Here is a 113,207-nt window from a genome sequence, read left to right on the forward strand (position 1 = left end):
GCGTGGGGGCCGGCTGGCCCTCCCGGGGTGGTGGACGTCGGCGCTGAGCAAGGTGATGCGTTCCGTCGCCCGGTCGGTGGCTGTCCCATTGCCGGCAGGAACGATGCGACGGAGGTCTTGCCGCTGCAGGCCTCGCGACCGGTCAGTACGTCCGGGACATGTCGGTGTCATCGGCATGCCTGGCGAGGTTCACGCCTTGCTGTCTGACGCGGCGCGGTCGCCGCCTCCGGCAGCCGCGCCTGTGTCTGCTGAGGTGAGGCCCTAGTGCACCCGGTCCTCGCTGGTCTGCGGCGTGTCCTCGTCCGGCAGGTGCACGTCGTTGACCGCGATGTCCACCTCGACGACTTCCAGGCCCGTCATCCGTTCCACCGCCGCGATCACGTTCTCGCGGACCTCTGCGACGACCTCACGGATGCTGACCCCGTATGCGACGACGACCTGGAGGTCGATGGCGGTCTGCTTCTCACCGACCTCGACCTTGACGCCACGCCCCACGCTCGCGTGCCCGCCCGGAACCCGGTCGCGCACCGCGCCCATGGTGCGGGTGAATCCGCCGCCCAGCGCATGGATTCCGGGGACCTCCCGTGCGGCGATCCCGGCGATCTTCTCCACCACCCCGTCCGCGATGGTCGTCCGGCCCCGGGTCTCCGGCGGTTCCTGAGGCCCGGGTCGTGCGGTCTGCGGCATCGCGCCCACGCCGGTCCTCTGCTCACCGGGATCGGACTTCTGCAGGGTTGAACCGTTCGGCTCCGTCATGCGAAGCCACCTCCTCGGGCAGTCGACGAGCTGCCGAACCGGAGCGGCTGTCGGCCGCTGCTTCCGTGCTACTGACCCAAGTACCGTGCAGGGCACCGGATATGCGCGCCACCGCGTTTGACCCTGTCCACATCCTGGGAATGGCGGCCTCCGGCCGTCCGTCGGACCGGATGAGGGACTAGGCTGAGGTACGGACGTCCCAGACCTCGACGGCTTGTCGTTGCTCCACACCGATGGTTGCGGAGAGCGGACTCTTCGTCCGTCACCTGGCGCATCCCTGGAGGGAACCGGGTGGGTCCGCTGTCCTGTCGCACAGGCTGCCGGGCCGGCCATTGCTCCGCCTCCACCGAACGTACGCCCCTGCCGGCAGCGCGCCAAGGAGCCGGGAATCCCGGCGTCACCGCGTGCACTGCCGGATGGTCTTCTGAACCGAGGCGTCATGTCCCTCCCGCAGTTCACCGTCTACCGCCATGGCCGAAGGCATCGGGCACTGATCACCCTGGCCGGGGAGCTCGACCTGGAATCGGCCCCGCTGGTGCGCACGGCACTGGCGTCGTGTCCGAGCGACGGCACCGCACGATCGACATCGACCTCACCGGATCCGGCCGCCCAAGCCCCGCCGCACCAGCCCGTTCCACTTGCCTGTGTCCTCGCGGGTGATGTGCAGTGAAAGCCCGGTCGGAGCGAGGGCAGCCGTACAAGCCCAGTGGCGGCGTGCCGTATGACGCGGACGCGGTGCGGTTACGTCGGGTGAACCGCTGGCAGGCGCAGGGCGTGAGCGGGGGGCTCGCGGATCCGTACGTGGACTCCCGCGAGACGTCTCCCAGTGAGGCGTACCGACCGCCCGGCCGCCAGGCCTTCCTGAACCATCTCACCACCGAGATCCGTCGGCCGGGGTTCGCCATGGTGACCGCGGAAACGAACAGCCGGGTGGGATCCGCATTCGGCTTCCCGGTGCGCAGCGACGGCTTCTGGTGGCTCGGGGCCGATCACCCCACCCTCACCGCACTCCGCTCCAGGGGGTGGCTGGACATGGGAGAGATCCGAGGGCCGATCAGCGCCACGCTGCTCCGGGTGCTGGTCCTTCCGGTCAGGGAACGAACCGTGGTGCGGCTGGGGGGACTTGCTCGCGGTGTGTGGACCGGTGGTCCGGCTGAGGCCCGACAGCCGGTCGGCGCGGATTCAGGTGCTGGTCGCGGGGCAGGCGGCCCGACGTGGTGGCCGGGTGGGCGTGGTGGATGTGTGCACCGCGGCCGTGGCCGCGCTTCCGGTCGGTGGAGCCGGTGTGTCGGCGATGTCCAGGGTTGCGGGGAGCCATCCGCTGTGCAGCACCGACGACATCAGCGAGCAACTGGAGGTGCTGCAGCTCATGCTGGGCGAGGGGCCCTGTGTGGACGCCTTCCTGCAGGGCTCGCCCGTTCTGACGCCCGATCTGCTCACCGGTCACCTGCAGGACCGCTGGACCCTGTTCGCCGATGCGGCGCTGGAAGCGGGAGCACGCGCGGTGTTCGCGTTCCCGCTGCAGACAGGAGCGATCATCCCGGGAGTTCTGGACCTGTACGCCGGGGTGCCGACGGTGCTGGACGCGGAGGAACTGGCCGACGCGCTGGCGTTCGCGGATCTCGCCACCCTGCTCCTGCTCGATGCGCGGATCGACGAGACGGACGCGCCGGCCGGCAGGCGGTCGCCCGACCGGAACGTCGAGGACCTGGGCGGATACCGGGCGGAGATCGACCAGGCCACCGGCATCCTCACCGTCCAGCTCGGCATCGGCATCGACGAAGCCTTCGTACGGCTGCGGGCCCACGCCTACGGGCAGGGACGCCGGCTCGCCGACGTGGCCGCCGACGTGGTGGCCCACCGACTCCGCTTCTCCCCGGAGCCGGAACCCGAACCGACCGACGAGGAAACATGACTGACCGGCGCCGTCCGACGAACGTGCTGCACTTCCCGCCCCCTCCCGGCGGGACTAGTCTCAATCGAGGGTGCCAACGATGAATCAGCAGCTCCTGGCCAAGACCTTCGTCGAGCTGGCCGACAACCTGGTCGCCGACTTCGACCTGATCGACTTCCTGCGCCTGCTCACCGACCGCTGCGTGGGGCTGCTCGACGTAAGCGCCGTAGGCGTGCTGCTCGCCGACCGGGACGGCGAACTGCGCGTGATGGCCGCCTCCGACGAACGGGTACGCCTGCTGGAACTCTTCCAGCTCCAAAACGACGAAGGCCCCTGCCTGGAATGCTTCCGCACCGGCACACCCGTGGCGGTCTCCGACCTCAGGACCGAGACCGCTCGCTGGCCGCGCTTCGCGGTGACGGCCCGACGCAGCGGCTTCGGGGCGGTCCAGGCGCTGCCGATGCGTCTGCGCGACGAGGTCGTCGGCGCCCTCAACCTCTTCCGCATCACCCCCGGCCCCTTCGACCCCGCCGCCACACCCATCGCCCAGGCCCTCGCCGACGTCGCCACCATCAGCCTCCTGCAGCAACGCACCACCCAACGCAGCACCGCCCTCAACGAACAACTGCAGACCGCGCTGAACAGCCGCGTACTGATCGAACAGGCCAAGGGAAAACTCGCCGAACGTCAGGGCATCGACATGGAACAGGCCTTCACCACCCTGCGCGGATACGCCCGCGCCCACAACCGCCGCCTGTCCGAACTGGCCCGCGCCTTCATCGACGACACCGAACCCCTCCCCGGCCTGGGCTCCTGACACCGTCGCCGAGGCGGTGACCGCACGCAGCTGCCCGAGGACGAAGAACCACACTCGGGAGCGTGGCGATAGATGGCGGACCGCCGCCTTGGGTCACCGTTCTACAGACGGCGCCAGCGAGCCGAGGCGAAGGAGAAGACGCCGAAGAGAATCAGCCCGATGGCGACGGCGACCAGCAGCCATGGCCCCACCGGTGTTTGCGTGAAGCTGCGGAGCGTGGCGTCCACGCCTTTGGCCTCATGCGGATCGAAGCGGACGGCTGCCACCAGGATGAAAATCCCGGCCGCGGCGAACACCATGCCCCGTGCCACGCCTCCGACCACGCCCAGAGCGGTGACGACCTGCTTCGTACCGTGGCTCATGGTGCCGGTGTCCAGCTGCTTGAGGAAGCGCCGCATGGCCGCCCGGACGGCGAGTACCGCGCCGATGCCGATCAGCAGGCAGCCCGCGGAACCCACCAGCACCCGGCCGTACGGCAGCTTCAGCGCCGATGCCGTCCAGCCCTGCGACTGCGCATTGCCACTGGAACCCTTGCCGCCCCCGGCTGCGTACACGGCGGTCGCCCAGCAGATCGCGGCGTAGAAGAGCGCCCGTCCGCCGTCAAACACTCGCGAGGCCGCTTTGCGCCGAGGCCCCCTGCCAAGGACCGCGCGGGCGCCCCGCCACAACGCCATGCAGCCGAAGCCGACGACCAGCGCCCACAACATGGCCTTCCCGAAGGGCTGCGCCGCGATCTGGGCCAGCGCGCCCTGGCGGTCCGCCGATTCGCCGCCGTTACCGAGGGCGATCCGGACGGCCAGTACACCGATGAGGACGTACACCACGCCTCGTGCGGCAAAGCCCGCCCGTCCGGCGGCCGTCAGTGTGCGCCTCTCCGCCAAGCGACGGGTATCGGACCCGGCGGCCCGACGCCGCCCGTGCACCCGGGACGTCGTCACGATGCCTGCCTCAGAGCGTGGGTGTCGGCCATGACCTGATCGCGCAGGCGGGCACAGATGCGGGTGATCAGACGGGAGACGTGCATCTGCGAGAGACCCAGCTGCAGAGCGATGCGGTGCTGCGTCATCTCGCAGAAGAACCGCATATAGAGGATCTGCCGGTCGCGTTCGGGAAGTGCTCGCAACAGCGGGCGGAGCGCCTCGCGGTTGACGATCAGGTCGAAGCCGGGCTCCAGGTCACCGAGGGTGTCGGTCAGTGGGTGGCTGTGCTCGAAGCGGCCGGATACGGCGTCCAGGGGCAGCGCGGTGAAACTCTCCAGGGCGCCCTGTCCCAGACGTACTTCCGCCTCGGTGAGTCCGGCGTGCGCGGCGATCTCATGGACGGAGGGTTCGTCGCCGTTGAGCGACGAGCACTCATTACCTGCGGCGCGGACCTGGCCGCGCAGTTCCTGTACGCGCCGCGGCACATGCACGATCCAGAGTTCGTCACGGAAGTGCCGCTTCACCTCGCCGAGGATCGTCGGTATGGCAAAGCTCGGGAAGGCGGTGCCGAGACCGGGGTCGAAGCGGGCCACTGCCTTGACCAGGCCGAGTTGGGCGACCTGGTTGAGGTCCTCGAGAGTCTCGCCGCGATGACGGAAGCGCCGGGCGAGCCGTGCGGCCATCGGCATCCAGGCGCACACCGCCTCCTGCCGCAGCGCGGACCGCTCCGGACCGTCCGGCAGAGCGGCGATACGGCGGAACGCGGCCTCGGTGTCCGGAGCGTCGTCGTAGGGGCGTGCTTTTTGTGGACTCTGCGTGCGCTGGTACGTCATGGGCACGTGTCTCCCTGATCGGTGGCGTCACTCACCGTGGGAGCGGGCAGACCGCAGCGCGCTGGGGAGCAGCGACTGCTGCTCCCACGGGCGTGCCTCCGGTCTGAAGCACGTTGGACGGATTCCCGGCCGGCCCGCTTTCAAACAAGCTCTGTGTCACGCAACTTCGGCTGCCCACGGGCCGTCCCCGCCCGGACGGCACCGCCTGCCCAGCCGAATGACATGCCCCTGGGCGGTCTTTCCGGAACCGGATGGTCAACTGACCACGCTGCAGGCGCCCTTGACCGATTCGTGCGGGCAGGCGGCCCGCGTGATCGCCACCGCTACGGGTACGCAGTCGGCATGAGACACCTCCGCGGACTCGATGCACGGCCCTTCGCGCGCATCGCCTCGGCCCACCCCTTGCTGCCGTGGCTGACCGGTGCGGCCGCCATGGGCCTGTCAGGCAACCGTGGCGCACGCCGTGCCGCCCTGCGCGCCACCGGCTCACTCGCCCTTGCCTCCGCCGCCGTCGGCGTCGCCGCCAAGTCGGCCGCCGGCCACCGATTTCTGCCTCGGCCCGCCACCCGGGCGTTGCCGTCCGGGCATGCGGCCGCCGTCGCGGCCTTCGCAACCGCCGTCACATTGGAATCGCCCTGGCTGGGCGCCGCGCTCATCCCCCTGGCCACGGCGGCCGCCGTCGTTCGGGCCCGCACCAGCACGCATTCGCCCGGTGATGTTCTCGTCGGCGCCGTCCTCGGGGTCGGTGTCGCGGCGGCGACATGCCGTTGGTGGCCGCTGCACGTGGACGAACCCGCCGACGCAGCCCGGCCGAACGTCCGTGTCCCCGCGCTTCCCGCGGGTCTGGGGCTGATCGCGGTCGTCAACAGCGACGCGGGCGGCGACACCCCGGCCGAGGCCGAACTACGGATCCTCCTGCCGATGGCGGACATACGGCTCTCCGAGAGTGGCGTCGACCTGCACCTGGTGCTCGACCAAGCCGCCAAAGACGTGCTCGCCCGCGGTGGCGCGCTCGGCGTCGTCGGCGGCGACGGGACGGTCAACGCGGCAGCCGTCCGGGCCACCGAGAGCGGACTGCCACTGGCCGTGTTCCCTGCCGGCACCCTCAACCACTTCGCCACCGACCTCGGCCTTCCGACCTTGAAGTCCACCGCCGACGCCGTGGAGGCGGGCTGCGGCGGAGCCGTCGACCTCGGCCGGGTCACCTCCGCCGACGGTGCCGGCACGTACTTCCTCAACACCTTCAGTATCGGCGTCTACCCCGAACTCGTCCGGGCCCGGGAAGCCCGCGAGAGACGCCTGGGCAAGTGGCCCGCCCTCGCCGTCGGTCTGCTCCGCGTCCTCGCCGACGGCACCCCCAGCCAGGTCACCGTCGACGGACGGCACCGACGGCTGTGGCTGCTCTTCGCCGGCAACAGCCGCTACGACCCGCCCGGCTTCGCGCCCTCCTACCGCCGCAGCCTCAACGACGGACTCCTCGACATCCGCACCGTCGACGGCAGCCACTCCTTCGCCCGCACCCGGCTCGTCACCGCCTTCCTCACTGGAACCCTCGCCCGCTCCCGCGTCTACCAGGCCACTACGGTCACCCGGCTGCGGATCGACGGATTGGGCGAGGAAGAGGACTACACCCGCGACGGCGAAGTAAGCCCGGCCGCCGGCACACTCCATCTCGACAAAGCGACACGTGTGCTCACCGTCTACCTGCCGCCACCGCAGTGACCCCCGCCTGCGGGGTGGCGCTCTTCGAGCGTTCTGCCTGCTCAACGGCTTCGGGGGCGGAGAAGAGGCAGGCCGATGTTTGAGTCCCAACAGATGGGCTACACAACGGAGGCGTCCGACGGCCGTTGTGGACGAAGGCACCGGAGAGTTGAGCTCACAGCTCCCGGTGCCGTCCGCCGGACACACGGGCCGTCACCGCCGGTCCGCCAGATGGATGCGCCGCAGTCCCCGGCGCAGCTCCCGCCGTATCGGTTCCGGGAGCACCTCGTCCTCCGTCGTGGCGACCAGAGCGGCGGCCACGTCACGGAGCTTGATGTTGCAGTGCTGCGACACGTCCACCAGCAGGTCCCATGCCGGCTCGCTGGAACACGGCGCCAGGGCCATCACCATGCCACGTGCCTGGTCGATCACCGCGCGGCTCGTCAGCGCGCGGTACAACTGCTCATTCCTGGCGCGTAGTTCGACGACCTCGGTCAGTAGAGCCGCTTCCTCCGCCAAAGCCACGGCCGTCAACAGCGGCCGTTCTTCGCGAAGCGTAGTCAGCTGGCGCATGGTCCTCACAGGGCAGTCATCCCGTCCGTAGGCGGATCAGCGGCGTGCCAGTTGCCGTTCGCCGGCCGCACCGGGCTTGTAGGCCAGTCCGTAGTGCTTGAAGATCGCTTCCTCCTGCTCGGCGGGCAGCACGTCGTCGGTGCCGATCGAAGGGGCCTGCCTCACCAGCGTTCTGACATAGCCGACCCTGAGATATCCCGGCCCGGCGATCGCGTCCTCGATGGGAACGAAAAGCAGACGGTGCCGAGTGGGCAGTCCGGCCCGTACCGTGGCCATGGCCGGCTCGTCCGTGGTGGTGTCCACGTAGACCGCCTCCAGGACACCGATCTTGTGGCCCTCCGTGTCGACGACATCACGATTGCGCCATTCGCGGACGTCGGCTGCGTGAATCATGACCTTCCCCTTCCGGACGGCTCCACAGCCGGGGATGAGTCGCATCCCCGGTCTTCCGCGTAAAGCCGCCGCAGTGCATGCCGCAGCGCCTGCTGCATCAGCCGCGAGAGCGGCTCACCCTCCCAGGCGGCGACCATGGCCACGGCCACGTCCGGAAGTTTGGTGTTGCACTGCCGTGCCATGTCCACCAGCAGGTTCCTGGCCACCCCACGGCGGCAGGGGGCCAGGACCATCACCATGCCTCCGGCTTGATCGATCACCGCCCGGCCGGCCAGTGCCCGCCGCAGCTGATCGATCTCGGCGCGCAGCGCCCCAACATCCTGACCGACCGCATTCCCTACCGGGGCCTCGGCCGCCACATCCCACCAATCCTTTGGGAGCACGGTTGTGCGATGCATGGCATCCGCCTCTCTACGATGTCCGCGCGTCCCGTGTGACTGAAGCCGCCCCGGAACCTCTGGATGTCGGGCAACTTCATCGGTCACCCACGGCGTTCCTGGTCCCGACGGTCTTCGCGCTTCCAGCGTGCACGGTGCTGACGGCTGTAGCGGCGGTCCCAGCGGTCCTGACGATCCCGGCGGTTCTGGTAGTCCCGGTAGTCCCCGAGATCGGAACCGTCGCCGTTGATCCAGCCTCCCCCGCGATCACGGCCGTGGCGTGTGGCGCCGAAGACCAACACGGCCGCGGCCACCCACCAGAGGGGGCTGACGAAGCCGAGGCCGAACAAGACCAGGATGAGGATCAGAAGCAGAAGGAACACGCCGGGCCTCCCCGGAGCGGAACAAAGCATGACTGCCGGGGGCCGGGGCCTGTTCGAACAGACTAGCCCTCCCCAGAGGTTGCGGATAGCGGCCCAGGTCAGTGTCTTCCGCCGCCGAGACCGGATGGCCACTTGCCGTCTGTTCAGAGGTGTGCGGCGGGAGCTAGCGTGCGCGGTACGGCCCGAGCCCCCGGCAGCGTCGATCACCTCTTGCGCTCCTTCGAGGGCGCACCTGGCGCACCGGTGCCGGAATCTGCCCCGCCCCCATCGGGCCGCTCCCGCACTCGCCGTCGCTACGCGATCCTGGCGCAGCCTCGATGCGCCCCATGCGGGCATCCTCCCTCTGTTGCCCGCCGCGTCGCACGCATCCCATCGCAGGCGGTACACATGTACGCGCTGATCCTTCCGGCTTCGACCCCCTTCGTCCTGCTCGCCACCGTGATGACCCTGTCCTGGTGGGAGGACCACATCCTGCCGGCGCCGCCGGTCGAGCCGGTCGAAGCTCCCGCCGAGGCCCCGTTCGTCGCAGCGGCCCCTGCCCAGCACCCAGAACTCCCCCGTGACGACACCGCGTTGACAAGGGAAGTTGCCGGGCGTTGACTGACGGCACGGCGTAGGGCTGTGCCACTCCGGATCGTTCGGGGGCAGCATTCCTCCTTCCCGCTTCGCCCGGACCCCGCGGAACTCAGGAAATCCCCGCGATCTGGAGGCCCGGCGATGATCTGGATTCTTCTCTTCCTGCTGATCCTGGTGGTGTTCGGGTTCGGCTTCACCCTGCAGATGCTCTGGTGGGTCGCTGCCGTCCTGCTGGTCGTCTGGCTCGCCGGCTTCGCGATGCGCGGTCGGGGTGGTGGCAGGCGCGGCGGTGGCAGCCGCCGATACGGCCGCAGTCGCCGGTAGTCCGCACCAAGCGCTCTCCCGCCCGCGGGAGCCCATTCAGCGAACGAGCAGAGGACAGCCATGAGCGTCGGACAGACGATCAAGCACAGGACCCAGGCATTCAAGGGCCGGATCACCGAACGCATCGGCCGGACCACCCGCAACAGGCGACTACAGCGGCAAGGCAGGACCGACCGGGTCTCCGGAAACCTGAAGCAGTCAGGCGACAAGGCCAAGGACGCCTTCAGGCCGTGACCACATTAGCCCCGGGCCGTGCCCACATCGCGTGGACACCGCCCGGCAGGCCCCAATGCTCAATGAGCCGACAGGAATTGACGGCAATGAAGCAGCCCAACGTGCAAGACGAGAGCCAAAGAAGGCGGCCATGTTCACCGTCGTGATCATCGCCGTGATCGTCATCGGTCTGGCCACCCTTCTCTACTTCGGACGCGGCCGAGCCGGCGGCGGTGGCGGGCGCGGGCTGAAGCGACGCTTCGGACCCGAGTACGCCCGCGCCGTCGCCCGCCACGACGGCGACATCAAGGCCGCCGAACAGGAACTCGGCGAGCGCGTCAAGCGGCACGGCTCCCTCACGGAGCAGCCGCTGTCACCCCATACCCGCGAGCACTACGTGGCGCAATGGGCTGCCATCCAGAAGCAGTTCGTCGAGTCACCGCAGCAGGCCGTCGCCGAGGCGGACGCGCTGCTGGCGAGTCTGGCAAGGGATCGCGGCTTCCCCGACGGCGGGCAGTTCGAGGACCAGGTCGCCGCCCTGTCCGTCCACCACGCCGACTACGTCCAGGGCTACCGCAGCATGCACACCGCAGCCCGCGACCAGAGCGGCACGGAAGAGATGCGGGAGGCCATGGTCGAAGCCAGAAGCCTCTTCGAGGCACTGATCGCCGAACAGCCGGCCGACCCGGACGGGCCCCGCCCGCCGTCCCCCGACGACAACGGCCACGCACCGCGGGCACTGAACCGACGCCACGCGAAGGGAAGTAGCACGTGATGTCGCACAACACCGAACACGCACGGCAACCCCAGACCGAGGGCCCGGATCAGCAACCCAAGACCGAAGGCCCGGATCCCGCGATGCAGCGCGCCCCGCGGACACTCCACACAGAATCCGGTCACGCACCGCGCGAGCCCGGCACCAGCACCGACAGCCCCGATCGCAAGCCAGGCCAGGACCTGGTCTCGCAGGGCGAACGGGACAAGCTCGCCCTGCGTCTCCAACAGGCCATGACCAGCTTCGTCGAGAGCCCTCGCCAGGCGGTGGAGGCGGCCGACGCAGTCTTCGGCGACGCCGCCACACAGTTCACCGACACCCTCAAAGAACGGCGCCGCGTCCTGCGTGCACGCTGGCAGGACCCGGACACCGACGTGCAGACCGAGGAACTACGGCTCGCGCTGAGGCAGTACCGGGAGATCACCGAACAGCTGCTGCACATGTCGGCGCCCGCCGGCCAGTGACACCGTCCCTCCCCGCAGGAAGCACAGCCGCCGCAGGAAAACCGGTGCCTGTATCACACCGGTCGGACTGCGGCGGCTGTGTTGCGCTGAAACAGTTGCCGCCGATCCGCTGGTACGGCTCAACCGGCCGACCGGGGCGTGAGGTTCGCCGGTACGCAGGTCACGTACGCGGCCGCATGTCCGTGGGGTGAGGCGGCCGAGGCAACTGCCGCGTCGGCAGCCGTACGCCGGTTGGCGCTCACCACGGTCGATCGCCGACTGGCACAGGGGCCACGTCACGGTCTGCTCGATGCCCTGACATAGGCCTCGGACGTGGCCCATCGTCGCCGTTGAGGCAGCGTCGACGATTTGCAGCGGTCAAGTCCGCTCTCGCCGAACGAGAGTTCACGAAGGCGCTGTCGAAACCTGCGTGTACCACGCGTCTCCCTGGATCGGAGCAATGAGTTGCTGCCAGGGGCTCGGACCTCACCCAGCAGCCCAGTGCCACCCCTGCCGAGCGAACAGTGCGCGTGCGGCCGACCTCCGGGGGGAGGCCGGTGTTTCAGACGAGTGCACACATATTGCGGAGAGAGTTCGAGCCCTCCGGCCCAGGATCAGTCGTGCCTTCTCTCTCTGCGGTCAACGCTCAAGGAGCGGTGGTGTCGGAACTGCTCGCGGCACCGCTGCTGGACAGCCCTGACGACGCCGAAGCCCTGGGACTGGAGCTGGGACTGGGGCTGTGGCTGGGACTGTGACTCGGGCCTGGACCAGAGCTGGTGTCCGGCGCCGCACTCGCGTCCGGCGAGGCAGAGCTGCCCGTCTGCAGCTCCGTGCCACTGGAGGCACCCGGGTTGGGTGTCCGGCTGTCGGCGGGATCAGGGGTACCGGCCGAGCCACCGCCCACCGAAGTTCCCCTGCCCGGCTCATTCTTGACGACGGCCGCTACCGGCTTACCCATGATCAGCTCCACCGCGGTCACCGTGACCATCGCGAGGGCGAACACGAGGCCCGTCGCCAGGGCGTACTTCTTCCAGCCGATGGACCTCCGCAGGGAGCCACCCCGATAGGTGGTGACCGACCCGCCTTCGGAGGACGTACGGGGCCGTACCGCGTCAACAGCCGAAGGGTCGGCCGGTAATGCGAACGCCGCCCGGGCGTCCGCGCGGTGTTCCGCCCGCTCCTCGCCCGGCGTCCTCGGCACTCCTATCGGCGGCACCCGGCTGCGGATCCCCTCGCCCGTCCGTCGGAAAGCATGCGAGAACACCGCTGCGCCGGTGGTCGCGCTGGCGCTGACCACAGCGGCGCCGATGATCGTCCCGGTCACCCCCAGCAGGGACGCCAGCACCGCGCCCACCACCGTCGCGAGTGCGCTCGCCACCACCTGCACAGCAGTCAGGTCGAGCACCTTGCGCTTCGGCGCCCGTCCCTCTTCTTCTCTGCGATTCTCCATGAATATCCCTTGATAGTTCCGAAGCCCCGACCCCCCTCGACGCCGTGACCATCTGTGATGGCGGACAGCGAGGACCAACAACGGGACGACTGCCCGGCTGACGGGGTGTCACCTGCGATCAGTGACCACCCTGTCGGTGGGTAACACGGCAGGGCGGCACTGCATCGGAGCCGCGATCACGGCCGTGCAGACATCGCGGCGTCCCTCTCCCGGACCAACCGTGGGACCGGCCTCAGGACTATGCTGTGCACGGACGTCCCAGACCTCGGCGGGCCACCGCTGCTTGGCTCACATGCCTGCGGAGAGCGGACCACTCGTCCGCTCGCCCCGCGCATCCCCGAGGGAACCGGCTGGATCCTACGCCCCGGAACACCGGCTGCTGGATCGGTCACTCACCTGCCTGCACGACAGTTACGACCGTACCGGGAGCCCGGCACGGTCTCGTGAACCGAGGCACCCTGCCCATGAGTGTCCCACCCATCCTGAACGTCTACCGCCACGACGGCATCCGCGCCACCGACGTCGATGTCACCGCCGTGACCTTCTGCGACTGCGGCGCCCTCAACGCCTTGTCGCACACCGCCGGGGTGCGCGATGCCGACCGCTGAGGCAGCCAACTCGGTGCGGTGCGCGTTCGGATTCCCCGTACGCGACGACGGCTCCCGGCGGCGGGGATTCGACGGAGCACTCCCGATCGCCGTCGGTCGACTCACCGGTGCCGACCGCGCCTTCGCCTGCACCGGGATCCTGGTTCGTCCGCACGCGCGGCACCGGGATGTGGCCCGGCGGCTGCAGGAACGGCTGCTCGCCGAGCACCGGGCAGCACTCGGTGTCGCCTTGGCGGACCGGGCCGACCAGCCGGTCCTGGCCGCTCTCCGTTCCTGGGGCTGGAAGGATGTCGGAATCGTCCGCAGGCCGGCCGACGGGATCGTGTTCCTGATCCCGGCTCCCCCCTTGGGAATGCGAACGGCGGCGAGGCCGGAGAGGCTTGATCACCACGCCTTGACCCGGTGCTCGCCGTGATCCCCGGCAACCGGTCGGCGCGGATCCAAGCTCTCGTGGCCGAGCAGGCGGCCCTGCGAGGCGCCCGAGTCGGCGTCCTCGACGTGTGTACGGCGGCGGTGGCGGCGCTGCCGGTCGTCGGGGCCGGGATGTCCGCGATGTCCCGTGGCCGGGCGAGTCATCCGCTGTGCAGCACCGACTCCGTAAGTCAGCAGCTGGAAGAACTCCAGCTCACACTGGGCGAGGGACCGTGCGTGGACGCCTACGTCCTCGGCTCGACGGTCCTCTGCCCGGACCTGTCGGCCGGTGAACTCCAGCGGCATTGGACGGTGTTCGCCGACGCGGCCCTGGAAGCCGGGGCGAAAGCGGTCTTCGCCTTCCCCCTGCAGATCGGGGCGATCAGTCCAGGCGTACTCGATCTGTATTCCAGCAGCTCGGTCGAGCTGGACGCGGACGAGGTGGCCGACGCGATGGCCTTCGCCGACACTGCCACGTTGCTTCTGCTCGATGCCCGGATCAGTGAGACGGGTGTCCCGTTCGACACCAGTGCGTCCGGCACCGACGCGGGTGCCCCGAGCACGTCCGCCACCGACCTGCCAGGCGCCACTCCCTTCGACGACCTGGGTGGTTACCGCACCGAGATCGACCAGGCCACCGGCATCCTCATGGTCCAGCTCGGCGTCGGCTTCGAGGAAGCCTTCATCCGCCTGCGCGCCCACGCCTACGCCCACGGGACGCGGATCTCGGTGGTCGCCGCCGATGTGGTCGCCCACCGGCTCCGCCTCCCCCCGGACACAACTCCGTCCGACACACAACCGCCGGACGCCCGCCCCCCCGAAGACGAGCCCTGATGCTCACGCCCCACACACAAAGGTGTGCTCGATGAAGGAGCAGCGGATGGCCAGGACGTTCGTCGAGCTGACGGACAGTCTCGTCGCCGACTTCGACCTCATGGACTTCCTGCACCTGCTCACCGCTCGCTGCGTCGACCTGCTCGACGCGAACGCGGCGGGAGTCCTGCTCGCCGATCGCGATGGCGTGCTGCACGTCATGGCCGCCTCCGACGAACGGGTGCGCCTCCTGGAACTCTTCCGGCTCCAGAACCACGAGGGCCCCTGCCTGGACTGCTTCCACTCCGGAATTGCGGTCTCCGCTCACGACCTGCGCGACGAGGTCGTCGGCGCCCTCAATCTCTTCCACACCGCCCCGGCGCCCATCAGTCCCACCGCTGCCCCCTTCGCTCAGGCCCTCGCCGACGTCGCCACCGTCAGCCTGCTGCCACAACGCACCACCAAGCGCAGCACGCTCCTCAACGAGCAGCTGCAGACAGCCCTCAACAGCCGCGTCCTGATCGAGCAGGCCAAGGGAAAACTCGCCGAACGCCACCACACGGACATGGAACGGGCCTTCACCACCCTGAGGGCCTACGCCCGCTCCCACAACCGCCGCCTCCCGGACGTCGCCCGCGCCTTCATCGACGAAACCGAACGCCTCCCCGGCCTCAGTTCGGGAAACTCCTGACCAGACCCCTGCAAGAAGGGTTCGTCATGCCACTCCGCCCTCTTCCCGAGTCCTCCCTCTACACGCTCGACTCCGGCGACGACCTCGACCGCCTCGACGAGGAAGAACTGAGCGCGCTGGACGCCCACTGGCGGGCGGCGAACTACCTGGCCGTCGGACAGATCTACCTCATGTCCAACCCCCTGCTGACCGAGCCCCTGGCACCTGAGCACGTCAAACCACGACTGCTGGGGCACTGGGGCACCTCACCGGGACTGAACCTGGTCCACACCCATCTCAACAGGGTCGTGAAGGCAAGGGACTTGGACGCGATCTGTGTCTGGGGTCCCGGTCACGGCGGGCCGGCCGTGGTGGCGAACTCCTGGCTGGAGGGCAGCTACACCGAGACGTACCCGGACATCACACGGGACGCGGCCGGCATGGCTCGCCTCTTCCGGCAGTTCTCCTTCCCGGGCGGCATCCCCAGTCATGTCGCACCCGAGACCCCCGGATCGATCCACGAGGGCGGCGAGCTGGGCTACTCGCTCTCGCATGCCTACGGGGCCGCGTTCGACAACCCGGGGCTTCTGGTGGCGTGCGTGATCGGCGACGGTGAAGCCGAGACGGGCCCGCTGGCCGCCTCATGGCACTCCAACAAGTTCCTCGACCCGGTACGGGACGGTGCCGTCCTGCCGATCCTGCACCTCAACGGCTACAAGATCGCCAACCCGACGGTCCTGGCCCGGGTACCGGAGCCCGAACTCGACTCCCTGCTCAGGGGATACGGCCACGAGCCCCTCCATGTCACCGGGGACGACCCGCACGCGGTTCACCAGGCGATGGCCCGCGCCCTGGACGAGGCCCTGGACCGTATCGCCGCCTTCCAGCACGCCGCCCGCACGGAGGAAACTGCCGAACGCCCCCGCTGGCCGGTGATCGTGCTGCGCACGCCCAAGGGCTGGACCGGACCCGCCGAGGTCGACGGCCTTCCGGTGGAGGGCACCTGGCGAGCGCACCAGGTGCCGCTGCCGGCTGTGCGCGACAACCCGGACCACCTCAGGCAGTTGGAGCGATGGCTGCGCTCCTACCGACCCGAGGAACTCTTCGACGAGCAGGGACGCCCCCGGGATCAGGTCACGGCCTGCGTCCCCGACGGCGCCCACCGCCTGGGCGCCAACCTGCACACCAATGGCGGCCTGCTGCTGCACGACCTGCCCCTGCCGCCCCTGGAGCGGTTCGCCGTCCCGGTGGACAAGCCCGGCGCGACAGCGCACGAGCCGACCCGCGTCCTCGGCGACCTGCTGGCGCAGGTGATGGCCGACTCGCGCGAGCGGCGCGACTTCCGGCTGGTCGGCCCGGACGAGACGGCCTCCAATCGCCTCCAGGCCGTCTACGAGGCGAGCGGCAAGGCGTGGGAGGCCCAGGTCCTGCCCACGGACGAACACCTGGAGCGCGGCGGCCGGGTGCTGGAGATCCTCTCCGAACACACCTGCCAGGGCTGGCTTGAGGGCTATCTCCTCACCGGGCGGCACGGCCTGTTCTCCTGCTACGAAGCCTTCGTCCACATCGTGGACTCCATGGCGAACCAGCACATCAAGTGGCTGCGCGTCGCCCGTCGACTCCCCTGGCGCCGCCCGATCGCCTCTCTCAACTACCTGCTCACGTCACACGTGTGGCGCCAGGACAACAACGGCTTCTCGCACCAGGACCCCGGTTTCGTCGACCACGTACTCAACAAGTCGCCTGAGGTCGTGCGGGTTTACTACCCGCCGGACGCCAACACCCTGCTGTCCGTGGCGGATCACGTGCTCCGCAGCTGCGACTACGTCAATGTCGTCGTCGCGGGCAAGCAGCCCTGCTTCGACTGGCTCGACCTCGAATCCGCCCGCGCGCACTGCGCCCGCGGCGCCGGGATCTGGGCCTGGGCAGGCACCGAGTCCGACCCCGGCGAGCCCGACGTGGTGCTCGCCTGCGCGGGCGACGTACCCACCCTCGAAGTGCTGGCCGCGGCCGCACTGCTCCGCCACCACCTGCCCGAACTCGCAGTACGGGTGGTCAACGTCGTCGACATCGCCCGGCTGCTGCCCTCGGAGGAACACCCGCACGGCATGCCCGACAGCGAGTACGACGCACTGTTCACCCCCGACAGGCCCGTCGTCTTCGCCTACCACGGCTATCCGTGGCTGATCCACCGGCTCGCCTATCGCCGCGCCAACCACCCGCACCTGCACGTGCGCGGCTACAAGGAGGAGGGCACCACCACGACCCCGTTCGACATGGTCGTACGGAACGACCTCGACCGGTACCGGCTGGTCATGGACGTCATCGACCGGGTACCCGGTCTCGCGGTCCGCGCGGCAACGCTGCGGCAACGCATGGTCGACGTCCGATACCGCCATCACGACTGGATCCGCACCCATGGGGCGGACCTGCCCGAGGTCGCCGAATGGACCTGGAGTCAGTGACCATGCGTGCGGCAGAGCAGCGGGTGGGGCCGCCGCCTAAGATGTCATTTCAGTTGGCGAGTCTGCGGTGGCATTTGAGGGTCGCGGCTATGGCGGTGAAGGCGAGAAAGTGTTCCGGCTTCGCTCGTAGCGGCGGTGGAGACGTCGGCAGCCGGACAGCCAGGACACGGTCCCGTCCACGACCCTGCAGTATTTGCCCAGGCGTTGGGATGACTCGATGCCCTTGCGGGCGAGGCGGTGCCGCATGCCGCGGGAAGACAGCCAGCGCCCCAGGTGCCGGTAGTCGTAGCCCTTGTCGCCGTGCAGTTTGCCGGGCCTCCGGCGTCGTGGGCCGCGGTGTGAGCGGATGGGTGGGATACCGCGGACCAGCGGGATGAGGGCCTGGCTGTCGTGGAGGTTCGCGGCGGAGATGCCGATCGACAGAGGCAGACCGTGGCGGTCGACGATGTGGAGCCGCCGTGGCCGGGCCGTGAAGTTGGTGAATCCTTCGGCGACGACATGCCGTGCATGGGGGGCACCCAGCTGAACGCGGTGCGGCTGAGAATCCTGGCGTCGATAACGGTGAATTGCGAGAAGGGTTGGTTGATCCAGTCCTGCCGGAGGAACGCGGGCATGTGTTCGGGCGGGAACTGCTTTCGCTCTGAATCCAGCCAGGGGCCGAGGCGTGTTCTGCTGCCCCGGTGCGTGCGGATCAGTGGTCCGGCGGCTTCGCGCATCCGGTCGGAACAGCCGTCGGCCTTTTGGCAAAGGCCGTGGACCAGGACGTGTTTTTTGGATCTCGACCGGTCTTGGGCAACGAGCGGAGCAAGTGTCGCCTGCTGGTCGCCGTGACCTGCGGAAACCGTAGGTTGATCCTCGCTGGCCCTTGCGCGATCCTCCACGCGGCCCGGCTGGCTCATGGAAGGACACCTGCCGGGGTGCGGCACCGCCTGACGCAGGCGGGCGGCGTCCTGGCTGGGCGGCGCGCCGAACTGGCGGCGATACTCCCGACTGAACTGTGACGGGTTGTCGTATCCGACGCGTTGGCCGACCCCGGTGACATCGCCCGGGTGAGTGGCGAGCAGCAGCCGGGCCTCCTGCAGCCGGATCTGCTTCTGGAACTGGATGGGGCTCATCGCGGTCACCGCCTGGAAGTTGCGATAGAAGGCGGAGACGCTCATCCCGGACATCTGTGCCACGTCCTCAACCCGGAAGGGCTGCGCGTAATGCTCGCGGATCCAGCCCACGGCCCGGGAGACGTGGCTGAGGCTGCTGTCGGCCAGGCCGAGTTGGCGAACCGTCGCACCTTGCTCGCCGGTGATCACACGCCACAGGATCTCGCGCTTGACCAGCGGGGCCAGAACGGCCCGGTCGCGGGGCTCGTCGAGCAGGCGCAGCAGCCGCACTCCTGCGTCGAGCAGCGCGGCCGGAGCGTCGCTGACGGCGATGCCCGACGGCGCGCCTCCGCTGGTTCGGGGGGTGTCTCCGGGGCCGGCCTGCAGCAGCAGTTCGGCAACGGCGGACGGTTCCAGCATGAGACCGAATCCGAGGGCCGGCTGCTCGGGGTCGGCCTGGGTGAACTGCCCGGTGACGGGCAGGTCAACGGATGCGACCAGGTACTGCCCGGGCCCGTACTCGTACACCCGCTCGCCGAGGGCGAGGCGTTTGGCGCCCTGCGCGATGACCGCCAGCACCGTGCCGGACATCGAGGGTGACGGCGGATCGGGCCGGTCGACCTTCGAGATGAGGACGCCGTCGATGGCAGTGGTCCAGTCGGGGCGGGCATGCCGGGCCAGCAGGGTGCGGAGCTCTTCGAGGTGCATACGTCCATTGCAGCACCACTCCACGCTGTGGCTCCCGTCCACGCGAGGATCGTGCAAGTGAAAGCGAGCATTGTTCTAACGTTTTCGCAGGTCAGCTCGGTTCAATGGAATCACCTCACTCCATCACCGAGAAAAGGAAGCCATGATCGCCAACTACGGCTTCAACGCCACCCTGACCGCCAAGCCCCACATGGGCGACCAACTGGTCGAACTGCTGCTGACCGGCCTCAACGAGGGCAGCCCCGGCGCAAGCGAACACTGCGTCGTCTACCTCGTGTCCCGGTCCGCGTCCAGCCCCGACATCGTCCACGTCACCGAGGGCTGGACCAGCGAGGAGGACCACCACCGGATCTTCGCCGGCGAGGCCGCCCAGGCCATCGTGGCGCAGATCGACCCGCTGCTGGCCAAGGAGTCCGAGTACACCGACTACGTCCCGGTCCGCGGCAAGGCCACCTTCTGAAGCCCCCGGATCGAACCCCGGCCAGCCGCCTCGGCGCCTGCCGAGGCGGCCCCCATCCTCGCTCGACCGTCCGGCACCACTTACGAAAGGCCAACGACCATGACCACGGCACGCCCCACCTTGGACCCCGAACTGCGTGAGCTGCTCGCCGACATGCCGCTGATGTCCCAGCTCAGCGCAGAAGTACTCACGCAACTGCGCCAGCTCCCGTCGACGCCCATCGAGCTCCTCCTCGCTCACCGGCAGGTCGAACGGCGCGAAGTCACCGTGCCCGCCAAGGACAGTGCCCCGATCCCCCTGTCAGTCTTCAGACCCACGCACACCGATCGCACCACCGCCGCGCCCTGCGTCTATTGGATGCACGGCGGCGGGATGGTCATGGGTGACCGCTTCTCGCAGATCGACATCCCCCTGGAGTGGCTCGACGAGTTCGGCGCGGTCGTGGTCTCCGTGGACTACCGGCTCGCACCCGAGGCCACCGGCACCGCCCTGGTCGACGACTGCTACCAGGGACTGCTGTGGGTCGCCGAACACTCCGCCGAACTAGGCATCGACCCCGCCCGGATCATCGTCGCCGGCGCCAGCGCGGGCGGTGGCCTCGCCGCCGGCGTCACCCTGCTGGCCCGCGACCTCGGCACCCCGGCGATCGCCGCGCAGATGCTGATCTGCCCCATGCTCGACCACCGCAACACCAGCACCTCCAGCCGCCAGTACGCCGACGGGCCCGGCGTATGGACCCGCGAGATGAACGAGTTCGGATGGCGTGCCGTCCTCGGCGACCTCACCGACCACGAGGTGTCCCAGTACGTTTCGCCCGCGCTGGCCGACGACCTCTCCGGCCTGCCGACCACCTACATCGACACCGGCTCCGCCGAAGTCTTCCGCGACGAGGACACCGACCACGCCACCCGCATCTGGGCGGCCGGCGGCCAGGCCGAACTCCACGTCTGGGCGGGCGGCTTCCACGGCTTCGACGCCCTGTACCCGCAGGCCCGCATCTCGGCCACGGCCCGCCAGACCCGCACCGCCTGGCTCGCCCGAGTCCTGCCCTCGAACTCCGCCGCATAACGCCGACGGCTCACACACCACACCCACCACCGCACACCAGGAGGAACACCATGAAGGTCGCCATCGTCACAGGCGCCAGCTCCGGCATAGGACGAAGCGCCGCGATCGAGATCGCCAAAAGCGGAAGCGGAGTCATCCTCACCTACAGCACCAACCCACAAGGAGGGCTGGAGACGGCCGCCGCCATCGAGAAGGAGGGCGGCACGGCCGTCGCACTCCCGCTGGACGTCAGCGAAGCGGGCACCTTCCCGGCCTTCAGCGACACGGTGACTGACGTGCTGCGCGACACCTGGCAGCGCGACACCTTCGACTATCTGGTCAACAACGCCGGTTTCGCGCACACATCGTTGATCGAGGACACGACCGAGGAAATATTCGACAGGCTCATGCGGGTCCTGCTCAAAGGCCCGTACTTCCTGACGCAGAAGCTGCTGCCCCTGATGGCGGACGGCGGAGCCATCGTCAACACGAGCAGCAACTCGGCGACGGCTGTGACCGGCCTGGAGCCCGGCTACTCCGCCTACGCCTCGATGAAGGGCGGACTGGACGTACTGACCCGGTACATGGCCAAGGAATTCAGCACGCGCGGCATCCGCGTCAACGCCGTCTCGCCCGGGTCGACCCGCACCCGGATCGCCGACGACGCCTTCACCCGGTTCCCCGAGGTCGTCCCAGCCCTCGCTGCGAAGACCGCGCTCGGCCGGGTCGGCGAACCCGAGGACATCGGCGCGATGATCGCCACACTGGTCTCCGACGAGAGCCGCTGGGTCACCGCTCAGAACATCGAGGTATCGGGCGGCTACAACCTCTAGCGGAGAAGCACTGAAGATCTTGGTACAGGGCGTCTGGCTGTCGCCTGGGCGCCCGCCCCTATGCGGTCGCCGGGGTGTGCGACCCGGCGGCGCCTGCAGTCCCCACGAGTACCGCAGCCTTCGAATACGTGACGGGTACCAGCAGTACGCACCGACCTTGCGCCCACCGACCTCCGGTGGTTGGCATGACCCTCAGCTGCCGCCGGACCGGAGTGCCGCCAGATGGCCCGAGACCTGTCGCAAAGTCTGATCCCAGACCCTGAAGAACCAGCTCCCCTCGAGAACAAGCCCGTGCTCTCGGCGAAGAAAGTGCACCAACTCCACGGCCGATAGGGAGTCCAGCCCATTCGCCCCAAGCGTCGCGTCCACATTGATATCGGTTCGCGGTGTCCCAAGTGCGGCGGCCATCCCGTCAAGGAGCCAGGACAGTTCTTCGGCCGAGTCTCGTGCCGATGCCTGCTCGAGGGGTGGCGCATGACCCTGATCGCCGTCCAGGACGCTCCTCGCTGCCGAAGCGAAATCCATCAGTGCCGTTCGAACGCCAACCCGCTGCTCTCCACAAATGGCGTGGTATGCGGCGATGCTGTCGTCGCTTGTGCCTGCGGGCCTCGCAGCAACAGCCGTCATTGCCGTATGGAAGAGAACCAGTCCGTCTTCTACACGTTTCGCGGATTCAAGGAAACGCGCCGTAACGACCTGGGCCGGCTTCCTGCACTCCCAGGCCGATGCCCTGCCGGCCTGCGACTTCTTCGAGACCATCGCTCTGTCCGGGACGCGGCTGTACGTGTCCGCCGTGCTCGAGCACGGCGGCCGGCGCATCCGCATCCTGGGCGCCACCGCACACCCGACCACCTCCTGGGTGACACAGGCCGCGAAGAACCTCGTCATGGACCTCGACGAAGCCGGCTGCCGGGCCAGGTTCCTCATCTGCGACCGCGACGGCACGTTTCCCGCCCTGTTCGAGTACCTCGAGATCTTCCACAACCGCAACGCAGGCACTCTGCCCTGGGAATGCTGACCCCGGTCCAGTACGAGCTGCAGCAACCGCCTGTGGCGTGAAAACTAGCAACGCGACTCCACACAAGTCGGGGCACACCAGAGCCTCCACCGATCCCGGAGCGGTTCAGTCCAACCGGTAAATCCCCGCGAGGGTGGCCTAAACCTTGCCCAGGGCAAGGGACTTGTCGTGCTTGCCGAGCTGCGCCGCACGACGGAGCGTGCTCCCTCGAAAGGAGCCGCACCCACCTCTGGACGCCCTCATCACCCAGGCCATCTGACCAGGCACCCTCACCGCACGTCACGGAGGCCCATTCCTTCTGAAGGGATACCCGGGAGCACGCCCAACCAGCACCCAGAACACAAGCCCATACCCGCAAGGCAAGGCCACCCCATCGACGGTCAGCCACCGGCCACGAACCGGACACGGATGTGAATGCGCGCGCAAGAATCGGAATTCACAATGCGCCGAAATCGGAAAGTGGAAAATAAGGAACCTGACAGACTGCTTGCGCGGCCCTCAGAATTCATTTGATTCATTCTCTCCCAATGTCTTGCCCAGGCGCGCGAATTTCCTCTACTTTCACAGCACGCCTGACAGGGCAGGCCGGTCTGCCGCCGCCTTGGACCCCACACCCTCACGGCGTTGCGTCGCCGCCACCCTTTCATGGTCAACTGCACGTCGGCGATGGCCCGGCAGCCCCCCACATGGAGGAATTCTCCCATGAGCATCACCAGACGAACCCTGCTCGGCACGGCACTCGCCGCCACAGCGGGACTCGGTACAGTCGCCCTCCAGGAGGCGGGCGCCTCGGCCGCCCTGCAGGGCACGACGGGCGGTCCGGCCGCGAGCCCGCCAGGCGACGTCGTCGGCAAGATATCCGTCGGCTACCAGGGCTGGTTCGCCTGCACGGGCGACGGAGCACCGATCAACGGCTGGTGGCACTGGAGCCAGGACATGAGCCGCCCGCCGTCGCCGTCCAACACCACCATCAAGTCGTGGCCCGACATGCGGGAGTACAGCCGTGGATACGCCACCCAGTATCCGAACCTCAACAGCGGCGGGGCCGCGACACTGTTCTCCTCGTGGGACCAGCAGACGGTCGACACCCATTTCCGCTGGATGCGCGAGAACTCCATCGACACCGCCGCGTTACAGCGGTTCAATCCGTTCAGCCCGGAGGGACCGACGCGGGACGCGATGGCTCAGAAGGTGCGGCAGTCCGCCGAGGCCAACGGCCGCAAGTTCTACATCATGTACGACGTGACCGGCTGGACCTCCATGCAGTCCCAGATCAAGGAGGACTGGACGTCGAAAATGAAGGCACACACGTCGTCAAGCGCCTATGCGCGGCAGAACGGCAAGCCCGTCGTGTGCGTTTGGGGATTCGGCTTCAATGACTCGGGACGCCCCTTCACGCCGGCGCCGTGCCTGGACGTCGTCAACTGGTTCAAGGCTCAAGGCTGCTACGTGGTCGGGGGCGTGCCGACACATTGGCGCACCGGCACCGAGGACTCGCGCGCCGGATTCTCCGACGTGTACCACGCCTTCAACATGATCTCGCCGTGGATGGTGGGCCGGATCGGCAGCGCCGCTCAGTCCGACCAGTTCTTTCAGAACGTCAACACCCCCGACCAGGCGGACTGCAACGCCCACGGCATCGACTACCAGCCCTGTGTCATGCCGGGTGACCTTCAAGAACGCCATCGCGCCCACGGCGACTTCATGTGGCGGCAGTTCTACAACATGGTCCGCGTCGGGGCCCAGGGCATCTATATCTCGATGTACGACGAGTTCAACGAGGGCAACCAGATCGCCAAGACCGCGGAGACCGGCGCAGACGTGCCGTCCGGTTCGGGCATCTGGGCCCTGGACGAGGACGGCACGCGCTGCTCCTCCGACTACTACCTGCGGCTCACGCGCGACGGCGGCCGGATGCTGAAGAAGGAGATCGGCCTGACGGCCACGCGGCCCACACAGCCGACGGTATGACAGGAGACCCCGGCCCAGGGACGGCGCCCGGGGTCTCCTCCCACGCGGGGCGGACGTCGCACGGGCGTCCGCCCCGGCCTCGTACCGACGCGAGCGATCCGTCTCCCCGACGGGTCTCAGGCTCTGTCCCTGCCCCGCGGCCACGGTGCGAACGTGGCATGGAAGAGCGTCGAAGCAGCTCCCACGGCGGCGGACTCCGCGCTGAGCACCGAGGCTTCCACCTCGACGCGTCGCAGTCGGCGCGCGGTGGGGAACTCGTTGACAGCACGGCCGATTTCGTCGAGGTAGAACTCGGCGACGTCGTCGGTGAAGAACGGGCCGCCCAGCACGATCACGTCGATGCCGAGCAGATCGACCAGCCCCAGAGTCCGCGTCCCACCGCTCCGCTTCTCACCCCTGTACGGCAAGAACGGCCGCGTGCAAGCGGCCGTCGGGATCAACATGACGCGCGCGCTGCGTTCCCTGCACCCGCGGGTGGCTGCCCGCACACCCCGGTCGGAGGTCAACGGGCTGTCCACGGCGACCTGAATCCGCACCATTGGTCGGGCGAGCAGCCGCCGGAAGATGACCGGGTGGCGAGGCAACTGATGCCCCGCCACCCGGTCATGCCGGTCCCTGGGCGCGCAACGCCCGCTAAGGCAGCATCGCGCTAGGGAAGCATGTTGATCTTGAACGTGGACGTCGTGTTCTTCACGTCCAGCGCGTTGTCGCTCATCTTCAGGTTGTGAAAGGTGACTTCACCGACGGCGGGACCCTGCCCGGCCTCCGGCATCTCGTTGGCCCACAGGCCGAACCCGGACTTCGCATCGTACGCATCGCCGCTCTTGTGCGCTCCGGAGATCGTCACGTCCGTGAGGATGGTGTCCTTGATCGGGAACTGCGGCTGTCCTCCCACATAGTTGGTCTGGAACATGATGCCGCTGTACGTCGGATCGACGATGTCGACGTTGTTGATGCGGATCCCCTGGAAGACCTTGGACGCGGAGAACAGCCAGATACCCGGGAAGGTCTGCGCTCCCCAGAAGTGACCGCCCGCCCGGACGATCGAGATGTTCTCCAAGGTCGTCGGATCCGTGCCGAAGCCGTTCATCGGGTAGCCGAAGTCCAGCGAACTGACGGTGATGCCGGAGTACACGAGCGTGTCGGCGATATGGATGTTACGGAAGGTGTTGTTGTAGCCGCCGTAGACGGCGATGCCCGCCGCGCGCCACGTCAGGATCGACGTGAGGTTCTCGTACACGTTGTTCTGCTCGTCGGCCCCGCCCGCGTCGATCGCGGAGAACAGCGCGAAGCTGTCGTCGCCGGTCGCCCTCGCCTCGTTGTTGACGACGTGGTTGTCCGTGCTGCCGTTGGTCATGTTGATGCCGTCGGCGAACATGTCGCGGATCCGCGAGTTCTTGACGGTGATGCTGTCGGTGTTCGCGCCCCAGTAGAGGCACACCATGTGCTCGTTCCAGATGTTGTCGATGGTGATGTCGGAGACATTGGAGAAGTCGAACACCTTGCCCGGCCCGTCGATACGGGACGTGTAGTTGCCGAAGTACGCGAAGTTCGCGAACGACGACCCCTTGGCGGCGGCCTCGGCCCGGAAGCCGATGTCGGTGTTGTCCTGCGAGGACGGCGCGTGGAAGCGTGTGAACCAGGGCCCGGCGCCGACGACCTGGACCGGCTTGCCGTACACCTGGAACTTGCTCGACGTCTCGTAGTCACCGGCCGGCAGGTAGACGCCGACGAGCTTGCCCGTAGTGTCCATGCGCACCTTGTCGAGCGCGTTCTGCACGTCCTGCTGCGAGAAGCCGGCCGGCACGACGTACGTCGCCGGATCAGGGTTGGGCACCTGCGAGACCTGCTCCAGGCTCACGAAGTCGATCGCGTACTTGGAGTCGTTGGCTGCGTCCTTCTGGAGGCGGATCTTACTGCCGGCCGGGACGGTCTGGCCGAGCATCAGGTTCGCCTCGTCGTAGATGTGCCGCGGCGACCCCGAGCCCGGCGAGTTCCCCGGCCCTGTCTCCGCCCCGTACAGCCAGGCGTACTTGGACGTCAGGTCGATGGCCTTGAGGAACGTGCCGTCGACGTAGACGTTCAGGGTGGAGTTGGTGCCGCCACCGCCCGCGGAGTCCGGGATGGAGAAGCGGGTCACCAAGGTGTTGGTGCTGGCCTTGGTGGTCCATTCCACGTAGTTGCCGGTGCTGTTGAGCGTGACGGCCTTGCGGCCCGACGCCTCGCCCGCGATGTCGCCGACCGTGCGGTTGGGACCGACGGTCTGCGCGCCGCCGCCCACCGTGCCGTCCTCGGCCTCGTACATGTCGTACGGCATGTTGGCGCCGCGTCCGACGAACAGCGACTGGCTGCTGGTGTTGTTGTCGCGCTTGACCGGCAGTTCGTTCGCGTCGGCCGCGATCACGGTCTTCACGGTGAACTTGCCCTTGCCGGCGGTCCACGTGCCGAGCATCACCGGGGAGGTGGTGTCGCCCGCCGCGATGGCGCCGTCGTAGGAGCCGGTCAGCGTCTTGACGGTCGCGCCGGTCGAGTCGAGCACGGTCAGCGTGACGCCGTGGCCGCCGCTCGCCGCGGCAACCGTGCCCTGGTTCTTCAGGGCGACGGAGAAGGTGACCGTGTTGCCCTCGGCGGGCATGCTCGGCGACCAGCTGACCGGGGAGGCCACCAGGTCGGAGCTGACAACGGGCTTGATGACGAGGGAGGTTGGGCTGGTGTAGGCGTTGTTGCCCTCGTTCTGTTCGATGATCTTGTTGCTCGGGTCGGCGGTGGCGCTGATCTGGTAGGTCCCGGCATCGTGTGTGCCGATGTCGGCGGTGACCGTCGCCGAGGCATCGGCCGCCAGCGCGCCGACGGAGGCGGTGCCCGCCTTCTTCCCGCCGAGCTGGAACTCGACGTCGGTGGCGTCCGACGCGTCCGTGCCCGTGTTGCGCACGGTCGCGGTCAGCTTCACGGCGTCGGATTCGACGGGGCTGTCCGGGGCCGAAGTGATGCCGGTGACCTGAAGGTCCGGGTTCGGGGCGGGGGTGCCAAGGACCTGGAACTCGGCGACTTGACCCGCGGTGGCGCCCGAGTTGGCGGTGAACACCAGCTGGACGTCCGCGATCCGGCCGGAGACGGCGATGCGCACCGTGTTTCCGCTCGCCGGATCGAACGTGTAGTCCTTCGCGGCGACCAAGCTCGCGAACGAGGTGGCCTTCTGTTCCCGTCCGAGTACCTGGATCTTCTGGGTCCGGGTCGCCCAGGAAGCGTCCGGGCTGAGCTTCAGGACAACGGTGTTGACGTCCGCGTTGGCTCCCAGCTTGACCGTGAGGGAGTTCGGGTAGGTGTTCGCACCGCCCTCCCAATAGGTGCTCGTCTTGTCGTCGTTCGCGTTCTCCGCGACGAAGGTGAAAATCGAGGACGACGCCGTGATCGGCTTGCCGACGGCGAGGTTCGCGTCCTCGGTCGTGGAGCCGTTGCGGGTGACGGTGTTGCTGTTCGCGGACTGGTTGCCCGCCGCGTCCTTGGCGCGCACGTAGTACGTCACCGTCGCCGAGGCGGACTGCGTGTCGGTGTAGGTGGTGGTGTCGCCGTCGACACTCTTGCGCAGGGTGCCGTTGGCGTAGAGGTCGTAGCCGGTGACCTTCACGTTGTCGGTGGACGCCTGCCAAGTGAGCTTGACCTGCCCGCTGGTGGCCTCGGTGTAGGCCAGGTTGCCAGGTGCGGTCGGAGCCTGCGTGTCGCCCGAGTCTCCCTTGCGCGTGACGGTGTTGCTGTTGGCGGACTGGTTGCCGACCGCGTCCTTCGCACGCACGTAGTACGCGACGGTCGCTGAAGCAGGCTGCGTGTCCGTGTACGTGGTGGCGTCACCGTCGACGGAGGTTCTCAACTCGCCGTTGGCGTAGACGTCGTAGCCCGTGACCTTGACGTTGTCCGTCGCGGCCTTCCACGTCAGCTTGATCTGCCCGGTGGCGGGTTCGGTGTAGGCCAGCTCGGTGGGCGCGGTCGGCGCCTGGGTGTCGCCCGTGGTCGGTCCGTAGACCTCCAGCTCCGACAACTGCCCTGCGGGCTGGCCGGTGTTGGCGCTGATGAGTACGCGGACGTACCGCGTGGTCGTGGCGTTGAAGGTCACGTTCTGCGACTGCTCGTTCGCCGCGTTGAAGTCGTAGCCCTTCGAAGCGGTGATGTCGCTGAAGTCGGTTCCGTTCGTGCTGCCTTGTAGCTTGAGCGTCTGGGTCCTCGCGCCCCAGTTCGTCGGCAGGCGCAGCACCACACGGTCGACGCGTACGGACGAGCCGAGGTCGACCTGGACCCACTGCGGGAGAGCGTCGTTCTGGCTTTCCCAGTAGGTGGCCCGGTTGCCGTCACCGGCGTTGACGGCCGAGTACGTCTGCGTGTGACTGCTCGCCGTGAACTGCTTGCCCGCGGCCAGGTTTGCGGAGGAGTCGGTCGCGCCGTGCACTTCCAGTTCGGACAACTGCGCGGCCGTCCAGCCGGTGTTCGCGGTGATGTTGATCCGCACATACCGGGTCTGAGTGGCCGGGAACGAGATGGTCACCGTGTTGCCCGCGCTCGGCGTGAAGGCGTACGACGCCGAGGTCTTGATGGTGTCGAAGCTCGTGCCGTCGGCGCTGCCCTGTACCGCGAGTGTCTGGTTGCGGCTCTCCCAGGAGGCCGGGAGCTTCAGAACCACCTCGTCCACACGGGCGGCCACACCGAGGTCGGTCTGCACCCACTGGGGAAAGGTCGAGCCCGAACTCTCCCAGTACGTGCCGGCGTTGCCGTCCGTGGCGTTGGCGGGGCCGTACTCGGACTTGGAACTGCTCGCCGTGGCGCTCTTGCCCGCGGCGAGGTTGGGACCACCGGCGGCCGTCGCGGTCACCGTCAGCGCGGGAAGTCCGATGAGGGCGAGCGCGGCGGTCAGCAGGACGGCCAGTAAACCGCGTCTCCAACGTGCTCTGTTCATGCTTCTCCTGCCCTTGAAGGGGGGCGCGTGGATGCGTAAGGTGCGAGAGAGTCATGGGTCGTGTTTTTGCGTTCAATTGTTGCAGAGTTGCATAGCGATGTTGCTCAGTCCACAGTCTGTGCAGAGATAGTTGCTATCCCTTGTTTGGCCGGGAGGCAGCGGCGCATTCATGCGACGGCTGCGGCACTCGCTCGGGATCACGAGACGCGCCACGTACAGGACGCCGGGAACCAGCGCCGCGTGCGCTCATCGCAAGTTCATCGAGCCGTACCTGCCGATCGGCGAGTACGGCCCATACACCGAGCGGCTTCGACAGCAGTTCGAGGGCGCGATCCAGCGGTTCAAGGCGGGCGGGCAGTGGCGGGAGATACCGCAGGAGTTCGGTGCCTGGTCAACCGTCTCCAACCGCTTCCGGCAGTGGCGTGACGCCGACGTCTTCGAAGTCCTGCGGGAGGACCTGATCGCGGAAGCCGCGAAGCGGGGTGAGGTGGACCTGTCCCAGGTCAGCGTCGACTCCACCACCGCCCGGGCCCACCACGGCGCGGCCGGGATGCACCTGGCCAAGATGTGATCACTGTCCTGAAAGAAGCGGCTGCCGAGGAGAAGAAGGTCAGGTCAAAGGGGGCAGCCTCAAGGAGCGAACGGGCAGGTTGCCGAAGCGGATCCCGAGGGGGAGCTGCGACGACGCGTCCTGCGTCGCCGAAAAGCTCCGACTGAAAGCTGCCCTCCTGCTATCTCCAGGATGGATCCTGAAGGGTATCCAGCAGTTGATAGGCATGTCTGTTACATCAGGTCTGATAGAGCGGAGGTTCCGGAGCGAGAAGGTGGTTTCACCCACTACAGGCAAGGTCGCCTGGGTGATCGTCGACACCGCGGCGTACGAGTTGCATCCCGCAGGCACGACGTTCGCCCGCGCCCACCACCCCGAGATCGGCACCGTCCCGCTCCCCCGCCCACCACTGGTTCAAGAGCTGCGCCACCTCACCACGCTGCGGTAGGACGACATCCGCCCGGCCGCAGAGGCCGGGCGCCGGCGGACGCGTACGTGTCCCGTTCACACGCATCCTGGCGTCAACGGCGGAACATCCAAGAGTGATTGACGGTTCATCCATACGTGATCGCGGAGGGGACAGTGTCCCCGGGCCTCACCCACAGCCCATGGGGACGATCGTCCGGCTGAAGCCCCATAGGGCCCTTCGTCGAGAGGCGACCACCCTCCGCACGTCACCGCGCACGGGCCCCGGCAGGTCTCCCCCGTCCTGCCGGGGCCTTCCGCTGTCCTGACTCACCGGCCTCGCGTGGCCTGCGGCGATCACTGAGCTCTTTCAGAGCGGCCATCGATCGGGTGACGGGCCGACGTCCCGCAACGCACGAGACTCCTGTGCCGTTGAGAGAGGTGTTCGACGTCTCAACTCATCAGCACAGGAGCCTCGTTGCTCCCCTTTCCTGCCGCACTCAACCTCCCTCACGCCCTGGTCGAGTGGGTAATCATGCTCATCGTCACCCGTGAGGGTGACCGCCGCTGCAAGCTCCGGCCTCACCAACGCGAGCTTCCGAATCACCGCGGCCTGCAGTGCAACAGCCGCGAACCGTACGTTCAAGCGATGTGATCACTCGATCGTGACTTCCTCCGCTCCCCTACCCGCTGTGTCGTGATGCTGGAGGGACGGCGTGCAAGCGGCGCCGCCCGGATGTGATGTGGGTGGGGAGTGGCATGACGCACGAAGCGGGACGGCACGGGGGCCTGGATGAGCGGGCGGTCCTGCTGGTGGCTGGGTTGGCCGATCTGGCGGTGAGCACGGTGGGTTCGGCTGTGGGGACGATGCGTGGACTGCTGCGTCGTTCGGACGCCGCGGAGCTGGCGGCGCAGGCCGAGCATGATCTGCTGGCGCGCGGGCGTCTGGTGCTGGACCGGTACGCGGCCGTACCTCCGGCGCATCTGGAAATTCTCGCCCGGCACGCTCTGGCTCGGCGGGCTGGCGATGATGCCTGACCGGTGGGAGCCGACCGCGTTCAAGACCCGCGTCGACGAGGTATTACGCCCGTTCGTCGCCCAGGAGGCCAACCAGTTCGCGGTGATCGATCCGGTCCTGGGACCGGTGGCTGAGCAGTTGGAGGCTGCAGTCGCGGACGGCAAACGGATGCGGGCGGCATTCTGTTACTGGGGCTGGCGCGCGGTGGGACAGCCGGACAGTGACGCGCTGGTGCGGGCGGCGGCCTCCATGGAGCTGGTACATGCCGCCGCGGTCGTGCACGACGACCTCATCGATGACAGCCCCCTGCGGCACGGCCGGCCCACCGCGCATGTCGCGCTTCGCGGTGCTTTACGCCGTCGCCCGCGTGCCGTCGCCGCCGCCAGGTCGTTGGCGATGCTGGTGGGGGATCTGCTGATGGGGTTGGCCGGGCAGCTGTTCGCCACAAGCGGTCTGCCCGCCGCGTACCTTGCCCGGGCCCGCCCCTTGTGGTCGTTGCTGGCGCGGGAGTTGATCGCGGGTGAGTGCCTGGAGATCCTGCGTACCGGGGCCGAGCCGGACACCACGGCATCGCTGAAGGTGATCCGGTACAAAACCGCTAAGTACACCGTAGAGCAGCCCCTGCTGATCGGCGGCGCGCTGGCCGGCGCCGGCGGGCGGCTGCGCGAGGGCTACTCCGCCTACGGCCTGCCGCTGGGCGAGGCGTTCCAGCTGAGGGACGACCTGCTCGGCCTGTTCGGAAACCCGGAACACACGGGAAAGGCCAACGCCGACGATGTACGCGGCCACCGGCCCACGGCCCTGCTGGCGGAGACGTGGCGCATCGCCGGTGACGACGACCGCGAGCAGCTCCGCGCCGTCCTGGGCCGACGCGACCTGGACGGGAACGGTCTGCACGCGGTACGCGAGGTGATGCGCCGGCTGAAGACCCCCGACCGCGTCGAGAACATGATCGCCGCGCGGGTCGAGGAAGCCCTCGACGCGCTCCACGAGCTGGATATGCCTGCGCCGGCGGCCGCTGCCCTGACCGCGCTGGCGCATTCGGCAGCGGTTCGCCTGTCCTGACTCACACACGGGCGGCGCAAGCCCGTGCGGTCCCCGGCCGCCGGCACTCCCGTCTGTCGTGGACCACACCGTGGAAGACAAGGAGCCCTGCCATGACCTACACCGAGGCATCGATGGACGCCCTGCGGCGGGCCGGTGACGAACTCGCCGACGCCACTGTCGCCGCGCTCTTCGAACGCGGGGAGGTGGGCAAGTTCAACACCCTGATGCGCTACGTCTCCACCGCCGGTGCTCCCCTGCCGGACGGGTTGCCCGATGTCGCCCGGGAGTACCTTCAGGCCACCAGTGTCGCGCCGGCGTGGGTCGACTGGGGAGAGATGGAGAAGGCCCGGCTGTTCTTCATCGACAACAACGTGCACATCTCCACCGCGCTGTCCTTCGCCTCCATGCCCGCCTGCTACCTGGTCCCGCACGTTGCGAAGCTGCTGTCGGCCACCCATGGGCTGAAGTACCCCTCCAAACGGATGGCGGAGACCGGCCAGTTCACCGTCTACCTGATGCAGCCCGACGCCTTCGAGGCCGGCAGTCGCTTCATCCCGGCCGCCCAGAAGGTCCGCCTCCTGCACGCCTCCATCCGTCACCAGCTCGAACGCGAGAACCGGTGGGACACCGGCGCGCTCGGAACGCCGATCTGCCAGGAGGACATGATCGGCGGGCAGATGTTCTTCTCCCTACTCGTGCTGGACAGCCTGCACCGCCTCGGCATCCATATGTCGGCGGAAGGCGCCGAGGCCTACTACTACGCCTGGCGCGTGGTCGGTGCAATGCTCGGCGTCGACCAGGAGACCGTCCCCAAGACCCTCGACGAGGCCCGCCAGTTCCTCGACCTCCACATGATCCGGCACATGGGGCCTTCCGAGGAAGGCACGCACCTGACCCGGCAGCTCATCGACCTCTACGAAGAAGTCGTACCCGGGACCTTCTTCGACCCGATCGTCTCCGCTCTCATCCGCCACCTGATCGGCGATACCTGCGCCGACTGGCTCCAGGTGCCGCGCACCACATGGGACACCGTCGTCAAGGCCGTGCCCCACCTTCTCGGCGTGGTGGAGACCATCGAGGACCGCTCCCCCCTCGGTGCCTGGGCGTTGGACCGCCTCGGCCACCTCACCACCATCCTCGAACTGTCCTCCCTCACCCGCGGACGCGTCATGCACTACACCGTCCCCGAACACCTCAAGAAGGACTACGGCATCTCCAACACGGTGCCCCGCACCCACCGATGGACTCCGCCTGCCACCACAGTCTCCTAGAGGTTGTCCCGTAGCCGGTGGGGCGGTTGGGGGCGTTGGCTGGGTATGGGTGGGGTGGTTTCAGTTGGTGATCCGAAGCGGTTGGAGCCGCTCGCCGGGTTGAGCGAGGTGCAGTTCGCCCGGCTGGTGACGTTGCGGCAGGTGGCACCGTTGCTCGGGGTCTCAAAGTCCGCGGCCGAACGCATCCTCGATCACCTGGCACCGCAGCTGGCCATCGCGCCGGCCCGACGTCCGCGCAAGGACACCGTCCACATTGGCGACGGCACCCTGGTGCCCACCCCGGGCCGCAGCGGCGCAGCGTCCGGCAAGAACCATCGGTACCCGACGGATCTGCAGGTCGCCATCGACGCCAACAGCCGCCTGATGGTGGCGATCGGCTTGCCGTTGCCCGGCAGCCGCAACGACTGCCGGGCATTCACCAAGTCCGGTGCAGACCGGGCCTGCCGCGGCGCCCCGACCATCGCCGACGGTGGCCACCAGGGCACCGGCCTGCTCATCCCGCACCGCAAACAACGAGGCCAAAGACACCTCAGCCCACAGCAGTAAGCAGACAACGCCGTTCACCCTGGGGCACCGGTACGAGTCGAACACGCCCTGTTCCGCCTGAAGAACTGGAAGATCCTGCGGGACTGCCGACTCACAGGGCAGGGCGTTCACCAAGCCATGCTGGACATCGCCCGACTTCACAACCTGGCTCTCACCGAACAACCCACACCCCACACGGGACAACCACTAGCCGCCGGCCGACCAGGACACGATGTGCTCCGGAGTGATCGTGACGATGGTGCGCAGGTTCGACCAGCGGGCGACGTAGCCCTCAACGTCCTCGGGGGCGAGGTAACGGCGGGCGATCGCCCGAATCTGCTCGACCGTGGCGGCGTCATGTCCAGTGGCGACGACGGCGTCTCCGCGCATCATGACCGCAGGGTAGGGCTCCTCGAAGGTCTGGACGGAGAAAGCAACCCTGGGATCGCTCAGCACGTTGCGCACCCAGACACGAGTTTCGGTGGTCCAGATCGTCACAACGCCCGAATTCCACCGGAACCATACGGGGATGGCATGGGGTGATCCGTCACGACGCAGAGTCGCGATGACGCCGAGTGGGGTGGGAAACGTCTGGGCGAGAAACGCTTCCAGTTCCGCCTCGTTCATGCTCATGATCTCGTACCTCCCAGGAGTCGATCCTGCTGTCTCGCCGCTTGTTCGTCTCAGCGCGCCTCGTGCAGGTCGGCCACGTCGAAGCACTCACACCTTCTGTGTAGCGACCGCTACGAACGTAGCAGTCGCTACACTCTGGCTCAATGGGACTCAACGGGACAAGGAGGCTTCATGGTCCGAAACACCGCGCGCCGTGACGGGCTGGCCGTCCTGGCGACCGACTACGTCCTTGACCACGGGTTGATCGGCCTCAGCCTGCGCCCCCTCGCCGCAGCGATCGGCACCAGCGACCGGATGCTGCTCTACCACTTCGCCGACAAGGACGACCTCGTCGCCACCGTGCTCCGGATCTCCAACGACCGGTCGGTCCAGTCCGTCCGGTCACTGCCGAAGGCCCGGAGTGTGCGTACAGCGGTCCTGGCCCTGTGGCAGGTCAGCACCTCGGACGCGTCCGACCGCTGCCACCGGGTGTACGTCGAGGCCGCCGCCCTGGGGCTGCTCGGGCACGAGCCCTACGTGTCAGTGGTCCGCGAGGCCAACGAGCGCTGGGTGGAAGCCCTCGCCGACCATCTGATCACCGCGGGCTGCACAAGGGCCCGGGCGAAGCGCGCAGTCGCCCTGCTCGACGCCGCGTTCATGGGCCTGCAGTTGGACCTGCCGCTCAACCCCGACGAGTCTCACCGCAGACGCGTAGTCAACGACCTGGCAGACGCGATCACCGCACTCGCGAGAGGCTGACCATCGCTGGCCACATCGAACGCGAGGCGGATGGTGTGGCGTCCGGGGGCGAGCGGCGCCCTAAGCCTTTCTCATACGAGACGCCCGGATCTGTCCCGTGCTCCCGCGAGGCAGAACACACGCTTGGGCACACGCCCTCGATCGGCGGTGCGCCCAGGCCATGACCGACCGTCTCATGATCTCGCGCAGGTCGTGCTGGGCGGCCGGACGAGGTCCAGGGCCCGGCCGCGGCGTTCGAAGCGCCAGGCGGACAGCACCGGCTCGATCAACTCCCAGCGGGCATCGGACAGATCACTCGGATACGCACGGAATGGACGCGATGCCGTCGCCTTGCGCGAGCAGCCACGCTGGCGCAACCTGAGCGGACGTCGCGCCGAGCTGCTTGACGACGTCGTCCACCTGCTCCCACGATCCGGATGTTCGCCTCCAGGTTGTCCCCCGCGAAGCACGGGTTGGACCGGCGCCAGTCGTGGGCGTCGAGCTGGCCGAACCAACCGAACACGTCCGGAAAGCGAATGGCGCCAGAGATCAAACCCGACCAGCGTGGTGCACGGGTCGTGCTCAGCAGCAAGACACGGTGTCCTCCAGCAGATCTGGGCGCATCTCCTTCACCGAAACCCTGCGCTCCGCACGCGTGTCCGTGGCCGTCACCCGCGGGCGGTCTTCCCCCTGAACTACTGGTCAGAGCACTGCAAGTACTCCAAGAGGATCTCCTGGAAAGACTCCTGCCCGCCAGATGGCTCCGCAGCCACCCCCGTGTCGTGAAACGCAAGAGGTCCAACTACTGGCTCAAGCGGGCTGAGCACCATGAGTGGCCCCAGCCGGCCCGCGCCGGCGCCCAAGGCATCCGCTTCAAACGACCCCAGGCTCAGGCCAGCCCATCGGGATACCCCATGCCACCGGTCGACACCCGCCCAGGCAGGCAGCGTCACCGCGAACCGAAAACCTCAGTGAGGTCTTCTCAGTGGTAAGAGATGGTCCGATTCAGGCTGCCTTCTGGACGGCGGGTTTCTTGATCTCGGTGGTCACCCGTGCCCCTCGGACGAGCACCGGGAGCCACACGAGACATGCCAGTAGGGGGACCTCGGCGTAGGCGGCCATGCCCACACTGGAGCCCAGCCCGTCCATGAGCGCGCCGAGGACGAGATAGCCGATGCCGATGAGCGCCGACTCCACGAATGCGATCATCGACAGCAGGCTCGCCCGGTGGCGCGACGGCACGGCCTCGTTGAACGCGTTGTCCACGATCACGGCGGTGATCTCGGGAATTCCGACCAGGGCCAGGAACGCGGCGATGGTGACCCAGACAAGGCCGAGGCCGCTGAGGCCGAGTGCCGTGGCGAGCGTCAGGAGGGACACCGGGGCTATGACCCGATATCCGATGCGCCGGTCCGCGCGGTCCGACAGGAGTGGAGTGAGTCCGCCGACGAAGAATCCGGCCGAGATGACCACGCTGACCAATGCGGTGCCCGCTCCCTGATCGGAGAGGGTCTTCTGCGTGAAAATGATGTACGGCGTCAAAGTCGCATGCATCAATCCGGACACCACGACAAGCGTCACGAGCGCCGGCGTGGCGACCCGAAGCATCGCCCGCCATGCTGTGGCGTCGCCGTGCGCCTCGGCTCCGTCCTGCTCGTCCACCGCGTCCGCGCCGCGGATCTCGGGCACCCTTGACATCAGCACCACCACGGCCAGGACGAGGCACGCCGCCGAACCGACGTAGACGACTCCCCAGGAAATCTGCTGCAGTTGGCCGCCGAGGACGATGGCGGCTCCCGAGGTGACCGTCCCGAGCATGGTGAGCCGGGACTTGATCTTGACGTAGCCGGCCGTTGCACCACGACGCACGAGCAGGTCGTACAACAGGGCGGTGTCCGAACCGGACACACATGCCATGCCCACGCCCTGCCCGATGAACAGCGCCAGGAACACCCAGTAGTTGAAGAACGCCACCTGGCCGAGCAGACATCCAGCTATCAGCATCTGGCCGATCACGATGCTGGCACGCCTGCCGATTCGGTCGGCGATGACTCCCGTCGGCAACTCCGCAAGTCCGCTGACCAGGTAGAGCAGTGTCTGCAGTAGGGCCACTTGTGCGGCGGAGAAGCCGCGCTAATAGAGGAAGATGACGAATACGCCACGCTGGAACAGCGAGTTGGTGAGCACGGCATATACGTAGAACGGGCGCGTGACACTTCGTGCTGCATTGTCGACTGCAGCCGACCCGCCAAGGGCCTCCGTGGTGCCGGTCATGCTGCGGGCTCCCTGGTGACCCTGGTGATCATTAGTGTTGGGCCTCCGCCGCCGACCGGAACCTCCAGTCCGTACCTCGCGCAGGATACTGGGCCGGTCATCCGGGAACCGTTGCCAGCGCCGCGGCACTGGGCACGCTCCGGCAGGCGGTCCTCGTGCTGCGCTGGTTCCGTGAGCGGGGCTGTGTGCACTACCTGGCCAGGGACGCCGGCATCTCCCAGGCCACCCGATATCGCTTCCTGCACGAGGGCATCGACATCCTCGCGGCCCAAGCAGCCGGTCTGCACGAAGTGTTGGACCGCTGCCGCGAGGAGGAGATGAGTCACGTGATCCTTGACGGCATGCTCATCGAGAGCGACCGCCTGGCCGGCACTCGGGACAACGGCAACGACCTGTGGTTCAGCCAGAAACACAAGAGCTTCGGCGGCAACGTCCAGTTCCGGTCCGCTCCGGACGGCACCCTGCAGTGGTCCGCCGCCCCAAGGGGAAGTCGGGACAAGCCCTCACGTCGACACCCGCACCACGAACTGCCTGGTCAGAGACCTTCGCGCCCTCGGTGAGCGCACCGCTGCCGAACTCAACAACGCTGGCGCACGCTCAAGCGCGTCACCCTCAGTCCCAGCCGCACCGGCGAAATATCCCGCGCCGCTCTTGCCCTCAACCCCACTGGACGTGATCTTCACTGAGAAAACCTCAGTAGCATTCCGATTACGCCCTACCACACATCGTAGGTTACCGCCGGGACTGCGTGGACGGCGCAACTGCTGTTACTGCTGACCGCATACCAACCACCCCAGGTGTTGGTCGCGTAGTCCAGGTAGATGCAGTAATCATTGTGTGTCGTGGTCGAAACTTTTACAGCCTTTCCCACCCATGTCGTGAGATCGTTGGAAGAGAAGACGTCATAGCCACCCACAAGGGACTCGCCGGAGCCATTACCCGGCATCTCGTACCATTTTCCGGCACCATCCCATGTGTGCCAAATGCTACCCGAAGGGGCGATACCGAAGCATTCACTTGCGTTGCGTTTCCAGTCCACCAAGAGAACGGGGTCGGCGTTGAAGTTTCCCGTCGCCCCCCAGCAGGTACGTTCCACCGCCGAAGCGGGCGATGCGAGGGTGCCCAGCAGGGCCGTCAGCGCAACGGTGAAGATGAACGGCAGGCGAAGCAGTCTCACGTGTTATCTCCCTGCATTCGGAACCGTGACTTCCGGTTTCTCGTTGTTTCCTGACCTGTCGGCCTGAGTACGTGCCAGACGGTAACGGCAAAAACCTCGTGGCGTCCACCAATAGCGTGACCCGCCCCTCCGTAAAGTCTTCGATTCTTGGATCGTCGCCGGCGATTTTAGAATTCAGCTCGAAGCCATCCGGAGTTTCCATATTCTGATGATCGACGGGGTGTAATGGAGTCAACGGCGGCCGACAAGGTGGCGGTCGGAAGGCCGTGACTGAAGGACCTCAATGCGGCGGGCGGGGTGTGCGGCCGCCAGGTGGACCTCGAAGTCGTTGACCACGGGTACAAGGCCGATACCGCGAAGACGCTGTATCCGCAGCTGGAGCCGGAGGTGCTCGGCTTCCTTCCGCTCACCGGCCCCCGATCGTGGCGGCCCTGGCCGGCGACGTGCAGTCCGACAAGGTCACCACCACGCCCGCTTGAGTGCGACGCCAACGGGCTGCGTGGCGCGCGCTATTACGCGGAACAGCACAAGCTGAAGCCGCGTGATGTCAAGATCACGTCGACGGACATCGATCTGACCAACGTCGTGACCAGCCCGGAGGGCGACGGCGTCAAGGCGACACATCGACAACACGGCTTCTTGCTTCGCGCTGGACTCGACAACCGCGAGCTACCAAGAAGCGCTCTTCTTCCATGCCTCCGCACAGGACAACTTACTGGAATCAGGCCCCTGTTCGAACCCTGCCGACCAGACGATCGGATAGAGGACAGCCAGTCGCGCGTGGACCCATGAGGCGAATGGCACGTTGAAGACCGCGGGGTGGGCGATGCCGCGGCCGTGGTGGCTGTCGTCACGGTAGGCGTCGCCGTGATCAGTGCACATGATGACCAGCCAGTGGCCCGGCTCGGCAAGCCCGTCCAGGAGCCTGCCGAGCCGGCCATCGGCGTACGACAGGGCCGCTGCCTGCGATGCGGCCCTGTCCTGGCTTGCGCACACGTAGCGGCCGTGCGGGACGTGGGGCGCGCTGACGTTGACCAACGGGAACAGCCGCTGGCGGCCGTGGTGGCGGCTGGCGCGTTCAAGCGCCTGATCGACTTGGCAACGGATGGAATCCAGTTCGGGTGCAGGGTCGGCGAGTCCATGCGCACTGGTTCCTGCGGAAACGCAGTCCGGGTTTGGTGTGCACTGAGCGCGGCGGCTTGAGGTGCCCAATCAGGGGTTCGAGAGCTCTGTTGCATGTTCACGGTCGGTAGCGACTATTGCCCGGGCTGCTGCCGAGAGCGTGGGCCACGGCGTTCAGGTTGCGGTCGTCCTTGCGAAGTTTCGAGGATCAGTGTCCCGGGGTGTTGGACACCGGCGTTTTGAGGGGTTGCCGCGGTTCGGCCCGCATGAGTAGCCGCTTGGGGTGCAAGGTGATGCCGATCTTGGTGGTGCTGTCTGTGCCGGGGCCCGGCTGGAGGCGCCACTGCGCGCTCACCGTGGCCAGGATGATGACGAGCTCGGCCAAGGCGAAGTGGTCCCCCGGGCACTGGCGATTGCCGGTGCCGAAGGGCATCATCGCCAGCTTGGGCACGGCGGCAGCGCGATCGGGGATCCAGCGGTCGGGGTCGAACTCCAGGTGATGGGCGAAGGAGCGAGGGTCGCGCTGCATGGCGTAGGGGCTGTAGGCGATGTCGCTGTGCGCCGGGATGCGGTAGGGGCCCAGGTGGGTGGTAGCAGCCGATCTGCGAGTGAAAATCCAGGCTGCCGGGCGCAGACGCATCGCCTCGGTGATGACGTTACAGGTGTGCGGCAGCCGGTTGACGTCGGCAAAGGTGACCGGTCGGCCCGAGGTAACCGAGTACACCTCGTCGACCAAGCGCCTTTCCTGTTCAGGGTGTTCGGATACCAGGTGATTCGCGCCAGTCTGTGAGCAGATTCCGGGCCGGCGCCGGACCGGTCGGCATCAGCCCGGCGGCGTCAGACGTCCACGCGCCCGAGAAACCAGTTGCCCGGCGCGTTGACGTCCTCGCTGAGCAGGTATTCCTGGATGTTCTGACTCAGCTCTTGTCGGGTGATGTGGCCGTCGCCGTTCCGGTCCAGGTGCTCGAAGGCATCAGCAATCTCCTCCTGCCCGAGAGAGGGGAAGGTCGCCCGGTAGAGGGCAAGGAACTCCGGCCGCGAAAGCCGACCGTCCCGGTCGGCGTCTCCTGCTTCGACGAACGCATCCACTGCCACGCCCAGCGAGTCGGCGTACCCGTCGCGGTCGGACGACAGACCGGTGACGGCGGTGACGTACTCCTTCAGGCTGATACGGCCGTCACCGTCCGAGTCCATCGGAGCAAGCAGCACCTCCCACAGGCGGACGTAAGCGTCGTGAACACGCCGGGCATCCGCAGACTCAGCCGCAAAACCCGAAGCGTCGGCCGCCGCGCGGGCCAGCGCCACGCAGTCGTCCCTACTGAGGTCTCCATCACTGTTGCGGTCCAGCAGATCGAAGCATCGGGCGATCTTCCGCTCCAGGAACGTGTAGCTCATCGCACGCCTCTCGTGTCGGGGACATCAACGGCAACATCCCCTGCAAGAAGCACGAAGACACCAAAGGCGATGATTACGACATATCGAACATCTAGCCCTGGTGTCACCACTGTGGGTTCTGAGTCCACGCAGACGTGGACTCACCGGTTCGGAAGGCAGATCGCCTTGCCCGATCAAGACGGCGCCTCAACCCGGAGGTCGGCCTACGGCTCTTCATCAGCCTGCGCAAAGTGGAGTCCGAGTTCCGCAAGCAAGGTCTTCGCCAAGCTGTCGATCAACGTCCAACGGCGGTTTCGGGATGCCCACCAGCGCGGCGAGCGAGTCGGTCTTGGAGTAGCCGAACGCAGGCCGGCACGGGATCCTTCACTCCGCGACAACCCGCGCCACGATTGCCCGTCGCATCCTGCAGTTTCGCTCGCGGATCAACCCGGACCAAGGCCGACAGGGCTGGAGCAACAGCGTCATAACCCAGAGACGGGGCAGAGAGAAGAGCTGCTTGGGCGGCGATCGGAGTGTCGCATCCTCGACGAGGCGAATTCTGCTGTTCGCAAGGGTGAGAGCCGTCCGAGACGGAGCTGGCATTCGCCACGCTGCACCAGCGCTGTTTCCCCTTGCTCGACCGGCTGAGAAGCCTTCCTCCGAAGCGTCCGACAGGAGGCTCAGCACCGCCAGCCCCACCAGGAATGATCAGGCGGGGCGCCCTCGCACGGCGAACGGGCCGATGACGGCGCACTTGTAGGCGTGGGCGGTGGCTTCACTGATGCCGAACCAGCGGCAATCTGCGCGAGGGTGGTGTGCTCGCGCAGGTACACCAGGGCCGCCAGGGCCCGCTGGTGCGGCGGGAGTTTGCAGCGACGGTCACCCTCGCGGGTGGCGATGAGCATCGTGGCCCATTCCACGAGTGCGTACGGCAGGTCGAGTGCGCGAGGGATAGGTCACCAACGGGGCTCCCTGACTGGCGAGTTGAGGCGTGAGGTATCTCGCTGAACAGTCCGAGGGCGTCGTCTGTCAGAGCCTACTGTCCGTCACTCGATCTGTAGCCACTCTGAAGAGGGGAGGCCGCGCCCCGGCCGGTGTTGTGGTCGCACAGTTGCACGCTGGATGATGAGTGGCTATTCGCCCTTCGCATTCACTTCCTCTGAGGGACAGACGGTGCTCCCGTCCGGCAGCTGCCCCGTCGCCAGAAAGCGGTCGACGTGCTGCTTCACGCAGGCAGAGTGCGGGTAGCCCGTGTGGCCCTGGCCCTGATAGTCGATGATCGCGGGCGAGTCGAGTCGGGCGGCCGTCTCCTCGGTCCATCGATACGGGGTCGCGGGGTCGTTTCGGACGCCGATCAGGAGCATTGGCGGCGCTCCGGGGTGGTCGATGTTTGCGACAAACCCGTCAGCCGGGGGCTGGCCGTGGCAGAGCTCGATCTCCGAGAGTTCGCCGCGTCCAAAGATCGGGGACGCCTTTTGGAACTCCGGCCGCAGGGAGTCGAGTTTCCGCTGAAGGGCCTTCACATCCCCCCCGACTCCACGGTCGGTGTAGTCGGAGCAGTTCACCACCGTCAGGGCCGCGCCCTCGTTGTCCCCCTCTGGCTCGGCGAGTTCCGCCAGGATCGTGAGGTCCTTGTCCCGCTCCAGCCGGCCCAGGCCGTCCGCGAGCTCCGGCCAGGAACGCGTGCCGTACAGCGAGTTCTCGATGGCGAAGGCCAGCGACTGACCGGTGAACTCCTTGCCGCCCTTGCTGGTCAGCGGGGACTCGTCCAGCCGGGCGACGAGCCCTTCGACCTTCTCCACTGCCTTTTCCGGATCCATACCCGTGTACACGCAGCTCGGCTGCTGGGTGCACCAGTCTGCGAAACCCTCGAAGCCGAGTTGCTGGCCCTTCACCACGTCCATGGCCTGTTCCGCCAGGGGTTTGGAGAGGGTGTCGACTCCGTCGAGCACCATCCGGCCGACGTGCTGCGGGAATTGGGCAGCGTAGACGGCGCCGATCCGGGTGCCGTAGGAAGCCCCCAGGTAGTTGAGTTTCGGCTCGTCCAGCGCCGCGCGCAGCACGTCCATGTCCCGGGTGACGTCGACCGTGCCGACGTGGCGCAGGATCGGGCCGGTATGGCTTTCGCAGGCGCGGGCCGCCTTTTCGGTGGCACGCAGCAGCTCGGCAGCGTCCAGGTATTCGGTGCCCACGAGCGGCAGGGCGCCGTCGCAGCTGATCGGGGCACTCTCGGCGATGCCGCGGGGGTCGAAGCCGACCATGTCGTAGGACTTGGCGAGACCCTGCCAGCGGTCGAAGCGGTCGGCAGTGCCCTGGGCGCCGCTCTGCCCGGGACCTCCATAGTTGAGCACCAGTGAGCCCAGCCGGTCCGGGCCGGTAGCCGGGATCCGGGACAGGGCGAGCTCGAAGGCGCCCTGGCCGGGGTGCGCGTAGTCGAGCGGGACCTCGAGCTTCCCGCATTGCATGGACGTGGGGTAGGACGCGGGGCACGGGCCCCAGCCGATCTTCTGCTGGTAGAACTCGGCAAGCTGCGGGTTGTCCGCGGCCGGGCGCGAAGTGGTGCCACCAAGGGTCGCGGCGGTCAGAACCGCAGCGCAGAACAGTGTTGCGCATCGCATGGCACGCTCCGAGGGATGTGCCCCTCTCCCACCATAAGCAGAGGTTGCGGAGGCGGCACTCCTGAGCCACAACCCCAAGTGGTCGGCCCAGCAAGCTCGTCGTCCGGAAGGTCTGGCCGGTGGCCTGCAGCGTGTTGGGAACAGGGAGGGCTTGCACTGGCTAGCGGATCGGGCAGACATCCGCCCGTCCTCAAGTGCCCGAAGAGACCTTCCTGTACAGGGCCCCACGCGGAGTAGGTGGTTGGTTGCCTCTGGACCTCTGGCTGGCGGTGCAGACGCCCAATAGCACCAACCAAAGTTGCGGTTGCCGCTGAGATGAAACAAGCGCAGAGTGAAGAGAGGGTCACAAGTCCTCTCGGAGGTGGCCATGCGAAGCTGCAAGCAGCTCGCCGTTTGGTCTACGGGCCTATGTATGACAGTGACGCTCCTAACAGCAGGGCTCTCCACGGTCTCATCCGCCGGAAATGCTGCGACACAACTGCCGGCATCGGTAGGCCAACCAACACCTGCCGAGGAAGAAGAGATGAGCACGTTTCTGACGGCCACCTATGACCACGTGGATGCCTACTGGCATGAGCAGTTTAAGAGCCTGCAAGCGGAGGGGCCGTCCGCATTCATCGCAATCCCCGTTACAGGCGAAGACCCCTACCGCAGTAAGTGCGTAGAAGAGCCGATCGCCCATGACACTGAGAGCATCTTCTATTGCCCGGACGACGACTGGACGAACAACGAAGGCGTCGACTACACAGGTGGAATCTACTTCCCTGTCACGATGGCCCTGGCCCTCCAAGACCAGCACGGCCCCCTCGCGCCGGCTGTCGTGCTGGCCCATGAATACGGCCACGAGGTACAAAACGAGCTCATGGAGCAAAAGGGTTGGGAAGACATCGTCCAGATAAAAGACGGCGCACCCGTCCTGGAGAACGGCCAGGTCGTTCCGGTGAAGGAAAAGGAACTGATCGCCGACTGCTTCAGCGGAAACTGGACGAAGTACGCCTCTCAGCAGGATCTTATTCCCAGTGTCCGTCTGCCCGATGCCATCAGCGCTCTGGAGTCGGCCGGTGACGTAGTGATCGGTCAAGCTCAACCCCACGGCAGCAAATATGAGCGGACGACCGCCTTTACGTTGGGCTACAACAGTGGCGATCCCGTCCAGTGTATTCACCAGTACTGGGTCACCGAACAGTGGGAATAGAGCTTGCCCAGCAGAGTGGTTCTGGTGACAACGTGGCCCGCACGTACGGCGAGACGGTTTTAGTTGAGGTGTCTCCAGCCAGCGAAGCCGCAAAAATGCCCCCACCGACTGGCCTGCGCACGCTGCCCGTTACGTCCCCAAACAGTCCGCCCACGGCCAACTCCTGGCCGTCTAGGACGGCATCGACCATACGCTCGAACAGCTCGACCTCACCGACGACGAACGGGAGGCTCTCGAAGGCGACCGCGAGGCGGTCAGCGCCCTCGCCGAACTCCTTGCGGACACTCCCACCCCAGCCGGCCTCACCCCCAGGGAGCTGGGCACCAGCAACGCCTTCGTCCCCCTGACCCGCCTAACGAACACCGTCACGCCGAAGGCGGGAAATGAACCATTAGGGATGCGAATGGGTTCGAGAACGAGGTCAAGTCACTCACGCGGACCAGGCTGAGCTCGCTGGGTTCGATCTCGGAGCCGGACAGGACCACTTCAGTGCTCTCGACGCATCCCCGTGCAACCCAGTGACGGTTGTTGCTGTTGCGCCAGAGTTCGAACGTCATGGGTTTCCCGTCTGTCGTGATTGTGACGGGTTCGGAGGCCGGCAGGGTGCGTGTGCCGAAGCGCGGTAGTTGTCACCAAGGCAGCTTGTTGTCACCGGGGTCGTCGGACTACGCGCGCCAGCCCAACCGCCGGTGTCCTGTCGGATTCCCACCCGTTCTCGTTTGTGCTGTCCGCTTCTCATCCGGGCACGTGCTGGGAGACCGTGCCTCGCCTCTCGTAGGACCTCAGCTCACTTCGCCGGAACCTGACGGATCGGAGGCGTCGACGGCGGCAGGTCTGCGAACGAGGTCGGCCACGCGACGTCATCGATGGCGAGCCACGGCGCAGCGGCTACGGCGGTGGGTGTCACCCCGGTGAAGGCTTTGACCTCGCGGTGGAGGTGGGCCTGGTCGACGTAGCCGCTTGCGGGCGCCACCTGGGCGGCGGCGTTACCCGCCGCGAGGAGATGGGCGGCGTGGTCGAAGCGCACCAGCCGGGCGGCGTGCTTGGGGGTGAGGCCGATCTGGGACCGGAAGCGGGACCACAGGCGCTTACGGCTCCATCCGACCTCGTTCGCCAGGCTGTCGACGCGTACCCGTCCCCGGCTGGTGAGCATCAGCCGCCAGGCAGCAGCCACCTCTGGATCAAGCGACGGGCGGGCGCTCAGCCGTCGGCCAAGGGCATCCACTGCGATCGTGAACCGCTCGTCCCACGACGTGGCTGCCCGCAGCCTGTCCTCGGCTCGCCCGGCGTCGCGGCCCCAGACATCCTCCAGGGAGACCACCGTCCCGCTGAGGTCGGCCGATGCGCCGAGCACCGCAACTGCCAGGACCGGCGACAACCGGATCTGGAGGCACTCGATCCCCCCGGTCGCCCGGCCTCCGAGCCGAAGGTCGTGCGGTACCAGTCCAACGACCGTGCTGCCGCATTCGCGCCGGCCGTGGGCGTCGTAGACAAGGCTGTCTCCCTCACTCAGGTCCACGAACAAAGTGACCGAGGGGTGCACGACCATGGCGATATCCACGCGCGCCGGGGCACGTTGGCGGAACCCAGCCATGCTGACACCCGGCAGTCGGCCCGGCTGCCGGGGCACGGCGACCTCCAGCGACGCCCAGTCAGGTGGTGATTCGGTGGACCTCACGGCACCAGGCCAGGCAATGGGTGTCAGCGGCCCGTCGCCGCGAAGTCCAGCAGCAACTCGCCAGTCGCCTCCGGTGCTTCGAGCATGGGGAGGTGCCCGACATCGGGCAGCTGCTCGACTCGCGCGTTCGGTACGGCGTCGTAGTGGTGCGCTGAAGACGGATCCCAGCGGCGGTCGGCAGCACCGAAGATCACCAGAACCGGGACGTCGAGTGCGGTCAGGCGCGCGGGTACGCTCCTCTCGGCGATGTACGCGCCGTTTTGGCGCAGCACCGTCCTGAACGTGCGGTAGCCAATGGCCCGCGCCCCGGCGACCAGGTCGTCCGGGACGTCCACCGGGCGGTTGCACACCACGGTCACCCCCCGGCGGAGCATCGCGTCGGAACGGACTCTCCACAGAAGCGGGCCGAGCGGCGGGGCGATCAGGACCCGAAGGAGGACGGGCTGCGGAAGGAGCGCGTCGGGACTCGGGCCACTGCTGATCAGCGCGAGCGAACCCACTAGGTCCGGGCGCTGTTCGGCGAGGGCGGTGGCGATGTATCCGCCGCTGGAGTGCCCGGCCACGGTGACCGGACGAAGGCCGAGCTCATCGAGGGCAGCGGCCAGGCGGGCTGCCTGCTCAGACACGTCGTACGACGGCGCGGACGGGGACTGACCGTGGCCCGGGAGGTCGACCCGGATGACGTGATACCGGCTGGCCAGTGCCGGCACTACAGGGCCCCAGGAGCTGCCCGAGGCCCCCGATCCGTGGATGAGCACTAGCGGCGGCGCCTCCTGCGGGCCGTCGTGGACCATGTGCATCCCATGCAAGTGCTCGCCGTCGTAGATACCCATGCACGGGAGGATGCCTGGGCTGCCGGCCTCGGTCTTGTACAAATGTCGTCACGGGGCCGACGATCGCCAGGACTTCCGTCTCCACGGCGAGCGGGACTTCCGCGAAAGCCAGGCCGTTTGAGATCGGCGGCCATCTGCAGTCTCGAACTGCGTGGCATTCATACAGGTCAACGAGTCCCTATGTGCTAGCTGCACCGTTACAGGGCAGCCGGGGCACGGGGCAGTTCAGTCGGCTGCGGAGCACGGGAGTCGGTGACAGCCGCGATGCTTTGCGCACTGCTGGTGACAATTAGCGCGCCGCGTCGGTGACAACTACCCTGCCTCGCCCGACTGAAGTCGCAGTTCAGCGGGCTTCGAGGGTGACAGCTATCGTGCTTCGGCTCAGTGCGCAACGCACGAGGCTCCCGTGCCGTTGGGGGAGGTGTTCGAAGTCTCAACCCACAGGCACAGGAGCCGCGTTGGTTCCGTATTCTGCCGCACTCGATCTGCCCCATGCCCTGGTCGAGTGGGTCACGATGCTCATCGTCACCCGCGAGGGTGACCGACGGTGCAAACTCCCGCCGCACCAGCGTGCGCTGGTCGGCCTGGTGTACCTGCGGCGGCACGACACCCTCGCCCAACTCGCGGCCGGCTTCGGCATTTCCGTCGGCACCGCCCACGCCTACACTGCCGCCGTCATCACCCTGCTGGCCGACCGCGCACCCGGACTCCTGCGGCGCCTGCGCGAAGCCGACCCCGACTACGTTCTGCTGGACGGCACCCTCGCGGAGTGCGACCGGGTCGGCGACAGCCGGGCCGACTTCTCCGAAAAGCACCGCTGCCACGGGGTGAACGTGCAGGTGGTGACCGATCCAGGCGGACGACTGCTGTGGATCTCACCCACACTGCCCGGCCGCGCGCACGACCTGACCGCGGCCCGCACCCACCGAATAATCCGAATCTGCGAACGCCAGGGCATCCCGATCCTCGCCGACCGCGCCTACATCGGAGCCGGTCCATGGGTGACAACACCACGCAGACGCCCACCAGGCCGCGACCTCACACCAACCCGGCAAACCGTCAACCGCGCGCTGTCGGCAGCACGCGCCCCGGCCGAGCGCGGCGTCGCACGACTGAAGTCCTGGCGGATCTTCCGCAAAGCCCGGTGCAGTCCCAACCGCATGTCGTCAATCGCAGCCGCCATCCTCACCCTGGAGCGGCACCGCTGAAAAGGCTCCGTGACGTCCTCGACCTCGGCGTCGAAGTTTCGGGGAGCCGAACCACAGGTACACATGGATGTCGCCGGTGACTCGGTTGTAGCGGTGACCCGTGACTTGCCGTGATTCCGGCCGGCCGGCGTCGACAGCGAAGGCGCTGAAGCCTTCTGCCGAGCCAGTGGTGCCTTGATCGTTCATGGGATCTCCCGCGTGCTCATCCGTGATCAGGCATCCTGCCGCCGCAAGAGAAACGGCGGGGAGTGGGGTCGGCATCGAGGGCCGGGGCCAAGGGCTTCCGGATCGACCTGGCCGACCCCAAGAAACGCCTAGTCCACGGGCTGCCCATAGCATCCTCACCGCCCTCATGATCTGCACCCTCAGATCCTGCACGACTGGCAACGCGCCACCGCGAGCGGGCCGATCCACACAACCAAGGGCAACGAGCGGCCTGCGAGCCAGTCCGCGCCCCACCCCATGCATGCGGTGACCGCCTTGACCGGTCCCGCCTTCGCAACCCCCGCCCCTACCCCAGCAGTTGAAGGGTCGCATTTCTGTCTCGATTCTCAACAACTTGCCGCTTCTCCGCCTCCATGGGCGCGCCGCCCGCCCAGACGGAACGCATGCGCTCCCACCCGGACATCCCCGGCGAGGTGCCGCGCCTGGAGTACACGGCGATGAGCCTCAATCCGAACGCGGAGCCCTACGGCCGCAAGAGCCTCATGGAGCTTTTCGACCAACCCCAGCCCAAGGACCGGGCGTGCATGGCGGCGTTCGAGCGCGAGCTCGACATTCCGTGGGCCCTCTACCACGTGCGCCGTCTGTTCCTGCTGTCCGAGGACGGCAAGCGCCGGCCGGTGAAGCGCTCCACCGAACGCGTCGACCTCGGCCGCCCGCACCGGATTGCCAGCCACCTGATCTCCGTCTCCCAGCGGCACAGCGTCGACGTCGAGCACGATTCTCCGGCCGTCACACGTAGACATGCTTGACATATTTTGCGCAGCTTGTAAAGTTTGGATATGACGTCGACTCGATCTACGACCGACAGCGCCCGACGGGAGCGAGTGCTCGCCGCGGCTCTGGAAGTGTTTGGGCGCCATGGATTCCGCAAGACCTCGATGGAGGATGTGGCACGGTCGGCGGACATCTCACGGCAGGGTCTCTACCTGCACTTCCCCAACAAGGAAGCGCTGTTCCGGGCCGCGGTGCGCCAGGAGCTCGACACCGCACTCGACGAGGTGTCCCGTCGTCTGGACGAGGAGGGCGCCGGGCTGGACCGGCGGATCGTGGCCGCACTGGACGCGTGGCTCGGGCGTTATGTGGGGTCGATGCTGGCGTCCGACATCGCGAACATGCTGGAGAATCCCGCGACTCAGCTGAAGGACGTCGTCGATACGGCCATCAGCGCGTTCGACGCCAGGCTCGCTGCCGCGATCGCCTCGGAGACGACCGAGAACGACCGAAGGCGGCTGGGGGTGACACCGGAGGCGGTCGCCGCGGTGCTGCACACCATCGGCCAGGGCTCGAAGTACCTGTCCGGTTCACGGGAGGAGTTCGTGGCCAGGGCCAGTGCCGCCACTCAGTTGGCGCTCGCGGGCTTCCGGACCGGCGAAGAACGTTCATGAAGAACGTTCATGAGGAGAGGTGCGAAATGTCAGATCTCAGGGAGAAGACGTACGGGAACGGTGGGCCCGCGGCCACGCAAGCCGGGCTCCCCCAGGTGCATCTGCGGATCAACGGCGAGAAGGTGCTGCCGAAGTCCGCGGAGTACTGGGAGCACGTGAATCCGGCGACCGGTGAAGTCGACGCGGCGATCCCGTTGGCGGATGCCGACGCGGTGAACAGTGCCGTAGAGCATGCGCATGCGGCGTTCGACGGTTGGCGGCGTACGCCCCCCGCCCGCCGACGCGAACTGCTGCTGAAACTGGCTGACCTGATGGAGCAGCACGGCGACGAACTGGTCCGGCTGGGCACCGCGGAGAACGGGCGCCCGGCGCGATCCGGATCGGGTTTCACGGCACTCGCGGCCGGATGGACCCGCTACTACGCAGGCTGGGCCGACAAGATCATCGGTGAGGTGACGGGCAGTCCGCAGCAGGACGGTGAGCTCGGCTACACCCTGCCTCAGCCGTACGGTGTGATCGGACTGGTCATCACGTGGAACGCCGCGCTCATGTCCATCGCCATGAAGGCGCCGGCCGCGCTGGCGGCGGGCAACACCATCGTGATCAAACCGAGTGAGCTGACCCCGTTCACCGGGGAACTGTTCATGGATCTCGTCGAAGCAGCGGGTTTCCCTCCGGGTGTCGTCAACATGCTCCCGGGCACCGCTGACGCCGGACACCGGTTGGTCACCCACCCGTTGGTCAAGAAGGTCAGCTTCACCGGCGGTCTCCCGACGGCGACCAAGATCCTCACCGCCTGCGCCGAAACCGCCAAGCCAGTCGTCCTGGAACTGGGCGGCAAGTCCGCGAACATCGTCCTCGAGGACGCCGACCTGGATGCCGCATGCGCCCTCAACATGGGAGCGGCCTTCGGCGGCCTCGCGGGCCAGGGATGCGGACTGCCGACGCGGATGCTGGTGCACGAGTCCATCCACGACGAGATCGTCGCCAGGGTGCGCACGCTCGTCGACGCCATCACGGTCGGCGATCCCAATGATCCCGCGACCACGTACGGTCCGGTCGTCAATCAGGGCGCGGTGGACCGCATCATGGGAATGATCGAGCGGGCCGTGACCGACGGCGCCACCCTCGTCGTCGGCGGCAAGCGCATGGACAGGCCGGGCTACTACATCGAGCCCACGGTGGTGACCGACGTGGATCCGTCGTCGGAGATCGCGCAGATCGAAGTCTTCGGTCCCGTGGTGGCGATCACCACGTTCTCCACGGACGAGGAGGCGATCTCGATCGCCAACAGCACGCGGTACGGCCTCTCGTCCTACATCCAGACCCACGACCTGACCCGGGCGCACCGGATCGCGGCCGAGTTGGAGGCCGGAGAGGTGCTGATCAACGGAGCACCGAACCTCGCCGTGCACCGGCCGTTCGGCGGCATCGGGATCAGCGGCGTCGGCAAGGAAGGCGGCCGCGCGGGGTTCGAGGAGTTCCTGCGGGAGAAGAGCGTCGCTGTCGCGATCCGCTAGCTTGCCTCTCGTCAAGCCAATCCGCAGGCATCAAGGCAATCCGTAGATGTCAAGGCAATCCGCAGAGACTTCCCTCCAAAGGAGGAATGTCCCCTCGGGTGAAGCGTTTCTGTTCGAGATCCTCGCCCGCCTGCAGTGGGCGTCAGCCTAGGGTCGTGTTGTCGTCACCCGTGCCCCCGGTGGCTGTGGACCTCCTTCGTCGTCCGTTTCAGCACCGAGGCGGACAGTTCCCTGAACCCACGGTGATGTCGCCATGCACGGCAATGTGGCTCCTCCCTCCCAGCACGTTCGCGCGTACGAGACGGCGGGACGAACGGTCGTCGAACTGCTCGGTGAAATCGACATATCCGTCGCTGTCCGCGTCAACTCAGAGCTGGACGCGGCGACGGAGCGCCCGGGAACCGGGTTCGTGATCGATCTCGGTCCGGTCGAGTTTCTGGACTGCTACGGGCTGAGAATCCTGTGTCGCGCACGGCGACGCGTCGAGGAACGGGGCGGACATCTGACCGTCGTCTGTCCCCACCGCATCATCCGCAAGATGATCCGGATCGTGGGACTCGGGCCGGCCTTCGCCCTGACGACCACACTGGCCGAGGCGCTCGACGGCCGTACGGCCGAGAACTGAGAGCGGCCGAGAACCGTACGCGCGTCTTCCCCAGTCAGAGGCTGGATGCCCAACTCATCGCGCTCGGAGCACCGGTGCCGCAGGCCGGCTGCAATCCGGCCGCCGGGATCCGGGAGGCCCTGGTCGCGGTCGGCGCCCGCAACCTACGGCACGGCGGAACCCACCGCTTCTGCAGACAATTGACGCGTGTTGCCGCTCGGCTGGGGACGCTACCAGCAGGATGGACCTGCACCTGATGACCGCCGTACAGGACACTTCTGTTCGTCGACTTGACCGAGATCCCTACCGCCTCAGAGTGGTGCCAGTGATGGAACGGCCGACGGCACTCCTTTCGCCACGTTGATGAGGGGCGAGTTGAATGCCCGGCGGTGCGCGGTCGAAATGCTCGGACACCTGCACGCCAGCTCCACGATGCGGTCTCTGCGCTCCATCCGGCGGACGAACCTGCTGGTCGCGAGGGCGATCCGGAGTGAAACGACCAGAACAAGACCTACGCCGACTACTCGAGCCGTCTGGCAGAACGGCAGGCGATCTGATGCCCAGACGAGGAGAACGCAGGTCCCGGCAGGCGGCGAAGCCGCTTGAGCGGGGCGCCCAGTTGGCGCACGCCTGGATCGCCCACCACTGGGCTACGGCCCTGACAAACAGCCAGACCTACCTGCGCGCGATCAGGCTGCTTGCCGAGTCACGGACCACTACATGGCCGCCCGACGGCTGGAGTCGCCCTAAGCACGGCTGGACGGAGCGGTCATCGACCCGACGGAAGTGATCTTCGCCTCGAGAAGGACGTGCAGGACCGCTACCCCACCGACTCGCCACGGGTTCACTTGGCGAGTCCTTTCGGTGATCCGTCAACCGTCAACTCCGACGGGAAGTTCGGTGATGCTCAGGGCGAAGTCCAAGTTCCCCACCCCGTGGTTGGCGAGGCCCACCGTGACCACGCCCGCTCCTTCCAGCCAGTGCGCCATTTTCAGGCCGCCGACGTCCAGCGGGCGCAGCCCGAGGCTCTCGATGAACGCCTGACCCGGATCGTGACGAGCCCGGCAACCGGCAACTTCGGTTCTTCTAAAGGACGTTGAGATTGTGACGACTGTGGGATTCATCGGAAGCGGAAGCATCGGCAGGACCCTCGCACGACTCGCTGTCGGTGCCGGGCACCACGTGGTGCTCAGCAACTCGCGCGGTCCCGAAACGCTCGTGGACACGGCCGAGGAACTGGGGCCGCGGGCGTCCACGGCGACGAGCGAAGGGGCCGCGGCGGCCGGTGACATTGTCGTGGTCACGGTGCCGGTCAGCGCCTTCCCCCACGTGCCCGCCCCGCCACTGGCCGGGAAGACGGTCATCGACACCTGCAACTACGGTCCCGAGCGTGACGGGCACATCCCCGAGCTCGACAGCAAATCCCTCACCTCAACCGAGCTGCTTCTGCGGTACGTCCCGGACGCCCTGCTCGTAAAGGCGTTCAACAACATCTTCTTCAAGCACCTGCTGTCACTCGCCCGCCCTGCAGGGGCGGCCGACCGCTCCTACCTCCCGATCTCCGGGGACTCCGCACCGGCGAAGGCGGCGGTGACCGAATTCATCGACTCCATCGGCTACAGCGTGGTGGGCGCGGGAACCCTGGCCGACAGCTGGCGGCAGGCGACGGACACACCGGTGTGGGGAACACCGTACGGGCCGTACTCGAACGAGAAGGGCCAGCAGGTCGGCGAGGACGCCATCCGCGCGGCACTGGCCACCGCAACGCGGTAACCGTCAACTATCGCGGACCGTGACGTCAATGCGCCGAGCGCAGACGGTCCAACTCGGCCTCGATTGCCTTGCGCAGTGGGTCATGCTGCGGACCGAGTGCGAACTGCTCGTCGGTCCATCTGTCGCCGGGATAGAGCCACACCGGTTTGCTGACCAAGTCGGTTGGCTCCCACGCGAATCGCGGCCATACGTGCGCATGCAGGAACCCATCGGTGTTGCCCAGGATCTCCAGATTGACCCTTCGGAAGGCCGGGTCCATGCGACGGGATACTTGCTCGACTGCCTCTCCGAGTGTGTCCATGTCGGAGAGGAAGGACAGCCGCCTGGCCTCAGGCAGATCCGACAGTCTCTCCACCTTCGGGTCGTCCACCAGCAGCACGGAGTAGCCCGGCAGGAACTGAACATCGCCGATCACTGCGAAACCCGCGTTCATGTGACGCAGCACGGCCGGGTTTTCACCTCGCAGCGCACTCCCGATGCGGTCCATTCGCCAGTCAGCAACCATGGCCAAAAAGCTATCTGATCGCCGATCTCCCGATCCGCGGTCAGCGTCTCGGAGCACCGCTCCCGACCGGCACCTGGAGTACACCTCCGTCAGCCTCAACCCCGTATGCCGCGCCGTTCGGCGCCCGGCAGCAGGTGACTGGCGGAAGATCCGTCTCAATACGGAGTCGCTGTGCCAAAGGCACGGATGTCGCGGGGCGGGGGGTGCACGGTACCGGTCGTCAGAGTGTCTCGTGCGGAATCGATGCCTCGTCGGCGATGGGCGTGATGCGCACCGTGGCTGCGCGCGCCCGGTCGGTGGCGATCCCGCCCGAACCGTCGCCGTATTTGCGGACGTAGGCGCGGTCGATGGTGTCGTGGATCGCGGGCTCGTCCTCCGGTGCTGCATGGTCGAAACGGGCGGGGACGGTGCGCCCGCCGAACCGGATGGTTCCCTGTCCGCGGGCCTGGGTGGCCTGGAACCAGCCGGAGACCGGTCCGCGGTAGGCGCGGACGAACACACCGTCCGGGGTGACGACGAGGCCGATCTCGACGCTGCCCCGCAGTGGTCCGTCGTCGGTCCGCGCGGCGAGGACGATCGAGAAGGCGGCGTCCAGGGCCGCGAGCTCCTGCGCGGTCCACTGTCTGGTGTGTGTCGCGGTCATGGCGTACCGAGGTCGTCGATGGTGGCGAGTTCCTGCGGGGTCAGAGTGAGGTCGAGCGCGCCGAGGTTCTCCCGGAAGTGGTCCAGCCGCGTCGTCGCCGGGATGGGCAGGACGCCGGGGGCGATGGCGAGGAGCCAGGCGAGGCTCACCTGCGGGATCGTGGCACCGTGGGCGTCGGCGATCGGTGCGAGCACCTGGTGGAGGTGGGCGGGACCGGTGGTGTCGGTCGGGTCGCCGGGGGTGGTGAGGGAGACCGGCTGCCACGGCACGAACGCGGCACCGGAGGCGATGGTCGCGTCCAGTAGATCCTGGTTGGCGCGGGCGGCGACGTTGTAGTGGGCGGTGACCGCCGCGATCGGGGTGATCGCCTGCGCCGTCTTCAGCTGGTCGACGGTGAGGTTGGACAGGCCGATGTGGCGGATGAGGCCCTCGTCGCGGAGTTCGGCGAGCGTGCCGACCTGGTCCTCGAACGATGCGTCGGTGGCCCAGGCGCTGTGCAGGTAGTACAGGTCGATGCGGTCGCGGCCCAGCCGTCGTGCGCTCATGTGGACGGACTGGCGCAGGTAGTCGGGGTTGCCGATCGCCGTGACGTGAGGGCCGGGGCGGGGACGGACGAACCCGCCTTTGGTCGCGATGACCAAGTCCCGGGCGTAGGGGGCGAGGGCGTCGTGGATGAGCAGTTCGTTGCTGTGCGGTCCGTAGACGTCGGCGGTGTCGATCAGGTTGACGCCGGCGTCGATGACGCCGCGCAGGAGGTCGACACCGTCGTCGTGGTGCGGGTAGGGCCCCCACTGGTCGGGACCGAGGAGCCGCATCGCGCCGTAGCCGATGCGGGAGACGGGCAGGTCCCCGCCGAGCGAGAACGGACGAAACGGACGAGGAGTGGTGTTCCGGGGCATGAGTGGGCTCCTCCTTGGAGCGGTGCTATGACTGACGGCCTGCGTGAGCGGACGTGATCCGAGGCGGCCGGGCCGGGAACGGCGTGCGCTGCGGGCCGGAATCAGTCGTGGGGGGTGTCGGCCGTGGAAGGTGGTGCGGGGGCGGTGTGCCAGGAGCTGAGGATGCGCAGGGCGTTGTCCTCGGGGCTGCCGGGCTCCGCGGTGAGCACCACGAAGGTGACGTCGGGGTCTTCGGGGCTGGTCCAGGTGTCGCAGTCGAGGGTGAGAGGCCCGACGAGGGGATGGCGGTAGCGCTTGCTGCCGGAGGCGGTGTCCGTCACGATCCGTCCGTTCCACCACTGGCGGAACTCGGGACTGCGGACCGACAGCTCACCGACCAGGGTCGCCAGGCGCGGGTCGTCGGGGGTGGCGGCCGTCTCCATCCGCAGGGCTGCCGCGCTGATTCGTCCCGCGTCCTCCCAGTCGGTGAAGAGGCTTCGCATGGCGGGGTCGAGGAAGATCAGCCGCGTGTAGTTGCGCTCGGCCGGCTTCAGCAGGGCGAAGTCCTGGTAGAGGGCCGCGGCGGCCGCGTTCCAGGCGAGGATGTCGTTGTAGCGGCCCAGAACCATGGCCGGCAGGTGACCGAGGCCGTCGAGCATCCGCTGCACCGACGGTCGCACCCGCTGCACCGGGCGGCGACGGCGCGGGGTGGGTGCCCGGCCCGCCAGTTCGTACAGATAGGTGGCCTGGGCCTCGTCGAGACGCAGGGCGCGCACGAGTGAGGCGAGCACGGTGGCGGAGGCGCGCAGACGCCCTTGCTCGATGCGGGTGTAGTAGTCGGTGCTCATCGTGGCCAGACGGGCCACCTCGTCGCGGCGCAGCCCCGGGACCCGCCGGACCGTGCCGTCGTCGGCGAGACCGACCTGCGCGGGGGTCAGCTCGGCCCTGCGCGCCTTGAGGAACGCGCCGAACTCGGAGCGGGGTGAACGCGTATCGGACATGCCAGCCACTATGCCCCAGGCAGCCGTTGCCGAAGAGGGGAAGAAATCTTCCCCGGCACGCGGCTTCCCCGCCAGAAACCTGCCTCTCCCCCATTCCCCATCACGGGGACCGGCCCGGTGGCGCCGCCCGGGCTCGCGGGGCTGGTCCGCATCGGCGGCGTCCTCGTGTGCGGAGCGCGCGACAATCTGCGCGGCTCGGTCGGCGAGTCGGAGCATCGGCGACATCGACGGTGTCGCCGGCACAGAGCAGGTAGAGGGCTGAGCGTGCTTCTGCATCTGGTCCGCCAACCCGTTGGCCCCGGGACCGACGCCACTCAGCTGTGCCGGCGACCGCTCCGACAGGCTCGCAGGCGCAGGCCGCAAGCCTTGGCGCGTCCGGGAGGGGCGCAGAAGACGCTGTTGAGGTCGACGGCGGGCAGAGCAGAACGCGGCGTCCCGGCCGCGGACGACTGACTGGCTCGCTGGGCAGAGGCCCGTGACAGCGGCGCGGCGCGACACGGCCGCCTTCGCCCTTCGGCCTGAGGAACACGCACCCCGCTGCTGTCCGATCACTGCGCAGAGCGCGCCGCCGCCTCGATCATCCGGGCCCTCCACTGCTGGGTCTGTTCCGGCTTCGCTTGCCGCAGAGCCTCGCGGACCCCTGCCGCGTCAAGGTCCGCGGTGTAGACCGGGGTGCCGGGCTGCTGACGCCAGGACTCCGCGAGCGGACCGGCATCCACCGCATCGAAGCCCGCGTCGCCGACGAGTTCACGCACGCGTGCCGTCGTGGCCGGATTGTCGCCGGCGACGGGGATCGCGATCCGACCGGCGGCTCCCGCGGGGCGGCCCAGGCTTGCCAGGTGCTCGGCGGTGACGGTGTTGAACGCCTTCACCACAGGCCGTCCGATCCGCGCCGCCGTCCACACGCTCTCGACGCCGCCGTCCAGCTCGGGGACGGCGGCGTCCCGCAGTCCCGGCACGTAGTTGCCGGCGTCGACGATCACGGTCCCCTCTGGCAGGTTCGTGAGGGCGTCTCGGGCGATGTCCGGCACCGCGCCGAAGGGCACGGCGACGATCACGACGTCCGCACCCTTCCCCGCCTCGGCAACGGTGCGGGCCTGTGCGCCGGTCTCCGCCGCGAGTGCCGAGAGCGTCTGCGGACCGCGGGAGTTGGCGACGGAGACACGGTGTCCTGCGGAGGTCAGCAGGCGGGTGAGAGTGGAGCCGACGTTCCCGGCACCGATGATGCCGATGTTCATGGCAATTCCCTTCAGACGCTGGGGAGGACGGGTTCGCCCGCGAACGGCGAGTCCGGCGGATACAGGTCCCGCAGATAGGGCTGGTCGCGCTGGAGGTCGCACGGTTCGACCCTCACGTTGCCGGGACCGAGCGCGATCAGCAGCCCGGGGTCGGAGCGCAGGAGGTCTCCGTACCCGAGCGTCGCGAGCCGCCGCTTCTCGGCGGCGTGGTCGTCGGCCCAGTAGCCGATGTGGTGGAAGTAGCCGCTCTCCGGCACGGCCAGGGGGGTGCCGGGGATCGCCTGCCAGAGCTCGACGGCGAACGGGCCGCCGAGGGAGAACGTCACGTGACAGTCCACGTCGTGCGCGTGGCCGTGCCCGTCCTTCATGGTCAGCGACCGGACGACGACCGGGCGCCAGGCCAGCTCGAATAGGGTGCCGAACTCGGCCATCCCCTGTTCCAGTTCGGGTACTGCGAAGCCGATGTGCCAGATCCTGCTCATGGTTCAACTCCCTTGATGCACCTGCGCGTTCGGACCGCCGAACAGCACGTCCGTGACCCGGGCGGCGAATCGCCAGCCGTCCTCGGTCCGCACGTAGCGGCCGGTCTCCTCGGTGACGGCGAACGGCGTGGTGCCGCCCGTGCCGTCGTCCATGTACACGGTCAGGACGCACACGCCCTCGGCCGTGTCGGCGCCGGTGAGCGTGAAGCGGGTGTTGGTGTGAACGTGCCGCGTCCGCACGGCGGGGCGTTCGGCGCCCCACCTGCGGATCGCGTCCCGGCCGCGCAGTGCCGTTGCGCCGAGGCGCATCTCACCGTCCTCGGTGAACAGCTCCCATGCGGTGTCCGCGCGGCCGTGGTCGATGCGCCATGCGGTCTCGGTGAGCAGTTGCGTCAGGGCGAAGTGGTCCGTGGCGCTTGCTGGTTGGCGTGTCACGATGCCTCCGGTCGTAGGCTCGGGTGGGGTTCCGGCGGGCCGCCGAGGACATGGCGCCGGGAGCGGGGGCGGCTGCCGTCGACGTCGGTGACGTCGAGGTAGGCGCCGAGTTCGGCGCCTATGACCGTGCGCCCCGAGAAAGCCATCAGCTCGTCGGACGCATAGAGCGCCGCGATCACGCGCCCGGTGAAGTAGGGCGACTCGCGCGGCGGGAGCGCGGCGCGCTGCTCCGGCGTCAGTGTCAGCGACCGCAGATGGGCGCGGGCGCGTTCGGTGTCGACGCCGCCCATCCAGATCGACAGCGCGGCGACACCGTACGGGTACAGCTCCTTCGCCATGTCGGCGGCCATCTTGTCGGCTCCGGCCTTCTGCGCGCCGTACGCGGGGCCCTGGTGGTACGAGACGGCGCCGTAGTGGCCGGTGTTGACGATCAGGCCGCGGTCACCTGCGATGAGCAGCGGTGCGGCGTGCCAGGCGGCGACGTAGTGCGAGCGCAGGCCGACGGTCAGCACGTCGGCGGTGGACAGCGGGCGCTCCCAGAAACCGCCGGGAGCCGGGGCCGCGACCATCGCGGCGTTGTTCACCAGGATGTCGAGCCTTCCGTGCTCGGATCGCACCCGTGCGAACAGCTCCGCGACAGCGGCGTCGTCCGCGTGGTCGACGACGACAGGGATGCCGCTGCCGCCCGCCCGGGTGACGTCCTCGGCGGTCTCGCGCACGGACCCGCCGTACGGCGAGTCCCCGCCGCCCTGCGAGCGCCCCGTCACATAGACCGTGGCCCCGGCGCCCCCGAGCGCCTCGGCGATACCCTTCCCCGCACCTCTGCTGGCGCCGGTGACCACGGCAACGACTTCCTTGCCGGATCGTGTCACGGCATGCCTCCTCACGATGAAAAGCAGCGGTGAACTGCGAAAACAGCAATCGGACAGGATGTCCGTTTACCTATTTCGACGATATGGACACCGTGTCCGGTTGTCAAATAGAGTGAGCCCATGAACGCAGTCCCCCACACCTCGAACCGGCGCGCGGATGCCGTGCGCAACCGCTCGGCACTGCTCGCGGCCGGCGGACGCGTGTTCGCCCGCCGCGGTGTGGAGGTGCCGATGGAGGAGGTCGCACAGGAAGCGGGCGTGGGCCGCGGCACCCTCTACCGGCATTTCCCGAGCCGCCAGCACCTCCTCGGCGCCCTCATGGAGGAACAGGCCGCCCACCTCGCCGCCGAAGCCCGCCGCCTGCTGGCCGAGGGTCCGGTCTGGGACGGCGTCGTCGCCTGGCTGCGCCTCTACGACGAGAGCCTCGCCCGCTACCGCGGCGCCAGCGACCACGTCGGCGCCGGTCTCGACGGCACATCCCCGCTCGCCGGGGCCTGCCGGCCCATGCGGGCCGCCTTCGCCGAACTCCTCGACCGGGCGCGCGAGCTGGATCTCGTACGGCCCGACATCACCGCCGAACAGGCCCTCGCCCTGGTCGCCGCCCTCCCCAAGGACTCCGCGACGGGAACCGCACAGGCACCGTTCCTCGACATCGTGACCCAGGGGCTGCGGGCCTGACACCGGGCCCGGGCCCTGTGCGGCGGGGGCTTCATCATGGGTCGATGCCCTGGACGTCGACACCGGCGGGACGCTTCAGCCGCCACCGGCACAGCGGAGAAAGACTTCGCTCGTGTGCTACCGGCCCTGACATGATCGGTGACATGAAGGTCCTTGTGATCGGAGCGACAGGAACGATCGGCAGCGCTGTCACCCGTGCGTTAGAGGCATCGCATCAGGTGGTCAAGGCATCCCGTAGAGGGCCGGTGAAGGTGGACATGGAGGACCCGTCCTCCTTGGACGCACTCTTCGACGCGGTGCCGGATCTTGATGCCGTGGTGTGCTGTGCCGCCAGCGGCCCGCTGGTGGACCTGGAGTCAGCGGCGGATGAAGAGATCGCGGCTGGAGTGCAGGGCAAGCTGCTGGGGCAGGTCGCGCTGGTCCGACGAGCTGTGCGCCGTCTGCGCGACGGCGGTTCCATAACGCTGACCGGGGGCACATTCGCCACCCCGCTGGCCGGCGGTTCTCTGGGAGCTCTCGTCAACACGGGCCTGGAAGGCTTCGTCCGCAACGCGGCCAGCGAGCTGCCGCGAAGGCTTCGCATCAATCTCATCAGCCCTGGGTGGATCAAGGAAACCCTTGAAAGCATGGGCGCGGACGGGAACGACGGAACTCCCGTTTCCGAGGTGGCCCGGGCGTACGTGACAGCGGTGGAAGGCACCGGGCAAGGCCAGACCATACGTCCGTGAGACCGCTGCGGTGACGCTCCGCGACGGCACCCCAAGATCTGTGCCAGGACCCCGTCTAGAGCCTCGTGCCGACGACCCGACGACCCGACGACAACGCATGGACGGAACCCTTCGACATCGCCGTCACCCGCGAACTCGAAGAGCGACCGACGAAGGGCTCGGCTGCCACGGCACCGTGACAAGGATCCGCTCAGGCCAACAGAGCAGAAGCCCTTCGCGGCGCGGCGCTCACGTCAGGACCGCGGACTCCCAGGCCCGGTCCACGACCCGTACCAGCCCCAGGTCGGTCAGCTTCACCTGCGGGGAGACCGGGAGAGTCATGGTCGAGACGGACATGAACGCGTTCCGGTGCACCCAGCCCCAGCGGTGCAGGGCCTCGCGGATCGCGGCCGCGCCATGGGCCACCTCCTCGGCGGGACGGTCGGACAGGACCCCGGCCACCGGCAGCGGCAGGTGCACCGGCTGATCGCCCGCGGCGATCACGCAGATCCCCCCGTGTGAGGCGATGACACGGTTGGCGGCCTCGCGCAGCGCCGCGGGCGTGGTGGCGGTCACCGTCAGGTTGTGGCTGTCGTGCGCGTACGTGGTGGCGACGGCACCGTCGGACAGCTCGAAGCCGACCACGGGCGCCATCGTGCGCCGCCCGCTGCGGTGGTGGCGTTCGAACACCGCCAGTACCGCGGTACGGCCCTCCCATTGCACGACGCCGTCCCGCACCGGAAGCTCGACCTCGGCGGGCTCGGTGAACGTGTCCACCGGATTGACCCGCAGGGCCCGGAAGACGTGCTCGCCGTCCGGCAGGTCCACCGTCCAGGCGCAGCCGTCCACGTCCAGCGTGTCGAGGTGGACGGAGTCGCCGAACGGGTTGCCGGACAGGTGCGCGGGTGCGTTCTCCTCGACCAGCTCTCCCCCGCAGACGACCATGACCGGCGTGAAGTCGGCCAGTTCGCGCAGCAGCACCAGATCCGCACGGCGTCCGGGGGCCACCACTCCGCGGTCGTCGAGGCCGAGTCGGCGGGCCGGGTGCAGGGTCAGCGCGCGGAGCGCCGTGAGCGGGTCCATGCCGGCGCCGACGGCGACCCGCGCGATGTGGTCGAGGTGGCCGCGCTCGACGATGGCGTCCGCCGCGAGGTCATCGGTGACCAGGCAGAAGTCCGGCTGCACCGGCAGCGCGGCGAGGCTGCTCACCAACTCCGGGGTGAGGCACTTCTCCTGGAGCATCAGCAGCATGCCGAGCCGGGCCTTCTCGACCGCGACCTCCGGGGAGTTCTTGGTGTGGTCGGAGTCGATGCCCGCCCACAGGTACTCCCCCAAGTCGTCGCCGGAGAGATTGGGGCAGTGCCCGTCCAGTCGTACGCCCTTGGCGCGCGCCGCGGCGACGATCTCACGCATCCGGCGACTGCCGTCGACCACGGCCCGGTAGTCCATCACCTCGCCGAGCGTGGTGACGCCCTCCCAGTCCAGCATGTCGGCGATGTCGTCGGCGCCGAGCGCGGCACCCGCCGTCTCGAAGCCCTCCAGGGCCGGTACGCACGAGGGCACCGCCCAGTGCATGGACTGCTGGGCGCCGCGGCCCTGTTCGATCATCCAGGCCATGGCCTCGCGCCCGGCGACGTTGACGATCTCGTGCGGGTCGACGAGCACCGTCGTGGTGCCGCGGGGCAGCGTGATCCGCGCGAACTCGCGCGGTGCGAGCAGCGAACTCTCGATGTGCATGTGCGCGTCGACGTAGCCGGGTGCCACCAACAGGCCGTCGGCGTCGATGACTTGGCGGGCGTCGATCGGTGTGCCGGGGCGCAGCAGGGCGCGGATCAGATCGCCGGTGATGGCGACATCGGCAGCGGTCTGTTCCCCGGTGTGTACGGAGACCACGCGGGCTCCGCGGATCAGCAGGTCGCAGTGGCTGGGCGCAGGCATCGACGGTTCTCTCGTTCGGCAGATGTGTCGGTCTCAGCGGATGGGTCAGCTGGGTTCGTCGGCGTCGGCGCCGTAGTGGCGCAGCAGGCGGGAGACGAGGAAGGCGCGGAAGGCATCGGTGTCGACGCCGGTGGCCACCGTGGCGTTGTGCGGCAGCCCGGTGCGTCCGTGCACATCGGCGATCAGCTTGCCGCGGGAGAACTCTCCGCCGCACTCCACCGTCACCCAGGCGTCGGTCCACTCGATCAGGTCGGGGCGTACGGTGGCGGCCACCGCCAGTGCGTCGTGGACCGCGCAGGCGGCGACGCCGTGGCGCTGCTCGTAGCGGGTGGCGAGGTGGCCGAGCATCCGGCCCGCCGCAGCGATGGCGGGTGCGCCGTCGGCCGGCAGCTGCTCGATGTCGGCCCGGGTCGTCAGCGCCTTGCGGGTCACGTCAAGACCGACGATCCGCAGCGGGACCCCGGCCTCGGTCACGAACCGGGCGGCCTCGGGATCGGCGAAGAAGTTGAACTCGGCCGACGGCGTGACATTGCCCGGCGCGAAGGCCGCCCCGCCCATCAGCACGATCTCCTTGATCGACGAGGCGGCCTCCGGGTGGGCGTGCAGCAGGGCGGCGATGTTGGTGAGCGGTGCCATGGCGATCACGGTGGTGCCTGCGGGCCCTCGGTCCCGCAGTTGGGCGGCCAGCCAGTCGACGGCGTGCGCCGAGTGCGGCGTACGCGCCGACGGAGGGAGGTGTACGCCACCGAGCCCGCCCTCGCCGTGCACGGGCTCGTCCGGGATGCGAACGGCGCGGGCGATGGGCCCCGCGTGCCCGCGCACCACGGGCACCCGCGCGTCCACCCCGATCAGATCGCACAGGCGCAGCGCGTTGTCGACGACCTGCCCGATGCCGACGTTTCCGGCGACGGTGGTGATGCCGGTGACGTCGAGTTCGGGTGAAGCGAAGGCCAGCATCAGTGCGATGGCGTCGTCGATCCCGGGGTCGCAGTCGATGACGACCGGCTGTGCGACCGGTAGCTGGACCGGCTGCGGGTGGGTCACCCGGACACCTCGCGCTGGAAGCGGTCGACCCACTCGTCGTTGTTCTTCACGGCCAGCTTGAGGTCGGGGACGGTGAAGCCGTCCGCCGCGGGGTCGGCCGCCGCGTCGCCCACCACCTTGGTGATGTCCGCGGGGATCTTGGCGTCCTCGTTGACGGGCTTGTCGTGGAAGGTCGCCGCGGCCGTCTCCTGGACCTTCGCCGACAGCAGGTAGTTGATGAACTTCTCCGCGCCCGCCTTGTTGTGCGCGCCCTTCACCAGCTGCGCGGTGTTGGAGACCATGTACCGGCCCTTGTCGAGGGGCGCCCAGGCGATCGGCTTGCCTGCCTTGACCGGGTCGATGGCGAACAGGTCGAGCGCCGGGGCCATCTCCACCTCGCCGCGGTCGAGCAGGCTGACGAGTTCGGTGCTGCGGCTGAAGTACTTCAGTACGTTCGGGGAGTTGGCGGCGAGCTTCTTGAACGCCGTGTCGGTGTCCTCGGGGCCCGAGCCGTAGGTCGCCGCGGTGGCGTAGAGGAGGGGCACGCCGGCGCTGGTCGAGATGTCGGGGACGGCGATCCTGCCCTTGTACTCGGACTTCCAGAGGTCCTTGATACCGGGCGCCTTGTCGATCTTGTCGGTGCGGTAGAGCATGCCGAGCAGCTGGTACGTGTACGCGGGTGCGTAGCCGTCCTTGTCCTTGGCGAAGTCGTGGATCTTGTCGAGATTGGGGACGGCCGACGGGTCGATCTTGTCGAACAGGCCCTGCTCACGGCCCCGTTGGGCGAACAGGTCGGAGATCATGGCGACGTCGACCGTCGGGCTGTTGCGGTTGATCTGGAGCTTGGTGAGCCGCTCGGCGTTGTCGCCGCTCTCGACCTCGACGTCGATGCCCGTCTCCTTCTCGAACGGCTTGACGATGTTCTTCTCGAACAGGTCGACGCCGAAGCCGAAGGTGGAGACGGTCAGCTTCTTGGGGTCCTGCTCCCCCGCGGCCGATCCGGCACAGCCGGCCAGCGGAAGGACCAGCAGGGTGGCCGCGGTGGTGGTGGCGAGTCGTCTCATGAGGTGGGCAACTCCTGCTTCGTCCGGGGGAGGTCGATCGTGTGCGCGGCGGGGAGATGCAGACGCACCTGCCGGCCGGTGTGCAGCTCGAAGTCGCTGCTGGTGGCCAGGACGGTGCGGCCCTGGGACACGGCGGTGACGACACAGTCGGTGCCGCGGAACCGTACGGCGGTCAGCACGGCGTCGACCGTCGTACCGCCGGAGGGGTTGGGAGATTCGGGGGTGAGCACCTCGACGTGCTCCGGCCGGATGGTGACCGTACGGCCGTCCGGCAGGTCGACGAAGTTCTCGTAGCCGAGGAATTCGGCGACGAATCGGTTGGCGGGGGCGCGGAACACCTCGCGCGGGGCGCCCTGTTGGGCGACGGTGCCCTGATCGAGGATGACCATGTCGTCGGCGAGTTCCAGGGCCTCTTCCTGGTCGTGGGTGACGAGGATCGCGGTGAGCCCGGTCTCCTTCTGGATACGGGCGAGTTCCTGGCGCATCTGGATACGCAGCCGCGCGTCGAGGTTGGACAGGGGCTCGTCGAGGAGGAGTACCGAGGGGCGTACGGCGACGGCGCGGGCCAGTGCGATGCGCTGCTGTTGCCCGCCGGACAGCTGCTTGGGCTTGCGGCCGGCGAAGTGGGAGAGGCCGACCAGCTCCAGCGCCTCGCCCGTCCTGGTGCGCAGCTCGCCGTCCGGGATGCCCCGCATCCTCAGTCCGAAGGCGACGTTCTTCTCCACGGTCATGTGCGGGAAGAGCGCGTACGACTGGAAGACCATGCCGATGTTGCGGCGTTCCGGGGGGAGCCTGGTGGCGTCCTCGCCCTCCAGCAGAACGCGGCCCGCGGTGGGCTCCAGGAACCCGGCGATCATGCGCAGGGTGGTGGTCTTGCCGCAGCCGCTGGGGCCGAGCAGCGCGGTGAACTGCCCGCGGCGTACGGTCAGATCGAGCTCCCGTACCGCTGCCGTGCCCGCGAACTCCCGTGACACGGCGTCGAGTTGAACCACTGGTGTCATCGGCGTCTTCCTGTCGTCGCGTACTGTGCTCACCGGCTGAAGACCTTGTTGAATCCGACGAGGCGCTCCGTCAGCAGGGCAGCGCCGACCGTGGCGGCGAGCAGCAGGGTGCTGACCGCGGCCACCGTGGGGTCGTAGGAGAACTGCACGTAATTGAGCATCTCGACGGGCAGCGTAGAGATCCCGGGCCCCTTCAGCAGCAGTGACAGCGGGACGTTGTTGAAAGAGGTCAGGAAGGACAGCACGGCTGCCGACACGATGCCGGGCCCCATCACCGGCAGCGTGACCGTGAAGAACGTCCGCAGGGGTCCGGCGCCGAGGCCCCTGGCGGCCTCCTCCAGCGCGGGGTCCGACAGGGCGAGCGAGGCGCCCGTGACGCGTACCGCGTAGGGCAGCAGCAGGACGGTGTGCCCGATCAGCAGTGCGCCGAGCGCGGTGATCCGCATGGTCACCATGAGCTGCTGGAAGAGCGCGAAGCCCAGGACCAGTTCGGGGACGATCGCGGGTGAGAGGAAGAGCGTCTCGACCGCCTTGTGGCCGCGGAACGTGTGACGCTGCACGGCCAGGGCCACGGGGATGCCCAGCACCAGCGCGAACAGTGTCGCCGCCGCTGCCACCAGCAGACTGGTCAACAGGCCCTGCTGGAACGAGGCGTTGGACAGCGCCTGGTCGAACCAGCGCAGCGAGAAGCCCGGGGGCGGGAACTCGACGGTGTCGCCGGAGGAGAAGCCGATGGCGACGACCAGCAGGATGGGCCCGAGCAGAAAGACCATGGCCAGGGCCGACAGCAGGGAGAGAACAGGGCGTCGGCGTATCACGACGTGGCCACCTTCGCCGATATCCGGCCCGAGGCCCAGCCGACCACGAGCACCAGTACGGTCATGATCAGTGCGACGGCGCTGGCCCCACCCCAGTCCAGCTTCACGTTCGCGTAGTCGTAGAGCAGCGTCGCCAGGGTGCGGTTGCGGGAGCCGCCGAGCAGCAGCGGTGTGGTGAAGGCGGTGACCGCTCCGGCGAACACCAGGGTCCCGCCCACCAGTACGCCGGGCAGCGCGAGCGGCAGCACGATCTGCCGGAAGGCCCGGCCGGGGCTCGCGCCGAGGCCGCGCGCGGCGTCCTCGAGGCCGGGGTCGATGTGCGAGAGCGAGCTGTACGAGGTGAGGATCATCAGCGGCATGAACAGCTGGGTGAGACCGGCGACCAGGGCGAACTCCGTGTAGAGCAGCTCGGGCGGACGGTCGGTAAGACCGGTCGCCAGGACGGCATCGCTGATGAGGCCGTTGCGGCCGAGGATGACCAGCCAGGCGAAGGTCCGCACCACCGTGCTGAGCAGCAGCGGGAAGACCGCGAGCGCGAGCAGCAGCCCTTGGCGGCTCTTGGGAGCGCGGGCGATGAGGTAGGCCGTCGGGAAGCCGAGGACCAGACAGACGACGGTGACGGTGACGGCCACGCGTACGGTCCGGGCGAGCACGCCCAGTACGTAGCTGTCGGTGAGCATGGTGCCCAACTTGCCGAGCACGTCGGGGTGGTCGGCGGCGGGCGGCGCGAAGAGCGTCACGACGAAGGGGAACGCGAAGCCGAAGGCCAGCAGGGCCAGGCCGGGCGCGAGCAGCAGGCCCAAGGTGGCCTTCCGGGACATACTCACACCCCTCTCAGAGATTCCTACAACCGGTTGCTGCAACCGGTTGCAGCAACCGGTCGACGTGGACGATACTTTCGGCCGGATCGAGGCGTCAACGCGCTCGTGTAAAGATCCCGTTACGCACACACTGGGGGGCGAGATGGTGACGCTGGCGGACGTCGCACGCGCGGCGGGGGTGTCCAAGGCGACCGCGTCACGCGCGCTGAGCCGGCCCGACATGGTCGCGGCGGACACCCGCGAGCGGGTGCTGGCCGCCGCAGAGGGCATGGGCTTCGAGTTCAACGCGAGCGCCCGGGCACTGACCACCGGCCGGACCGGCCTGATCGGCGTGCTGGTCCCGAGCCTCGCCAACCCCTACTTCGCCCCGATCGTGACCGGCGTGCAGCACGCGCTGTCCGAGCACGGCGACAACATCCTGCTCGCCGTCTCCGAGGGTTCACAGAGCAGTGAGCACGAGCTGGCGGGGAAGCTCGCCTCACGCGTCGACGGGCTCGTCTTCATAGCGCCGGTGAGCCCGGACTCGGCGATCCGGGGCTTCACTTCGAAGCTGCCCGTCGTCACCGTGGACCGCACCGTGCCGGCGGTGCCCGGCGTCCTGATCGACACCCCCGGCGGTGTCGCGGACATCGTCACGCACCTGGCAGACCTCGGTCACCGGACCATCGCCTACGTGGGCGGCCCCGATGGCTCATGGATGGCCGCACAGCGCAACAGCGCGGTCGAGGAGGCCGCCCGCCGAAGCGGCGTCGACCTCACCGTGCTCGGTCCTGTCGCCCCCCGGATCGACGCAGGGCTGGCCGTCGCCGAACGCATCGCCGCCGAACGGAGCGTCACCGCAGTGGTGGCGTACAGCAGTTACCTGCTGCTCGGCCTGCATCTGGGGCTGCGCGACGCCGGTGTGCGGGTCCCCGAGGACATCAGCCTGGCCGCCTCGGACGATCTGACCTCGATCAGCACGGAACGTCCCGACACCACGGCACTACGGGTCCCGCTCGAAGAAGCGGGCATCGCGGCGATCCGCCTGCTCCAGGAGCCCAACCCTCCCAAACGCGTCCGAAGGCAGCGCGTCGCCACCGAGTTGATCGTCGGCGCCTCCACCGCCCGCGCCACCGGCTCCGTGCACTTGTCCACCCGCCGGCGTTGACCTGCCGGACCACACCCGGCGGTCGCAGAGCCTGTGCGGATCGTCCGGCGTTTCAGTGGGAACGCCTGCGGCGGACGACGATGACGACGGCGCCCAGCAGGGCTCCGGTCATTGCGGTGGCGACGAGTGCCGTGCGGCCCGCGCCTGAGGTGGAGGAAGTGTCGCCGGACGGTGTCACCCCAGTCGGTGTGGCCGACGTGCCGAAGGCGAAAGTGACGCTGTCGTTGGAGGCATCCGGGTCATGGAGGGGGAATCCGGCTGGGCCGGGACGCACGGTCGCCGTGCCCTTGGCACCTTCGTACCCCTTGTCCGTCCTCACCGACAGTTCGAACAGCTGACTCCTGCCGGCGGCGACACCGAACGGCACGGTGCACACGTAATGCCGGTGCCCCGCCTTGAAAGGTGCCGTCTCGGTGCGGCTGACCCAGAGCAGGCAGGGGCCGTAGGGGTCGTCCTCCTGCTCCATGTCAGCGGTGCCGGTCACGACCGCACCCTTGGGCAGGACGACCTCGACCACGGCGATGGACCTGCGGTCGATCCCGTACGCGGAGGCCGGGCCGTGGTTCACGGCGCTGATGTCCAGGGTCCATTCGTCCGCCCTACGCAGTGGCTCTGCCTTGGCATCGGCCGCGAGATCCGCAGAGTTGTCGGCCGAGACGGTGATCCGGCCCTCGGCACCGTTCTCGAATCCGCCTCCCGCTCCGGACGCCTCCACCAGGGTGAGCGCCGGCCCGGTGCCCTGGTGGCTGCCGCCGCCGGGTTGTTCGCCCTGGTTCAGCAGTTTGAACGAGTAGTCGACCACCGCGGTCAGGACGCGCTTGCCGACGGTGGCGGTCAGGGGGCTGCTCAGCTCCACGACGGCCCCTGCGGGCACCGGGGCCGGGAAGATGCAGGTGACGGATGTCTGGCTGCCGGGTTCGATGGGGTCGTCGCCTTCGCCGTAGGCGCAGTTGGAGAACTTCCGGTCGAAGACCAGACCGCCCACCGATTCCCAACGCAGCATGATGCGCCGGTCGGTGGCCAGATCACCGGTGTTGCGGAGCCGGAGCGGGAAATCGATCCGGGACCCGATTTTGGCGCGCGTCACCTCCGGCAGCCGGCCGACGACCAGGTCCCGGGTGCCGACGACCACGTTCGTCTTCGCAGTGGCGCCGGTGGCATCGTCCGCGGTGAGGCTGTAGGTGATCGTGCCGCTGTCGCCGGGGGCGGCGCCCGCGTCCGCACGCAGGGTGAACTCGACGTCCCGGCTCTGCGAGGCGTCCTTGTTGACGCAGGTGAACACCTGCCCGTCGGCCGTGCACCTCGGGTCGTCGACCTCGACGCTCGCTACGCCCGCCAGGTCACGCGCATCGATGACGACCGAGTCGTTCGTGGGAACGGGGACCTGCGCCCCGCCGTCCCAGAACATCCAGCCCACGGTGGCCGGCTGCACCGCCGACCCCAAGTTGATCTGCTGCTCGGCGCTGATGGTCGCGTACGCCTGCGTCGGCAGGGGGGACGGATCATCGGCCACAGCGGCTGCACCGGGCGCCAGGGCGAGCAGCACGGCAGTCGGGACTGCCCCGAGCGCCGTGCATCTAGGGTTCATACACGTTCGATGCGCGGGGAGTCCCGAAGGTTGCACACCGAAGGTCACGGCCGCCGCAGCCCCCGCCAACCCGGCCGCCTTCGAAGAGCAGCGGCAGCCGCTAAGTTCCGGCGCCGGATTCGATCGCGCCTCGCGCATCTGGTGTGCACGCATCGGCACCGTCGATGTCCGGGCGCTCCAAGTTGTGCAGCAACTGTACGAGGCCGCACGACGATCGGCGCCTGAGACCGGAAGCCGTCCGCCGTCAGGCTCGACGGTCGAGCGCGCCGCCGATCAGGGCCTCGAGCTGCTGCGCCACCTGGTCCAGGGGCTGCATGCTGCGCTTCGCGCGGCTCATGGCGATGGCACCCTCGACGGACGCCACGATCAGGGCCGCCAGCCCCGGGGCCTGGTCGTGGTCGGCACCGTGTTTCCGTAGCGCCTCGGTGAGCAACCGCTCCCAGTCCTCGAACGCCTCGGCCGCGGCGACGAGCGCCGGCGGGATCTCGTCGGCCGGGGGCTCCTCGACGGAGACTGCCAGCACGGGACAGCCGGCCCGGAAGTCGCTCTCGACGACGATGCCGCGCCACAGGGACAGAAAGGCACGCAGCCCGGCGACCGGGCCCGCGTCGAGTTCCCTGCGCAGCAGACGAGCGACGGCCGTACCCGCGTACTGCACCGCCTCGGTGGCCAACTGCCCCTTACCCTCCGGGAAGTAGTGATACGTCGATCCGAGCGGCGCCTTGGCGTGTTTGGCCAGCTCCCGGATGCTCGTGGCGTTGAGGCCGCGCCTGCTGATCATGTCGGCGGCACCGGCCACGATGCGGTCACGCGACGGCACGCTGGGTCCGGCCACGGCGATGCCCCTCACTCGATGTCTCTGGATATAACGCTCGTCATAGTCTAGCGTGAGCCCTGGCTATAACGACTGTCATAGACCGCGTGTGCGGCACAAAGGGAGATTTCGACATGCCGATGATCCGGCTTACCGTCCCGCCCGGTTCCCTGACCCAGGAAGGCCGCAAGACCGTCCAGCGCGACCTGGCCACCGTCCTGCTCCGCTGGGAGGGTGCGCCCGACACCGCGTTCTTCCGCGCCCAGGCGTGGAGTTACCTCGTCGAACTGCCGGAGGGTGCGCAGACCACCGCCGAGGACGAGGAGCCCCGCTTCCTCGTGGACGTAACCGTCCCGCAGGGCGCGCTGTCAGAGCGCCGCAAGGCGGGCCTGGTCGAGGACGCGACGAAGACCGTGCTCGGTGCCGCCGGGCTGTCCCAGGACGACGCGCTGCGCGTGTGGGTGCTGGTGCACGAGCAGGCCGAAGGCACCTGGGGCGCGGGCGGCTCCGTCATCCGCTACGCCGACCTGGTGGCACTGGCGAAGGGACAGCACGCCGATGCGTGAACTGACCTACGTCGCCAAGCGCACCGTCGAGTGGCGCGAGGCACCCGACCCGAAGCTCCAGTCGGACCAGGAGGCGATCGTCGCCCCGGTCGCCGCCACCTCCTGCGACGTCGACTCCGCCATCCTGGCCGGGCACGGCTTCATCGACCCGCCCTTCGCCCTCGGCCACGAATGCGTGGCCCGTGTCGCCGACATCGGGGACGCGGTGACGGCCGTGGCCCCCGGCGATCTGGTGGTCGTCCCCTGGTCCATCAACTGCGGCACCTGCGAGAACTGCCGCTCCGGACTCACCGCCCACTGCACGGCCGTACCGCACATGGCGATGTACGGCGCACCGATCGGCGGCAGTTGGGGTGGGCTCTTCTCCGACCTGGTCCGGGTGCCGTACGCGGACGCCATGCTGGTGCCCCTGCCCGAGGGCCTCGATCCGGTCGCCATGGCCTCGGCCAGCGACAACTGGTCGCTGTCGTGGCGCCTGGTGGCACCCCACCTCAAGAACAAGCCCGGCGCCCGCGTCCTGGTCGTCGCGCGCGGCAGCATCGGCCTGTACGTCTGCGACATCGCCCGCGCGCTCGGCGCCTCCGACGTCCTCTACGTCGACCCGGACCCCGAACACCGCGAACTCGCCCGCAGTTACGGTGCCGCCACCGCCGAGACGCTGGAGCCGGTCCGGCACGGCTTCGACATCGCCGTAGAGGCGACCGGCCGCGTCGAGCAGCTCGCCCTGGCCGTCAAGTCCCTTGCTCCGGAAGGGATTTGCGAGTCAGCCGGCAACCACTTCCGCCCCGGCGAGCTGCCGCTCCTGGACATGTACCTCACCGGCGTGACCCTGAGGATCGCCCGCGACAACGTACGCAACCACATCCCCGACGCCCTCGACCTGGCCCGTTCCGGCAAGGTCGACCCCGCCCGGGTCGTCTCCCACGTCCTCGACTGGGACCAACTCCCCGACGCACTACCCGAGAAGCACCTCAAGCCCGTCTTCGTCCGGTCCGACGACTGACCACGGCACGACCACCACGACAACACCCAGGCCGAGACGGCATGATCGGCCCCCGGGCGCACCGGGCGATGCCGGTGGACGGGCTGGCCACCCGCGACGGGTGTGGTTCCACCCTGACGGTGCGGCGAGAACCACCCCCGGTCCTCTCATCCGGTCAAGCACTCCACGGACTCGACGGCTCCGGCCGAGCCATGCCCACCCGCCGGCCGAGGAAGCCCGTGACAAGGCCCATGACCTGGCTCGTTGTCCACATGGGGGCGGTCGTGACACCGTCGGGAACGAGATTTCCGTGGCCGGCGTTCTTGAGGACGAACCTGGTGCTGGTCACTCCCTTCGCCCGCAACGCGTTGTGGAGCAGCAGGGTCTGACTCGGCGAGATGACGCCGTCCCGGGTTCCGTGGAAGTGGATGAACGGCGGGTCTCTCCGGTCGATGTAGGTAACCGGGTTGGCTGCGGCGACGGCGTCCGGTACATCCAGGAGCCGGGTCGGGTTGTCCGGGCCGAGGACGTATTTGACCAGGGCGTTGTCGACGGAGTTCTCGTAGGACGCCCTGGTGGCGGGATCGAGGTCGGAGGCGATCCGGGAGAGATCGGAGGGTCCGAACCAGTTGACGACGGCTTGGACCCGGCTGCTCTGGTCCAGGTTCCCGCCCTGGTCGAACGTCTGGACTCCGCCGGTGGTGCCGACCATGGAGGCAAGGTAGCCGCCCGCGGACTCGCCGTAGGCAGCGACGTTGCGAGGGTCGATGCCGAACTCGGCGGCGTGGGCGCGCAGGAAACGGATTGCCGCCTTGACGTCCGCCACGCCGTCGACGTAGGTCGCCTCGTCGAGAGTGGTGCGGTATTCGATGGACGCCACCACGTACCCCTGCTCGGCGATGTGAGTCCGTTTGCCGAGGAAGGAGGTCTTGTCCGCGCGGATGAATCCGCCGCCGGGGACGTACACGACGAGCGGGTGGCGGCCGCCGGTCGTGGGGGTCTGGATGTCGAGTTTCAGTTCGCGCGGCTGCCCACCGGCTCCTTCGACGGTCGCATAGGTGATGTCCGTGCGGAGTGTCAGGTCCCTGGCCCCGCACTGCATTTGCGGATCGGTCGCCTCGGGACGGATGACCCGGCTCGTGCGGTTGTCGCCGGTTGCCACCGAGGTCGCGAAGATACCCGCGCTGAAGGGTGGGGGCGAGTCGCAGTCCGCTGTGGCGGCCGCGGCTGGGTTCGTGCGCGGCAGGGCCGTCGTCTGGCCCGGAACGCCTGCCACCAGGGCCAATCCACACAGCGTTGCTCCGGCAAGGATAGTTCTCGGTCTGCGAGTCACGATTCTCCTTCGGTCGGCGGCGGTGAATCCGATGGGCGGAGCACCCGTCACGCGTCACGGGCCCCATGGATCGACAGGTCGTAGAGGGTCGGGAGTCAGTCCCTGTAGAAGAGGCGCGCAGGGGCCTCGACGAGGATCTGGTGGCGGTCGGCCGCGTCGGGTGCCCAGTCGGCCAGCAGGTTCAGCAGTTCCCCGGTGTCTCGTTGGCCATTGGTCAGGTGCGGCCAGTCCGAGCCCCAGACAAGGCGGTCGGGGCGGGCCGCGACGAGGGCACGGCCGAGGGACTCGACCGAGGACAACGGCTTGTCCTGGGCGATGCGGTAGGCCCCGGAGAGCTTGATGTAGCAGCTCCCGCCTTCGAGGACGCGCACCAGGCGGTCGAAGTCGGCCCGCGTCAGCCCCTCCGACTCCTTCATGTATCCCATGTGGTCGATGACGAAGGTGTCTTCGAGGTCGGCGAAGAAGGGCAGCAGGTCCCGTACGACGGTCCCGGGTGTGTAGAACTGGAGGTGCCAGCCGCGCGGCCGGGCGCGGTCGGCCATCCTGCGGACGTAGGCGATGAGGTCGGCGGTGGGCCAGGAGGCCCGGGCGAACAGGTCGAGGCGGATCGCCCGCACGCCCAACTCGTGGAAGAGGTCGAGTTCCTGCTCGGAGACGTTCTCCTCGATGCGCACCACACCGCGGCAGCGGCTGCCGACCTTCTTCAGAACGTCGACCAGCAGGCTGTTGTCGGTGCCGTAGTAGGTGGGCTGCACGAGGACCATGCGGTCGATGCCGAGCCATTCGGTCATGCGCAGGTACTGCAGGAGGGTGCCGTCGGGGAAGGAGTACAGCCGGCCGGGCGCGTGCGCATAGCCGGGCTCGAAGACATGGAAGTGGGTGTCGCAGCTGTCGGTGGGCACCTGGAACCGCGGCGGCGTGTTGCTCTCGGCCGCCCGCATGGGTGACGGCTTGGGCAGTGCGGTCATGGGTCTGTCCTCACTCTGAGCGGGTCTGGTCGGCGGCGGCGAGTTCCTGCTGGGCGTGGGCTTTCGCGGCCTCGAAGAGGAGGGCCGTGTCGGTGCCGGTGATGCGCAGCGAGGACACTCCGAGCGGGACGAGGGCGTCGACGGTCGCCCGGTCGCCGATACCGGCGAGGACCATGGGCTTCCCGTGCTTGCGGCAGGCGTCCGTCATGGTCTTCACGGCCTCGCGGACGCGCGGATCGCCGAACTGGCCGGGCACACCCAGCTCCGCGGTGAAGTCGTTGGCACCGAAAGCGAGCATGTCCACGCCGTCCAGCGCGGCGATCTCCGCCGCGTTGGCGATACCGGCCGGTGTCTCCAACACGATCTGCACGATCGTGGCGTTGTCGAGCGCCGGGCTCAACTCCCCCGCGGGCGTGGGCCGCAGACCGAACTGCGGGACCATGTTGATCTGGGAGCGCTGGCCCCTCGGCGCGAAGCGGCAGGCGCGGGCGATGTCACGCGCCTGGTCCACCGTCTCGACGCGCGGCGCGATGATCCCGTGGGCGCCGCCGTCCAGGAGCCGGCCGATCATCCCGTACTCACGCTCGGGAACCCGGACCAGCGCGGTCAGCCCGAGGCTGCCGGCGGACGCGCACAACTGGGCGGCGACATCGGTCGACATGGTGGAGTGCTCCAGGTCGACGAGGATGCCGTGGTGGCCGGTGGAGCGCGCGATGTGGACGACGTCCATCGTGCGGCTGGTGCGGACGATCAGCATGAGAGTGGGTTCGCCGGCGTGCAGACGCTCCAGGAACCCGCCGGGGTGGGGGTGTGTCGACATGTGCGGTCGCTTTCGGGTCAGGCCGCTGCGGACGTGGATCCGTACACGGGGTAGGGCTCGTCGTCGAGGCCGGGGACGGTGACGGCGCGCGGGTCGTTGCCGTGTTCGATGAGCTGCTGGGCGGCGTAGTCGGTGACCGCCCCCGACAGCAGCTGACGGGGGTCTTCCATGACCAGGCGCAACCGGGTGACCAGAGCGAACCAGTCCTTGGGCGAGCCGATACGGGGCTGCTCGGTGATCACCTCGTCGGCCCGGGTGACGGTCCGCTCTCCCAGGTGCCCGTTGAGCCCGTCGCCCGAGGAGAAGGCAGGGTAGCCCTCGAACATCGCCTGGCCGAGCTCGACGGTCACCCTGGTACCCGCCCACAGCTGCCGCAGCACCGGTTCCAACGCCTCGACCTCGCTGAGGTCTCCCCCGACGGGAGTCGCGAACCCCTGGGCGTGCGGGGCGATGTAGAGACGGTCGAGGGGCAACGTGTCGCGGGAAGCGGCCAGTACGCAGCGGGCGACACCGTTCGTCCGCCAGGTCACCCCGGCGGTGGGACGCCCGATCTGTCCGACGACGACCACCATGGTGCGGGCCCAGTCGATGTCCTGGCCGTCGCACCAGGCGATGAGCCGGTGTGCGTTGTCCATCCCGACCAGGAAGAACGTGGCGACCATGATCCGGTTGAAGGACACCGGAAGGTCCGGGTGGCCGTCCTCCAGATACTCCTCACGCAGTGTCCGGTGGTCGAGGCAGGACGGGTCGGACAGCGCGCGTACGAGATACCGCTCGGTCACGGCGCAGGCGTAGTCGACCATCGCGGCGATGGTCTCCTCCCGGCCCCGGTACGAGACGGCGGCGATCCGGTCACGCCACAGAGCCGTGCTGTTGGCCGCACGGGAACGCCGTACCTGATGCAGCAGGTTCGCGGCATCGGCGCGCCACGGGCCGCCGGGCTCGTGGCGGTACAGCTCCACGAGCGAGGCCAGCGCCGTGCCCAGGTGCGAGACGGCGGCCAGCTCCTTGAAGCCGCGATTGCTCAGTCGGTAGGGCAGGACCGTCGGCGGCCGCCCGTCGCCCGGGTACAGCGCCATGTCGGCGCCGGTCACCGCGAGGAGCGGGTCGCGGGCATGGGCCCGGGCAGCCGTGGCACGCAGATGCGCACCGATGGAGTGCGGACCGGCGGTGTACGCGGTGAACAGATCTATGAGCTCGGGACTTTCGTGCTCGGACACGTGGATCTCTCTTTCACAAGGCAGGGGTCGAACAGCCACCGCCCACGGCCGGGGCCGGATCGGGGGCTTCAGCCCAGGACGGATTCAGCCCAGGAAGCGGTAGACGCAACTCCCGGCGGCGAACCGGAGATCGGGCGCCAGCGCATTGGTCTGCACGATCAGTGGGCCCGCCGCGGAGTCCAGAACTGCGATGTCGGTGCCGCCCGTGGTGGGGAACTCCTCGACCACGTCCAGCCGGCCCTCGTCCCACCGGTAGATCTGCGACATCAGCGCGGCCGTGGGATCGGCCGGGACGCCATGGATGAAGTTGACCCGGATCACATAGAGTCCGCGGCCGGTGCGCACGACGGCGAGTTCCCGCGCGCCCGCCCCCATGAGCTTCTGGTGCTCCACGAACCGGCCGGTCGTCGGCTCCCAGCGCAGCACCCGGGAACCGTCGTCGATGCAGGCCACCACCAGGTACGTACCGCTGCCGGCGGGGTCGTCGAACGTGGCGAAGGCCCGGCCGGCCGCCGCGGCGAGGTCCTGGTGCGGGACGAACCGTCCCCCCTCCCACCGGTACAGGACGCTGGGCCCGACATGGTCGGCGTGGGCGAGCAGCGTGTGCCCGCCGGCCTCGAACGCGTGCCAGTTGTAGGCCCATTGGGAGGGGATGTCCTGGAAGTGCGCGAAGCGTGTGCCGTCCCAGGCGTAGATGGCGGAGGGCCGGTTCTGCTTGGCGAGATGAGGAAGCGCCACCCCCTGAGCCAGTGCGAGGAAGTGCCGCCCTTCGACGGTGAAGTGCCGCCACTGCTTCGCGGCGAAGGCGTCGAAGGCCTGGAAGGGTACGAACTGTGCCCCGTCCCATTCGAAGACGACGGACGGAATGGTGTAGTCGTAGGGCCCGGCGCCGGTACGGATGCTCGCCACCGCGAGGAACGCCCGGTCCCCGATGGTGAAGAACTCGGCGTCCTCACCGCCCGGCGCCGCGAGGCTCCCCCACGGTTCGAACCGGTCTCCGTCCCGGCGCAGCAGCAGCATCTCCGTCTCGCTGTCGCCGCCGTTCATGTGGGCAGGCGTACCGGGGATGTCGTAGGCGAGTTGCGGGATGGCGAGCAGTTCCAGGTCGCCGACGTGGAAGGTCTCGGCGGCCCTGGCTCCCGAGGCGGGAATGGTCTGGATGAGATTCAGGTATGTGCTCATGAGGCTTCCTGCCTGGGGGCGGCTCCGAAGAACAGCTGGGCCATGTCCGGGTCGGCGAGCAGCGCGGCGGCGTCGCCGGTGTGCAGGACCCGGCCACCTTCCATGACGACGGCGTGGTCGGCGAGGGTGAGGCCGAACCGGACGTTCTGCTCGACCATCAGGACGGTGACCCCCTCCTTGTTGAGCGTGATGACGGAGTCGGCGAGCTGTTTGCTGGACTTGGGGTCGAGGCCGAGGGTCGGCTCGTCGAGGAGGACGACACGGGGGCGCAGCATGAGGGCGCGTGCGAACTCGACGGTGCGGCGCTGCCCTCCGGAGAGGGACGCGGCCTTGTCCTCCGCGCGCGCGGCGATGAGCGGGTAGAGCTCGGTGATCTCCTGGTACCGGCGCCGGTTGCGCTCGCGTTCCCTGCGGTTGACGTAGGCGCCGAGCATGACGTTCTCGCGCACCGACAGGGACGGGAACAGCCCGTGGTGCTGGGGCACTTGGACGACTCCGCGGCGCAGGATCTCCGCGGGAGAGCGACCGCCGATCTCCTCGTCGCCGAGCAGCACCTGGCCCCCGCGGGGACGCAGCAGTCCGCTGCAGGCCTTGAGCACGGTGGACTTGCCCGCTCCGTTGGGGCCGACGATGCATGTGATGGCGGCATCGGCGGCGACGAAGTCGACGCCGCGCAGGATGTCGCCGGCGCGTCCGTAGCCGGCCACCAGATTCCTGAAGGTGATCATGAGTTGACTCCCGAGGTGGCCGGGGTGGTGCCCGGGCCCGGTGTGTGGTGCCCGAGGTAGGCGTCCAGCACCGCGGGGTCCTGTTCGATCCGTCCCGGCGGGCCGCCGGCGATGACGTGCCCCTGGGCCAGGACATGGATGTGGTCGCACAGCGACAGCACGAGCGGCATGTTGTGCTCGACGATCACCACGGTCGTTCCGGCTTCGTTGAGCTTGCGGACGATGCCGCTGAGCCGTTCCACGAGCGCCGGGTTGATGCCGGCGGCCGGTTCGTCGAGCAGCAGGATCTCGGGCTCCAGCATCAGGGCCTGGGCGAGTTCGATGAGCTTCTGCTGCCCGTACGACAGTCCGCCCGCGTGGTGCTCGGCGTACCCCTGCATCCCGACGAAGTCGAGCCATTCGCGGGCCCGCGCCGCCTCCTTGCCGCTGATCGCCGAGGCGGCCAAACCCGTTGTGGAGAACGAGCGGCTGGGTACGGCGAGGTTCTCCAGCGCAGTGAGCTGGGGAAACACCCTGGTGGCCTGGAAGGTGCGGGCCAGCCCGGCGTGGGCGCGCTGCCAGCGCGGCAGCCGGTCGATACGCCGCCCGCCCAGGTGGATACTGCCGCCGTCGGCCGCGAGGCTGCCGTCGAGGAGGTTGAACACCGTTGTCTTTCCTGACCCGTTGGGCCCGATCAGTCCGGTGATCGAGCCGCGCTCGACGGTGAAGGAGCAGCCGTCGACGGCGCGCACCCCGCCGAACGCCTTGCTCAGGTCCTCCACCCTCAGCAGCGGACCCTTTGCTGTCGTGGGGGTGCGGTCACGGACCACGGCGGCACGTGGCAGGGCGTCGGGGACCGAGGTCAGGCGGGTACCGGCCACCGCCTGCGGGCCGGTGCGGCGCCAGCGGGCCACCCAGGCGGCTCCCTCGGTGAGCACACCCTTGGGGAAGAACAGGACGATCGCCGCGAGCAGGGCGCCGTAGATGATCAGTCGCCACGAACCGGCGTCCGGACCGCTGAGGCTCTGGTTGGTGAACTGGGTCAGCGGCTCCAGCATGAACGCGCCGAGCACCGGCCCCCACAGCGTGCCCACTCCGCCGAGGTGTGCGGCGAGCACGATCTGCATGGCGACGACGATGTCGAACATCGCCGCCGGTTCGAGAAAGGCGATGTAGTAGGCGTAGACGCCGCCGGCGACGCCGATCGGGAAGGCGCTCGCCGCGAACGCGAGCATCTTGTAGCGGTCGGTGCGCAGGCCGACGCCGTCCGCCTTCGACTCGTCGTCGCGGATCGCCATCAGCCCGATGCCGAACTTGGAGCGGCGGATCGCCCACGAGCCCCACACGGTCAGGGCGAGCAGCGCCAACAGGTAGTAGTAGAACGGCCAGTTGAGATAGGCGCGGTCCCAGCTCGGCAGCGGCAGCGCGAGCCCGTGGTTGCCGTTGGTCAGCGATCCCCAGTTGGACACCAGCAGCGCCGTGAACTCCAGGAAGGCGAAGCTGATGATGACGAAGGCGATGCCGCGGGTACGTCGGCCGACCAGGCCGAGGACGAGAGCGGAGGCCGCCGCGACGACGCCTCCCACGGGGGCTGCCAGCAGCGGGGAGATGCCGGTGTGGATGGACAGCAGGGCGGTGGTGTAGGCGCCGACGCCGAGGAAAGCGCTCTGCCCGAGTGATATGTAGCCGGTGTAGCCGGAGACGATGTTCCAGCCGGAGGCCATGACGGCCAGCAGGAACGCCATGATCGCCATGTTCTGGAGATAGGCGTTGTCATTGACGAGCGGAAGGACGGCGAGGCCGACGGCGGCGAGACCGATCCCGTATGCCCGCAGGCGGTTGATGGTCATGCGCGGCTCATGTCCTCTCGCAACCGGGTGCCGAGCAGGCCCTGCGGGCGGACCACGAGCACCAGGATGATGGCCAGATACGGGACCGCGGCGGACCAGTCGGGCGCCACGTAGGTGGAGGTCAGGGACTCGGCGACGGCGATGACCACGGCACCGAGCACGCTGCCGGGCAGGCTGCCCATGCCGCCGAGCACGATGATGGCCAGCGTCAGTCCGATCCAGTGGTCGGCCGAGCTCGGCATGAACGGGTACAGCAGACTCAGCAGCGTCCCGCCCGCGCCCGCCGCAGCCACCCCGAGCGCATAGGCGGCGGCCCACACGGAGCGGACCTCGATGCCGATGAGCCGGGCGCCGTCGGAGCTGGACGCGGTGGCCTGGATGGACCTGCCCAGCCAGGTGTGGCGCAACAGCAGGAACAGGCCGGTGAGGACCACCGCGGCGACCAGGCAGGCGTACACCTGCGCCTGCGGGAACTTCAGTCCCAGGGCGGAGAAGGAGCGGTTGGCGTAGTCGGGAGTGACCGAATGCGGTTCGTTGCCCCAGATCAGGGCGATGACACCCTTGGTGACGAGCGTGAGGCCGAAGGTCGTCACCATGGCCATCGACGCGTCAGTGGTCCGCGACCGCTCGATGAAGATGTAGTACGTGGCCCAGCCGACGACCAGCAGACACGGCGTCGTGATGAACACCAGGAGCAGGGGGTCGATGCCGGTGGCGTTCCACAGCGTGTACGTGAGGTAGGCGCTGAGGATGAGCATGCCGCCCTGGGCGATGTTGACGACCTTCATCACGCCGAAGATGAGGTTCATCCCGGAGGCGACCAGGGCGTACACACCGCCGACCAGCAGCCCCAGGACCAGCGCCTGGAAGAACGTTCCCACTACGACCACCCGGGCTTCGGGTTGACCACCTTGTCCACGGTCTGCTGAGCCGCGGGGGCGACGAACTCGAACTTCCCGCTCTGCCACTGGGCGAGCAGCATGTCGCCGTCCGGGACCCCGCGGGTGTCCCACTTCAGCGGGCCCACGATGGTCTGCACGGTGTGGGAGTGGAGCCAGTCGGCGAGCTTGTCCTGGTCCAGGCTGCCCACGGCCTCGACCGCGGCCTCCAGCACCTGGCCCGCCGTGTACGCGTTGGCGGCGTCGTCACCCGGCGCCGTGCCATAGGCCTTCGTGTAGGCGGCGACGAACTCGGCGTTGCCCGTGTAGTCGGCCGTCGGGCTCCAGGCGGCCGAGGTGAAGATGCCCTCGGTGTTCGCCGCGCCGATCGCCTTGGGGTAGGAACCGATGAGGCTCGGAGCGTTGGTCTGGAACATCATCTTCGGGCTGAACTGCTGCTTCTGGAGCGCCTTCACGAACCCGGCGCCGTCGTTGGCGGCGACGGCGCCGTGGACTATCAGGTCGGGCTCGGCCCGCGCCACGGCGCTGGCGATGGAGTCGAAGTTGACGGTGTCCGGCGCGTACTTCTCGCTGTAGACCGACTTCACGCCCAGCTTGGTCAGCTCCTTGCGGAACTCGGCGACGGTGACATCGGTGTTGGGGTCGTCCTGAGTGGGATATGCGGCGGTCTTCGGCCGTTGGGCGGCCGGCAGTGACTTGATGTACTGCACGAACTGCTCCGGCAGGTCCAGCGAGGTACTGGGCTGCGCGAAGAACAGGTAGTCGTAGCCGCGGTTGAAGATCTCCTCGGCGCCGCCGGAGGGCTCGACGTAGAGCATCTTGTTGCGCTCGGCCACGGCGGAGGCGGGCAGGTTGAGCCTTGACGAGAAGGTGCCGAGCAGCAGGTCGGAGCGTTCCTGGCTGATGAGGCGGTTGTAGTTGGTGACGACCGTGTTCTGGTCGAAGCCGTCGTCGAGCACCTTCAGTTCGACGTCGCGGCCCAGCAGCCCGCCATCGGCGTTGAGCTGTTCGAGCCACACCTTGTAGCCCTCGTACGCGGGTTTGGAGGCATCGGCGACCGGGCCCGACAGCGGCAACGAGGCACCGATCTTGATCGGTGCACTGCTCGAACCCGACCCCGACCCGCATGCGGTGACGAGCAGCAGCACCGCCGCTGTCGCACTGAGCAGGGTGTTGCGCCGTCCGCTTCGACCGAATCCTGGCATGACATTCACCTCAAGTTGGTGATCGTGATGGCGGTTCACAGGGACAGCCCCTCGGGACCGGTGCCGTCTGACGCAGTCCCGCAGGCACACTCCGGCGCTTGTCCCTTGCGCGTGGAACGTCTCCCCGGGCGGGGCGCCGCCCGGCTGTGGCTGGTGACAGTCGGGGGTGCCCGCAGGCTCCCTCGCCCTTGATGTGCAATGTATACATTGCACATCAAGGGTCGACAAGGGATCGGACAAGGGTTGCCCGAAAAAGCGCTACTCGCTGGTAGACCCGGGTCCCGGCTGGGTGAAGCCGCCCGCCGCGCAGGGTGCGCCGGTGCGGCGGAGAGTCATGGCGGCGGGAGAAAACCCGAGCTGATGAGGTCGGCCGGGGCATCGACCACCCCGGTCTTCTGCCGGGCACGAGCAGTCACGCACGATGTCCACACCCGGTGCCCGCGACATCGGCGCTGCCGATGCGGACTGGCCGGATCCGGGCCCTGCCGACCGCCGGGCGGGCACAGGAACGAGCACCGCCTCGCCGAAGACCATCCGGCTCGCGGGACGGACGGAGCCGCCCTCGGCCCGGCGCGCCTTCCGCGTCAGCGGTGTCCTTCTCCGAACTTCTCCACTGCCTCGCGTACGTGCTCGGCCGCTGCGGCCTCCGCCCGCTCCGGGTCGCCGTCGAGGATGGCGCTGAGGATCCCCTCGTGCTGGCGGGGCGTCAGATCCCTGCGCCGGTTGATGTTGCTCAGGCTCACTATGGCGAACCGGGCCCAGATGCGGTCGAGCGCGTCCTCCAGCAGCGGATTGCCCGAGAGGCGGGCCAGCATCATGTGGAAGTCGAGGTTGGCGCGCCAGGCCCCGGCCGCGTCGCCGGCCTCGGCCCGCTCTTCCACGCGGTGCGCCGCTTCCTTGAGGCCGCCGAGCTGAGCGGGCGACAACTGACCCTCACGCTGCGCCGTGGCGGCGAGCTTGGCGGCCAGTGCGTCCAGCGCACCGTGCAGGTGCATGGCATGCAGCATCTCGTCCGGAGAGAGCGAGCTGACCACCACACCACGGCCCGTCGAGGTCACCAGGCCGTCGCTCTGCAAGCGGCGCAACGCCTCACGGACGGGGGTCCGGCTCATGCCGAGGTCTTCGCACATGCCCAGTTCGGTGAGGCGGTCACCTGGGCTGTAGTGCCCGTCCGTCAGTCGTTCGCGCAGCCGCCGGTAGGCGAGTTCGGCCTGGTTGTGGATCCCAGGACGCTCTTCGGGACGACCACCGGATGAAAGCATGTACAACGTATACATTGCATTCAGCCAGGAAGGCAATGCCGGACCGCACTCCTCGACGGATGGTACGCCCACCTCACAGCGCGCCGTTGACGCCTTGGGCCGTTGCCGTCGTTCAGGTCAGGGCGGGGCGGATCCGGCCGGTGACTTCGCCCAGGCCGATGCGGCCGCCGCCGTTGCCGGGTGCCGTGCCGCTGAGGGTGACCTCGTCGCCGTCCTCCAGGAAGGTGCGTACACCGCCGTCGGGCAGGGTGAGGGGGCGGGCTCCACCCTGGGTGAGTTCGATGAGAGATCCCCATTCGCCGGCGTTCGGGCCGCTGACCGTGCCGGACGCGTAGAGATCGCCGGTGCGGGAGGAGGCTCCGTTGACCGTCATATGGGCCAGCATCTGCGCACCGGTCCAGTACATCGAGGCGAACGGCGGCTTGGAGATGACGGCGCCGTTGAGGTGGACCGTCAGGCTCAGGTCCAGGCCCTGTTTGCCGACGTCGGCGAGATACGGGAGCGGCTCGAGGCCGCGTACGGGAGGGGCGGTCCAGGCGGCGTCCAGAGCATCCAGCGGAGTGATCCACGGTGAGACGGACGTGGCGAACGACTTTCCCAGGAACGGCCCGAGGGGGACGTACTCCCAAGCCTGCACGTCACGCGCCGACCAGTCATTGACCAGACAGACACCGAAGACCCGGTCGCGGAAGTCGGCCGTCGAGACCGGCTCGCCGAGTGCGGACCCTGTACCGATGACGAAGCCGACCTCCGCCTCGATGTCCAGACGCTGGGTGGGGCCGAAGACGGGGGCCGGCGCGTCGGGGCTCTTGCGCTGGCCGCGCGGGCGGGTGATGTGGGTGCCCGACACCACCACGGTGCCGGCCCTTCCGTGGTAACCGATGGGCAGGTGCTTCCAGTTGGGGGTGAGCGGTTCGCCGCCCGGACGGAAGAGGCGGCCCAGGTTCGTCGCGTGGTGCTCGCTCGCGTAGAAGTCGACATAGTCGGCCACCTCGAAGGGCAGATGCAGCCGCACGTCCGGGAGCGGGTGCAGATGCGACGTGACAGCCGCCTGATGCCGCCGGTCGGTGAGCAACTCCGTGACGTGCGCGCGCACCTGCGTCCAGCGCCCCCTCCCCTGCGCCATGAAGGGATTCAGCGCCGGCCGGGCGAAGACCGGATCATCGAGTACGGCCGCGAGGTCGAGGACGTGGTCCCCTACCCGGACGCCGACGCGGGGCGCACCCGCGGGCGGCGAGAACACCCCGTAGGGAAGGTTGTCGATCCCGAACCGGTCGTCGGGCGGCAGGTCTGGCCAGGTCATGAGCTGGTGTCGCTTTCGAGTTCGGGGGCTTCGTGGGCGGGCTCGGCGAGCGCGGGCAACGAGCATCGGGCATCGGGCATCGTCAGCTGCTCCCACCCATCGGGAGCAGGCCATCGTCATGCCTGCCGGTCAGAAGTTGCCGCGCTTGGCCTGCTCGCGCTCGATCGCCTCGAACAGGGCCTGGAAATTGCCTTTGCCGAAGCCGAGCGAGCCGTGCCGCTCGATCAGCTCGAAGAAGACCGTGGGACGGTCGCCGATCGGCTTGGTGAAGATCTGGAGCAGATAGCCGTCCTCGTCGCGGTCGACGAGGATTCCCCGCCGCTGCAACTCCCCCACCGGCACCCGGACCTCGCCGATCCGGGCACGCAACTCCGGGTCCTCGTAGTACGAATCGGGAGTCGCCAGGAACTCCACGCCCTCGGCACGCAGCGCGTCGACCGAGGCGATGATGTCGTTGGTGGCCAGTGCCAGATGCTGCGCCCCGGGGCCCTGGTAGAACTCAAGGAACTCATCGATCTGCGACTTCTTCTTCGCCACGGCCGGCTCGTTCAGTGGGAACTTCACCCGATGGTTGCCGTTTGCGACCACCTTGCTCATGAGCGCCGAATACTCGGTGGCGATGTCGTCCCCGATGAATTCGGCCATGTTCGTGAAGCCCATGACCCGGTTGTAGAAGTCGACCCAGGTGTCCATCATGCCGATTTCGACATTGCCCACCACGTGGTCGAGCGCCTGGAAGATCCGCCGCGGCGCACCCGCCCGCTTCACGTACGAGGACCTGCGGGTCACATAGCCCGGCAGGTAGGGGCCGTCGTAGCGGGAGCGGTCCACGAGCGTGTGCCGGGTCCGTCCGTACGCGGCGATCGCGGCACGGCGCACGGTGCCGTGCTCGTCACTGATGTCATGCGGCTCCTCCACGACGGTGGCGCCCTGCGCCCTCGCATGCGTGATGCACCGGTCGACGTCCGGCACCTCGAGCGCGATGTCGATCACCCCGTCGCCGTGTTCCCGATGTACGTCGGCGAGGGCACTGCCCGGGTCCACCGCGCCCTTGAATACGAACCGGATCGCACCGCTGCGCAGCACGTACGCCTGATGATCGCGGTTGCCCGTCTCGGGCCCCGAGTAAGCGACCAACTCCATGCCGAACGCCGACTGGTAGAAGTGCGCCGCCTGCGTGGCGTTGCCCACCACCCACTCCACGGCGTCCCAGCCCGTCACCGGGAACGGATCCTTCTTCTCGTCGTACTCGACCAGGCCGACCAGCTGCTGAAGCTGCGTCAGATCCAGTTCGGCCAGCCGCTCCTGGCTGGTGAGAGTCTGCTCGATACTCACAACGCATCTCCTCGCTGTCGCAACGCTTGGCGAGAACCAGCACAGACGCTCACAGCGGTTCCAGGCAAGAGGTCCAGGGATATCCGTGCAGACTGCTCAATCTGTCCAGGCAATTCACTGATTGACTGAACAATATGTACAGTGCGCGCGGCGGTTCTCGTTCAGGGTGGTCCCACCCAGGAGATCGGGCAGGACCACTCCACCGGAACCGCGGCGTGATCAGGTCGCCGAGACCGTCCTCGACACAAGATGCCGTCGTCGGCCTCGGCCCCCGTCAGTTGAACATCTGCCAGTCGTAGACCAGGTCATACCTTCCGCCGTGCCCCTCGTACTGCACCGTGCGCTCCGGGCTGTCCGAGCTGCCGGTCCAGCGGCTGGTCAGCGACGGAATGACAGTGCTGACGGTGACCGGCTTGAAGTACTCGTCGCCCCACCAACCCTTGAGGTACTCGAAGATCTGGCTGACCGCCCAGCCCACGGCGATTCCGATAGCGATCCCCATTGGCCCTCCGGGGGAACCGATCGCCCCGCCGATGGCGGCCGCGATCGCGGCGACGACCTGCTTCTTGACCTTGGCGAGCAGTTCGTTGAGGAATTCCGTGAAGCCTCCCGAGTCCACCTCCGCCAGCGCCATGGTGACGAAGTACGACTTCGGGAACTGCACCGTGCTCTCGGTCAGGCTGAAGAAGGTGACCTGCCGGGGCGGCGCATACGTGTGCACGTCCCCGTCGTCGAAGCTGCCCACCCTGAACGGGGAGATCTTCCTGGTGTCGCCGCTCTCGTCGGTCTCGATGGCGCCGTAGTCGATCTCGTCCGAACCCAGTTCGCTTGTCTCCTCCACGCACGTCACCCGGTGGAGCCGCAGTTTCAGCTTGTTCAGCGGCACGGCGGTCGCCGCCTGCGCGCTCTCCGGGACCGCGGTCGCGGGCACCTCGCGCAGCTCGTCGGCGGGGAACTTCAGCTTGTCCGGGAAGGGGATGCTCCGGACCTGGGCCTCGACCGGAGTCGGGGACCGCAGATCGACCTTCGCGAGGTCGCCGAACCGCTTCGACCGGGCAGCGGCCTTCTTCAAGTCCGCCACGACCCGCCCCGCGGCCTCCTTCTTCCGGCCTTCGGCAAGGTTCTTGAACCGCTTGGCCAGCAGGTGTTCCGTCGCGGAACTGCCGGTGGGCATCGGGAACTTGTCAGGTTCCCCATGGTGGACCGCGACCTTGTCCGCGGCGAGCTGGAACTCCTTCACCACGCGCTCGGCCACTGCCCTGACCTTGGCGTTGGGAATGGTGGTCACGATGGAATCGGTGTTACCTGAACCTGGCACTTCGGCACGCTCCCCCGAGTCGGGCTTCCCTCCGCGGGTGTTCCCCCGAAGGCACTGCCGACGCTAGGCGGCCGGCCGCGCGGCGGCACCGGGGAACGTCCCCAGGGGCTCCCTAGTCCTGTGCGTCGGCGAGCCGGGAGGCGAGTTGATGGCGGGAGTCGATGCCGAGCTTCGGGTAGAGCCGACCGAGGTGGTATTCGACGGTCTTGACGCTGATGACGAGTTCGCGGGCCACCTGCCGGTTGGTGAGCCCGGACGCCGCCCTGCGGGCCACCGCCAGCTCCTGCGGGGTGAGGAGGGCCGCCCCGCGGGTCCTGCGCTCCCCGGTCTCAAGACCGCAGGCCGCCAACTCCCTTTCACAGCACTCCAGGTCGGGCTTGGCGTCCAGCCGCACGAGGATCTCCCTGGCGGCCCGCAACTGCCCGCCCGCGAGGGTGCGCTTACCGGCCCGGCGCAGGAACTGTCCGTGGGCAAGGTGCAGCAGCGCTCGGTCGAACGGCGCCCGGGTGTGCTCGGCATGGCCGTGAGCGGCCTGGAAGGCCCGTTCGGCCGCGGCGGCGTCACCCTGCGCGGCCTCCAGGGTTCCGCGGCTGCGGGCGGCGAGCGCCAGGGTGCCGTGATGGGCGCGCTCGGCCGCCAGCTCTTCGTACGGGCCCAGGGCTTCCTCGGCGCGTTTGTGTTCGCCGAGTGCGGTCCAGGCGTCGGCGAGGAGATCCGGCCAGGGAATCATGCCCGGTTCCTCGAACGGGCCACGCCTGCCGAGTGCGAGCAGCGGCTCCAGGGCGGCGACGACCTCCTCGGGTCGCCCGCGAGCGCGGGCCAAGTAAGCCGCGGAGAGAGCCGCTTGCACCACGGGATAGGGGTGCCCCGAGGCCGCGTACTCCCTGGTGACACGCGCATGTCCGGCGGCTTCGACCCATTCTCCGCGGGCGGACCGGACCAGCGCGGCGTTCATGTGGCAGGAAAAGGCAATGTGGGGCTGGTCGGTGTCGGCTGCCAGGGAAAGCGCCAGATCACAGTGGACCATCGAGTCGTCCCAGTGACCCGTCTGGTACTCGTACCAGGCGAGTATGGTCGCTGCGATCACCCGGAACATCGCCGAGCGCGAGTGGCAGGCCCCCAGGACCCCCGTCAAGTCCCGCACTGCGCCCGGCAGATCGTCGGTGTACCCGCGCAGCACGGCCCGCCCCATCAGCAATTCGAGTTCCGCGGGCGAGGCGACGGCCGGGTCTGCCAGTCGGCCCAGCGCGCTGAGTGCCTCCGGGGCCCGTCCGCTCATCGCCTGCCCGCTGATCGCCAGGAAGCGGATCATGTCGGTGGCGGTGGAGTCGGGCGCGAGCCGCAGTGCCAGTTGCGCCCACTCGGCCTGGTCGTCGCCGCGCAGCATGCTTCCGTACAGCGCGGCGAACTGGCCGGCGATCCGCGCGCCGAGTACCGGCTCGGTCTCGGGGTCGCAGCGGTTCCAGGCGTCGTGCAGCAGTGCCTCGGACCGGTCCATGTCGGACAGCGTGAGCCGGCCGAGGAGGTAGCTGCGCCACGCGCTCTGGGTGAACCCCTGGATCCGCTGGGCGGCTTCGGCGGTGTCGGGCACCTCGCCCGCGAGCAGCCGGCATTCGACGGCCTCCAGGGTGAGCTGTTCGTACGCGGCTCGGTCGGGGCTCAGCCTGGCCGCGGTGGACAGTTGTCCGGCGGCGCTCGACCAGGCCCGCTCGGCGGCGAGCCGGCGGCCGAGCGCGGTCAGGTCCCCTGCCAGCGCACGATCCGGACCGGTGGCCGCGCGGGCCCGGTGGCGCAGGGCCAGCGACTCGTCACCAGTGAGGTCGGCGGCGCGCAGATGCAGCGCGGCCCGCCGGGCGGGGCCGAGCTGATGGTAGACGGCCGCATGGATGAGCGGGTGCGGGAAGCACACCACGTGATCGCCCACCCGTTCGGTCAACAGCCCCGCGGACACGGCCTGTTCCAGGGCGGGCAGCGGATTGTCCTGGCCGGCGAGTACGGCGGCCGCGTCGAGGGCGCCGCGGACACCGAGCACGCTTGCCGCGCTCACCAGGGCCTCGGTCGCGGGGGTGCAGGCGGAGAGCCTGGCCAGCACGAGCGCGGTGAAGGACTTCGGGGCGGGCAGAGTGCTGTCGCTGCGCTCCAGGTCGTCGAGCAGACCGAGGCCCGCCTGTTCGAGCAGCACCTGGGCGTGCAACGGGTTGCCCGCGGTGTGCGTGTGCAGCCGCGCGGCTGCCCGGGCCGTGAGCCGTCCCGTGCCCAGTCCGCGGCTGAGGAGGCGGAGTTCTGCGGGGGCCAGCCCTTCGAGTCTGATCCGCACTGCGTCCGCGGCCGTCCACAGCCGGCGCAGCCCCTCCGGTAACAGCAGGTCGTGGATGTCCCGTACCACCACGATCGCCACCACGCGGTCGGCGCGCAGTCTCCGCACCGCGAAGGTCAGGGCCTGCAATGAGGGATGGTCGGCCCACTGCGCGTCGTCGACCACGACGGTCACCACGTCCCCGCCGGGACCCTGCGCCTCATCGATGACCTCGATCAGACCCGCCCCCGCCGCCGGAGAGTCCGCCCATCCCCCGCCGTCCGCCGGCGTGCCGGGACCGTCGGCCAGCAACTGGCCCAGCACCCCGAAGGCCAGACCGGACTCGGCCTCGGCTCCCTCGGCGTACAGCACACGCGGTACGCCCGCGAGGGCCATGAACCGCCGTACGAGAGCCGTCTTGCCGATGCCCGCCCGGCCCTCCACCAGCACCCGTTGCGGGACGCCCGTGCGCGCCCGGTCCAGCGCCTGCTCCAGCAGTGCGAGCGCCTCAGCACGTCCCACAAAGGGAGCATCCACGGTGCACCTCCATGCCGTCGGTCCCCGCGCATCGTGGCGAGGAAGCGGCACGCCGTCCATGCCCGGACATCGTCGAAGCCGGCGGACGCGTTCGTTCCGCCTCTCACGCCTCGTCCGACAGGTCGCGCGGGTACGGCTGATGCTCGCCCACGTCCACCAGAACACCGCATCCCCGGCGAACCGCAAGCCGCCGAACCCAGCAATCTGTCTTCAATCTTCACGAGGGCGGACGAACCATCGCAGAACACCCACTCAGAGCTCCGGCCCACCCGCAAGTCATCCTTCGCGTCACGCTGACGATGAGCATCGTGAACCACCTCCCTCGACGGCACGGGAGCCTCGTCCGTTGCGGCCACGGCTCATGTCATCCGATCGGTGGCCGCGCTGACAGACCTCACTGATTCCGGGTCTGGTGCAGTCCTGGGAGTGCTGTCACGTTGCTGCCGTTTCGAGTGCGCGCCGCAAGAGAGCTTCGGAGGCCGACAAGTAGCGGTCGACGTAGGCGTCGTCGAAGCCTTGAGTCGGCAGGATCGGCTGGGCCTTGTGTCCGAACATGAGCCCTGTCCGACCTTCGAGTTCCGGCGCGAAAAGCAGCGGCACCATCCTCTTCGCATATGTCTCGGGCGCCTGCATGAAGATGCCGACGGCGGTCTCGACCAGCCTGTGCGTGATGCTGCCGTCGCCCAAGAAATTGCTGCGGATGTCGGTTTTGATGAGGTAGGGGCCCAGGCCGAAGAATGCAGGACCCGGGAATCTATCCTTCGCGCCGAGTACGAGGGCCTCGTTTCCGGCGACGGTGTTGCCGTGCGCCACCATGGATTTGTAGCTCTCCTCGGAGTTGAGGTCGTCAGGGTTTCCGGTCGCTCCCGTGCCGGGGGATCCCATGACGAAGACGCGGGGCCTGGGTGCACCGTCTTCTCGCGCTGATCCGATTCTGGGGCTCATGCCTTGCAGGAGCGCGAGACGGCTCAGATAGCTGATTGCCACATCCCGCTCGACCTGTTCCGGCGTCTCTTCCCGTGTCCTGGCCGCGATGATTCCAGTGGTGAAGAGCACAACGTCGGAGGATTCCACCGGGAGTTCGCTGCCCAGACGGAGAGCCTCGCTCATCGACGACAAGTCGGCAGCCACGAACGTCAGCCGGGCAGCCGGGGCATCGCGCAACGTCCGTCCGACCACGGTGACATCCGCACCTCGCGCCAGGGCTTGCTGGGCGATGGCTCGTCCGAGGCCGTTGGTCCCACCGATGACGGTCAGCCTCTTGGACGAGAGGTCAAGCTGCTCGAGCGGAATCGGCCGTACGGTCACACTCGGGTCCGGAATCCCTTTGAGGGAAGTCTTCCGCTTCGTGGAGGCTTTGGAATCTCTTGCGACTGAGTTCCATGATGTGTTCACGGACATTCCCTTTCCGAGGTTCTCCGGGTGGCGGCGCACCCGGGAAGTACCGAGTGCGCCGGATTTGCAATCCCTCCACGCCCAGCTGCAGATGACAGTGGACGAAGCCATCGACGCCCGGCAGGGGGTGTGACGTGCCGGATCAGCTGAGCGGGGTCGGAGGGGCGCCGGCAGACTGTGACGTTGGTGGCACCCGCGCGGTGGGCGATCTCGTCGAGTGGCACATCGGGTCCGTAGTCGACGGACGTCTCTCGCGCCGCGGAGATGGTCCGGCTACTCGGCGCCCAGGCTGCGGCCGGTCTGGCGGGCGGCGTCGAGGGCCTCGGCGTGCCGTTGAGCGGCCAGGTCCTTGAGGCCTTCCATGGCGGGGGTGCTGGCGGCGAGGGTGAGTTCCCTTTCGATCACGGTGAGGTCGGCCTGCCACCAGTCACCGAGGATGCGCCGGAGGTAGGGGGTGGAGTGGTCCCAGCCCTCGCGGGGAGTGCCAGGTCCGTAGCCGCCTCCGCGGACGGTGACCAGAGCGACGGGCTTGTCCTTCAGCAGGCCGGTGGCGTCTCCGGCTCCGGCGGCGACGAGGTCGATCCAGGCCTTGAAGTGCTGGGAGACGCCGAAGTTGTAGAGCGGGACCGCCAACAGGACGGCCTCCGCATCGGTCACCTCCGCCGTCAGACCGGCGGCCAGGGCCAGGGCCTCGCGCTGGGCCGGGGTGCGCTCGCCCTCGGGCGTGAAACCGGCGGTGGTCGCGAGCGCCCAGGCTTCGGCCGGCAGCGGATCGGTGCCCAGGTGGCGGCGCACTACCGGCTCGCCGGGGCGGGCGGCGGACCATTCAGCCTCCAGCACCTCGGCGAGCTCGGCGCTGGTCGAGGTGCCCGGCAGGATGCTGGCGTCCAGGCGGTACAGGCTCATCAGTGTTTCTCCAGGTCAGTGCTGTTGTGCCCCAGGGGGCAGTCGCGGTGGCGTATCGGCGGTGTCGCCGCACACGAGCGTAAACGGACTTTACCCCGTTTACTATTCCCGCCGGTAGAGTGACTCCTGTGGATCGACCTGTTCTGCCCTTGGGAATGCCGCGTGCCGAGCGCGCCGACGCCGCACGCAACCGGCTTCATCTCCTGGCCTCGGCCCGCGAGATGCTCGCCGAACAGGGCGCGGACAAACTGACCATGGATGGACTGGCCGAGCGGGCGGGACTGGGCAAGGGGACGGTGTTCCGTCGGTTCCGCACCCGAGCGGGGATCTTCCAGGCGCTACTGGAGGACGACGAGCAGGTCTTCCAGGAACAGGTCATGTCCGGGCCGCCGCCGCTGGGCCCGGGCGCCGCACCACTGGACCGCCTGATCGCCTACGGGCGGGCCCGCGTCCACTTCCTCATGGAGCATCGTGAGATCGCCCGCGCCGCCCTGGACGGCAGCCAGTCCGTGCCGGCCGGAGCCGAGACACCGCTCTCCCGGCTGCACATCCGAATGCTGCTGGAGCAGATTCCCCTCGGCGCCGCCGACCTCGACGTCCTGGCCGTCCAGCTCACTGCTGCCCTGGACGGACCACTCCTGCTCTACCTGTCCGCGACCGACCTCACCGAAGCTGCCCATCGGATCGAGGAACGAGTCGCACAGGGCTGGCAGGACCTCGCACAGCGTGTCTGCCGACCCTGATCAACAGATCCGCAACCGCACCCAGAGTTCCGCCGCCATGAGCGAGTCGTGGACGCGACGACATCGCCCTGCTCTGATGCCACCCGGGCTTCCACCACGCCTCGGTGGAAGGCCCCGCCGATGTCAGCGTTGTGAGCGCTCAGCGCAGCCGAGTAGCACAGGCCGTTCGCCTCACCCGCGTGCCGCGTTGCGTTCGTGGATCTGCGTGCCGGCGCGTTCGGCGGCCGTGCGGTGGGCGGCTCCAGGTAGCCGTCGAAGTCGTTGAAGGACAGAGGTTGGCCGTCAACAGTGGACTCCGGCGCTTCTGGGTCGTGGGGAAGGCGCGGGTGTACGAGATCCAGAGCCGGACGTCGGCGGCGTCCGTACGGCCGTTGCCGTCGAGGTCTCCGGCCGGGCCGGCGGTCGGAAGGGCCGCCAGGTCCTTGGCACTGACGACACCGTCGCCGTTGACGTCCGGCGTGCGGGTGGCGAGGAGATCCGGCCGGACGGACAGCAGGTGGAACTTCGTGACGCTGCCGTTGAAGCCGAAGTTGTCGTCGGCGACGAGGACGAGTGAGCGGGAGCCGTCGGGCAGTTGCGGTCCCCAGGTGATGCCCTCGACGTTGTCGGCGTCGGTGCCGGAGGTGGTGAAGTCGTACAGCAGTTTCTTCGGCATCGGCATCGGCTTCTCGGTGCCGGACAGTGCCTCCTTGCCGTTGACGTCCGCCGCGCCGATGGTGCTGGTCCAGTAGAGGCGGATGGAGAAGCCGACACCGGAGGCGAAGGACCGCTCGACGGTGAGGTAGTCGGTCTCGTTGATCGCGAGGATCTCGGAGACTCCGCGGTCCGCCGCGTACGTGCCGACCGGCGGGGGCAGTGGCGCGGTGGGCGCGTCGGAGATCGGGTCGACCTCGTAGACGTGCTCCCCCTTCGGCTCACCTGTCCGACGGTCCATCAGCAGCAGCCGGGACGGGCTCTTGACCGTCAGCCCGGCCGCGGGGCCGTCCTGGACGAGGGCGTTCTCGGTGATGGTGGTCACCGTGCGCCCGTCCGGGGAGAGGGCGAGTCCTTCCAGGGCCTGGTTGTTGCGCACCCCGGCGGTGAGTGTGCCCGAGGCCGAGCGGACGGGGGCGTACGCCTTGGGGAGCGGCAGTTCGCGTACGTACCCGCCGGAGGTGGCCGCCTCACGGACGAAGGCGGGCTGCCCGGCGGAAGAGGCGCCCTCGCTGGTCCACAGCAGGCTCCTGCCGCCCGGGGTCCAGCGGATGGCCTCGGGGTCGACCGCCTTGGGGGCGAAGGGTTCACCGGTGGTGTCGACGAGCACGATCAAACCGTCGAGGGCGGGCTTGGCCTCGGCGAACGCAGCCCCGTCGAGCGGCAGTCGGAGGGTGTAGAAGCGGGCCTTGCCGTTCTCCGAGCGGTCGTCGCTGATGGCGACGTACTCGCCGGACCGCGGGTTGTAGTCGATGCCGGACAGCCCGCCGAACGGCATGCCGAGTTCGGTTGTCCCGGCGGGCACCGTGAGGGTGTCGAGGAGCCGCACGTCCTGCGACTTCCGTGAGCGGTCCGCCTCGGGTTCGGCCGCGAAGGCGTTCGTGAGGGCCGGGCCGGCGAGGAGCCCGGCCGTGGCGAGGGAGGCGAGGAACGCGCGTCTGCGGCGCGCTGGGGATTTGTGGCACATGGATGTCCTTCCAAGCCCTGTGGATGACGGAAGTCGGGTATTGCGGAGGCGTCAGAGAGAGGCGGTGGCCGGCACAGCACCGCCCCGGCGCTTGCGGCGCCACGCGTACAGCGCGAGTGCGGCCAGCGTCATCACGTACGGGATCGTCGCCACCAACTGCGGGGGCACGTCGAGCGTGCCGAGTTGTACGGCCAGTGCCTCCGCCGCTCCGAAGCCGAGTGCGGCGAGGAAGACACCCCATGGCCGCAGGCCGCCGAGGAATACGGCGGCGAGGGCGATGAAGCCGCGGCCGGCCGTCATGTCCCTTACGAAGAAGGAGACGTAGCCCATGCTGAGGAAGACCCCGCCGAGTCCGGCGAGGGCCCCGCTGAGAGCGAGTCCGGTGTACTGGACGCGCCGTACAGCGATCCCGACCGATGCCGCCGCGTCCGGCGTCTCGCCGACCGCGCGCAGGTGGAAGCCGAAGCGGGTGCGGTAGAACAGCCAGGCGACGAACGGCGCGGCCAGGAAGGCCAGCCAGGTGACCATGTTCTGGCCGCTCAGCACATCGCCGATCACGGGGATGTGCTCGATCCCGGGCAGGGTGACCGTGGGCAGGCTGCCGCTCTTGAGGCCGGAGGTGCCGCCCTTGTCATCGAGGAGGCTGTAGACGGCGTAGGCGGTGCCGCCGGAGGCGAGAAGGTTGAGGCCGATGCCCGCGATGATCGCGTCGGCGCCCAGTTCGAGCCGCAGCGCGGCGAGCAGCACGCCCAGAAGCGCCGCCACCGCGACTCCGGCGACCGCGCCCAGCGCAACGGAGCCGCTGTAGCCGGCGACCAGCGCGCCAGTACAGGCGGCGGATAGCATCTGGCCGTCCAGCGCGATGTTGCTGATGCCGGCACGTTCGGCGACCAGGCCGCCGAACGCGGCGAGCAGGTAGGGCGTGGCGATCCGCAACACAGCCGCGAGGAAGGCGCTGCTGAGGACGACGTCGAGTACGGAACTCATCGGACGCCCACCTGCCTCCGCGCGATGCGCCGCTTGAGCAGGTTCGGCAGGGCCTGGGCAGTGACCAGCAGCACGATGACCGCCTGGATGACCACCACGATCTCGGCGCCGACGTCCGTCTGCTGTTCCATGATGTCGCCCCCGGCGCGCAGGTAGGAGTAGAAGAGTCCGGCGACCACGACGACCAGCGGGTTGTTCCTGGCGAGCAGGGCGACCACGATCCCTTCGAAGGCGAGGCTTCCGGCGAGCCCTGGTTCGAGGCGTCCGTACACGCCTTGGACGAGATGGGCACCGGCGAGACCTGCGACGGCTCCGCCGATCACGAAGCTCCACTCGATGACGCGGGGCACGCGGATGCCGCCGTACGCCGCGAAGTCGGGGTTGGCCCCGGTCATCCGGATGCGGTAGCCGAGCGGGGTGCGGGTGATGAGCAGCCACAGCGCGACGGCGGTCAGCAGCATCAGCCCGAGGCCGAGGTTGGCCCGGCCCAGCGGGATGCCGAACAGGTCGCTCAGCGGGGTCAGCGCGGAGTCGGACCGGATGTTCTCCGAGTGCACGGCGCTGCTGCCCGACTCCTTGAGCGGGCCGTTGACCAGGTAGTCATAGACGCGGACGACGATGGCGTTGAGCATCAGCGTGGCGACGATCTCGTTGGCGCCGAGGCGTGCCTTCATCGCTCCGGGCACCAGGCCCAGGCCGGCGCCCGCGGCGGCAGCCGCGGCCATGGGCACGAGCACGGCGACGACGGGCGGCAACGGCACGAAGATCGCGACGGTTGCGGCCGCCAACGCACCGGCGTACACCTGGCTTTCGGCGCCGAGGCTGATCTGCCGGGCGCGGAAGGGGATCGCGACGGACAGGCCGAGCAGGGTGAGCGTGGTGGCGTCCTCCAGCCAGCGGCCGACGCGGAAGGAGCGGTCCAGCGGACCGGTGAGCATCGCCTCGTAGGCGCGTATCGGGTCGTTGCCGGTGGCGAGCATGACGAGGAAGCCGATGGCCAGGGCGGCCACGATGGTGGCCAGGGCCATGCTGAGATCGACGGCGAGGTCACGGCGCCGGGTCGTGCGGTACTGGCGGCGGTCCTCGGTCTCGATCGCTGTCATGGGGGTGGTGGTCACGAGGCCTCCTCCCCCAGGTCGTCCAGGTCGGCCGTGAGCTGCTCTCGGTCGTGCTGCTCGACGCCGAGCATGTAGAGGCCGACCCGCTTCTCGGTGAGGCCGGTGGTGTCGTCGAACCGGGCGGCCAGGCGGCCGTCCTTGAGGACGAGCAACCGGTCGGAGAGGGCAAGGAGTTCGGTGAGGTCGGCGGAGATCAGCAGGACGGCGGCGCCCTCGTCGCGCGCGGCGACCAGACGCTCGTACATGAACCGCATCGCCCCGATGTCCACCCCGCGGGTCACCTGGGAGGCGATCAACAGCCTTGGTCCGGCGGAGAGTTCGCGGGCGACGATCACCTTCTGCACGTTGCCGCCGGACAGCGCGCGTACCGGGACCGTCGGGTCGGGGGTGCGGATCGCGTACTGGTCGATCAGCCGGTCGGCGTGGGCGCGTACGGCGCGCGGGTGCAGGACGCCACGGCGGGCGAGGGGCGGTTGGTCGTAGCGGTCGACGACGAGGTTGTCGGCGATCGACGCGTCGAGGGCGGCGCCGTTGTGCAGCCGGTCCTCCGGTATGTAGCCGATGCCGGCCCTGCGGTGTCCAGCCACGTCGAGACCGGCCGTGTCGGTGCCGTCGATGTGGACCGTGCCCGCGGTGGGGCGGCGCAACCCGGCGAGGATTTCGGCGAGTTCGCTCTGTCCGTTGCCCTCGATGCCGGCCACGCCGACGATCTCCCCGGCGGCGACGCCGAAGTCCAGGCCGTGCAAGGACTGTCCGTACGGAGTCTCGTAGCCGAGACCTCGTACCCGCAGAGTGGTCTCCGCGGGGCGTGCCGGGGTGCGGTCCACGTCCAGGGTGAGGTCACGGCCGACCATCATGGAGGCGAGGGAGCGCTCGGTGGCGTCGGCGGTGGCGACCGTCCCCACCAGGGAGCCGGCGCGCATCACGCTCACTTTGTCACTGATCTCCCGTACTTCGCGCAGCTTGTGCGATATGAACAGCACGGTCATTCCGGCGTCGCGCAGGTGGCGCACGGCGGCGAACAGGTCCTCGGTCTCCTGCGGGGTGAGCACGGCGGTCGGCTCGTCGAGGATCAGCACTCGGGCCCGCCGGTGGAGCGCCTTGAGGATCTCGGTGCGCTGACGCATCCCGACCGACACCTCGTCGACGCGCGCCCTGGGGTCGACGACGAGTCCGGACTCCTCGGCGAGTCGGGCGGTCGTCTCCACGGCCTCCTTCGTGTCGACCAGACCGCGACGGCCCGGCTCCACGCCGAGCACGACGTTCTGGGCGATGGTGAAGGACGGCACCAGCATGAGGTTCTGGTGCACCATGCCCACGCCCAGCGTGATCGCCGAGGCCGGACCCCGCAGCACACGCGGCCGGCCGCCCACCAGGATCTCGCCCGCACTGGGCTGCTCCAGGCCGTAGAACATCTTCATCAGCGTGGACTTGCCCGCGCCGTTCTCGCCCACGACCGCCCGGATCTCTCCCGGCGGGACCTCCAGGTCCACGGCTCGCACCGCGCGTACCCCGTTGGTGTAGGTCTTGGTGACCTTGCGGGCGGCGACGGCCGGTCCGTCCTTGCCCCATGGCTCGTTCATCATCAAGGCCGTTCGACTAGAGGGCGCTGGGCACCGTGACAGAGCCGGACTTGACCTGGTCGGCGGCTTCCTGGACCTCGGTACGGATCTGCTCGGGCACCAGTTGCTTGAAGTGCTCGTCGTCCACGAAGCCGACGGCGTCCTCGGCGAGGCCGACGGTGGCGACGGCGCCGTACTTCAGGGTGTCCTTCTGGTCGTCCTGCGCGGCCTTGTACAGGGCGTTGCCGACGTTCTTGAGGATGGAGGTGACCACGGTGTTCTTCTGGGCTTCGTCGGTGAGGGTCTGGTACTGATCGGAGTCGACGCCGAACGTGAACCGCTTGGCGCTGACGGCCGATTCGAAGGTGCCGAGCCCGGAGAGCCCGGCGACCGGCCAGACGAGCGCGGCGCCCTGGCCGTACATGGAGGTGCTGATCTCCTTGCCCCTGGCCGGGTCGGCGAACGGTTTGTCGCCGCCCACGTACTGGACGAGGACGTCGGAGTTCTTTCCGCCGGCCGCCTGGAAACCTGCCTTGAAACCGACGACGAAGTCCTCGATCAACGGGATCTTGACGCCGCCCATGACGCCGGCCTTCTTCAGCGATTCCGTTCCCTTGAGCGCCTTCTCGGCCACCAGATTCTGGGCCAGGAATCCCGCGAGATAACCGCCCTCGTTCTGCTTGAAGGTGACGGAGTACACGTTCTCGCACTTGTTGGAACAGCCGCCGTTCTTGCCGCTGTAGTCGACCGGCGCGTCGAAGAGCCAGAACTTCTTGTCCGGGAATTGCGGGGCGAGTTCGCCGATGTAGTCAGTGACCTCGAAGGTCCCGGCCGCGAGAATGTCGTAGTCGTCGGCCGAGGCGGCGTCCTCGAATCCGGGCTCCCACTTGGTGCGGTCAGTGCCCAGCTCTACCACCTTGAGCTCGTAACCGAGGTCCTTCTCGGCCCTCTTCAGGCCCGCGTAGGCGGAGTCGAAGAACGACTTGTCGCCCAGCCCGCCGTTGATCACCAATTTGATGCGCGGCTTGCCGGAGGACGACGCTCCGGAATCGTCCCCGCCCGATCCTCCGCACGCACTCACCGCGAGCATCCCCGTCACCGCGACGGCGACGCTTCTTCCATATCGCATCATCGACCTCCTGATCATTTTCTTGCCGAGTGAGTGGCTGCGTTGACAGTAGGAAGTGCAAAACGTTTTGGCTACGCCGTCCGGTTTCGGTTTGATTTCCGGTGAGGGAATTTCAGACATCGGCGAGCAGCGCGGCGGCGGCAATGCGCACGGTCCGGTCGAACTCCGTCTCGCGTTCCCCGGCAGTGAGTGCGTCACCGGTGCGCAGGTGATCGGAGACAGTCAGCACGGCGAGGGCCTCGCCGCCCTCCGCGCAGGCCACGGCGTACAGCCCCGCCGCCTCCATCTCGACCGCGAGCGTGCCCCGGCGCTCCAGGGCGTCGAAGAGGGCGGGGCGGTCGAGGTAGAAGTGGTCGCTGCTGAACACCGGTCCGATGTGCACGGACTCGCCGCCGGAGGGCTCCCGCTCGGCGGCGTCCGCGGCGGCATGCAGCAGCCGGTAGGAGGGAGCGAGCGAGAGGGTCACGCCGTCCACGAGGAGACGGCTGAGGCTGGAGTCGGTGTGCGCCGCGGAGGCGATCACCACATCCCGTACGGACACCGAGGCCGGGATCGCGCCGGCGGTGCCGACCCGGACGATCCTGCGCACGCCGTAGTGACGGAACAGCTCCGTCGCGTAGATCGTCACGGACGGGATGCCCATGCCGGAGGCGAGCACCGACATCGGCACGCCCCGGTGGCTTCCGGTGTAGCCGAGGATGCCGCGTACGTCGGTGACCTGCCGCGCGTCCTTGAGGAACGTCTCGGCGATCCGCCGGGCGCGTCGCGGGTCGCCCGGCATCAGCACCAGCGGCGCGAAGTCGCCCGGCCGGGCCGCGATATGCGGTGTGCCGGTGACGGACGAGGTACTCACATGTCCTGCCATCACAGCTCCGCTCCCGCGAGCCAGCGCACCAGCCGGTCCCAGAGCTCGGCATAGCCCTTCCAGTCCAGGAACGGCGGCGGTGCCCAGTGCGGTGCCACGTCGGAGGTGAACGCCGCCGATCTGCCCGCGCCGTGGCCGCCGACGACGAGCAGCGGATGCCCGGCGCACTCGGCCAGCAGCGACGCCTCCGGCCGCGGCGTGACCTCGTTGAGCCCGAGCAGCGCGGGCCAGGACCGCTCAAGACCCCGTACGACCCCGTGCTCGCCCACCACTTCGGGGACGGCACCGGCCGGGAGCTCCACCCGGTCGTCGCGGTCCAGCATCGTCACCGGCAGGGCGGCGGCCAGCGGGGACCGCCCCCATCGTGCGCGGGCGTCGATTCCGCTGAAGGTCAGATAGCCGCCGATCATCAGCACCCCGCCGCCGCGCTCCACGAAGCCGCGTACCAGCTCGGACCGGTCGGGCACGGGGACGGAGCGGTTGAAGGTCTCGGGCGGGAGCTGGAAGCTGTTGGCGCCCACATCGCTGATGACGACGACGTCGTACGCGTCGAAACCGTCGGCGGAGGACGGAACCCGGCTCGGTATCTCGTGCGAGGGCACATAGGTCACCTCGTGGCCGCGCGAGCGGAGCGCGTCCAGGAAGGCACCTCCGCCCTCGGTGTACTCGGAGGTGTGGAAGGCGTCGAAGCCTTTCTGGTGGACCGTGTAGGTGAACCAGGACTCGCCCACGACGAGCACTCTGGGCATGGCGAACCGCCTTTCGGGCAGGGGGTATTGCGGCGCGGCACGGCAACACCGTGCGATGCGTGGGTGGTTGGGTTCAGGTGCGGGTCAGCCGGCGGCGTGCCGTGCTGCCGCGGACCTTGAGTTCGACGGGAAGCGTGTGCCGGGAGGCCGGCGGGACCTCACCCCGGGTGACGTACTGGAGGAGTTGGGCGGTGGCGGTGCGCCCCACGTCGTAAGCCGGCTGATGGACGGTGGTCAGGGGCGGATGTGCCAGCGAGGCCGCCCGGATGTCGTCGAAGCCGACCACCGAGACGTCCTCCGGCACCGACAGGCCCGCCTCCCGGAGCGCGGTCAGAGCGCCGAACGCCATGACGTCGTTGGCCGCGAAGACGGCCGTGCAGTCCTCGGGGAGACCGCTTCTGTGGAGGAGTTCGGCGACGAGGCCGTATCCGGAGGTCTCCTTGAAGTCGCCGACGCGTTCGATCACCTCGCCCCGGAAGGCCCGTACGAAACCGTTCGCGCGGGCGTTGCTGCTCTTCAGGGCGAGTGGGCCGGTCAGCATCAGGACCCGGCGGTGGCCGAGCGCCCGGAGGTGCTCGCCGACCAGCCGCCCGCCCGCCTCGTGGTCGGCGGTGGCGATGAGGGCGCCTTCGAGGCCCTCGACCTCCTCGTCGGCGAGCGCGATGGGGAACTTGCCCATGAGGGCTTCCAGCCTCCGCCGGGACGGCGGGGACCCCGAGGCGTACACCATGCCGTCGATGAACCGGCTGCGGATCATGCCGAGATAGCGGTCCTCGCGGTCGGCGTCGAACTCGGTGTTGCACAGGATCAGGCCGTAGCCGAGGTCGTGGGCGGCGTCCTCGGCGCCCTTGGCGAGTTCGGCGAAGAAGGTGTTGCTGATGTCCGGGATCAGCAGGCCGATCACCGAGGTGGAACCGGCCTGGAGGCTGCGGGCCAGAGACGCCGGGACGTAACCGAGCCGGCTGACGACGCTGCGCACCCGTGCGGCGGTGTGCTCGTTGACCGGCCGGTTGCCGCTGAGGACGTGGGAGACGGTGGTGGCGCTGACGCCCGCCGCGGCGGCCACGTCCTTGATGGACGCGGGGCGCCGGACCGCCGCCCGCGCGTACGGCTCAGGGGTCATAGTGCTGCACCGCCCTGCCATGGGAGGTGTCGAGGATGCGGGCCACCCGGGTGTCGGCCTCGGCCAGCAGCGCCGGCACGTCCACGGTGAGCAGCCGGCCGTCGCGCATCAGGATCCGGCCGTCGACGACGACGGTCCGTACGTCACTGGCGCGGGCGCTGTAGACCAGCGCGGCGCGCGGATCGTGCAGTGGACGGCAGTGCAGCCCCGACAGGTCGGTCAGGACGATGTCGGCCCGCATGCCCGGCTCCAGCGCCCCGATCTCTTTCTGCAGGCCGAGGGCTCGGGCTCCGCCGCGCATTGCCAGCCGCAGGGTGTCGGAGACGGTCATCCAGGTGGCGTCCCGTTCCGCTTGCTTCTGGGTGAGGGCGACCAGCCGCAGCGCCTCCCACACGTCGAGCGTGTTGTGACCGGCGGCGCCGTCCGTGCCGACGGCGACCGCGACTTTGGCGGCGAGCAGTTCCCGGACCGGAGTGAGCGGGAACAGGGCGTGCTTGAGGTACACCTTGGGGCAACAGGCCACGGCGGTCGTGTCGGCGTACTCGGCCAGCAACGGCAGGTCGTCCTCGACGATCCCGCAGCCGTGCGCGATCAGTGCCCCGGCCTCCAGTACCCCGGTCTCGTGCAGCACCCGGATCGGGGTGATGCCGCGCCGCTCCAGGCTGGACTGTGTCTGCTCCAGGTGCTCGGCGGCGTGGATGTGCATGCGCAGGCCGAGCCGCCGGGCGTGTCCGGCGAGGGTCCGCAGGTCGCCGTCGTCGACCGTGTACGGGGCGTGCGGCCCGAGCGAGACGGTGACCCGGCCGTCGGCACCGCCGTGCCACGCCTGAGCGAACTTCACCGTGTCCTCCAGTGCTGCCTCACCCCGGCTGCTGAAGTACGTGGGCGCGATGTCCGCCCGCAGGCCGGTCTCGGCGACCGCCTCTGCGATCTGCTCGGGGAAGAAGTAGTGGTCGGCGAAGGTAGTGACACCGGAGCGGATCATCTCCGCACAGGCCAGCCTCGCTCCGATCCGTACGTCGGCCGGGGTGAGGTTGGACTCCATCGGCCAGACACGGTCGTTGAACCAGCCCTCCACCGTCACGTCCTCGGCCGCGCCGCGCATCAGGACCATGGGGCTGTGCGTGTGCGCGTTGACCAGACCGGGAACGGCCAGCAGGCCACGCCCGTCGATCACGTCAGCCGCGGCGCCCGGAGCCAAAGGGTCCCCGGTCGGCCGTACGTCCTCGATGACGCCGTCCGCCACCACGATGTCCTGCGCCCGCAGGATCTCGCACTCGCCCTGCGCCGGGACGCGCAGCACATCGCAGCCGCTCACCAGGAGGCGGCCGGTCGGCGGAGGCGTTCTGTCGCTCATGGCGCACAAGCTAGATATCCAAAACGTTTTGCACAACCACACCACTGCGAAGGGATCGGGGTGCAGCTCATGTGAAGTGAGCTTGCCGGTCAGGCCAGGACAGCGCCGACGGCACTACGCTGCTGCGCCATGCGGGAGACGCGCCTCGACACTGCTCGGATCCGGGAAGCTCGCCGGGTCATCGACCCGGTCTTTCTCGACACTCCCCTGTACCGCTGCGAGGCGCTGGAGCCCGACCTCGGGTGCACGGTGAGCATCAAGCTCGAAACGGCGAACCCAGTCCGCAGCTTCAAGGCCCGCGGCACCGAGATAGCCGCGAGCCTCCTTGCCGACAATGGCTCGCGAGCCGTGGTGTGCGCCAGCGCGGGCAACCTCGGCCAAGCCCTCGCCTGGTCCGGTCGCGGCCGGGGGCTCGACGTGACCGTCGTGGCATCCCGCGGTGCGACCGCGGCCAAGCTCGACCGTATCCGCGCCTTGGACGCCAGGTTGGAGCTGGTGGACGGCGACCACGAGATGGCTCGCGAACGGGCAGCGGCCATCGCGCGGTACGACGGCATCCGGCTACTCGAAGACAGCCTGGACATCGAGACCTGCGAGGGCGCGGCGACCATCGGCCTGGAACTGGTGGACACCGCGCCGTCGTTCGACACCGTCCTGATCGCTCTCGGCGGCGGGGCGCTGGCCACCGGCGTGGGCCATGTCGTGAAGGACCTGGCACCCGAGGTCGAGGTGATCTGCGTCCAGCCGCTGGGCGCACCGGCGCTGACACACTCGTGGCGCGAACGACGTGTCGTCACCACCGACTCGACCGACACCATCGCCGACGGCGTCGCCGGCCGGAAGCCGATTCCGGCCGTCCTGGACGACCTCCTCCTGGTCGCTGACGACGCCGTCCTGGTCCAGGAGACGTCAATCATCACCGCCATGCGGATGCTCCTCGAACACGCCGGCCTCGTCGTCGAGCCGTCGGCCGCGCTCGGCATCGCGGCGACCCTCGAAGACCGTGACCGCTTCGCCGGCCGACACGTGGTCACCATCGTGTGCGGCAGCAACGTCGACGTAGCCGCCTATCACCGCTGGGTCGGTGCGGCTCCCCTGCACCGGTCTTGATGCTCAGGCCAGAAGTTCCCGTTGATCACCGTCCGCTGGTCGTGCCACCGGCCGCCACGTCCTCTTGGCGAGGGCAGATGCGGCTCCAGGCGAGCCCACTCCGCATGCGCCAGATCACCCCCGCCCCACACCGAGGACAACGAGGCAAAGGCACGACCGCCCCATGATCCGCAGGACAGGCCCTGGGTGACAGATCGTGTTCACTCCAGGCCAGCGTGGCTCCAAGTAAGGATCGCCGAGTCCGTGTCCGAGTCGGTACGCCGCGCGGTGAGGACGAGAGTGGGTGTGTCCTGTGGCACGAACTCGGTCAGGTTCCGGGAATCGATGCGGGTATCGGCGTCGCCGGTCAGGGTGCCGGAGGCGATCTGCCTGGAGTCGGCCGCGATGGACCACCGTACGACACAGTCCCCTCTACAGAGGCTCAGCCGCAGATCGCCGCGCAACGCTCGGGACCTGTCAGCCTTGTCCAGGACGAAGGTGGTCTCCAACGGATCATCGGACTCAACGGACCACCACCACTCGTTTCCTGGGCACCGCGGGTACTCCTCCAGGCATTCCGCCAGGTCCGATCGGTCCAGTGTCGGCTCGTCCCCCGATGCGGGGTCCAGTCCGGGAGTGCCATCAGTGGACCGGCTTACGACGACCAGCACCGCGAAAACCACAACAGACCCCAGGAATCCGACGGCAAGCGCCCACACGGTCACCCAGGGGTGCGGCTCATGCGACCGCTTCAGCGACCTCATCGCTCTCCGTGTGCCTTCGATGAGGAGCAGCAGTAGGCCGCCCACGGCACCGGCCTGCGAAACCGGAGGATGTGTCAGAAGGTACGTTGCAGAGACGCAGAGCAGGAACATCCACCCGAGGACGAGTCCGAGCAACTGCGCGTGAAGCTTGCGCAGACCGCGGGCCCGGTGGGCTGACACCGTCCCGGCCTGTACTCCCAGCCGGGCAGCGACCTCAGAGCGAGACAACCCCTGTTCCACTGTTCCCTCAACCGCGCCTCGCTGCAGGGAGGTCAGTCGGCGTTTGGCGGCGGCGATCTCTCTCGCCGTCTCCCGCTGCAGTACGCGACGCTCAACCGGAGATTCCCACTCCTGTTCCCGCACGGCCGCATCCAGCCCGTCCAGCGCGGTCCCCTCATCCGGGGCAGGTGAATTGGACCGGCGGCCTTCGCGGGCGGCGCAGAGGATCGTATGCCGGGCCACGGTGTAGGCGTACCGGTCGGCCCACCGGATGGGTTCCTTGGCGGTGTGCAGTTCCAGCCAGACGATCTGCACCACGTCATCGGCGTCCAGCCGACCGGGCGGAACACCGTGGCGCTGCAGGCGTCTCGCAGCGTAAGGGCGCAGCTCCTGTTCCCAGAACCGTCCGTTGTCGCGATCGAGCTCGGCCACCGTCACACCGCTCGACTTCCGGGTACGGCTGTTGACAGCTTCAGCAGTCAATTCCACTGCCCTCCGACCGGGTCGTCTCAGCGCCTCCTGCCAGGACGAACCACGTCGTGCCGTCCCGCCCATGACCTCCCAGCTCTGTCCCCGCCGGCAGCCGGGCCGCCACCTCGGCCAGCCGGGCCCGTTCCCGCAGCAACCAGACCTCAGCGGCAGCAGTGCCCAGGCGGACCATCGCAGGCAAGCCCGGGCCCAGAACGAGAAGGAGGAGGGGATCGATCATCACATCGCCTCGCGATCAGAGTGGCCGCTTTCGGATGATGCGGCGTACGACCACCACGGGTTCGACGGGTCCCGATTCCGTTACACGAGTTCCGATCTTTTCGGCACGGACCCCGCCGCGCCATCCTCCTCGTACTCGCCGGCTTGATCGAACCCAGCCGCCCTCGTCCCCCACCACGTGTGTCCCGCGGGTTGACGCGTCGCGCTCAGGGCCTAAAGCTCGTGGACCGCGGCCCGCGCGGTGGAAACGAAGGTCAGGACGGACTGCCAAAATGGGTCATAGCACTGGTCGAAGTCAGTAGGGGCGTTCGGGTCACCCGCAATGGATGCCTCAACTGCGCGGTATGGAGGCCGGGTTGAAAGCCTGAGATTCTCTGCGGCCTCGGCTACGTCGTCGGGCCCTTCCAGGTTGATCACCCATATGAAATGACGGAGCTTGCCGTACTCCTCCCGGAGGTTGGCTCGGACCTGCTTCAAGGCAGGTAGCTGCTCAGTGCGGGAGACGGCCGAACCGTGGATGTCAGACACCTCCCAGTACAACTCAGCCATCTTGTGGGCCTGTTCAATGAGGCTCACGTAGGCGGCACGGCGCGCTTCACTCACCCGAACGGTGCGTTGGGTTCTCTCCGTCGCCATGGCCTGGATCTGTGCAGCGCGGGCAGTCCCACGGCTGGTGACCCAACTGGCAAGCACGGCCGTACCGGCGGTCAACGAGGAAATCCAGAGGGCGGGGTCAGTCACGCGAGGGAATTTTCCCCGGCGCGGTGGTGCCGATTACTCGGACTCAGGAGATCAGGTACGGCTGTATGTGTTTCAGCCATGACGCCGCTACGTCCCTCCTGCCCGTGTAGTCCCCCACGGCGCAGGACTTCGCCATGTCTTCGTGAACGACCCTGCCTCCCCCCACACAAACGACCAAGATCCTCACCAACGGGACTGGGAGGCTGCCTCAACCAATTCGACCGAAACCAACCGCACGGTGCCAGGGCCTGCTCTGGCGGTCGCGTACTCGCGGGTGCGGACCTTCGGGCAGGTCAAGTCGAGAGCCTGCTTGATCATGCGGAACGTGTGCTCCAGCTCGAATCTCCTCAGGAACGCCGGCCAGGGCACGTCGACGTCCTCGCCGCTCAAGCCGGTCGCGGATGACCAGAACCAGACCGGGAGCGCATCGCCCCCCTGCCGGGCAGACGATCCACCTCCAGGCGAATCAACGTGTCCTCGATGACAGGGAGTTCACCAGGGTCGTCTATCCACCTTCCGGTGTCCGGCCTGGCGAAGCGGAACCCCTTGCCGTGCTTCGGGAGCCGCCCGCCCTGTGGCGGAGAGATCCACGGCACCGGGACGGGTTTGCGCATGACCGGTCCGAGCGCATCCGCCCGAGGACCTCCACTGGCGCCTGTCGGCGGCCTGCGGCATCGGCAGACCGGCCAGACCCTGCCGCAGTCGGGGCACGTCGACGTTCCCGCGGTTCAACGCCTCGTACATCGCGCCGCGCCCTCGACGGTGATCGGTCACGAGTGTCAAGTCCACCGGTGAGGTAGCCGGACCTTCCGCGCACAGCAATGCGGCCACGCGTTCGAACAGTTCGCCCCCGCGCGGTGATGCAGGCGAAGAGGTCGTCCCGGAAGCGCGGCGCTTGCGCGAGCCCTTCGCCAAGACCGGCGTCGGGCAGCAGGCGCACCTACACGGCGGAAGCCGGCGCGGCGTCTACAACCGGCTGCGGATGTGGGCCGTCGACGGCACCCGGGACCGGGTGTTCACCGCTCTGATGGCTCAGGCCGACACCGATGAGGACCTCGAGTGGGCGGATTCGGTGGACTCCACGATCGTGCGAGCCCGCCAGCAGGCAACCGAGGCCGAAAAAGGCGGGCCCGGCCGGCGAACCCGACGGCCATGCCCACCTGCTCGTGATCGTCACGATCGTCACGCTCCACCAAATCCGTGACAGAGCCCAGAAGTTGGACCAGAACCCGCTCTCGCATACACAGCCGTGCAGGCGCCAATCCATCTGCACCGCTTCCCTTCGGTCGCCGATGAGTTTCGGTGTGCCGGACGGTCCAAGTCGGCACACCTGACAAGGGGAGAACCCGATGGGCAAGACGCGCTTGCATCCCATGACTCACATCGGCCGTCGCATGTTCGAGCTCCTGGAGCCGATCTGCCTGGTCACCTATTTCGCCGACGAGTGCAACGAGGAACTGGCCGCTCTCGGTCACCGCACCTACTGGGACGGCTATTTCGCCAGCCGCGCCGCACCACTGGGACGGGTGCCGGCCCAGGTCGTGCACGCAGCCTTTTACAGCTTCGCCGACGGGGAAGCCGCACGGCACATCCCCAGCGCCTGGGAGACGATCCCGCCCGAGGCCTCCGTCGCCGCGCGGGAGCGGGGCAGCGCGGCCTCCCTACGGCGCATCCTCGGCGACGAGCTGGCCGACTCCCCGGGGCTGGTGCGCGCCGCAGACCTGACCACCAAGGCCGCGACGAGCGCCCCCACCGAAGGCCGGGTGATGTACGCCGGTATGCGCACCCTTGAGGTACCCAGCGACCCCGTCGCCCGGCTGTGGCATTCCGCGACCATGCTGCGCGAGCACCGCGGCGACGGGCACATCGCCGCTCTCGTCGGCGCGCGCATCGGCGGCACGGAGGCCCACGTGCTCTCCGCTCTGGAACAGGGCATCCACCCCCCAGAGTCATTCGGACGCATCCATCACCTGCCCAAAGAACGCCTGGCCGCGGTCATGGGCCGCATGCGCGAACGCGGACTCATCGACACCGACGGCCACTTCACCGACGCCGGCCGCGCGACCAAGCAACGCATCGAAACCCTCACCGACGAACTCGCCACCCCGCCCTACGACGCCCTGTCCCCCACCGAACTCGACGAACTGATCACCGAGCTCGAACCCATCACCGCGACCTTGGTGGCCACAGGCTCGCAGTGACACCCAGAAATTGACGTTTGCAGTCACCGGGCGGATCTCACGCCGGTCATGTCGCCCACCTCCGAAGCCGTTTGCTGAACCGGGCGGCCGGCTCTATCGGGTGGCGTGCGTCGTACGCTCCCCGGCGAGGGTTTCGGTGCCGCCGATGATGATCTCGACGCTGACGTCGAGCTGGGTACGGGCTGAGACATCGGGCAGGTGGGCGGCGATGCGCGCCAGGTGCGGGAAGTCGTCGGCGTCGCGTTCGGCCAGCGCCTGGCGCAGCGCGGTGAGGAGCGGACCCTGTTTCCTGGCCGAGGCCGCGATGTGGTCGTGGGCGTACTGGAGGCAGACGTTGTTGAGGAGGGCCAGCATGCGGATCGCGGTGTCGCTGTCGATGCCCCCGTCGGTCATCGCGCCGAGCATCACCTCGGCTGCGTGCAGGACCGTGCCCTGGAAGGGAGCACCGCTCACGAGATGCTGCGCGAGCGGGCCGGTCGCGATCACGCTGTCGGCGAATCCGCGCGCGTACTGACGGCAGACGTCCTGCCAGCTGAGGCCTGCACCGATCCGTACGGTGGCGAAGGCCTCCGCGAAGACATCCAGGGCGACATCCCGGAGCAACGCGTCCTTGTTCGCGACGTGGTTATTGATCGCTGAACGGTCAACGCCCAACACGTCGGCGACCGCTTGCATGGTGATCGCGCCCGGTTCCAGCGACCGAGCAGCCGCGACGATGCGAGCCGGGTCCAGGCCGGCGCTCTGCCCGCGCGTGCGTCGCGCGCGGCCACCGCGGGCTGGGTCGGCCTCGGGCAGGCGGTCCGTCGGCAAACCTTGCGTATTCACGGCCGTGATTCTACATTGACCTCGAGAATCACGCTCGTGATTTAGGAGGTTTGATCATGGCCCGAAGCGGACGAGAGCATGCTGCTGATACCGCGGTGATCACCAAGGAACAGGTCCTGGGGACGGAGCGCCGCTGGCGCCGCTTCGGCGAACCGGTACCGGCCGGCTCGTCGGTCAAGGCCGACGGCTCGCCCGACTACGGGCTGTTCGGACCCGGCAGTGTCACGTGGGAAGTGCTCCTGCATCCGGCCACGACGGTGTTCCTCAACACCGCGCAGGTGCTGATGCAGACGCGCGGCTACAAAGGAACGGCCGCGGGCCTGCGAGACCGTGACCCGGTCTCGCGCAAGGGCCGGGCAGGGACCGCGACGTTCTTCGACTTCTTCGAACGCCTCTCACGCAACCTGGGCATGCACGCGCCCATGTGGTTCGGCGACACGCCGACGGCGCAGCTGATGGCCAAGCACCTGGACCGCTTCCACCGGAAGGTCACCGGCGACGTCATCGACATCGGCCGGCCGGAGCTCGGCGGGTACTCCGCCACCAGTCCACGCGAGACCATGTGGGCCGCCCTCACCGAGCTTCACCCCGCCCTGTGGATGTACGAGAGCTTCGCTTTCCGCGACGGCCGCCTCCCGCACCGCCTCACGCCCGAACAGCGTGACCGGTTCGTCGCCGAAGCCGGTGCCTACCTGCGACTCGTCGGCGCCGACGAGGACGAGATCCCGACCACCATGGCCGAACTGCAAGCCCTCTACGCCCGATACGAGGCGCTGTTCGCACCGAGCAAGACCTTCGACATCAGCCCCGAGACAGGCCAGCTGAACTACCGGACCGGCCTCATGACCATGTTCAAGAACATGAACCTGTCCCAGCGGCACGCCTTCATCCCCGTGTTCGTCGAAGTCATACTGCTGGAGCTCCCCGTCCTGGGCGCGATGCCCGGCAAAGCACGCTGGTCCATGGGCATCGGCCCCGTGCTCTCCGGCCTGTCCGTCATCGCCCGG

General features: G+C 68.5%; 107 protein-coding genes and 10 pseudogenes (2 of these 117 only partly in view). 46 read left to right on the plus strand and 71 right to left on the minus strand.

Annotated features, from left to right (window positions below):
* A protein-coding gene (locus tag ACIHFB_RS24690; RefSeq protein WP_365288654.1) for a hypothetical protein crosses the window boundary here: on the plus strand, positions 1-47 show its 3' end. It extends 136 nt beyond the left edge of the window; 47 of the gene's 183 nt are visible here — the last part of the coding sequence; the start codon falls outside the window, past its left edge; the stop codon is at positions 45-47.
* 214 nt (positions 48-261) lie between these two features.
* Here the strand turns inward: ACIHFB_RS24690 and ACIHFB_RS24695 are convergent, their stop codons facing one another.
* Complete coding sequence (locus tag ACIHFB_RS24695; RefSeq protein ID WP_400127922.1) at positions 262-756, minus strand: Asp23/Gls24 family envelope stress response protein; 495 nt, start codon at positions 754-756, stop codon at positions 262-264.
* 439 nt (positions 757-1,195) lie between these two features.
* Between ACIHFB_RS24695 and ACIHFB_RS24700 the strand changes: the two genes are divergently transcribed.
* The 3 genes from ACIHFB_RS24700 to ACIHFB_RS24710 all read left to right on the plus strand — a co-directional run bounded on the left by ACIHFB_RS24700 (position 1,196) and on the right by ACIHFB_RS24710 (position 3,467).
* Complete coding sequence (locus tag ACIHFB_RS24700; protein ID WP_365288652.1) at positions 1,196-1,426, plus strand: hypothetical protein; 231 nt, start codon at positions 1,196-1,198, stop codon at positions 1,424-1,426.
* Between the two features lie 474 nt (positions 1,427-1,900).
* The gene (locus ACIHFB_RS24705; RefSeq protein WP_400127923.1) at positions 1,901-2,671 is read left to right on the plus strand and encodes a GAF and ANTAR domain-containing protein; all 771 of its coding nucleotides are present in this window, start codon (positions 1,901-1,903) and stop codon (positions 2,669-2,671) included.
* Between the two features lie 79 nt (positions 2,672-2,750).
* Positions 2,751-3,467: an ANTAR domain-containing protein gene (locus ACIHFB_RS24710; protein WP_400127924.1), complete on the plus strand. Its 717-nt coding sequence runs from the start codon at positions 2,751-2,753 to the stop codon at positions 3,465-3,467.
* A 101-nt stretch (positions 3,468-3,568) separates the two neighbouring features.
* Here the strand turns inward: ACIHFB_RS24710 and ACIHFB_RS24715 are convergent, their stop codons facing one another.
* Together ACIHFB_RS24715 and ACIHFB_RS24720 are read right to left on the minus strand one after the other, a co-directional pair.
* Complete coding sequence (locus ACIHFB_RS24715) at positions 3,569-4,405, minus strand: DUF1206 domain-containing protein (RefSeq protein ID WP_400127925.1); 837 nt, start codon at positions 4,403-4,405, stop codon at positions 3,569-3,571.
* On the minus strand, positions 4,402-5,220 hold the full coding sequence (locus ACIHFB_RS24720; RefSeq protein WP_365281694.1) for a SigB/SigF/SigG family RNA polymerase sigma factor: 819 nt from the start codon (positions 5,218-5,220) through the stop codon (positions 4,402-4,404). The genes ACIHFB_RS24715 and ACIHFB_RS24720 overlap by 4 nt, the downstream gene beginning before the upstream one ends.
* Positions 5,221-5,562: 342 nt before the next feature.
* On the opposite strand from ACIHFB_RS24720, the gene ACIHFB_RS24725 reads away from it, so the two are divergent.
* On the plus strand, positions 5,563-6,942 hold the full coding sequence (locus tag ACIHFB_RS24725; RefSeq protein WP_365281697.1) for a diacylglycerol kinase family protein: 1,380 nt from the start codon (positions 5,563-5,565) through the stop codon (positions 6,940-6,942).
* Between the two features lie 192 nt (positions 6,943-7,134).
* On the opposite strand, the gene ACIHFB_RS24730 is transcribed toward ACIHFB_RS24725, so the two are convergent.
* The 4 genes from ACIHFB_RS24730 to ACIHFB_RS24745 form a co-directional block, all read right to left on the minus strand.
* Positions 7,135-7,494: an ANTAR domain-containing protein gene (locus ACIHFB_RS24730; RefSeq protein ID WP_365281700.1), complete on the minus strand. Its 360-nt coding sequence runs from the start codon at positions 7,492-7,494 to the stop codon at positions 7,135-7,137.
* 36 nt (positions 7,495-7,530) lie between these two features.
* Positions 7,531-7,887 (minus strand): PRC-barrel domain-containing protein, encoded by a 357-nt coding sequence (locus ACIHFB_RS24735; protein WP_365281703.1) that lies wholly within the window; start codon positions 7,885-7,887, stop codon positions 7,531-7,533.
* The gene (locus ACIHFB_RS24740) at positions 7,884-8,285 is read right to left on the minus strand and encodes an ANTAR domain-containing protein (RefSeq protein WP_400127926.1); all 402 of its coding nucleotides are present in this window, start codon (positions 8,283-8,285) and stop codon (positions 7,884-7,886) included. Before ACIHFB_RS24740 ends, ACIHFB_RS24735 begins: the two co-directional genes overlap by 4 nt.
* 83 nt (positions 8,286-8,368) lie before the next feature.
* A complete protein-coding gene (locus ACIHFB_RS24745; protein WP_365281708.1) occupies positions 8,369-8,647 on the minus strand; it encodes a hypothetical protein in 279 nt (92 codons plus the stop codon).
* Positions 8,648-9,034: 387 nt separating this feature from the next.
* Here ACIHFB_RS24745 and ACIHFB_RS24750 point away from each other — a divergent pair, with 387 nt between their 5' ends.
* The 5 genes from ACIHFB_RS24750 (at position 9,035) to ACIHFB_RS24770 (ending at position 10,999) form a co-directional block, all read left to right on the plus strand.
* Positions 9,035-9,247 carry a hypothetical protein gene (locus tag ACIHFB_RS24750; protein WP_400127927.1) on the plus strand — a complete coding sequence of 71 codons (213 nt, stop codon included), beginning with the start codon at positions 9,035-9,037 and terminating at the stop codon, positions 9,245-9,247.
* 117 nt (positions 9,248-9,364) lie between these two features.
* Complete coding sequence (locus ACIHFB_RS24755; protein WP_365281712.1) at positions 9,365-9,547, plus strand: hydrophobic protein; 183 nt, start codon at positions 9,365-9,367, stop codon at positions 9,545-9,547.
* Between the two features lie 60 nt (positions 9,548-9,607).
* Positions 9,608-9,781 (plus strand): CsbD family protein, encoded by a 174-nt coding sequence (locus ACIHFB_RS24760; protein ID WP_365281714.1) that lies wholly within the window; start codon positions 9,608-9,610, stop codon positions 9,779-9,781.
* Between the two features lie 130 nt (positions 9,782-9,911).
* A complete protein-coding gene (locus ACIHFB_RS24765; protein WP_400127928.1) occupies positions 9,912-10,535 on the plus strand; it encodes a hypothetical protein in 624 nt (207 codons plus the stop codon).
* The gene (locus tag ACIHFB_RS24770) at positions 10,535-10,999 is read left to right on the plus strand and encodes a hypothetical protein (RefSeq protein WP_400127929.1); all 465 of its coding nucleotides are present in this window, start codon (positions 10,535-10,537) and stop codon (positions 10,997-10,999) included. The genes ACIHFB_RS24765 and ACIHFB_RS24770 overlap by 1 nt, the downstream gene beginning before the upstream one ends.
* 625 nt (positions 11,000-11,624) lie before the next feature.
* On the opposite strand, the gene ACIHFB_RS24775 is transcribed toward ACIHFB_RS24770, so the two are convergent.
* Positions 11,625-12,428, minus strand: a complete 804-nt coding sequence (locus tag ACIHFB_RS24775) for a hypothetical protein (protein ID WP_400127930.1) — start codon at positions 12,426-12,428, stop codon at positions 11,625-11,627.
* Positions 12,429-12,892: 464 nt separating this feature from the next.
* On the opposite strand from ACIHFB_RS24775, the gene ACIHFB_RS24780 reads away from it, so the two are divergent.
* The 5 genes from ACIHFB_RS24780 to ACIHFB_RS24800 are packed head-to-tail and all read left to right on the plus strand — an operon-like array spanning position 12,893 to position 17,395.
* On the plus strand, positions 12,893-13,036 hold the full coding sequence (locus ACIHFB_RS24780) for a hypothetical protein (RefSeq protein ID WP_365281721.1): 144 nt from the start codon (positions 12,893-12,895) through the stop codon (positions 13,034-13,036).
* On the plus strand, positions 13,023-13,451 hold the full coding sequence (locus tag ACIHFB_RS24785; protein ID WP_365281723.1) for a hypothetical protein: 429 nt from the start codon (positions 13,023-13,025) through the stop codon (positions 13,449-13,451). Before ACIHFB_RS24780 ends, ACIHFB_RS24785 begins: the two co-directional genes overlap by 14 nt.
* Positions 13,439-14,281: a GAF and ANTAR domain-containing protein gene (locus tag ACIHFB_RS24790; RefSeq protein ID WP_400127931.1), complete on the plus strand. Its 843-nt coding sequence runs from the start codon at positions 13,439-13,441 to the stop codon at positions 14,279-14,281. Before ACIHFB_RS24785 ends, ACIHFB_RS24790 begins: the two co-directional genes overlap by 13 nt.
* Before the next feature lie 31 nt (positions 14,282-14,312).
* Complete coding sequence (locus tag ACIHFB_RS24795) at positions 14,313-14,951, plus strand: ANTAR domain-containing protein (RefSeq protein ID WP_400127932.1); 639 nt, start codon at positions 14,313-14,315, stop codon at positions 14,949-14,951.
* Between the two features lie 26 nt (positions 14,952-14,977).
* Positions 14,978-17,395 (plus strand): phosphoketolase, encoded by a 2,418-nt coding sequence (locus ACIHFB_RS24800; RefSeq protein WP_400127933.1) that lies wholly within the window; start codon positions 14,978-14,980, stop codon positions 17,393-17,395.
* A 49-nt stretch (positions 17,396-17,444) separates the two neighbouring features.
* Here the strand turns inward: ACIHFB_RS24800 and ACIHFB_RS24805 are convergent.
* Together ACIHFB_RS24805 and ACIHFB_RS24810 are read right to left on the minus strand one after the other, a co-directional pair.
* Positions 17,445-17,842: pseudogene (locus ACIHFB_RS24805) on the minus strand (transposase); the annotation flags it as partial.
* Positions 17,843-18,290: 448 nt separating this feature from the next.
* Positions 18,291-19,197 (minus strand): annotated as a pseudogene (locus ACIHFB_RS24810) (AraC family transcriptional regulator N-terminal domain-containing protein).
* Positions 19,198-19,339: 142 nt separating this feature from the next.
* Here ACIHFB_RS24810 and ACIHFB_RS24815 point away from each other — a divergent pair.
* From ACIHFB_RS24815 to ACIHFB_RS24825, 3 genes are all read left to right on the plus strand, one after another.
* A complete protein-coding gene (locus tag ACIHFB_RS24815) occupies positions 19,340-19,657 on the plus strand; it encodes an antibiotic biosynthesis monooxygenase (protein WP_365281730.1) in 318 nt (105 codons plus the stop codon).
* A gap of 99 nt (positions 19,658-19,756) precedes the next feature.
* Complete coding sequence (locus ACIHFB_RS24820) at positions 19,757-20,725, plus strand: alpha/beta hydrolase (RefSeq protein ID WP_400127934.1); 969 nt, start codon at positions 19,757-19,759, stop codon at positions 20,723-20,725.
* A gap of 50 nt (positions 20,726-20,775) precedes the next feature.
* The gene (locus ACIHFB_RS24825) at positions 20,776-21,537 is read left to right on the plus strand and encodes an SDR family NAD(P)-dependent oxidoreductase (protein WP_400127935.1); all 762 of its coding nucleotides are present in this window, start codon (positions 20,776-20,778) and stop codon (positions 21,535-21,537) included.
* Between the two features lie 192 nt (positions 21,538-21,729).
* On the opposite strand, the gene ACIHFB_RS24830 is transcribed toward ACIHFB_RS24825, so the two are convergent.
* Positions 21,730-22,296, minus strand: coding sequence for an acyl carrier protein (locus ACIHFB_RS24830; RefSeq protein WP_400127936.1), 567 nt, complete (start codon positions 22,294-22,296; stop codon positions 21,730-21,732).
* A gap of 25 nt (positions 22,297-22,321) precedes the next feature.
* Here ACIHFB_RS24830 and ACIHFB_RS24835 point away from each other — a divergent pair, with 25 nt between their 5' ends.
* Together ACIHFB_RS24835 and ACIHFB_RS24840 are read left to right on the plus strand one after the other, a co-directional pair.
* Positions 22,322-22,555, plus strand: a complete 234-nt coding sequence (locus ACIHFB_RS24835; RefSeq protein WP_400127937.1) for a hypothetical protein — start codon at positions 22,322-22,324, stop codon at positions 22,553-22,555.
* A 702-nt stretch (positions 22,556-23,257) separates the two neighbouring features.
* Positions 23,258-24,526: a xylosidase gene (locus tag ACIHFB_RS24840; RefSeq protein ID WP_400127938.1), complete on the plus strand. Its 1,269-nt coding sequence runs from the start codon at positions 23,258-23,260 to the stop codon at positions 24,524-24,526.
* 116 nt (positions 24,527-24,642) lie between these two features.
* Here the strand turns inward: ACIHFB_RS24840 and ACIHFB_RS24845 are convergent, their stop codons facing one another.
* Together ACIHFB_RS24845 and ACIHFB_RS24850 are read right to left on the minus strand one after the other, a co-directional pair.
* Positions 24,643-24,933, minus strand: coding sequence for a hypothetical protein (locus ACIHFB_RS24845; protein ID WP_400127939.1), 291 nt, complete (start codon positions 24,931-24,933; stop codon positions 24,643-24,645).
* A 242-nt stretch (positions 24,934-25,175) separates the two neighbouring features.
* Entirely contained in the window at positions 25,176-29,471 is a 4,296-nt protein-coding gene (locus tag ACIHFB_RS24850) for a discoidin domain-containing protein (RefSeq protein ID WP_400127940.1), read from the minus strand.
* Positions 29,472-29,640: 169 nt separating this feature from the next.
* On the opposite strand from ACIHFB_RS24850, the gene ACIHFB_RS24855 reads away from it, so the two are divergent.
* The 7 genes and pseudogenes from ACIHFB_RS24855 to ACIHFB_RS24885 form a co-directional block, all read left to right on the plus strand.
* Positions 29,641-30,042: a transposase gene (locus ACIHFB_RS24855; RefSeq protein ID WP_400127941.1), complete on the plus strand. Its 402-nt coding sequence runs from the start codon at positions 29,641-29,643 to the stop codon at positions 30,040-30,042.
* Positions 30,043-30,295: 253 nt separating this feature from the next.
* Positions 30,296-30,469, plus strand: coding sequence for a hypothetical protein (locus tag ACIHFB_RS24860; protein ID WP_400127942.1), 174 nt, complete (start codon positions 30,296-30,298; stop codon positions 30,467-30,469).
* Positions 30,470-30,904: 435 nt separating this feature from the next.
* Positions 30,905-31,024: pseudogene (locus ACIHFB_RS24865) on the plus strand (IS5/IS1182 family transposase); the annotation flags it as partial.
* 161 nt (positions 31,025-31,185) lie between these two features.
* Positions 31,186-31,464, plus strand: coding sequence for a polyprenyl synthetase (locus tag ACIHFB_RS24870; protein ID WP_365281737.1), 279 nt, complete (start codon positions 31,186-31,188; stop codon positions 31,462-31,464).
* Positions 31,454-32,509, plus strand: a complete 1,056-nt coding sequence (locus ACIHFB_RS24875) for a polyprenyl synthetase family protein (protein ID WP_400127943.1) — start codon at positions 31,454-31,456, stop codon at positions 32,507-32,509. Before ACIHFB_RS24870 ends, ACIHFB_RS24875 begins: the two co-directional genes overlap by 11 nt.
* Positions 32,510-32,601: 92 nt before the next feature.
* Positions 32,602-33,762 (plus strand): oxygenase MpaB family protein, encoded by a 1,161-nt coding sequence (locus ACIHFB_RS24880; protein ID WP_400127944.1) that lies wholly within the window; start codon positions 32,602-32,604, stop codon positions 33,760-33,762.
* Between the two features lie 45 nt (positions 33,763-33,807).
* Positions 33,808-34,461, plus strand: a pseudogene (locus tag ACIHFB_RS24885) (transposase); the annotation flags it as partial.
* A gap of 33 nt (positions 34,462-34,494) precedes the next feature.
* On the opposite strand, the gene ACIHFB_RS24890 reads toward ACIHFB_RS24885, so the two are convergent.
* Positions 34,495-34,920, minus strand: coding sequence for a TIGR03618 family F420-dependent PPOX class oxidoreductase (locus ACIHFB_RS24890; RefSeq protein ID WP_400127945.1), 426 nt, complete (start codon positions 34,918-34,920; stop codon positions 34,495-34,497).
* Between the two features lie 171 nt (positions 34,921-35,091).
* Between ACIHFB_RS24890 and ACIHFB_RS24895 the strand changes: the two genes are divergently transcribed.
* Complete coding sequence (locus tag ACIHFB_RS24895) at positions 35,092-35,658, plus strand: TetR/AcrR family transcriptional regulator (protein WP_365281741.1); 567 nt, start codon at positions 35,092-35,094, stop codon at positions 35,656-35,658.
* Between the two features lie 174 nt (positions 35,659-35,832).
* Here ACIHFB_RS24895 and ACIHFB_RS24900 read toward each other — a convergent pair.
* Positions 35,833-35,948 (minus strand): annotated as a pseudogene (locus ACIHFB_RS24900) (IS5/IS1182 family transposase); the annotation flags it as partial.
* A 694-nt stretch (positions 35,949-36,642) separates the two neighbouring features.
* A pseudogene (locus ACIHFB_RS24905) lies at positions 36,643-37,911 on the minus strand (MFS transporter).
* 155 nt (positions 37,912-38,066) lie between these two features.
* Between ACIHFB_RS24905 and ACIHFB_RS24910 the strand changes: the two are divergent.
* Positions 38,067-38,471, plus strand: coding sequence for a hypothetical protein (locus ACIHFB_RS24910; RefSeq protein ID WP_400127946.1), 405 nt, complete (start codon positions 38,067-38,069; stop codon positions 38,469-38,471).
* A 155-nt stretch (positions 38,472-38,626) separates the two neighbouring features.
* On the opposite strand, the gene ACIHFB_RS24915 is transcribed toward ACIHFB_RS24910, so the two are convergent.
* From ACIHFB_RS24915 to ACIHFB_RS24940, 6 genes and pseudogenes are all read right to left on the minus strand, one after another.
* A complete protein-coding gene (locus tag ACIHFB_RS24915; protein ID WP_365281742.1) occupies positions 38,627-39,088 on the minus strand; it encodes a hypothetical protein in 462 nt (153 codons plus the stop codon).
* Positions 39,089-39,757: 669 nt separating this feature from the next.
* The gene (locus tag ACIHFB_RS24920; protein ID WP_400127947.1) at positions 39,758-40,300 is read right to left on the minus strand and encodes a hypothetical protein; all 543 of its coding nucleotides are present in this window, start codon (positions 40,298-40,300) and stop codon (positions 39,758-39,760) included.
* A 118-nt stretch (positions 40,301-40,418) separates the two neighbouring features.
* Positions 40,419-41,006, minus strand: a complete 588-nt coding sequence (locus ACIHFB_RS24925) for a cytochrome P450 (RefSeq protein ID WP_400128267.1) — start codon at positions 41,004-41,006, stop codon at positions 40,419-40,421.
* Between the two features lie 41 nt (positions 41,007-41,047).
* On the minus strand, positions 41,048-41,605 hold the full coding sequence (locus tag ACIHFB_RS24930) for an EF-hand domain-containing protein (protein ID WP_400127948.1): 558 nt from the start codon (positions 41,603-41,605) through the stop codon (positions 41,048-41,050).
* A gap of 702 nt (positions 41,606-42,307) precedes the next feature.
* Positions 42,308-42,489, minus strand: a pseudogene (locus tag ACIHFB_RS24935) (transposase family protein); the annotation flags it as partial.
* 228 nt (positions 42,490-42,717) lie between these two features.
* Positions 42,718-44,202, minus strand: coding sequence for an alpha/beta hydrolase (locus tag ACIHFB_RS24940; protein ID WP_400127949.1), 1,485 nt, complete (start codon positions 44,200-44,202; stop codon positions 42,718-42,720).
* A gap of 412 nt (positions 44,203-44,614) precedes the next feature.
* Between ACIHFB_RS24940 and ACIHFB_RS24945 the strand changes: the two genes are divergently transcribed.
* A complete protein-coding gene (locus tag ACIHFB_RS24945) occupies positions 44,615-45,397 on the plus strand; it encodes a neutral zinc metallopeptidase (protein WP_365281746.1) in 783 nt (260 codons plus the stop codon).
* Positions 45,398-46,184: 787 nt separating this feature from the next.
* On the opposite strand, the gene ACIHFB_RS24950 is transcribed toward ACIHFB_RS24945, so the two are convergent.
* Positions 46,185-46,991 (minus strand): helix-turn-helix domain-containing protein, encoded by an 807-nt coding sequence (locus ACIHFB_RS24950; protein WP_400127950.1) that lies wholly within the window; start codon positions 46,989-46,991, stop codon positions 46,185-46,187.
* A 107-nt stretch (positions 46,992-47,098) separates the two neighbouring features.
* On the minus strand, positions 47,099-47,908 hold the full coding sequence (locus ACIHFB_RS24955; protein WP_400127951.1) for an alpha/beta fold hydrolase: 810 nt from the start codon (positions 47,906-47,908) through the stop codon (positions 47,099-47,101).
* 458 nt (positions 47,909-48,366) lie between these two features.
* On the opposite strand from ACIHFB_RS24955, the gene ACIHFB_RS24960 reads away from it, so the two are divergent.
* From ACIHFB_RS24960 to ACIHFB_RS24980, 5 genes are all read left to right on the plus strand, one after another.
* Positions 48,367-49,116 (plus strand): transposase family protein, encoded by a 750-nt coding sequence (locus tag ACIHFB_RS24960; RefSeq protein WP_400127952.1) that lies wholly within the window; start codon positions 48,367-48,369, stop codon positions 49,114-49,116.
* Positions 49,117-49,694: 578 nt separating this feature from the next.
* Positions 49,695-50,090: a hypothetical protein gene (locus ACIHFB_RS24965; protein ID WP_400127953.1), complete on the plus strand. Its 396-nt coding sequence runs from the start codon at positions 49,695-49,697 to the stop codon at positions 50,088-50,090.
* Positions 50,091-50,120: 30 nt separating this feature from the next.
* Positions 50,121-50,726, plus strand: coding sequence for a TetR/AcrR family transcriptional regulator (locus ACIHFB_RS24970; protein ID WP_400127954.1), 606 nt, complete (start codon positions 50,121-50,123; stop codon positions 50,724-50,726).
* A gap of 26 nt (positions 50,727-50,752) precedes the next feature.
* Positions 50,753-52,246: an aldehyde dehydrogenase family protein gene (locus ACIHFB_RS24975; RefSeq protein WP_365281751.1), complete on the plus strand. Its 1,494-nt coding sequence runs from the start codon at positions 50,753-50,755 to the stop codon at positions 52,244-52,246.
* A gap of 253 nt (positions 52,247-52,499) precedes the next feature.
* Positions 52,500-52,871, plus strand: coding sequence for an STAS domain-containing protein (locus ACIHFB_RS24980; RefSeq protein WP_365281752.1), 372 nt, complete (start codon positions 52,500-52,502; stop codon positions 52,869-52,871).
* 851 nt (positions 52,872-53,722) lie between these two features.
* On the opposite strand, the pseudogene ACIHFB_RS24985 reads toward ACIHFB_RS24980, so the two are convergent.
* A pseudogene (locus ACIHFB_RS24985) lies at positions 53,723-53,893 on the minus strand (NADP oxidoreductase); the annotation flags it as partial.
* A 70-nt stretch (positions 53,894-53,963) separates the two neighbouring features.
* On the opposite strand from ACIHFB_RS24985, the gene ACIHFB_RS24990 reads away from it, so the two are divergent.
* A complete protein-coding gene (locus ACIHFB_RS24990) occupies positions 53,964-54,623 on the plus strand; it encodes an NAD(P)-binding domain-containing protein (protein WP_365281753.1) in 660 nt (219 codons plus the stop codon).
* Between the two features lie 25 nt (positions 54,624-54,648).
* Here the strand turns inward: ACIHFB_RS24990 and ACIHFB_RS24995 are convergent, their stop codons facing one another.
* From ACIHFB_RS24995 to ACIHFB_RS25030, 8 genes are all read right to left on the minus strand, one after another.
* On the minus strand, positions 54,649-55,128 hold the full coding sequence (locus ACIHFB_RS24995; protein ID WP_365281754.1) for a diadenosine tetraphosphate hydrolase: 480 nt from the start codon (positions 55,126-55,128) through the stop codon (positions 54,649-54,651).
* Between the two features lie 220 nt (positions 55,129-55,348).
* On the minus strand, positions 55,349-55,771 hold the full coding sequence (locus tag ACIHFB_RS25000; RefSeq protein WP_365281755.1) for a DUF2255 family protein: 423 nt from the start codon (positions 55,769-55,771) through the stop codon (positions 55,349-55,351).
* Positions 55,768-56,670, minus strand: coding sequence for an aldo/keto reductase (locus ACIHFB_RS25005; protein WP_365281756.1), 903 nt, complete (start codon positions 56,668-56,670; stop codon positions 55,768-55,770). Before ACIHFB_RS25005 ends, ACIHFB_RS25000 begins: the two co-directional genes overlap by 4 nt.
* 101 nt (positions 56,671-56,771) lie before the next feature.
* Positions 56,772-57,650 (minus strand): helix-turn-helix transcriptional regulator, encoded by an 879-nt coding sequence (locus ACIHFB_RS25010; RefSeq protein ID WP_365281757.1) that lies wholly within the window; start codon positions 57,648-57,650, stop codon positions 56,772-56,774.
* A gap of 548 nt (positions 57,651-58,198) precedes the next feature.
* Positions 58,199-58,888, minus strand: a complete 690-nt coding sequence (locus tag ACIHFB_RS25015) for an NADPH-dependent F420 reductase (protein WP_400127955.1) — start codon at positions 58,886-58,888, stop codon at positions 58,199-58,201.
* An 11-nt stretch (positions 58,889-58,899) separates the two neighbouring features.
* Positions 58,900-59,370 (minus strand): VOC family protein, encoded by a 471-nt coding sequence (locus ACIHFB_RS25020; RefSeq protein WP_400127956.1) that lies wholly within the window; start codon positions 59,368-59,370, stop codon positions 58,900-58,902.
* Between the two features lie 3 nt (positions 59,371-59,373).
* Positions 59,374-59,805: a nuclear transport factor 2 family protein gene (locus ACIHFB_RS25025; protein ID WP_400127957.1), complete on the minus strand. Its 432-nt coding sequence runs from the start codon at positions 59,803-59,805 to the stop codon at positions 59,374-59,376.
* Positions 59,802-60,677: an SDR family NAD(P)-dependent oxidoreductase gene (locus ACIHFB_RS25030; RefSeq protein ID WP_400127958.1), complete on the minus strand. Its 876-nt coding sequence runs from the start codon at positions 60,675-60,677 to the stop codon at positions 59,802-59,804. Before ACIHFB_RS25030 ends, ACIHFB_RS25025 begins: the two co-directional genes overlap by 4 nt.
* A gap of 120 nt (positions 60,678-60,797) precedes the next feature.
* Here ACIHFB_RS25030 and ACIHFB_RS25035 point away from each other — a divergent pair, with 120 nt between their 5' ends.
* Entirely contained in the window at positions 60,798-61,355 is a 558-nt protein-coding gene (locus ACIHFB_RS25035; protein WP_365281762.1) for a helix-turn-helix domain-containing protein, read from the plus strand.
* Between the two features lie 143 nt (positions 61,356-61,498).
* Positions 61,499-62,083 carry a short chain dehydrogenase gene (locus ACIHFB_RS25040; RefSeq protein ID WP_400128268.1) on the plus strand — a complete coding sequence of 195 codons (585 nt, stop codon included), beginning with the start codon at positions 61,499-61,501 and terminating at the stop codon, positions 62,081-62,083.
* Between the two features lie 228 nt (positions 62,084-62,311).
* Here the strand turns inward: ACIHFB_RS25040 and ACIHFB_RS25045 are convergent, their stop codons facing one another.
* Genes ACIHFB_RS25045 through ACIHFB_RS25070 form a run of 6 tightly spaced genes read right to left on the minus strand, consistent with a single transcriptional unit; the run spans position 62,312 to position 68,727 of the window.
* A complete protein-coding gene (locus ACIHFB_RS25045; protein ID WP_400127959.1) occupies positions 62,312-64,000 on the minus strand; it encodes an adenine deaminase in 1,689 nt (562 codons plus the stop codon).
* A 45-nt stretch (positions 64,001-64,045) separates the two neighbouring features.
* On the minus strand, positions 64,046-65,044 hold the full coding sequence (locus ACIHFB_RS25050; protein ID WP_400127960.1) for a nucleoside hydrolase: 999 nt from the start codon (positions 65,042-65,044) through the stop codon (positions 64,046-64,048).
* Positions 65,041-66,087 carry an ABC transporter substrate-binding protein gene (locus ACIHFB_RS25055; RefSeq protein WP_400127961.1) on the minus strand — a complete coding sequence of 349 codons (1,047 nt, stop codon included), beginning with the start codon at positions 66,085-66,087 and terminating at the stop codon, positions 65,041-65,043. The genes ACIHFB_RS25050 and ACIHFB_RS25055 overlap by 4 nt, the downstream gene beginning before the upstream one ends.
* Positions 66,084-67,088, minus strand: coding sequence for an ABC transporter ATP-binding protein (locus tag ACIHFB_RS25060; protein WP_365281767.1), 1,005 nt, complete (start codon positions 67,086-67,088; stop codon positions 66,084-66,086). The genes ACIHFB_RS25055 and ACIHFB_RS25060 overlap by 4 nt, the downstream gene beginning before the upstream one ends.
* Positions 67,089-67,117: 29 nt before the next feature.
* On the minus strand, positions 67,118-67,906 hold the full coding sequence (locus ACIHFB_RS25065) for an ABC transporter permease (protein ID WP_365281768.1): 789 nt from the start codon (positions 67,904-67,906) through the stop codon (positions 67,118-67,120).
* Positions 67,903-68,727, minus strand: coding sequence for an ABC transporter permease (locus ACIHFB_RS25070; protein WP_365281769.1), 825 nt, complete (start codon positions 68,725-68,727; stop codon positions 67,903-67,905). The genes ACIHFB_RS25065 and ACIHFB_RS25070 overlap by 4 nt, the downstream gene beginning before the upstream one ends.
* A gap of 142 nt (positions 68,728-68,869) precedes the next feature.
* Here ACIHFB_RS25070 and ACIHFB_RS25075 point away from each other — a divergent pair, with 142 nt between their 5' ends.
* On the plus strand, positions 68,870-69,874 hold the full coding sequence (locus tag ACIHFB_RS25075; RefSeq protein WP_365281770.1) for a LacI family DNA-binding transcriptional regulator: 1,005 nt from the start codon (positions 68,870-68,872) through the stop codon (positions 69,872-69,874).
* A 52-nt stretch (positions 69,875-69,926) separates the two neighbouring features.
* On the opposite strand, the gene ACIHFB_RS25080 is transcribed toward ACIHFB_RS25075, so the two are convergent.
* Together ACIHFB_RS25080 and ACIHFB_RS25085 are read right to left on the minus strand one after the other, a co-directional pair.
* Positions 69,927-71,462, minus strand: a complete 1,536-nt coding sequence (locus ACIHFB_RS25080; protein ID WP_365281771.1) for a hypothetical protein — start codon at positions 71,460-71,462, stop codon at positions 69,927-69,929.
* Between the two features lie 244 nt (positions 71,463-71,706).
* Entirely contained in the window at positions 71,707-72,297 is a 591-nt protein-coding gene (locus ACIHFB_RS25085; protein ID WP_365281772.1) for a TetR family transcriptional regulator C-terminal domain-containing protein, read from the minus strand.
* 113 nt (positions 72,298-72,410) lie between these two features.
* Between ACIHFB_RS25085 and ACIHFB_RS25090 the strand changes: the two genes are divergently transcribed.
* Positions 72,411-72,842 carry a 4-oxalocrotonate tautomerase family protein gene (locus ACIHFB_RS25090; protein WP_400127962.1) on the plus strand — a complete coding sequence of 144 codons (432 nt, stop codon included), beginning with the start codon at positions 72,411-72,413 and terminating at the stop codon, positions 72,840-72,842.
* Positions 72,835-73,845 carry an alcohol dehydrogenase catalytic domain-containing protein gene (locus ACIHFB_RS25095; protein WP_365281774.1) on the plus strand — a complete coding sequence of 337 codons (1,011 nt, stop codon included), beginning with the start codon at positions 72,835-72,837 and terminating at the stop codon, positions 73,843-73,845. The genes ACIHFB_RS25090 and ACIHFB_RS25095 overlap by 8 nt, the downstream gene beginning before the upstream one ends.
* Positions 73,846-73,999: 154 nt before the next feature.
* Here ACIHFB_RS25095 and ACIHFB_RS25100 read toward each other — a convergent pair whose 3' ends face one another.
* From ACIHFB_RS25100 to ACIHFB_RS25175, 16 genes are all read right to left on the minus strand, one after another.
* Positions 74,000-75,100 (minus strand): alpha/beta hydrolase, encoded by a 1,101-nt coding sequence (locus tag ACIHFB_RS25100; RefSeq protein ID WP_365281775.1) that lies wholly within the window; start codon positions 75,098-75,100, stop codon positions 74,000-74,002.
* Positions 75,101-75,252: 152 nt separating this feature from the next.
* Positions 75,253-76,125, minus strand: a complete 873-nt coding sequence (locus tag ACIHFB_RS25105; RefSeq protein ID WP_365281776.1) for an amidohydrolase family protein — start codon at positions 76,123-76,125, stop codon at positions 75,253-75,255.
* A gap of 10 nt (positions 76,126-76,135) precedes the next feature.
* Complete coding sequence (locus ACIHFB_RS25110; RefSeq protein ID WP_365281777.1) at positions 76,136-76,945, minus strand: aldolase/citrate lyase family protein; 810 nt, start codon at positions 76,943-76,945, stop codon at positions 76,136-76,138.
* Positions 76,946-76,962: 17 nt separating this feature from the next.
* Positions 76,963-78,165, minus strand: a complete 1,203-nt coding sequence (locus ACIHFB_RS25115) for a DUF5624 domain-containing protein (RefSeq protein ID WP_365281778.1) — start codon at positions 78,163-78,165, stop codon at positions 76,963-76,965.
* 84 nt (positions 78,166-78,249) lie between these two features.
* Positions 78,250-79,347: a hypothetical protein gene (locus tag ACIHFB_RS25120; RefSeq protein WP_365281779.1), complete on the minus strand. Its 1,098-nt coding sequence runs from the start codon at positions 79,345-79,347 to the stop codon at positions 78,250-78,252.
* Entirely contained in the window at positions 79,344-80,075 is a 732-nt protein-coding gene (locus ACIHFB_RS25125) for an ABC transporter ATP-binding protein (RefSeq protein WP_365281780.1), read from the minus strand. The genes ACIHFB_RS25120 and ACIHFB_RS25125 overlap by 4 nt, the downstream gene beginning before the upstream one ends.
* Positions 80,072-81,904 (minus strand): branched-chain amino acid ABC transporter ATP-binding protein/permease, encoded by a 1,833-nt coding sequence (locus tag ACIHFB_RS25130; protein ID WP_365281781.1) that lies wholly within the window; start codon positions 81,902-81,904, stop codon positions 80,072-80,074. The genes ACIHFB_RS25125 and ACIHFB_RS25130 overlap by 4 nt, the downstream gene beginning before the upstream one ends.
* A complete protein-coding gene (locus tag ACIHFB_RS25135; RefSeq protein ID WP_400127963.1) occupies positions 81,901-82,785 on the minus strand; it encodes a branched-chain amino acid ABC transporter permease in 885 nt (294 codons plus the stop codon). The genes ACIHFB_RS25130 and ACIHFB_RS25135 overlap by 4 nt, the downstream gene beginning before the upstream one ends.
* A complete protein-coding gene (locus ACIHFB_RS25140) occupies positions 82,785-84,008 on the minus strand; it encodes an amino acid ABC transporter substrate-binding protein (RefSeq protein ID WP_365281783.1) in 1,224 nt (407 codons plus the stop codon). Before ACIHFB_RS25140 ends, ACIHFB_RS25135 begins: the two co-directional genes overlap by 1 nt.
* Positions 84,009-84,592: 584 nt before the next feature.
* Positions 84,593-85,270, minus strand: a complete 678-nt coding sequence (locus tag ACIHFB_RS25145; RefSeq protein WP_365281784.1) for a GntR family transcriptional regulator — start codon at positions 85,268-85,270, stop codon at positions 84,593-84,595.
* 112 nt (positions 85,271-85,382) lie between these two features.
* Positions 85,383-86,573: a fumarylacetoacetase gene (fahA, locus tag ACIHFB_RS25150; protein ID WP_365281785.1), complete on the minus strand. Its 1,191-nt coding sequence runs from the start codon at positions 86,571-86,573 to the stop codon at positions 85,383-85,385.
* A gap of 129 nt (positions 86,574-86,702) precedes the next feature.
* A complete protein-coding gene (hppD, locus tag ACIHFB_RS25155; protein ID WP_365281786.1) occupies positions 86,703-87,908 on the minus strand; it encodes a 4-hydroxyphenylpyruvate dioxygenase in 1,206 nt (401 codons plus the stop codon).
* Between the two features lie 274 nt (positions 87,909-88,182).
* Positions 88,183-89,196 carry a hypothetical protein gene (locus ACIHFB_RS25160; protein ID WP_365281787.1) on the minus strand — a complete coding sequence of 338 codons (1,014 nt, stop codon included), beginning with the start codon at positions 89,194-89,196 and terminating at the stop codon, positions 88,183-88,185.
* A gap of 142 nt (positions 89,197-89,338) precedes the next feature.
* Entirely contained in the window at positions 89,339-92,044 is a 2,706-nt protein-coding gene (locus tag ACIHFB_RS25165; protein WP_365281788.1) for an AAA family ATPase, read from the minus strand.
* Between the two features lie 447 nt (positions 92,045-92,491).
* Positions 92,492-93,454, minus strand: a complete 963-nt coding sequence (locus ACIHFB_RS25170) for an SDR family NAD(P)-dependent oxidoreductase (protein ID WP_365281789.1) — start codon at positions 93,452-93,454, stop codon at positions 92,492-92,494.
* Positions 93,455-93,727: 273 nt separating this feature from the next.
* On the minus strand, positions 93,728-94,360 hold the full coding sequence (locus tag ACIHFB_RS25175; RefSeq protein WP_365281790.1) for an NAD(P)H-dependent oxidoreductase: 633 nt from the start codon (positions 94,358-94,360) through the stop codon (positions 93,728-93,730).
* A gap of 128 nt (positions 94,361-94,488) precedes the next feature.
* On the opposite strand from ACIHFB_RS25175, the gene ACIHFB_RS25180 reads away from it, so the two are divergent.
* The gene (locus tag ACIHFB_RS25180; protein ID WP_365281791.1) at positions 94,489-95,103 is read left to right on the plus strand and encodes a helix-turn-helix domain-containing protein; all 615 of its coding nucleotides are present in this window, start codon (positions 94,489-94,491) and stop codon (positions 95,101-95,103) included.
* 139 nt (positions 95,104-95,242) lie between these two features.
* Here the strand turns inward: ACIHFB_RS25180 and ACIHFB_RS25185 are convergent, their stop codons facing one another.
* From ACIHFB_RS25185 to ACIHFB_RS25225, 9 genes are all read right to left on the minus strand, one after another.
* Positions 95,243-96,763: an esterase-like activity of phytase family protein gene (locus ACIHFB_RS25185; protein WP_400127964.1), complete on the minus strand. Its 1,521-nt coding sequence runs from the start codon at positions 96,761-96,763 to the stop codon at positions 95,243-95,245.
* Positions 96,764-96,814: 51 nt separating this feature from the next.
* Positions 96,815-97,750 (minus strand): ABC transporter permease, encoded by a 936-nt coding sequence (locus ACIHFB_RS25190; RefSeq protein ID WP_365281793.1) that lies wholly within the window; start codon positions 97,748-97,750, stop codon positions 96,815-96,817.
* Positions 97,747-98,868 carry an ABC transporter permease gene (locus tag ACIHFB_RS25195; protein ID WP_365281794.1) on the minus strand — a complete coding sequence of 374 codons (1,122 nt, stop codon included), beginning with the start codon at positions 98,866-98,868 and terminating at the stop codon, positions 97,747-97,749. Before ACIHFB_RS25195 ends, ACIHFB_RS25190 begins: the two co-directional genes overlap by 4 nt.
* Complete coding sequence (locus ACIHFB_RS25200) at positions 98,865-100,454, minus strand: ABC transporter ATP-binding protein (protein ID WP_400127965.1); 1,590 nt, start codon at positions 100,452-100,454, stop codon at positions 98,865-98,867. Before ACIHFB_RS25200 ends, ACIHFB_RS25195 begins: the two co-directional genes overlap by 4 nt.
* Positions 100,455-100,467: 13 nt before the next feature.
* Positions 100,468-101,559, minus strand: a complete 1,092-nt coding sequence (locus tag ACIHFB_RS25205) for a BMP family protein (protein WP_400127966.1) — start codon at positions 101,557-101,559, stop codon at positions 100,468-100,470.
* A gap of 112 nt (positions 101,560-101,671) precedes the next feature.
* A complete protein-coding gene (gene deoD / locus ACIHFB_RS25210; protein WP_400127967.1) occupies positions 101,672-102,424 on the minus strand; it encodes a purine-nucleoside phosphorylase in 753 nt (250 codons plus the stop codon).
* Positions 102,424-103,173 (minus strand): glutamine amidotransferase, encoded by a 750-nt coding sequence (locus ACIHFB_RS25215; RefSeq protein WP_365281798.1) that lies wholly within the window; start codon positions 103,171-103,173, stop codon positions 102,424-102,426. Before ACIHFB_RS25215 ends, deoD begins: the two co-directional genes overlap by 1 nt.
* Positions 103,174-103,246: 73 nt before the next feature.
* On the minus strand, positions 103,247-104,296 hold the full coding sequence (locus ACIHFB_RS25220) for a LacI family DNA-binding transcriptional regulator (RefSeq protein WP_365281799.1): 1,050 nt from the start codon (positions 104,294-104,296) through the stop codon (positions 103,247-103,249).
* On the minus strand, positions 104,286-105,653 hold the full coding sequence (locus tag ACIHFB_RS25225) for an amidohydrolase (protein WP_400127968.1): 1,368 nt from the start codon (positions 105,651-105,653) through the stop codon (positions 104,286-104,288). The genes ACIHFB_RS25220 and ACIHFB_RS25225 overlap by 11 nt, the downstream gene beginning before the upstream one ends.
* A 129-nt stretch (positions 105,654-105,782) precedes the next feature.
* Here ACIHFB_RS25225 and ACIHFB_RS25230 point away from each other — a divergent pair, with 129 nt between their 5' ends.
* Positions 105,783-106,763: a threonine/serine dehydratase gene (locus ACIHFB_RS25230; RefSeq protein WP_400127969.1), complete on the plus strand. Its 981-nt coding sequence runs from the start codon at positions 105,783-105,785 to the stop codon at positions 106,761-106,763.
* A 17-nt stretch (positions 106,764-106,780) separates the two neighbouring features.
* Here the strand turns inward: ACIHFB_RS25230 and ACIHFB_RS25235 are convergent.
* From ACIHFB_RS25235 to ACIHFB_RS25250, 4 genes and pseudogenes are all read right to left on the minus strand, one after another.
* A pseudogene (locus ACIHFB_RS25235) lies at positions 106,781-106,894 on the minus strand (IS5/IS1182 family transposase); the annotation flags it as partial.
* Positions 106,895-106,963: 69 nt separating this feature from the next.
* Positions 106,964-108,157 (minus strand): sigma-70 family RNA polymerase sigma factor, encoded by a 1,194-nt coding sequence (locus tag ACIHFB_RS25240; protein ID WP_400127970.1) that lies wholly within the window; start codon positions 108,155-108,157, stop codon positions 106,964-106,966.
* A gap of 489 nt (positions 108,158-108,646) precedes the next feature.
* Positions 108,647-109,174, minus strand: coding sequence for a hypothetical protein (locus ACIHFB_RS25245; RefSeq protein WP_365281803.1), 528 nt, complete (start codon positions 109,172-109,174; stop codon positions 108,647-108,649).
* A 267-nt stretch (positions 109,175-109,441) separates the two neighbouring features.
* Positions 109,442-110,114 (minus strand): annotated as a pseudogene (locus tag ACIHFB_RS25250) (transposase); the annotation flags it as partial.
* Between ACIHFB_RS25250 and ACIHFB_RS25255 the strand changes: the two are divergent.
* Together ACIHFB_RS25255 and ACIHFB_RS25260 are read left to right on the plus strand one after the other, a co-directional pair.
* Entirely contained in the window at positions 110,070-110,378 is a 309-nt protein-coding gene (locus ACIHFB_RS25255) for a hypothetical protein (RefSeq protein ID WP_400128302.1), read from the plus strand. The pseudogene ACIHFB_RS25250 and the gene ACIHFB_RS25255 overlap by 45 nt on opposite strands.
* Before the next feature lie 190 nt (positions 110,379-110,568).
* Positions 110,569-111,375, plus strand: a complete 807-nt coding sequence (locus tag ACIHFB_RS25260; RefSeq protein ID WP_400127971.1) for a MarR family transcriptional regulator — start codon at positions 110,569-110,571, stop codon at positions 111,373-111,375.
* 93 nt (positions 111,376-111,468) lie between these two features.
* Here ACIHFB_RS25260 and ACIHFB_RS25265 read toward each other — a convergent pair whose 3' ends face one another.
* Positions 111,469-112,200 (minus strand): TetR/AcrR family transcriptional regulator, encoded by a 732-nt coding sequence (locus ACIHFB_RS25265; RefSeq protein ID WP_400127972.1) that lies wholly within the window; start codon positions 112,198-112,200, stop codon positions 111,469-111,471.
* Between the two features lie 56 nt (positions 112,201-112,256).
* Here ACIHFB_RS25265 and ACIHFB_RS25270 point away from each other — a divergent pair, with 56 nt between their 5' ends.
* Positions 112,257-113,207: the 5' portion of an oxygenase MpaB family protein gene (locus ACIHFB_RS25270; protein ID WP_400127973.1), read on the plus strand. It continues 162 nt past the right edge of the window; the window shows 951 of its 1,113 coding nt (coding positions 1-951); its start codon is at positions 112,257-112,259; its stop codon lies off the right edge, out of view.

Origin of the sequence: Streptomyces sp. NPDC051963 (assembly GCF_044593495.1) — a bacterium.
Taxonomy (GTDB): domain Bacteria; phylum Actinomycetota; class Actinomycetes; order Streptomycetales; family Streptomycetaceae; genus Streptomyces.

Coding starts and splice junctions, on each gene's coding strand:
- deoD (WP_400127967.1), bottom strand. CDS start 102,424: ATGGCAGGACATGTGAGTACCTCGTCCGTCACCGGCACACCGCATATC.
- ACIHFB_RS24940 (WP_400127949.1), bottom strand. CDS start 44,202: ATGCGATGCGCAACACTGTTCTGCGCTGCGGTTCTGACCGCCGCGACC.
- ACIHFB_RS24735 (WP_365281703.1), bottom strand. CDS start 7,887: ATGATTCACGCAGCCGACGTCCGCGAATGGCGCAATCGTGATGTCGTC.
- ACIHFB_RS25120 (WP_365281779.1), bottom strand. CDS start 79,347: ATGAGCACATACCTGAATCTCATCCAGACCATTCCCGCCTCGGGAGCC.
- ACIHFB_RS24855 (WP_400127941.1), top strand. CDS start 29,641: ATGCGACGGCTGCGGCACTCGCTCGGGATCACGAGACGCGCCACGTAC.
- ACIHFB_RS24825 (WP_400127935.1), top strand. CDS start 20,776: ATGAAGGTCGCCATCGTCACAGGCGCCAGCTCCGGCATAGGACGAAGC.
- ACIHFB_RS24850 (WP_400127940.1), bottom strand. CDS start 29,471: ATGAACAGAGCACGTTGGAGACGCGGTTTACTGGCCGTCCTGCTGACC.
- ACIHFB_RS25005 (WP_365281756.1), bottom strand. CDS start 56,670: ATGCCCCGGAACACCACTCCTCGTCCGTTTCGTCCGTTCTCGCTCGGC.
- ACIHFB_RS24775 (WP_400127930.1), bottom strand. CDS start 12,428: ATGGAGAATCGCAGAGAAGAAGAGGGACGGGCGCCGAAGCGCAAGGTG.
- ACIHFB_RS25015 (WP_400127955.1), bottom strand. CDS start 58,888: ATGAACATCGGCATCATCGGTGCCGGGAACGTCGGCTCCACTCTCACC.
- ACIHFB_RS25035 (WP_365281762.1), top strand. CDS start 60,798: ATGAACGCAGTCCCCCACACCTCGAACCGGCGCGCGGATGCCGTGCGC.
- ACIHFB_RS24995 (WP_365281754.1), bottom strand. CDS start 55,128: ATGGTTGCTGACTGGCGAATGGACCGCATCGGGAGTGCGCTGCGAGGT.
- ACIHFB_RS24930 (WP_400127948.1), bottom strand. CDS start 41,605: ATGAGCTACACGTTCCTGGAGCGGAAGATCGCCCGATGCTTCGATCTG.
- ACIHFB_RS24785 (WP_365281723.1), top strand. CDS start 13,023: ATGCCGACCGCTGAGGCAGCCAACTCGGTGCGGTGCGCGTTCGGATTC.
- ACIHFB_RS24730 (WP_365281700.1), bottom strand. CDS start 7,494: ATGCGCCAGCTGACTACGCTTCGCGAAGAACGGCCGCTGTTGACGGCC.
- ACIHFB_RS24870 (WP_365281737.1), top strand. CDS start 31,186: ATGACGCACGAAGCGGGACGGCACGGGGGCCTGGATGAGCGGGCGGTC.
- ACIHFB_RS24770 (WP_400127929.1), top strand. CDS start 10,535: ATGTCGCACAACACCGAACACGCACGGCAACCCCAGACCGAGGGCCCG.
- ACIHFB_RS25075 (WP_365281770.1), top strand. CDS start 68,870: ATGGTGACGCTGGCGGACGTCGCACGCGCGGCGGGGGTGTCCAAGGCG.
- ACIHFB_RS25130 (WP_365281781.1), bottom strand. CDS start 81,904: ATGACCATCAACCGCCTGCGGGCATACGGGATCGGTCTCGCCGCCGTC.
- ACIHFB_RS24980 (WP_365281752.1), top strand. CDS start 52,500: ATGCACGGCAATGTGGCTCCTCCCTCCCAGCACGTTCGCGCGTACGAG.
- ACIHFB_RS24795 (WP_400127932.1), top strand. CDS start 14,313: ATGAAGGAGCAGCGGATGGCCAGGACGTTCGTCGAGCTGACGGACAGT.
- fahA (WP_365281785.1), bottom strand. CDS start 86,573: ATGACCTGGCCAGACCTGCCGCCCGACGACCGGTTCGGGATCGACAAC.
- ACIHFB_RS24965 (WP_400127953.1), top strand. CDS start 49,695: ATGGGCGCGCCGCCCGCCCAGACGGAACGCATGCGCTCCCACCCGGAC.
- ACIHFB_RS24695 (WP_400127922.1), bottom strand. CDS start 756: ATGACGGAGCCGAACGGTTCAACCCTGCAGAAGTCCGATCCCGGTGAG.
- ACIHFB_RS24815 (WP_365281730.1), top strand. CDS start 19,340: ATGATCGCCAACTACGGCTTCAACGCCACCCTGACCGCCAAGCCCCAC.
- ACIHFB_RS25090 (WP_400127962.1), top strand. CDS start 72,411: ATGCCGATGATCCGGCTTACCGTCCCGCCCGGTTCCCTGACCCAGGAA.
- ACIHFB_RS24725 (WP_365281697.1), top strand. CDS start 5,563: ATGAGACACCTCCGCGGACTCGATGCACGGCCCTTCGCGCGCATCGCC.
- ACIHFB_RS24780 (WP_365281721.1), top strand. CDS start 12,893: ATGAGTGTCCCACCCATCCTGAACGTCTACCGCCACGACGGCATCCGC.
- ACIHFB_RS25190 (WP_365281793.1), bottom strand. CDS start 97,750: ATGAGTTCCGTACTCGACGTCGTCCTCAGCAGCGCCTTCCTCGCGGCT.
- ACIHFB_RS25175 (WP_365281790.1), bottom strand. CDS start 94,360: ATGAGCCTGTACCGCCTGGACGCCAGCATCCTGCCGGGCACCTCGACC.
- ACIHFB_RS25220 (WP_365281799.1), bottom strand. CDS start 104,296: ATGACCCCTGAGCCGTACGCGCGGGCGGCGGTCCGGCGCCCCGCGTCC.
- ACIHFB_RS25225 (WP_400127968.1), bottom strand. CDS start 105,653: ATGAGCGACAGAACGCCTCCGCCGACCGGCCGCCTCCTGGTGAGCGGC.
- ACIHFB_RS24950 (WP_400127950.1), bottom strand. CDS start 46,991: ATGGCTGGGTTCCGCCAACGTGCCCCGGCGCGCGTGGATATCGCCATG.
- ACIHFB_RS25070 (WP_365281769.1), bottom strand. CDS start 68,727: ATGTCCCGGAAGGCCACCTTGGGCCTGCTGCTCGCGCCCGGCCTGGCC.
- ACIHFB_RS25040 (WP_400128268.1), top strand. CDS start 61,499: ATGAAGGTCCTTGTGATCGGAGCGACAGGAACGATCGGCAGCGCTGTC.
- ACIHFB_RS24840 (WP_400127938.1), top strand. CDS start 23,258: ATGAGCATCACCAGACGAACCCTGCTCGGCACGGCACTCGCCGCCACA.
- ACIHFB_RS24975 (WP_365281751.1), top strand. CDS start 50,753: ATGTCAGATCTCAGGGAGAAGACGTACGGGAACGGTGGGCCCGCGGCC.
- ACIHFB_RS24760 (WP_365281714.1), top strand. CDS start 9,608: ATGAGCGTCGGACAGACGATCAAGCACAGGACCCAGGCATTCAAGGGC.
- ACIHFB_RS25140 (WP_365281783.1), bottom strand. CDS start 84,008: ATGCCAGGATTCGGTCGAAGCGGACGGCGCAACACCCTGCTCAGTGCG.
- ACIHFB_RS25095 (WP_365281774.1), top strand. CDS start 72,835: ATGCGTGAACTGACCTACGTCGCCAAGCGCACCGTCGAGTGGCGCGAG.
- ACIHFB_RS24895 (WP_365281741.1), top strand. CDS start 35,092: ATGGTCCGAAACACCGCGCGCCGTGACGGGCTGGCCGTCCTGGCGACC.
- ACIHFB_RS25230 (WP_400127969.1), top strand. CDS start 105,783: ATGCGGGAGACGCGCCTCGACACTGCTCGGATCCGGGAAGCTCGCCGG.
- ACIHFB_RS24875 (WP_400127943.1), top strand. CDS start 31,454: ATGATGCCTGACCGGTGGGAGCCGACCGCGTTCAAGACCCGCGTCGAC.
- ACIHFB_RS25215 (WP_365281798.1), bottom strand. CDS start 103,173: ATGCCCAGAGTGCTCGTCGTGGGCGAGTCCTGGTTCACCTACACGGTC.
- ACIHFB_RS25055 (WP_400127961.1), bottom strand. CDS start 66,087: ATGAGACGACTCGCCACCACCACCGCGGCCACCCTGCTGGTCCTTCCG.
- ACIHFB_RS24750 (WP_400127927.1), top strand. CDS start 9,035: ATGTACGCGCTGATCCTTCCGGCTTCGACCCCCTTCGTCCTGCTCGCC.
- ACIHFB_RS24970 (WP_400127954.1), top strand. CDS start 50,121: ATGACGTCGACTCGATCTACGACCGACAGCGCCCGACGGGAGCGAGTG.
- ACIHFB_RS25105 (WP_365281776.1), bottom strand. CDS start 76,125: ATGACCGCACTGCCCAAGCCGTCACCCATGCGGGCGGCCGAGAGCAAC.
- ACIHFB_RS25200 (WP_400127965.1), bottom strand. CDS start 100,454: ATGATGAACGAGCCATGGGGCAAGGACGGACCGGCCGTCGCCGCCCGC.
- ACIHFB_RS24755 (WP_365281712.1), top strand. CDS start 9,365: ATGATCTGGATTCTTCTCTTCCTGCTGATCCTGGTGGTGTTCGGGTTC.
- ACIHFB_RS24720 (WP_365281694.1), bottom strand. CDS start 5,220: ATGACGTACCAGCGCACGCAGAGTCCACAAAAAGCACGCCCCTACGAC.
- ACIHFB_RS24710 (WP_400127924.1), top strand. CDS start 2,751: ATGAATCAGCAGCTCCTGGCCAAGACCTTCGTCGAGCTGGCCGACAAC.
- ACIHFB_RS24945 (WP_365281746.1), top strand. CDS start 44,615: ATGACAGTGACGCTCCTAACAGCAGGGCTCTCCACGGTCTCATCCGCC.
- ACIHFB_RS24700 (WP_365288652.1), top strand. CDS start 1,196: ATGTCCCTCCCGCAGTTCACCGTCTACCGCCATGGCCGAAGGCATCGG.
- ACIHFB_RS25260 (WP_400127971.1), top strand. CDS start 110,569: ATGTTCGAGCTCCTGGAGCCGATCTGCCTGGTCACCTATTTCGCCGAC.
- ACIHFB_RS25045 (WP_400127959.1), bottom strand. CDS start 64,000: ATGCCTGCGCCCAGCCACTGCGACCTGCTGATCCGCGGAGCCCGCGTG.
- ACIHFB_RS24955 (WP_400127951.1), bottom strand. CDS start 47,908: ATGGGTATCTACGACGGCGAGCACTTGCATGGGATGCACATGGTCCAC.
- ACIHFB_RS25020 (WP_400127956.1), bottom strand. CDS start 59,370: ATGAGCAGGATCTGGCACATCGGCTTCGCAGTACCCGAACTGGAACAG.
- ACIHFB_RS25060 (WP_365281767.1), bottom strand. CDS start 67,088: ATGACACCAGTGGTTCAACTCGACGCCGTGTCACGGGAGTTCGCGGGC.
- ACIHFB_RS24740 (WP_400127926.1), bottom strand. CDS start 8,285: ATGCATCGCACAACCGTGCTCCCAAAGGATTGGTGGGATGTGGCGGCC.
- ACIHFB_RS24800 (WP_400127933.1), top strand. CDS start 14,978: ATGCCACTCCGCCCTCTTCCCGAGTCCTCCCTCTACACGCTCGACTCC.
- ACIHFB_RS25000 (WP_365281755.1), bottom strand. CDS start 55,771: ATGACCGCGACACACACCAGACAGTGGACCGCGCAGGAGCTCGCGGCC.
- ACIHFB_RS24880 (WP_400127944.1), top strand. CDS start 32,602: ATGACCTACACCGAGGCATCGATGGACGCCCTGCGGCGGGCCGGTGAC.
- ACIHFB_RS25205 (WP_400127966.1), bottom strand. CDS start 101,559: ATGCGATATGGAAGAAGCGTCGCCGTCGCGGTGACGGGGATGCTCGCG.
- ACIHFB_RS24765 (WP_400127928.1), top strand. CDS start 9,912: ATGTTCACCGTCGTGATCATCGCCGTGATCGTCATCGGTCTGGCCACC.
- ACIHFB_RS24830 (WP_400127936.1), bottom strand. CDS start 22,296: ATGGTCTCGAAGAAGTCGCAGGCCGGCAGGGCATCGGCCTGGGAGTGC.
- ACIHFB_RS24820 (WP_400127934.1), top strand. CDS start 19,757: ATGACCACGGCACGCCCCACCTTGGACCCCGAACTGCGTGAGCTGCTC.
- ACIHFB_RS25125 (WP_365281780.1), bottom strand. CDS start 80,075: ATGATCACCTTCAGGAATCTGGTGGCCGGCTACGGACGCGCCGGCGAC.
- ACIHFB_RS24890 (WP_400127945.1), bottom strand. CDS start 34,920: ATGAGCATGAACGAGGCGGAACTGGAAGCGTTTCTCGCCCAGACGTTT.
- ACIHFB_RS25185 (WP_400127964.1), bottom strand. CDS start 96,763: ATGTGCCACAAATCCCCAGCGCGCCGCAGACGCGCGTTCCTCGCCTCC.
- ACIHFB_RS25145 (WP_365281784.1), bottom strand. CDS start 85,270: ATGCTTTCATCCGGTGGTCGTCCCGAAGAGCGTCCTGGGATCCACAAC.
- ACIHFB_RS25010 (WP_365281757.1), bottom strand. CDS start 57,650: ATGTCCGATACGCGTTCACCCCGCTCCGAGTTCGGCGCGTTCCTCAAG.
- ACIHFB_RS25110 (WP_365281777.1), bottom strand. CDS start 76,945: ATGTCGACACACCCCCACCCCGGCGGGTTCCTGGAGCGTCTGCACGCC.
- ACIHFB_RS25080 (WP_365281771.1), bottom strand. CDS start 71,462: ATGAACCCTAGATGCACGGCGCTCGGGGCAGTCCCGACTGCCGTGCTG.